Source organism: Marinithermofilum abyssi (assembly GCF_014641195.1).
In the GTDB taxonomy this organism is placed as follows: Bacteria; Bacillota; Bacilli; order Thermoactinomycetales; family DSM-45169; genus Marinithermofilum; species Marinithermofilum abyssi.
This window is the reverse complement of the sequence record NZ_BMHQ01000002.1, coordinates 57672-170707: the sequence shown is the minus strand read 5'-3', so window position 1 is coordinate 170707 and position 113036 is coordinate 57672. Positions and strand designations below refer to the sequence as shown.

Genomic DNA, 113036 nt, shown 5'->3' with positions numbered 1-113036 from the left:
AATTGCTGATTTAACTCATAACCCGTTGCGGGAGATTTGGACAACAAGCCTAATAAAGCATAGCGCAATGCCATCGACACGACTTCCTTTCAGGATAGTTCCTCTTTCAGTTTACCGGAGGATAGGGTCCGGGACAAATGTATATGAACAAATTGCGTCAGCTGAAAGAAATTGTTGCCTCCCGATGCATTCGCTTATATAATACCTTTGCGTATGTGAAAATGCACACGCAAGAGAAACCTGTACAAAAAATTGACAATCGTCGGGAAACCTAGAGAAATAAGAAAGGATGGCAGGCGGAGATGAATTTTCTTACCCGTTTCAGTTTGAAAAACCCTGTCGCGATTCTCATCCTGTCGGTTTTGCTGATTATCGCGGGGACATTTTCGTTTCAGGCGCTCAAAGTGGATATGCTGCCGGATATCGAGTTTCCACAAATTTCCGTACAGGTTGTGTATCCGGGAGCTTCACCCCAGGATGTGAATGAACAGGTAACCAGCAAGCTGGAGAAGGAATTTGAAAAGATCAACGGGGTCAAGAAAATGGACAGCTCGTCCTTTGACAGCAGTGCCGTGATTAACATGGAGTTCCCTTTCCACACCGATATGGACAAAGTGGAGCAGGACATCCAGTCCAAAGTGGAGGAGGCAGAACTACCCGATGACGCGGATGTGAAAATAAACCGGTTCTCCTTCGGAACATTCCCGATCTACAATATTTCCCTTTTTGCCAAAGGCGATACCGATGTTCAAAAGGTATTTGAAAGAGAGATCGAGCCCCGTCTCTCCAAAGTTCCCGGGGTAAACAGCGTATCCGTGGGCGGCACCAAGGAACAAGCGGTGAAGATTACCCTGGATAAGGAGAAGGCTGCTCAAAAAGGCGTTACCCTGCAACAGGTGAAGCAGGCGATCGAAAACAAAGCGATCTCCTTTCCTGCCGGTTCGGTGAAGGATGGCAGCATCGAAGTGCCGGTTCGGGTGGAGGAGAAACTGGATACAGTAGATGAGCTGAAATCCCTCACCGTAAGCGGTTCTTCAGGAGCCGGTCAAGGAACGCCGGGCGCGCCAGCTCCAGGTGAACCCGGCGGTGCCGGTGCTAAGGGACCGGGTGCTCCCAGCGGGATAAATGGGGCTTTGGGTGCCCAGGGCGGTGCAGCGGCTGCTCCGGCTTCTGCCGGCGATGTGAAGTTGGGGGAGATTGCCAAAGTAGAGACGGCATCCCAGCAAGATGATTACACCAGGTTTAACGGGAAAACGTCTCTTTCCGTCGCCGTGACAAAAAAACAGGGAGCCAACACAGTTGAAGTAGCGGACAAAGTGATTCAGGTATTAAAGGATTACGATGACCAGGTAGACTACTCCATCGGTTTTGATCAAGCCAAGGATATTAAAAAATCGGTGGAAACCCTGGTTCGGGAAGGATTGTTCGGAGCCCTTTTCGCTTCGTTGGCGGTGCTGTTGTTCTTGCGCAACCTGCGGGCCACCATCATTGCCATCATTTCTATTCCCTTGTCCCTGCTTGTAGCGGCGATCTTCCTGCAACGGCTGGATATCACGTTGAACATCATGACTCTGGGCGGAATGGCAGTGGCTGTCGGTCGAGTAGTGGATGACAGCATCGTAGTGATCGAAAATATTTTCCGGCGCATTCGGCAAGGAAAGGGGTCGGAAAACCGGGATGAGCTGGCAGTGGAATCCACCCGGGAAGTGCTGAAGGCGATTGTGTCATCCACCATTACGACGGCGGTGGTCTTCCTGCCCCTCGGATTTGTCGGCGGGATTACGGGAGAATTCTTCCGGCCTTTTGCCATCACCGTAGTGGTAGCCCTGTTCGCCTCGCTGCTGGTGGCAGTCACGGTGGTCCCCATCCTGGGCAAATTCTCCTTCGACAAGGTGGGGCGGGAACATCAGGAAGGCTGGATGCAGCGAGCCTATGCCCGGGTGATCCGGTCTGCGTTGAACCATAAGTTCCTGGTGGTGTTTACCTCATTGGCGTTGCTAGTAGGATCGATGGCCCTGGTGCCGAGTCTGGGCTTTACCTTCCTGCCGAATGAACAGCAAAAAACCATTATCGGGACGGTGGAGCTCCCTTCCGCCACCACGCTGCAAAAAACCAATGAGGTATCGCGAAAGATCGAGAACGTATTTGAGAACCGAAAAGGAATCAAGTCCGTCACAGTTGGCGTGGGCAGCCGGGACTTTCGAACCGGGTTGGAAAAGAAAAACCAGGGCAACTACTTTATCAGTTTGAACGAAGGCGTCGATGTCGACCGGGAGATCAAGACGCTGGACTCGGAGATCAAAGATGTCCTGAAAGAGAACCATGCGAAAGGTGTCGTTTCCCTGCAGGAGCTGAAAGCCGGCGGGCCGCCGACGAACAACAATGTGGATATCGACTTGTACTCCAATAATCTGGACTCACTCCAAACTGCGGCTGCTCGTGTGGAGAAATATATGAAGACACGGGACGATGTGAAGGACATCACCAACAACCTCCAGGAAAAACAACGGCAGTGGGTCGTCCAGATCGATCCGGAAAAAGCATCGGAAGCGGGGGTGGCTTCCTCCACGGTGCTCGGATTGGTAGCGGATCAAACCAAACCGGTGGATGTGGAAGATCTCAAGCTGGACGGCAAAGAGCGGAATATCCGTATCATATACGATAAACCCGCGGATTCCCGCCAAGACCTAGAAGATCTGCGCGTGCCGGGCAAAAAGGGGATGATTCCTCTCTCCAGCATCGCGGATGTGAAGGAAGCGGAAAAGGTTACTTCCATTCAAAAGCTGAACGGCAAAGTATATGCACAAGTCAGCGGTCAAGTGAAAGGGGACAACACCCAACAGGTGACCGAGGCTGTCATCCAAGGGGTCAAACAACAGGTAGATCTGCCAGATGATGTTTCTCTGGATGCCGGAGGTGGCTCTGAGGAAACGGAGCAAACCTTCAAGGAGTTGGGCCTGGCGATTATTGTCGCCATCGGGCTGGTTTATCTGACGATGCTGGTCACCTTTGGCAAAGCCCGGATTCCCTTTATCATTCTTTCGTCGCTCCTCTTTGTTCCTGTGGGAGCGATCGGAGGACTTTACATTGCGGGAGAGCCGCTGTCCATCAGCGCGATGATCGGCGTTTTGATGCTGATCGGCATTGTGACGACGAATGCCATCGTGTTGGTAGACCGTGTGGGGCAAAACCAAGACAAAGGCATGACCCTGCGAGAAGCGTTGATGGAAGCAGGCAAAACCCGTCTGCGTCCGATTCTCATGACAGCATTCGCTACGATTGCAGCCTTGCTGCCCCTGGCTTTCACCACCTCTTCCGGAACTTTGATCTCTAAAGGACTGGCTGTGGTGGTAATCGGAGGGCTTACCACTTCCACATTGTTGACCTTGGTGATTATCCCGGTGTTGTATGAACTTTTCTTCCTACGCCGGGTGAAAAAGGAACAAGTAGTTCAGGCGTAGGGATGGATCAAGGAGAAAAACCCAGCTATCCAACAAGATTGGAAGCTGGGTTTGTTTTATGCGGTTTCTTTCATTCTCTTTTTTCTTTTTCTCCGCGATTTCTAAACGGTGGAGCCCGCTTATCTATCATTTTCGCCATGATTTTGGGTTAGGGAAAGAATGGGGGATGTCCTTTCGGTCAGAGAATCAGCGACAGGAAAACAGCGGAGGACAAAACGAATGATGCAATGGAAAAACGAAGCGGGGGGTAGTTAGGTGAGGCTGGGAGAAGAATTTTTGCAAGTCACCATCCGGGAGTTTGAGAAATTGAAAGACACGGGAGAACGGACGATGGCCCAGTTGGATGAGCGGGAGCTGCACTGGCGTCCCCATGCGGAGTCCAACAGCATTGTCGTCATCGTCCAGCATCTTGCAGGCAACATGATTTCCCGCTGGACGGATTTTTTGACCAGTGATGGGGAAAAGCCCGATCGAAACCGGGAGGAGGAGTTCGTGGAACGATCCTGGTCTAGGGAAGAATTGCTGCGTTTGTGGGAAGAAGGATGGCAAGTCACATTGGGTACTTTGCGTTCCCTTAAAACAGAGGATCTGGAACGAACCGTGACGATCCGAAACGAACCGCATACGGTTATACAGGCTGTTCAACGGCAACTGGCGCACTATGCCTTCCACGTAGGGCAGATGGTGGTTCTGGCCCGGCAGATCAAAGGTGCTACCTGGAAAACCCTAAGTATACCAAGGGAAGGATCGGAAGCTTTTTAACCAGAAGATGCGGGAACGGTACTCCAAGTAGGGCCCCTTTCGAGGGGCCGAGACTGCTGACAAAATTTTTTGACATGAGCTGAAGAACTCTTTTGCCTGAGCAGCGACTTTTGAGGAAAGGTAGCAACGGGCAAAGAGTCGAAGTGATCATAAAGTTTTGTCATGAATCTGGGGCCAGAGATCGGAGACGGCCACACAGGATCGGCCCCCCTAAAACAAGTGATCCAGACAGACCCGAGTCAATATATGACGGATAAACGGCAGAATCGGACCTGTTCACATAGGATGATAGATGACAAAATAGGAGAGTAGAATAAACAAGGGGACCTATAGCGTAAGGAGGATGTATCTATGAATTGGGAAGAGTTATCTGCCCATTTACAAAACCTTCCGACTCCCGATCCCCGCTTTGCCAAACGGATGCAAGAGCGGTTGGACAGCTTGGCTAAACCGAAAGGCAGCTTGGGCCGGTTGGAAGAGATGGCTGTTCGGTTGGCTGGGATTACAGCATCCACCCAACCGGAGATGGTACATAAACGGGTGGTCGTTTTCTGCGGCGATCATGGCGTAACGGAGGAAGGGGTGAGTGCCTATCCTTCGGAAGTGACGGGTTGGATGATGGAGACTTTTGCCCGTGGACAAGCTGCGATCAATGTGCTGGCACGTCAAGCCGGGGCGGAAGTGAAAGTGGTTGATGTAGGGAGTAAGGCAGACCGGGTACCGAAAGGGGTCGTCAATGTCCGGGTGCGTCCAGGTACAGCCAATATGGCCCGAGGACCGGCCATGAGCCGGGCGGAAGCGGAACAAGCCTTGGCCGTCGGTTGGAAGCAAGCGGAGACAGCAAAAGAGCAGGGCGTACAACTGTTGGCCGCCGGGGAGATGGGCATAGGCAATACCACAGCGGCTGCAGCGGTGGCAGCCGTGTTGACTCAGCGGGATGCGACGACATTGACAGGGATGGGAACCGGCTTGGGTGACCAGGGGGTCCGACGCAAAGCGGCAGTGATTCTGCAAAGCTTGCGTATCAACCAGCCGGATTCCTCTGATCCGATGGATGTTCTGGCCAAGGTAGGTGGACTGGAAATCGCTGCGATGGCGGGATTTATGCTGGGAGCAGCGTTTTATCGGATTCCCGTGGTGATCGACGGCCTGATTTCTTCTGTGGCTGCTTTGGCAGCGGTACATATGGCACCGCAGGTCAGGGAAATATTGTTTGCTTCTCATTTGTCAGTAGAACCGGCGCACGGGATCGTGTTGGAAAAGTTGGGCCTTACTCCTCTGCTGGACGCCGAGATGCGGCTGGGAGAAGGAAGCGGGGCCGTGTTGGCATTTCCTTTGATGGATGCGGCACTTCGTTTATCGCAGGAGATGGCCTTGCTCTCGGAACTGGGCATTCATTCGCAATCCTAGACTCATAGGATCGGTTATCCGTCAGGTGGGGAAAGGCATCATCAGATTAATAATATAAAAAACGGCTGGAAAGGACGGGGTGAGATTGAATAGATTGGAGCAGTTTGGTCATGGAGGTGACCGGTGGACAGCCGGGGAACGGTTTGGGATCCACCCGGCGGACTTTGTGGATTTCAGTGCCAATATCAATCCGTTGGGGCCGCCGGAGTCGGTGGTCCATTTGCTGCAGGAAGCGTTAAAGGATTCGGGCGTACCGCTGTTGTCCCAATATCCGGATCCGGACTGCCGCGGACTGCGACAAGCCTTGGCAGAAAAGTTGGATGTAGAACCGGAGTATCTGGCGGTGGGCAATGGCGGCGCTGAGTGGATCGATTTGGCCGCGGCGGTTTTTCAACCCGATCGGGTGGGACTCATGCTCCCTTCTTTCGCTGAATATGCTGCTGCTGCCGAAAAAAGAGGCCTGCCGATCGTGACGGCCACCGTCAATCCCCAGCGGGGTTGGCAGCCGGACAGGAGGCAGCTGCTGCAGCTGATTCACCGTTCGGATCTGGTTTATCTCGGTCATCCCAACAATCCGACAGGCACCTTGTTGCCGTTGGCGTTGCTGGAAGAGGCAGCGGAAGAAGCCGCACAGGCGGGAACCGTGCTGGTGGTGGATGAAGCTTTTTTGGACTTTGTGGAACACGGGGAGCAACATTCGTTGATCCGGCGGATTTCCGTGTTTCCGACGACGGTATTGCTCCGATCCATGACCAAATTTTATGCGCTCCCCGGGCTGCGCCTCGGGTTTGCCGTCTCCCATCCGGATAACATTCGACGCTTGCGGCAGTACCAGATTCCCTGGAGTGTCAACGGGTTGGCACAAGCGGCGGGAGTGGCGGCACTGAAAGACCGTGATTTTGAAAAAAGAACCCGCACATGGCTTACTGAGGAGCGGTCATTTTTGCTGCGGGAGCTGGATCAACTGGATGGAGTGGAAGTTTTTCCTGGTGAGGTCAACTATTTTCTCCTCAAACTGGCGGATCAACCCCGTGGACGATTTACGGCCCAATGGCTTCAGGAGCGGATGGGAAGGCAAGGCATTATGATCCGGGATTGTTCCACGTATTCCGGCTTGGATGAACGGTATGTACGGGTGGCGGTCCGGTCCCGAGAGGAGAACCGACGGTTGGTAGAAGCTCTTCGGCGCGTTCTGGGAAGAGTGGGGGTGGATCAGCGGTGATTTGTTTGGTGACGGGGGGCATCCGTTCCGGCAAAAGCCGGTTCGCTGAAGAGAAGTGTCTCAAAATGGCGGAAGGGAAGCCGGTCGTCTATGTGGCAACCGGATTGGCGAAGGACGGGGAGATGAAACGGAGAGTGGAGCTTCATCAAAGCCGTCGCCCCCGGGATTGGGGACTGGTGGAGGAGCCTCTCCGCTTGGTGGAGTGCTTCCGCAATGAACGGGAAAAACCTTGCTTTTTGGTGGATGATCTGTCCACCTGGGTGGCCAATTTCCTGTTGGAGCAATCCGAAGAGGCTTTGGAATCGGACCGAGGCGAATTTGAGGAACAGATGCAGGAGGAAGCGGAAAAGCTGATCGCGAGTTTGCAAGGGAAAGACGCTGTACTGGTTACGTCCGAGGTGGGATTGGGAGGGGTGTCTCCCAACAAAATGGCCCGCGTGTTCCAGGATGCACTGGGAACCGTCAATCAAACAGTAGCACGTTCGGCAGATGAAGTATGGTTGGTCGCTTCCGGCATTCCCAGGAGGTTGAAAGGATGAAGCCATTGTGGGCAGCGATTACCTTTTTGACACGCATTCCCGTTCCGATCAGGGTGGATGAAGCCGCTTGGCGAAACAGTCCGGTCTATTACCCGCTGGTTGGACTGATCGTTGGAGGTTTGGCAGCCGCTTTCGACTGGGGGATTGCTTCTCATTTCCCCCCTTGGGTGCGCGGGGTGCTGGTGATTGGATGGTGGGTTTTAATCACGGGCGGCTTGCATATGGACGGTCTCATGGATACGGCTGACGGGTTGGGTTCTTATCGGAACCGGGAGAGAATGCTGGAGATTATGAAAGACAGCCGGATCGGAGCGATGGGTGTATTGGCGGCGATTTTTCTAATTTTCATCAAAGTATCTGTAGCGGCATCGGTGCCTTTGTCCGCCTCGCTGGCGGCGCCGCTGATCCTGGCCCCGGTATGGGGACGGTTTGCGTTGGTGTGGGCGCTGGCTGGATATCCCTACTTACGGGAAAAAGGGATGGGAACCGGGCTTCATGTTACACGATCCAGCTGGCTGATCGCATTTCTGTTTTCGTTGGGGTTGACATGGGTGATCGTTGGTGTTTCCGGCGGGGTTCTTGCTTTGGCTGCGATCGCGATGACGGCGCTGTTTTGTGCTTGGGTTACCCGACGTTTGGGCGGGTTGACCGGGGATGTATACGGGGCGTTGGTGGAGATCGTGGAGACAGTAGTCCTTCTTACCTGGCTCGGCTGGATGCGGGGGAATGGCCTATGAAGTGGATTTGGATTCGGCATGGAGAAACAATAGCTAATCGGACCAAGCGGTATTGCGGACACTGGGATCTGCCGCTGTTGCGGGACGGAGAAATTCGGGTCCAGGAGACAGCCTGCCAGTGGAAGGGTTGGGTGGACCGTCTGGTGACCAGCGACCTGAGACGGTGCATGGATACCGCACGCATTTGGCACAAGCGCTTTCCCTCTGCTTCATGGAGCGTGCGTCCGGAGCTACGGGAGCTTGGTTTCGGGGAGTGGGAAGGGCTAACTTTTGATGAAATCCAGCAACAGGATCCCAACGGGTTGCAGCGTTGGTTGGATGATCCGGAGCAGCAGTCCCCACCCGGAGGGGAAAGTGTGAAGCAAATGTGCCAGCGCTTGGCCGCATGGCTGCATGAGGAGAGAACATCCGGAAAAGCGGACGAGACAGTTGCTGTCATCACCCACGGAGGACCGATCCGTTGGTTTTTGTCATGGGAGGTGAGGCAAGCACCCCATACCTTTTGGGAGGATCAGATTCCGCCGGGCGGTTGGGTGGCTGTAGAGGACACAGGACGCGGGTGGCGTGTGGCAGCTTGGTCTGAGGATGTAAAGGTCAAGGACGATAAGGAGTGAAGCGGGCGGTGATGCTGACCGATATACCGGTATTGTACGAATAATGGGATAAGGACGCATAGCAAGGACAATGGAATGGAGAGGGGATTGTGTTGAAAGAAACCCGTTCTATTTTGTTTGATCATCGGAGGATCATCCTGACACGCGACTTCGAGTACTTGATGGTTGAATGGGATGAGCCGTTGACGGTTCTGAGCAGTGCGCTGTGGGGAGGCGGATTGCGTAAGGCCCGGCGTTTGATCAATCGGCATGTACCCAAGGATTACTGTGAAGATGATCCGAGACAGGAAGCCCGCCAATGGCTGATCCGCCAAGGATGGCATATCGGAGAGACGGTGGCGTTGCTGACCGCAGCTAGGCTGGCGGATGCACAAGTACGTGTTACGGAGGGGTACCGGTTTCACCTGGCCACGGTCGTGACCGCGGGGGTGAGCAATGCGGCCCGTGCAGGTAAAGCGGGACCGACGTATCTGGATTATCCGAGGCCGGGAACCATCAATATGATGTTGATCGTGGATGGCGAGTTAACCTATGCTGCGATGGTCAATGCGGTCATCACTGCTTCGGAGGCCAAGGCGGCGGCCTTGCAGGAATTGAAAGTGCGGGATTCGGAAGGGGATCTCGCTACCGGGACCACTACCGATGCAGTCATTGTCGCCTCTACGCAACAAGCAGTGGAGGGAGTCACCCATCACTATGCGGGAGTCGCCAGTCCCTTTGGACAAATCCTGGGCCGGGAAGTCTATCACGCCGTCCGCAGTGCTGTCCAACTGGCGCAGGAACGCAAAGGAGAGATCATCGGATGATGCGGGCTGTCACACTGCTGGCAGCATACGTGTTGGACCGGATAATCGGCGATCCCCGGTGGTTGCCCCATCCGGTGGTGGGGATGGGCAAATGTATCACTTGGATGGAAAAGGGCATCCGAAGGTGGGTGCCCCTTTCCACTCCCTCGGCGGCTCGCATGGCAGGGTGCTTGTTTCCTATGATACTGGTTGGCGGCGTATATGGCATAACAGAGTTGCTGTTATTCGCAGCGGAGAGGGTTTCACCTTATTTGGCCCTCGGGCTGGAAATCCTCTTGATCGCAACTACCATCGCCACCAAAGGGCTGGCTGATGCTGCCCGGGGAATCTATGAAGCATTGGCTTTCCGGCGTCTCGATCAGGCTCGGAAGCAGTTGTCGATGATCGTCGGGCGGGACACCGAACAACTGGATGAATCCGAAGTGGTGCGCGGGACGGTGGAGACCGTAGCGGAAAACATCGTGGATGCGGTGACGGCTCCCCTCTTTTATGCGGCGGTCGGAGGAGCGCCCCTGGCACTCGCTTACCGGGCCGTCAACACGTTGGATTCCATGGTGGGATACAAAGATGAGCGCTACCGCGATCTGGGGTGGGCTTCCGCCCGCTTCGACGATCTTGCCAATTGGCTACCGGCTCGGCTGACCATCCTCCCCATGTTGGCGGTATTTTTTCTGATATCTGGGCCATCTGCTGTCCGTCGGGCGTGGCATACCTATCGGCGGGATGCCCGCCGTCATCCCAGCCCCAACAGCGGCATTCCGGAAGCGTTAATGGCCGGGGGCCTGGGTATCCGGCTCGGCGGAACCAACTGGTACCGCGGCGTCCCCTCCCACCGGGCGCAGATGGGGGAGCCGGTGATGCCCCGGCGGCCGGAACATATTCAGGCAGCGATCCGGGTGCTCTTTGGGACGACGTGGGTGTATACGGGTATGCTAGTGCTGGTGAGTCTTTTGTCGGACTGGGTTGCTTGAAAAGGTTTACTTCTATGGCTGGTTCCCGCCAATGCCCGTGAATGATCGGAATTTCCCGGCTTGAAACCTTTCCCTCCCTATCGAGCCACCTTTGCGGTAAACACCATGGTGAACTTGGCCGCGGGGATTATAGAATTCTCAATGTATTGCTGGAGGAATCTAATTCTTGATCTTATTGATCTTCAGGAATACGGAACGGCACAGTCAAAACGGCGTTAACTTACAGTACCTTGATCATGAGCAAAGATGAAGGTGGGCTAACGCATTTTCCGGATAGCAGACCGTGCCGTCCCTCCCTTTTTTGTCTCGGTCCTGCGCATCAAGCCAGGGTACGTCACGTTTAAGGGTCGTCCATCGAAGCTGCTGACAAAAGTTTCAGCAGTCGGATAGGAGCAGCAGGAAACCCTTCTGTTAAGTACACACGTACCCAGCGAAAACATGTGGGACCGTGGATAAAGGCGCTACGCGAAGCATTCCTTTGGCGCCTCGGCCATCACTTGACACACACCGCGACTCCCAAGGGATAGCGAACGCCTTTGCGGGGCGGTTCGATGGTGACTCCCCGTTGATAAAAGATCTCCACCTCGGAATAGGCGTGGAAAAGATCAGCAAACTCTTCCGGTGTCAGCTGATGCACATGAAAGGGCTCGGTGGTGGGCTTGCCGCGTCCGCTGCCAAAAGGGGTAGACAAAACCAATGTGCCGCCGGGAAGCAGCATCTCCCACAGGTGCTGCATAAACAGGCGGTCGTCAGACAAGTGCTCAATCGTTTCAAAAGAGAGGATGGTATCAAAGCGCCCCAGTTGTTCCGGCAGGCGGGGATCCAAGGCATCCGCAACCCGAAACGAAGACTTGGGGTGGTAGTATTGTCCCTTGGCATAGGTGATCGTCTCGGGATCGATGTCCACTCCGATCACTTCTTCCACATCCTGTTTGCAGGTTTTGGCGACCATATGGGTACCGTATCCCGTGCCGCAGGCGATATCCAACACCCGTCCCCGGACGTAGGGGGTGGCAAAATAGTAACGGGCCAAGTGTTCCAGCAACATGCCGTTGGTCGGCTTCATCTGTTCAGGGATGATCCGTTCTCCCGTCCACTCCAACAATGTCCTTCACCGCTTTGCTCATTTCTTTCGTCGTCCTTATTATAGCGGATAATGATCTCCATGCCGAATGCCGGAGAGAGCCGGATGTGATATATCGTTGGAGTGATGATGAAAGGGATATCTCGATGAAATCGGAAGTCAACAAGCAGCGAACCTTTGCGATTATTTCACACCCGGATGCGGGAAAAACCACCTTGACGAGAAGCTGTTGCTGTTTGGCGGAGCGAACCGGGAAGCGGGTTCGGTGAAAGGGCGCAAAACCAACCGGACACGTCACTTCGGACTGGTTGAAAATCGAAAAGAAGCGGGAGATTTCCGTCACTTTCAGCGTGTTGGAGTTTGAAATACCAGGGACACCGGGTGACCCGGTCACCTCCTATCGGACGCTGACAGCGGCAACCGCGCGGTTATGTGGATCGATTGCGCCAAAGGGGTGGAGCCCCAGACGATCGAGCTGTTTGAAGAGTGCCGGTTGCGGGGGATTCCCGATTTCCGGAGCTGAATTTTCATAAACATGCCGAAACCGCCCGAGGTTAATGGGCGGTTTGTTTGTTCGATGAAGGATTTGCGGGATGTATTGCGAAAGAGTAAGAAAAAAGGAGGTTCTACTATGTTTTTTTCATCGTTGGTTTCTCCCCAATGGTTACGGGAGCATTTGGATGATCCGGATCTGGTGATCGCAGATTGCCGGTTTGATTTGGCCGATCCGGAGGCAGGTCGTCGGGTATATGAAGCAGGACACATTCCCGGTGCGGTTTATCTGGATCTGGAGCGTGATCTGTCCGGTCCCGTTCAAGAGCACGGCGGACGTCATCCCTTACCGGATGAGGAAACTCTGGCGGAAACGATGGGTCGGGCCGGCATCGATGAGCGTAAAAAAGTGGTTGCCTATGACGATCAGGGGGAAGCGATGGCGGCCCGTCTGTGGTGGCTGCTACGGTATATGGGACATGATCGGGTCGCCATATTGGATGGGGGCTTCAGCGGATGGGTGCATCACGGTTACCCGGTGAGCCAGGAGGGGGTGACGCCGAAGCTCACACGCTTTGTTCCCCGGGTGCAGAGTGAGATGAAAGTGGACATGGATGAAGTGAAGCGGCATTCAGGGCTGCTGGTGGATGCCCGAGAGCCGGACCGGTACCAAGGCATACGGGAGCCCATCGACCAAAAAGCGGGCCATATACCGGGAGCGGTCAACCGTTTTTGGAAGGAGAACCTGGCAGAAGGGCAGCACTGGAAAAGCCCCGCCGAGCTAAAAAAAGAGTGGGACTTTCTCCGGGAGGAAGAGCAGCCTATTCTCTATTGCGGTTCCGGTGTGACAGCCTGTGCCAATCTGTTTGCGCTGCATCTGGCAGGGGTGAAAGGAGGCCGGTTGTATCCGGGGAGCTGGAGTGACTGGATCAGCTACCCGGAGAATCCAATCGAGACTGGGGAGCGTTCTGCCGCTGCACTTCGGCCAAAGTGACGGTTCCCTACAGACCTCGGGCCGGTGATGTAGGATACGTACCGTTCGCTTTCGGGCACTACATCCAGAACACCTGTTTCCAAAGCCGGTGGTTTCTGGAGATGTTCAAAAGTAACCGCTTTGCCGACGTGTCGCTGAACCAGTGGATGGCGCTGACTCCCCGGGAGTGACCGCCCCCAAATCGAACTTTCGAAGGTTCATGGCAAGGGATCCGTCGCAGGTTCCGCTGTCTGGGTCAAGCTGTGAAGGGTGGGAGCTTGACCGTTTTTCCTGAGGAGAGTGTTTTGAGCGGGCCGCCGGACAGGATCCGAAATGAAATGGTACGGTGACCCTTATGCGATCATCGTGACAAATGAAACTTTTGTTCACGCCCGCTACTACTTTAATTATTCTTCCCAATCTTCTAGATTCCGACTGCCTCGGCCACTACGTTTGACCTGTGACTTTTGTTTAAGTAATTGTTGCGCAATTGTAAAACCAATGAGGTACGCTGGGGCTGAAGTATTGCCATCTGCGGTAAATGGAACTATGGAATCATCAGCAACTATTAGGTCTTCTACTCCATGAACCCGCCCTCGCTGATCAACGACCCCCCCTTTTGTAAGAGGTGCCATTCGAAGAGATCCTTGTTGGTGATGGTTATGTCCGAAATCTTCTTTGATAAACTTTTCAAGCTCGGCGTCGTCATTGATGATGTCCAGGGTCGGTGAAAGGAGCTGGTATGTCGGATCAATGGCCGTCAACTTTGCCGCTATATTCCTGATATAAATCTTGTAGATGTTTTTTACCGCTTCCAAGTCGGCGGTATCTTCAAGAAAACCTTCATCTGCAAGAACGATTTTCAATGGGTCATTGCTCTGTATTTTAATGGATCCACGGCTTTTTGGTCGCAGGAAAATGATCCCGATGGTTAATGAGTCATCCGAGCCGATTCCTATGAGCTGTACCCCCCGACGATTTTGATCTGCCCCGGGCGTTGGGTCAGGCAAGAAAGCACCGCCTGTGAAAAGAGCATTTGGATCATCGCGAGGTATTGGATTATCGTTTGGATTGACGGTAAAAACCGCGGAGTTAAGCGTGTGATTTCTGAGGTGCTTACCCACGTTGGGGTTATCGAAGACAACGGAAATGCCTGCTTCTCTGAGAAGTTTGGCAGGCCCGATTCCGGAAAGCATTAAAAGCTGGGCGCTATTGATCCCTGCTGAAACAATGACTTTCTTGCGAGCGTAAGCACGAATGCACTTACCCTCTTTGAGGAATTCCACACTTTCCGCGCGTCTATGGTTAAAAAGCACGCGAAGAGCCGTGGACTTAAAAAAAACCTTCAACCTCCGACCGTTTACACCACGACCGTCAGGGGTCATGATATCTGATGAAAGAAAGGCGGTTGATGAGCTTTCTCGTCGGCCGTTTGGCTTCTGAAATAATTGCCAGCGAGTAAAGGGGCCGAGAGGTGTTTTAGGATCATTATAATCCAGAATTTCTTTAAATCCCGTCACCTGCTCTATGGCTAAAACCAGCTTTTTGGCCATGGCGGTGGGATTCACTGGAGCCTGCCTTATGTCGATCCTTCCATTCAATCCACGAACCTCAGGATTATTGGTTTTTCCGTTGTATTTCTCCAACTTTTTGAAATTAATGATAGCCTGTCGGGGTGACCAAAGAGTCCCCAGGAGCCTTTCCCATTCCCTGAAAACGGTTGGTGTTGGTCGTACATACTGTTCACCGTTGATCGAAGAGCCACCTCCTGAGAGTCGACCCGTGGTCCACTCAAAAGAACGTTCATCAACCTCTTCTTGAGGCACCCCCTCTCCTTGCCAAAAGTACTGTGGGAAAAAACGTTCTTCAAGTTCCAAAGCAAATGTAGAATCTCTGATCGGCTGGTCTCTATCGTTATTTTCCCCTGCTTCCAAAACAAGAACAGAAGTTTTTTTATCATCGGTCAGAGTCTTTGCCATGACGGCACCCGCTGGACCAGTTCCTATGACGATATAGTCAGAAATTAATTTTCCGCTATTTCTTCGTTGTTGACTCACTCAACCCCCCCCTTATTTTGGCATACTTGAGATATCATATTATTCCTATGGTAAGGGAGTAGCTTACAGTACCACGTTTGAGATGTAAGGAATGGATTATCTGAAATGACACTCACAGCAAAAATCGCCATGGTAATAGAGATCTGGCGAGTTCGAGCATTCCCATGGGAGGTTGAGTATGAACAGTAGAGATCGAAGGCGAATTTGGGGCCGGGGAGTCATTTTTGAAACTCCCATCACTTCATTTGTTTTACTTCCACACGCTTTATGTAAAAGTGAATGTACCGATGCACCAGGTTTTGTTCCAAAGGACTATGTAGACAACAAGCTCGATGTGAACAATCGGAAGGTAGAAACCAATATATAAGTAAAGTGAAGCGAAAAATACACGATTGGTGACCCAAGATAAAATCCTGGCAGACTTTGCGAGGGAATACCTTGATGTTTGTCCTCATGTGGTGAATGGGATCGTGCAATGAAATTTCACCCAAATGCTTGAGATACCAAGCCGAAATAGCATTCCCGACGACCGGGAAGGGGAACGCCGCTGCGGCTCATCAAGGGGGCGGCTCCGGGTTGGCGTGGCTGAATCCCATGTGGGACAGTTTGTGTAATAATGTTTCCTGACGGCTCGGGACATTCAAACGATAGGGTGGGGGGATTTCTTGCGACAGGTGACTGATGAGATGAGCAGCCGTTCCTGGATCCGGGGCTACCACAGGCCCAAAACCGGTGCTTTCCGGTTGAGGGATTGCCAGGGAAAAGCCGGTCAGGATTCCTGAGCCATCGCGCATCATGGCGATGGCTCGTGCTTGATCCAATTTGGCGTGTAACAGTTTGTCCCGACAGGCTCCGGTGGCGTGTCGATCCTGTTGGATGATCTGAAGCCGCTCTTCTGCTGACAGCTCGTGAGTTTCTTTTACGGTAATCGTTGTGCCGATTTGTTGGGATGGCAGATGGAGCAGTTGTCGGCAGTCACTTTATAGATATGCTCTATGGTTTGAAAACCGCATTGGCGATAGAGAGGAACCCCTGCCAGTGTGGCCACCAGGCTGCAAGGAAGAGAAGCATCTGCATGTTGGAGCAATTGCTGTAAAACCCCTTGGCCCAGTCCGTTTCGCTGCTTGTCCGGATCGACGGCCACCATGCCGATTGTCGCCCATGTATCATAGCCGGAATAAAAAACCACTGGCGATGAGTTTCCCATATTTACCGACATACCCCTTTCCTTTTCCACCGGCAGCAAAATACAGCCGGGTTTCTTCCTCGCCGGGAAACCAATCGATTTTTCGCCATAAATCGATGAGGCGGATAACGTGTTGGTTGGACAGAGATACAGAGGTAGTTGGGTGCATGGTTCCTCCTTTTGGCGGTCAACTGGAGATTTCCGCCAGCTCTTTGGTCTTGTGGCTGGCTGCTTCTGCCGGTTCGATGCGAACCGCACAGTATTTAAAAGCAGGCATCCGGCTGGCGGGATCGAGCAATGGAGAGGTCAGCCGGTTGATGCACTGCTCTTCTCCCCAGTGAAAGGGCACAAACACCGTGTCTTCTCGGATGGAGTCCGTGCATTGTACACGGAGTTCCACCGTTCCTCGGCGGCTGGTGATTCGAACTATCTCTCCATCCTTTACCCCCCATTTCTCTGCTGTGGCGGGATGCATTTGCACGAAAGGTTCCGAAGCTTTCTGCAGCAAGGCAGGGGTGCGCCGGGTTTGTACGCCTGTCAGGTAGTGCTGGGTGATCCTTCCCGTAGTCAGGACCAACGGATACTGGCGATCCAGCTGCTCCTGGGGCTGGGTGTGAGCAACGGGAACCAGCCGGGCTTTGCCATCGGTATGGTAGAAACACCGATCCTCAAATAGACGCTTCCGGCCGGGGTCGTTTTCAGAAGGACAGGGCCAAAACACTCCCTGTTCCTGTCGGATGCGCTGATAGGAAATTCCGCTATAATCAGCAACTCCTCCTTGGCTTGCCCGCCGGAGCTCCTCAAAGATCTCTTCGCTGTTGACAAAACGAAAGCCTTTCTCTTTTCCAAGAGCATGGGCCATCTCCTGCATGATCTCCCAGTCTTGTTTGGTACCGGGCAGAGAGGGGATGACCGCCTCCCGCAATGTGACACGCCCTTCCAATGTGGTTATGGTCCCCGTATCTTCGAGATGGGATGATCCAGGCAGAACGAGATCAGCCATTTGTGCCGTTTCAGACAAGAAGAGATCGACGACCACCAACCCTTTTAGTTGCCGAAGAGCGGCTTTCACCCGGTGGACATGGGGGCTGGAGACAACCGGATTGCTGGCAAACACGATTAGGCTCTGGATATCTCCCTCCAGGATTTTGTCAAACATCTCATAGGCCGATACCCCTTTTTCCGGCAGCTCTGATTCAGGGATGCCCCATATGTCAGCGATGTGACGCCGGTGATCGGGGTGGTCGATGTGGCGATAGCCCGGCAGTTGGTCTGCTTTTTGGCCGTGCTCTCTTCCGCCTTGTCCGTTACCCTGACCGGTGACAGCACCATAACCGGCCCCTTTCTTCCCGATATTGCCCGTTAGCAAGAGGAGATTGAGATAGTTGCGGACGTTCATCACACCGTTGGGTTGCTGTTCCACTCCCCGGGCGGTCAGGATGAAGCCGGTTGCTGCTTGTCCAAAAGTACGTGCCACCTGTTGGATATCTTCTTTGGGAAGACCGGTAATCCTTTCAACTTCCGTCCAGCAGATATTCCTTACATGGGTCACGACGGCCTCGTAGCCATCAACATGGGCTTGGGCAAACTCCCAATCTACGTAACCTTCTTCTACGATCGTTTTCAGCAAACCATTGACCAAAGCGGCATCCGATCCGGGTCGGATGGAGAGATGACGGTGAGCGATCTTGGTCGTGTTGGTTTTCCGCGGGTCGATGGTGATCAGCGTAGCCCCGTTGGCTTTGGCTTGCAGCAGATATGGCATCAGCGTGGGTTGACATTCGGCGATGTTGGTTCCTGCGAGCAGGATGCATTGGGCATGTGGGAGGTCGGACAATGGATTCGTGAATCCTCGGTCGATCCCAAAGGTTTGATTAGCAGCGGCAGCGGCGGAAGACATGCAATACCGACCATTGTAATCGATATAACGAGTGCCGAGGGCGACACGAGCAAACTTACCGAGAAGATAGGCATTTTCATTGGTCAGAGATCCTCCGCCGTACACACCGACAGCATCTTTGCCATGCTCCTGTTGAATGCGGCGCACATTGGCCTGGAACCAGTGAAGCGCTGTTTCCCAGGAAACGGGTACCAGTTTACCTTTTTGTCGTAGCAAAGGGGTTTGCAACCGCTCTTCACCCAACACCGGGACATGGGCATGCATCCCTTTAGCGCACCATTTTCCGTGAACCACCGGATCCTGTTTGTTAGGAGAGGCACGATAGAAATGTTCTTCCTGCACCATATGAAAGGTGCACTGAATACTGCAGTAGGGGCATTGTGTCTGTTTCATATGAACTCCTCACTTTTCGGCTGCATGCTGGAATTGAGTTGTTGTGCGACGAATGTCGGCCCATTGGGAAAGCCATTGTTGTTTTACGGCGAGCAAGCACCCCCAGGCGATTCCCACGACAGCGCAGAGAAATATAAAGCCGGGAACAAAAGAACCGCTCTGTTCTCTCACTAAGCCCAGCAAAAAAGGCAAATAGAATCCTCCCACGCCGCCTGCAGCACCCACCAGTCCGGTCACGGTTCCGATCTCTTGTCGGAATCGTTGGGGAACCAGTTGAAACACGGACCCGTTGCCCATGCCGAGGCACACCATCAACGCGAAGAAACAGCCCGCCTGCAGCGTCAGTGAGGGAAGAAAGGGCAATACTCCCAACATGATAGAAATAGAAAAAAAGAGTCCTTTCAATAAGGAGACACCCCCGATGCGATCCGCCAGCCATCCGCCCACCGGACGGACAAAGCTGCCCGACAATACGCACAAGGCGGCTATATTGGCAGCCTGTAGCGGCGAAAGGGTGAATTGCCCATGAAAATATAACGGCAGAAAGCTGGAAAAACCGACAAAACCACCGAAGGTAATGCTGTAAAAATAGCAAAACAACCAAGTGTCTTTCTCTTTTAACAGCCGGATGAAATCTGATGCCTGGGAGGACTTGGTCTGCTGCATTACGGGCTCTTTCGCTGCGAAAAGGTATAACAGAAGGATGATCGACATCGGGATCAGTGCGACGCCGAATACAGCATGCCAACTACCGAAGATTTGCGCCAAACGTGGTGCAAACCAGGTGGCTAACAATGTACCGCTGTTGCCGGCACCGACGATGCCCATGACCAGTCCTTGATTCTCTTTGGGATACCAACGGCTGGCCAGCGGAAGAGCGGCAGCAAAGGAGGCACCGGCGACTCCCAGCAGGAAGCCGTAAGCATAGATCTCCGGCAGACGGGTACCGCCGATCCACAGGCAAAAGAGAGGAACCATCGAGGCGGACATGCCCAACATTCCGGCGCGTTTGGCTCCGAAACGATCAGAATACCATCCCAGCAAGACTCGGAAAATGGAGCCCCCTAAAATGGGAAGGGCTACCATCAGGCCTTGTTGGAATACGGTCATCGGAATGTCTTGGCTGATCACGACGCCCAATGCGCCGAGCAATACCCATACCATAAAGCTCACGTCAAAATACAGAAAACTGGCAAGCAAACTAGGCCAATGCCCTTGCTTCCACAGTGAACGAATCAATGTATTCCCCCGCTTTCAGAAATCCTATGTATACAACTTTATCATACAAAAGCCGGTGTTTTTAGACAATTTCCGCGGCGCACAAAAAACCCCCGCCCATAGCCGGGCGAGGGATTAAAAGGCGTGAGTTCGCTATAATCAGAGCCAAAAGCGTCTTCTTCCCCAGCTTTCTTTACTCTCCGTTTTCGCCGTTTTCCTCCCGGATTTCCTGATAAATTTTGCGGAGCAGTTCTTGTTTCTTATCCCACAGCTCCTGGGTCAAATCGACCGGAAACTCCTCCGGGTTCAAAAGGCGCAGGTATTCCTCCCAAAACAACTGCCGCTGTGTCTCGTAATGTTTGCGGATCGCAGTGATGGAGGGCAGGTCGTAGACCCGTTCCCCCTGCCGAAAGATGGGCTGCAACAAATTCACGGCCCGGAAATGCTTCACCTTTTTCCTGCGGTACGTATGCACAGGATGAAACAGTACCAGAGGCCGGCTTTCATCCGGGGGGTGCCCCACTTCGGTGATTAAGTCAGCGCGGGCTTTTCCGGTACGCTGGTCGATGATGCGATAGACGTCTTTCCGGCACGGAGTGGTTACCTTTTCCGGATTGGAAGAAATCTTGATCGATGGGATCCATTCGCCGTTTTCTTCCCGAGCGACCAGTTTGTATACAGCACCCAAAGCAGGTTGATCGTAAGCGGTAATCAGTTTGGTGCCGACTCCCCAGGCGTCTACGCGGGCCCCCTGGGATTTCAGGTTGAGCAGGGTGGTTTCGTCCAAATCACTGGACGCAACGATCTGGGTATCGGTCAGGCCGGCGTCATCCAGCATCTGCCGCGCCTTTTTGGAAAGGTAGGCCAAGTCGCCGCTGTCCAGGCGAATCCCGGCCAGTTTGTATCCTTTCTCCTTCAACTCCAACCCTACCTGAATCGCATGGGGTACGCCGCTGCGAAGGGTATCGTAAGTGTCCACCAACAAGACAGATTGATTGGGGAAGGCTCGGGCAAACACCCGGAACGCTTCCAGCTCGGTATCGAAGTCCTGTACCCAGGCGTGGGAGTGGGTCCCCCGGGTGGGAATGCCGAACATCTGGCCCGCTTTCAGGTTGGAGGTGGCATCAAACCCTCCGATATAGGCCGCCCGGGCTCCCCAGATGGCGGCATCCACTTCCTGTGCACGCCGGGTGCCGAACTCCATCAGCGTTTCATCGGGAGCGATGGAACGGATCCGGGCTGCCTTGGTGGCGATCAGCGTTTGGAAGCCCACAAAGTTGAGGAGTGCCGTCTCGATCATCTGCAGCTCCATAATCGTCCCTTCCAAACGGATCAAAGGTTCATTGGGGAATACCACCGTGCCTTCCGGCATGGCATAGATATCCCCGGTAAAGCGCCATTGGCGGAGCATGTCCAGAAACTCCGGATCATAGTTCTCTTCTTGCTCCGCCAGGTAGGCGATATCTTCTTCCGTAAACTGCAGGTTCTCCAAAAAACGAATGACGCGCTCCAATCCGGCGAACACTGCGAAACCATTGCCGAAGGGGAGCCTGCGGAAATAAAGGTCAAAGGCCTTGCGGCGCAAATGAGTGCCGTTTTTCCAATGGGCGTACAACATGGTGATTTGGTATTTATCAGTATGAAGAGCCCATCCCGCTCGCGTATCCATGGAGTTCACTCCTGTCAGCTGCGTTGGTTTTTTGTACGGTCGGCGATCACTTGATATAAGACAGGAATCACTCGGCCGTTTTGTATCCAAAATGCGGATAATGCGGGGCGATTGCCGTGCAAGGACAGGATCCAACTGGTTAAATTGGGATACTGCCATTGATGAATGTCCCGGCGGGAAGGATAGGGAGCCGTACGCGGATGGGAATGCAAAATCCCCAGCCAGCTCAAATGAAGCTCCCGCATGCGGCGCAGTGTGTGAACAAAAACCTGCGGGTCGAAGGAAAAAGACCGGGGATTTTGATCCTGATTAGGTATCGGAAAAAAGTGCGTGATTTCACAATCCTGCCCGGCCAAAATACCGCATCCTTCTCGGGGAAGCTGTTTTCGGCAATGATGTTCAATCTCTGAGATGACCCGGGAATGAATCGAAATATGGGGTGGTGTCAAAGTCAGGCCCCCTTGTAGGCTCCGTATCTTACATCCTTTCCGTACTGTGACGATTCATCACTATTGTACCGTTAATTCCTGGTGGTGCAAGTCTTTCTTCTTCGTGTCCGCCTGTAAGTTTTCTGTGTGCTAGAATGGGAAAACAACGAGCGGTGAGGAGGTTCTCATGAATCCGATACAAATAGGAGTATGCGGTTGGGGGGATCATGACTCTTTGTACCCGGCGGGTACGGCTTCCGGCGACAAACTGGCCATCTATTCCGGGCATTTTCCGGTGGTGGAGGTGGATAGCTCCTATCATGCCATCCAACCGCCGGAAAGAATAGCCCGTTGGGTGGAGGAGACACCGGAAGGTTTTCGCTTTGTTGTCAAGGCGTATCGGGAAATGACGGGTCACGGACGGCGCAACGGAGCACCGGAGCTTTCGGCGGAGGAGATGTTTCGGGCATTCCAAGCATCTCTGCAGCCCATGGTGGTAAAAGGAAAGCTGACAGCGGTGCTGTTTCAATTTCCGCCGTGGTTTGACTGCAACAAAAAACATGTGGCCTATATCCGCCGCTGCCGGGAACGCTATCCCGACTTGCCGTTGGCGGTAGAATTTCGCAACCGGACCTGGTTTACTACCCGGTACCATGATGCCACCCTGCGGTTTTTGGAGGAGGAAAAATGGATTCACGTCGCCTGCGACGAGCCGGATGCCGGAATCGGTACGGTACCGATCGTGGCCGAAGTATCGCACCCGGAGCAGGCCATGGTCCGCCTGCACGGACGCAATGCCGAGGGATGGAACAAATCCGGACGAAGTGATGCCGAGTGGCGGGATGTTCGCTATGCTTACCGGTATACCACAGAGGAATTGCAGGAATGGGTGGCTCGCATACGTCGGATGAAGGAGCAGACAAAACAAGTAACCGTGCTGTTCAATAATAACTCCCGGGGAGATGCTGCTGACAATGCCAAGCAGTTGGCCGATCTGATGGGCATCACTTTTGCGGGGCTGGCCCCGCGCCAGCTGGAGATATTTTAATAGGGCAGAGAAACTGTCGATTTGAGTCGAAAGGCCCATGTCCGCTAAACACCTGATATGTTAAAATAAGGAATAGGTGATGGCGGTGGAAGAAATCCGGGACATTCTATATCGAATCCTTGAGGAGCAACAAGTTACCCATGCCAAACTAGACGGTATGGAGCAACGAATGAACAGGATGGAACAACGCATGGATGGCATGGAGCAGCGGATGAACGGCATGGAAAAGTGGATGGCGGGAACGGACAAGCGATTGGAAGGCTTGGAAGTAGGTTTTAGCCGGATGGAGAAAAAGATCGATGGTTTGGAGACACAATTGCATGAGGTAGCCGAGTCGGTCAATCACCTGATCGTCAAAACCGCACTGAATGAAAAAGAGATCCATTTAGTTAAAAAAATCCAGGAAGCCACGTTGAAAAACAGTTAGTGAAGCCGGAAGAGCGCCTGCTCTTCTGAGTCTGCCGATAAAGTTTCTCGAAGAGTTAAAGCTATCATATGGGTTTTCATCAATCCGGGAAGAGCACGAGCCTGCTCTTCTTTTCATTTGTTCACTCTGATAAGATGAAAGAATATCGGGTGTTTCGGAACTGAGTCCGTATAAATAAAGGAGGAACCATCAAGTGGCGGAGTGGCTTTTGCTTTTGCTGGTGGGCTTGGTGGCCGGGACTGTGGGAAGTTTGGTCGGATTGGGCGGGGGTATTATCACCGTCCCCGCACTGTTGATGATGGCATCGTTGTATCCGGAATTCAGCCATATCACCCCGCAGGTGGCAGTGGGAACCTCGTTGGCGCTGGTCGTGCTGACAGCGCTGTCGAGCACCCTTTCTTACGGCAAACAGAAGCGGGTGGATTTTCACAGCGGATGGGTATTTTTTCTGGCAAGCGGGCCTGGAGCCATGTTTGGAGCTTATCTGACCCGTTATTTCGATATGGGTGTGTTTTATGTCGGCTTTGGAGTGTTGATGATCGTTATCTCCGCATTGTTGACTTTTCGGGAGAGAATGAAAGGACACTCTGTGAAGTGGAGTGTCAAGCGGGAGTTTACTGATCGGGAAGGGAATGTATACGAATACGGGTATCATCGTCCCATTGCCCTGATCGTTTCTTTTGTGGTGGGAACTATTTCCGGATTGTTTGGGATTGGCGGAGGGGCGCTTTTGGTGCCGATGATGGTGCTGATGTTTCAGTTTCCCGCCCATGTGGCTACTGCTACGTCTATGTTTGTCATCTTTCTCTCTTCGGTGGCCGGTTTTTTCACCCATTGGTTTCAAGGCAATATCGACTGGCAGGCGGTTTTATTCATCGCGCCGGGAGCGTGGTTCGGGGGGCATTTGGGTGCGTTGATTTCCAGCCGGTTGAGCAGTAATGCGCTGCTGATCGCATTGCGCTTGGCCATTATCACCGTAGCCGTTCGGATGATTATCGAAGGCTTGTCCTGATCCGGAGGAGGATGGTTGTGAAGAGTCGCAAACGGGTCCGTATTCTGCACACCAATGACATACATAGCCATTTCGAACAGATGCCCCGAATCTGCACCTGGGTCAAACGGCGTCAAGCGGAGGCCGAAGCCCGGGGAGAAACGTCCATCCTGGCGGATGTGGGGGATCATATGGATCGTGTCCGCAAGGAGACGGAAGGGACCGGCGGTTTGGCGAATTATGGCGTTTTGGAAGCAACGGGTTACCGACTGATTACCTTGGGGAACAATGAATTGCTCACGTTTTCCAAAGAAGAACTGAACCGGCTGTACAGAGAGTCTCCTTTTTCCGTATTGGCGACCAATGTGGAGGAGCTGGAGGGAAGCCGTCCCGAATGGATCCGGCCTTGGACCATAGTGGATACTGATGAATGCAGACTGGGATTTTTGGGTGTCACGATTCCTTTTCCCGAGTTTTACCGGTTGTTGGGGTGGCACGTGAAAGACCCTTGGGATGTATTGGCGCTGGAGGTACCCCGGCTTCGCAAAGAAGTGGATGTCATCGTGGTATTATCCCACTTGGGACTGCCCAATGATCGGCGTTTGGCAAAGGAAATACCAGGGATTGATGTCATTCTGGGAGGGCATACGCATCATTTGTTGAAAGAGCCGGAACGTATCGGGGATACACTGGTGGCGGCCGCAGGCAAGTTTGGCCAGTATGCTGGGGAAGTTGTTTTGGATTGGGATGCTGAAACCCGGCGTATCAAGAAAATGGAGGCCGGGGTATTTGCTATGGCTGCCGAAGTGCCGGATCGAGGGTTGGAGGAGCAGATTGCCCGATCCCGCTATCAAGCGGAGTTGTATTTGAAACAGCCGATCAGCCAACTGGATCAACCTTTGCCGATCGATTGGTATCACGAATCGCCTTTGGGAAATTTTTTGGCGGACGGACTCCGGGCATGGGTAAAAGCGGATATCGCGTTGGTCAATGCGGGACAGTTGTTGGATGGGTTGGATGCGGGGCCGGTTTCCCTCGGGCGGCTGCATGAGATTTGTCCCCATCCGATCAATCCGTGCCGGATCAACCTGAAGGGAAGGCAGATTCGCGCTTTGTTGGAAACCTCCCTCCAACCGGAGGTGCAACAAATGGAAATCAAGGGGTTCGGATTCCGCGGAAAACGGCTGGGAATGTTGAATGTGGCCGGGATGGAGGTCGTCTACGAGCCGACAGGTGTCGCCGGACAACAAGTGCGCGAGGTGACCATCGAAGGGAAAGTCATGGAGGATGAAGCGGTTTACAGTGTGGCTTCCATCGATATGTTTACCTTTGGTATCGGATACCCGGAGGTACAAAACGGGACCGATCTCCGCTATTTTTTACCCGAGTTTTTGCGAAATGTCTTGGCTTGGCATCTGGGCCAGCCCGAATCGGTTGCCCTTGCTTATCGTACGCGATGGAGACAGTGGAACGGATAACCCTCCTATTGCAGACAGAAGAAAAAACATCATGGTTAGACCCATTCATGGGAACCGTATGGACAGGTGAAAAAATCTATGTTGTTTTTTCTTCTCAACCCCGGGTACTTACGTTAGAATAGCTTCAAGTAAAGGAGGATTTCCGGATGCGTTTTGTTGACGACCTCTATTCACTCTACCGCAACCAGCTGGATGAAGATGAAGAAAACGCCGTTTCGATCGTGCTCAGCATTCTCGAGGAACAATCCCGCGAGGATATTATGCAGTTGATCGAAGAAATGGATGACGAAGAAGTTTTGCAAATGATGGGTGTCTATCTGGTGGAGATGCTCAAACTCAAAATGGCCCAGGAGGGCAAACTGGCGGAGTGGGAATCGGCACTCAGCCGACCCCGATACCATTAACCGGAAAGGGATGGTACCGGAGACTCCGGCTCTTATTGTACTGATCATCCTTCTTTTCAACCGGATCTTCATGGTACCGACCCACACCCTTCCCGCTCGATGTTCATAGGGTATTAGGTACGCTAGAGAGGGCATGGGAGGGTGAAAACGTGATCCAGCTCATACCGCTTGAGGTGGAGGGCCGTTCGGTAGTGGGCATCCATGTGGTGTTACCCAAAACCAATCTGTTGGCCGTCGCGACGGAGAAGGGGTACATTATGTGCGGAGCATTGGATGTAGCGCTGTTAAATGAAAAGTTGGCCGACCGGGGGATTGTGGCCGGCCGGGCTGTCGGTGTACGCACCCTGGAGGAGTTGCTGGAGGCGCCTTTGGAATCAGTGACTCTCGCTGCTGAACAGCTGGGGATTCAACCCGGCATACCGGGAAAAGAAGCGATTCTGAAGATGCTGTGATCTGCTTATCCTATATGGCTGGACACTGCTGAGAGCATCTGAGATGCTCTTTTTTTGTGGTATACTGTTCCCGCAGCCGAGGAAAAACCATATGCGCTACGGACGACGGCCACAGACATTGGCGGCGATGTCTCCGGATCGGGTAGAAGCGATGGAATTTTACTTTTTGCACGTATTAAACGCCAAGTCCGTTACCAAGGCCGAGATCAAGTTGATGGGCTACCTGATCCGCCGTTATCTCCATTTAGGGGAAACAGGAAAGAAGACGATGCGGATCACCGAGAAAGATTGGGTGAAGGATGCTGGACTCACCAAGGCCGAGATCGACAAAGCTTTGAAGAAGTGTGCAGATCGAGGCTGGATCTCTATCGATACGAGCACCCGACCTGCGGGATTGCATCTTCATTTTCGAACGGAAGCGGACTGATTTTGCTTAAGATTGGGATGTATCATACTTATCCCTAAAAACGCCGAAACCTTGCTATTTCAGGGAGATCGGCGTTTTTCTTTTATAGTCAAATGATGTTTCCTCACCAACTTCTCCATATCTTCCGGCAAAGGGGCTTCCACTGTCAGTGTTTCTTCCCGCAGCGGATGGGAAAATGTCAAGCGGCGGGCATGCAACGCCTGGCGGGAGATGGCTGAAAGATCTCCGCCGTACAACCGATCACCCAACAAAGGGAACCCCATATGGGCGAAGTGAACCCGGATCTGGTGGGTGCGTCCTGTTTCCAGGCGGACCTCCAAAGCAGTGGCTGTATTCGATTCGCTGATCACCCGGTAGTGGGTGATTGCCGGATCTCCCTTGTCGGATACCGTTCTGCGCAAAGGATGACCGGGGCTGCGGACAATCGGTGCATCGATGGTTCCTTCGGCGGGGTGTCGATCCGTCCATTTGCCTGTCGTTACAGTGATATATGTACGTTTGATGCGATGCTGGCGCAACTCTTTGTCCAACAGCTGATGGATATAGGCGTACTTCGCAACCAGGAGCAGCCCGGAAGTGTACCGGTCCAGTCGATGGACCGGCCTCACTTTGCCTTCCCAACCGGCTTGCTTCCATTGATACAAAATGCCGTGGGACAGGGTACCGGTCTCACCGGGTTTCACGGGATGTACTTTGATTCCCGGCGGTTTGTTCACCACCAGCAAATCTTTATCTTCATAGACGGTATCAAAGGGAACAGGTTCCGCTGTAAGGTCAGCCCTCTCTCGAGGCCGGACTGCGACCTTCAGTTGATCGCCCGCTTTGACCTGCCGGTCCAACCAGGGCATTTTTCCATTGAGCCGGATTCCCCGGGATCGGGTCAAGCGGTTGATCATGCGGTTGGACAGCTGCAGAGGGCCCTGAAGTACTTCCTTCACACTCCGCCGGCTCCAGGCTTCCGGCACGATATATGTTATCCACTTGCTGTATCCTGTATGTTTTTTTGACATTTACGCATCACCGATTTCATTATAGAGGAATCGAGGGACCGGAGACAGAGCGGATGTACGCGGGAAGCGAGCGGGTGATCTCCATTATCCAAGCCGAATTGGATATTTTTTCACCTAATATTGGGGATTTCATCCATTGAAAATGAATACATGTTCATTTAAACTAGTCCATGTTGGTTATATTGGCGCGCCGAACCTTATAAACAAAGAAATATTCAGATTACTACTGATAAACCAGCCTAGCTGGATACGACAAAATCATGATGAGAGGTGAGTTGATGAAGAGAATTGGACTTGGTTGGCAGATTGTTATCGGTTTGATACTGGGTATTGCGGTGGGAGCCGTCTTTTACGGCAACCCGGCCGTTGAAAAGTTTTTGCAGCCCATCGGAGACATTTTTATTCGTCTCATTAAAATGATCGTTATTCCGATCGTTATCTCCAGTTTGATCGTTGGTGTAGCCGGTGTCGGCGATGTGAAAAAGATCGGAAAGCTCGGCGGAAAAACGATCCTGTACTTCGAGATCATTACGACGATTGCCATTATCGTTGGACTGCTTTTTGCCAACGGATTTCACCCGGGATCGGGTCTTAATACAAAGTCTCTCAGCAAATCGGATATCTCCAGCTTTGTGGATACCAGTAAAGAAGTCAGCAACCATGGCTTTGTCGATACTTTTGTCAACATGGTGCCGGAGAACTTGTTTGAATCCATGAGCAATGGAGACATGTTGCCCATTATCTTCTTCTCGGTCATTTTCGGCTTGGGTGTGGCTGCTATTGGAGAACGAGGCAAACCCGTCCTTCGTTTCTTCCAGGGAACGGCTGACGCCATGTTTTACGTGACCAACCAGATTATGAAATTTGCCCCTTTCGGCGTTTTCGCTTTGATCGGTGTAACCGTGTCCAAATTCGGGGTGGAGTCGTTGCTCCCGCTGTTGAAGCTGGTGCTGGTGGTTTACGGGGCAATGGTGTTCTTTGTGTTGGTGATCTTGGGTATTACCGCAAAAATTGTCGGCGTCAATCTGTTCCACATCCTGCAAATCCTGAAGGATGAACTGTTGCTCGCTTTTTCTACTGCCAGCTCGGAAACCGTGCTGCCGCGTTTGATGGAAAAAATGGAGCGATTCGGCTGCCCGAAAGCGATCACCTCGTTCGTGATTCCGACCGGGTACTCTTTCAACCTGGACGGTTCCACACTGTATCAGGCAATCGCAGCGATCTTTATCGCACAAATGTACGGCATTGACATGTCCATCGGCGAACAGGTGACGCTGGTTCTGGTGCTGATGGTTACATCTAAAGGGATTGCAGGTGTGCCGGGCGTCTCCTTCGTCGTTTTGTTGGCCACCCTCGGATCGGTGGGCCTGCCGGTGGAAGGTTTGGCCTTCATCGCTGGGATCGACCGCATTCTGGACATGGGCCGGACGGCCGTCAACGTGGTGGGGAACTCCCTGGCCGCCATTGTTGTCTCCAAATGGGAAGGCGAATACAACTCGAAACAAGCGGAAAGTTATCTGCAAGAGTTTAAGCAAGCTTCCTGATAAAAAAGAAAATCCGGGAACCCTCTTCCGGTTTCCCGAACCGACTGCTGGCAAGCCTTGTCAGCAGTCTTTTTTATCACAAAATCGAAAAAGAAGCAAGCCTTTTGACGGGATGCAATGATTTCCATTCGTTATATTGGCTGATTTCGTCAATTGAAAACATGGGACAACCAGGTTATCATGAATTTGTTTCCATCGTCCATTTGCGATAGAGAGAGGGAGGATTCCGATGGGGAAAAAAAGGAAGAAGGCGAGCGTCAATCAACAGAAAATCGCCCGTTCGCAGCGGATGCAAAACTTGGTAGTATTTACAATCCTGGGTGTGGCTGTAGCATTGGGCCTATTTGCTGTCATCCAGGCGGCAGTCGGCGGTGATGAAGTGGATACGGACCAGTTTGATTATGAAAATCAGCCGGTCCTCGGAGATAAAAATGCCCCGGTAAAAATTGTGGAGTTTGGTGATTACAAGTGTCCGGTCTGCAAACGTTTTGAAGCACAGGTATTTCCCCGTTTGAAAAAAGACTTTATCGACCAGGGAAAAGCGAGCATGTATTTTATCAACAATCCCTTTATCGGGGATGATTCGGTGACCGCGGCCTTGGCAGGAGAGGCGGTGTACCGGCAGAATCCCGAAGCATTCTGGAAGTTTTACTCTACAGTTTACCGTAACCAAGGACCGGAACAGCAACGGTGGGCCACGCCGGAATTATTAATCCAGTTGGCCAAAAAAGAGGTTCCCGGTATCGATGTCAAGAAGTTGAAAGAAGATCTGGAGAGTCAGGCCGATCTCAAGGCAGTCGACAAGGACAAGGAGATTGCTCGCAAACTGAATGTGACCTCCGTACCGACGGTATTTATCAACGGAAAACCGGTAAAGGACGTTTTTGATTATGAGGCGCTGAAAAAGATGATTGAAGAAGAAGCGAAAAAAGCCCGGTGATGAGCGGGCTCTCGATAAAGATGGCAACAGCGTCGATTTTTTCATCGGGTTTCTTTGAAAAATCGACGTTACACAGGCCAGGATTCTCCGGCTCTCGGTCATAGCGGATGATGAACTTGTTGGATAAAGGTGGGTACGGCTGGTGGATTGGATCCGAAGATACGGGTTATATCTGGCGTGGCTCGTCTCGTTGGTAGCTGTGGGAGGCAGTTTGTATTTCAGTGAAATTGCCGGCTTTGTTCCCTGCAAATTGTGTTGGGTGCAACGGATATTCATGTACCCGTTGGCGATCCTCCTGGGGATTGCCAGTTACCGGGAAGACCGGTCCATTGTATCCTACGTGCTTCCCTTTAGCGTGACGGGCGGCTTGGTTTCGCTGTTTCATTATTTAGAGCAAAAAATCCCTGCGGTAGCTAATTGGGCTCCGTGTACCGTAGGAGTTCCCTGTAACGGACAATATATCAATTGGCTCGGTTTTATTACGATTCCGTTTTTGGCCCTTACTGCCTTCGTGATGATTTCCGTCCTGATGTGGCTGTCACGGGGGGAAGAAACCGATTGATCAAATTACCCCTGTATATGATCTTACCAAAGAGCTTGTTGCACTCGAAAAAACCAAAGTGAGCGGTTCCAGGGGGGCTTTCGCTGTTTGGATCCCCATCTGTTTTGCAAGCGGCCGACTGCGCCGGAACTGGTGCCTTTGAAGGATGATGAAATCGATTTGGTGGAACAATTGCAGTAATGGGTGTCGGCATTTGTGTAAATACTGTGCTAAATTCAAGTCAATCCACCTCGTGGTTGATGTTTGGGTCAGAGCTTACATCGTATCACGCCGGTGGATTTTTCTTCTATGGAACAGTTACTAAATACCACCTGTCTCAGTTATCTGGAACGGGATGATTTGTCGAAGATCGTATGTATCAGCGATAATCCTCCTGGAAAGTACCGGGACGTTTTCCTTTTTGCTAATCCTTCCCCTGACAAAATGATGATTCGTGTTGAACATGTTTTCCACCTTTGATAAATTGGGTGTACCAAGATCGGACGGGGGGAAGAAAACGGGCGCGTTTTTGGAAATATTTTATATTTTCAAAAGGAATAGGTTTTACCAGGGAATACCAATGGTTTAGATGTCCATTTCCAAACACAGTACGTTACAATATGTTTTGGAATCATATCTACATGATCGATGGAAATCTTGTAAAGGAGCGGTTGGAAAGGTGAGTGAGATACAACCTTTGCTCGTGTTGCGAGTAACCGATCTGGAAGCCTCCGTTTCCTTTTACCGAGATAAACTGGGATTTTCCGTGGAATGGCTGGATGAGGAGATGCAGGCCGCCCGGCTGGTTGCACCGGGCGGAGCGGATATTCTCTTGACCAGCGATCCGGATCTCGATATAGCTTCCCTGTTTCGTGCGGAGAAAGGGGCAGAGTCTGCGCCGGAAGCGGATCCAGTACCGGAAAAACTCACACTGACGAAGGGGGCCGACGAGGAAGCGTGGGAATCCTCTGTGTCTGATGAGATTCCCGATGCTTTGGAAGAGGCGGTAAAAGGAGAACAAGATCGACAAGCCGAGGGTCTGGATGAAGCGGATCCCGGGCCGGAAGACGAAGTTCCGGCTGGGAGAGCGGAGACTTCGGAACCGGAGGAGCTTCCTTTTCCCATTGTAGAACTGACCAAAGAGGACCGCATCGAATGTGAGGGTGAAAATTTGCTGGTTTTCCAGGAGCGCTTGGCTGCCTTGGGTGTTCACGACATGTTGTTGGAGGAAACACCCGGCATCGAGCAAACCCTCTTGGTGCCGGATCCAGACGGTTACACCGTCGCCTTCCGGGAAAGTCTTCGCATGTCTGATGAAGATGTGATTGCTCTTTATCGCAAAGGCCCCGATCTGCTTGACGGAGCCATTATGGGCTTGCGGGAAGACGATTTAAACCTCTTGGTAGAAGAGGACGAATGGACCATTCGCCAAACCGTGCTGCACATGGTGGACTTTGATCTGGAAATGACCCAGCGGATCAAATGGGCATTGGCGGAGCCGGGTCGTGAGTACAAACTGCCCCTCTTTGATCCGGATGATTGGGCTGAAACCCTGGATTACGCCAACCGCCCGATTCAAGCAGAGGTGGCAACCTTCCGTTTGATTCGGGACCATGTCCTTACCATATGTGAACACCTTCCTGATGCCTTGGACCGTTCCCTCGTTTCCGAGCAGGGCACCGTGGAAGTGCGTACCATGATGCAAGTCGTGGCCGAAACTGCCCGGGAGCATATCCAAAATATCCTGAGAACCCGTCGTGTTTACGGTCTTTAAGTAAAAACCCTGCGATTGCTGTTCGCAGGGTTTTTTTCGTTTGACGCTTTACGTATCCTAGGTGTATACTCATCCGGTGCCAAATGAGAGGAACGGAGGATGTATAATGAGTCCGACGGCAAAGGAAACGAAAAAGCGGCCATTATCCCCTTCATGGGATCCGTGGGATCCGTGGTATACGCGGAGTCAAAAAGGACGCTATGAGCTGACGAGTGTCGAGTTTACGGTTACGCAACTGTGCAATCTTCGCTGCGAACACTGTGCGGTGGGAGAGACGTTGGTGGAAAAAGAAGGTGTCGCACTGCCGGTGGAAAGCATGATCCGTCGACTGGATGAGGTGGAGACGCTGCATACCATCAGTATCACCGGCGGAGAGCCGATCCTCAACCCCCGAGTGGTGAAGGAAACGATCCGCCCCCTCCTGCGTTACGCCCAGTCACGGGGAGTGTATACCCAGTTAAATACCAATCTGACACTGCCGTTGTCCCGCTATGAGGATTGGGTGGAAGATGTGGACGTTTTACATATCTCTTACAATTACCGGGATGCAAAGGATTTTCACCGCATCGCTTTTGAAAAATACGGAAAGGACGTCCCTTTGAAAACGGGTGAAGCCCTGTATGAGCGGATGGTGGAAAACGCTCAAGCCTTATCCAAAGCGGGAGTGTTTGTCTCGGCGGAGTCCCTGTTAAGCCCCTTTACCGCTCCTCATATTGGTCAAATGCATCGGGACATCGCTGAAATGGGATGCCGCCGACATGAAGTGCACCCTTTGTATCCAAGTGATTTTGCTCAGGGAATGGAGATGATCTCCCTGCAACAGTACCGGGAAACCGTGACCCATTTGTTGGATAACCGCGATCCGGATGTCTGGGTGCTGTTTGGTACGTTGCCTTTTTATCCCTGCAGCGATCAGGAGGAAGACCGCGACTTGTGGCTGCGGCTGCATCGGGAGGAGAATGTAACGGTTCGGCAGGATCCCGACGGGCGCAACCGCCTCAACGTCAATGTGTTTACAGGGGATGTGATCGTGACCGACTTCGGTGATGTGCCGCCCCTCGGCAACGTGAAGCGGGATCGGTTGGTTGATGTGTTTGCACGCTGGTTGGATCATCCATTGGCCGAACAACATCATTGCTTTTGCGAGCAGGCCCGTTGTGCCGGTCCCAATATTCTGGTTTCCCAAGCGTACTATTCTCAATGGAATTTTCAAAAACGACAGGCCCAGGTGGCGGTTTTCAACAAAAAAGCTGGCGATCAACAGGCCAGCGAGTGAGTCCGGAGCTATCCGGGCTTATTTTTAATACCAATACTGGGGATACGGATAGAAAGAAATGACCGGAGGCTGCGGTGGATAATATCCGTAAAGAGGATAGTAGGGGGGAGGATACGGCGAGTAGGATGAATAATAGGGATATTGAAATGCTTGCGCCAGTTCCTCTTCTCCTTCTCCGTCCGCAACTGCGGCGTTGACGGGAGCCTCTCCGTAAGGAGGGTACTCATAACCGTAGCCGTACTGGCTCACAGCGGGATGCATCCATTCGTACCCGTAGGAATAGGGAGTCGGCGTTTCACCGGTAGAAGCGGTTTGAGGGGCTTCCTGGGAGCCGGAATTCTCTTGGTTGGTCATCGTCTTTTCTCCTTTCATATCAGATGACATTTACATGATCTAATGTATGAGTGATAAGGGTTGACCCATGTTATATAGTTCAGATCTTTTCAGGAAGGAAGTGGAGCAGTTGATTCGAAGAAATAGAAAGGACGGCTATTTTTTAATCCGCCAACATGATCATGGATGGATTTCCGGAGACATGGCTGATCACTGGAGACAGAAGCCCGCACCCCTTCGATCCACACGGCTTGCCATTCGGTATCATGATGTGGGATGGGAATCGTTGGATGATGAAGTTTGCTGGGACCGGGAAACGAACCGGCCGTACAGCTTTGAAGATTATCCGCTGGAGCCCAAGTTGTCCGCTTATCGGAGAGGAATTGACCGGGTAGAAGCGATGGACCCGTATGCGGCCGTTTTGTGCAGCCTGCATTATGCTTCTTTTTTTCAAGAAGAGCATGTGGCAAAGGCAGAGCCGTTTCTGAAACGGGAAAAGGAGCGGCGGGAACGTCTGCTTCATTCGATTTCCGAAGCGGATCGGAAACGGTTGCCGGAGAACCTGCGTCTCTTAAAAGTGTGTGATGATCTATCTTTGTTTGTTTGTCTCAATGAGCCGGGAGAAAATACGCATCCCTGGTTCCAAAAAGGAATCCGTTGGGGTAACCAGTGGTTGAAGCCGGTATGGGAAGGAGCAGAGCGTCTCCGATTTGAACCCAATCCCTTTGATCAAGCCTTTGATATTCGGGTCCCTTATCAGGTGATTGATTTTGACGGAGAGAGGGTTGAAACCGGTCAATACCGGATTCAATTGAGGGGATAAGACAGTGCGGTTGCAAGTAAAAGGAGGGTGAACAGCGTGAAGGTTACCGGTTTTAATCATGTGACGATTCGTGTGGGAGACTTGACCACCTCCTTGCCTTTTTACACCGAGGTATTGGGGATGGAGTTGGTGCATCGCGGGCGGAACATCATCAGCAATCCGGCCATCGGCTCATGATGTACAGGCGACTCTTTTCGGTTTACCTGTTCTGCCGGAAGGAAATGAATGGAGTAGATATCGAAAAGCTGCGTCTGCTGTGCCGATTCATGCCGCTGTTACAAAGGCATCAGTATGATTAAAGGGGATATGAGAAGTGAGAATCGCGATTACTGGCTCCAGCGGTTTAATTGGGCAGGAACTGGTCCGTTTTTTCTCGCGAAACGGGGATGAGATCACCCGGGTGGTACGCCATCCACAGCGGGATGTTCGGCATCGAGTCACTGTGTGGGATTGGAAACAGGGGAAAATAGAAGAGCGCGCTTTGGAGAGGCAAGATGCAATCATCCATTTGGCCGGGGAAAGCATCTCCGGAAGGTGGTCGGCAAAAAGGAAACAGCTGATCCGGGAGAGCCGTGTAAAGGGAACACGGCTGCTGACAACCACCCTTTCCCGGCTGAGACATCCTCCTCGAGTATTGTTGTCTGCTTCAGCAGTAGGTTACTATGGAAACCGGCCCGGAGACGAGCCGCTTACCGAAGAAGCAGCCAAAGGGGAGGGCTTCCTTTCCGATGTAACCGCTGAATGGGAACAGGCGGCCCGAACAGCCGAAGCGGCCGGAATCCGGGTGGTTCACCTGCGGTTCGGCATGGTATTGAGCGGGCGGGGCGGAGCGTTGGCTGCTATGCTCCCGGCCTTTCGTTGGGGATTGGGCGGCCGTTTGGGGGATGGCAGGCAGGTGATGAGCTGGATCTCGGTGGAGGAGATTCCGGAAGCGGTCCGTTTTTGCCTGCAGCAGGAACAACTGTCAGGGCCGGTTAACTTCGTCAGTCCGCAGCCGGTGACCAATGCGGAGTTTACCCGGATTCTCGGGACCGTGATACACAGGCCGACGGCTTTGCGGCTGCCTACCCCGCTGGTCAGGGGGATTTTTGGCGAGATGGGGAAGGAGCTGTTGTTAAGTGGCAGCCGGGTCATCCCGCAACGGTTGTTGGAATCAGGATATTCCTTTCGCCAACCCGAGCTTCCATCGGCATTAGAGCAGCTGCTCTGACCGAAGGGAACATTTGAAGGACCCGTTTGATGGAACTTCACTGGCAACCATATGCCGGACATGGAGGTGCGATATGCGGCAAACATCTCAGATATCCGTTACGATCGGGATCAGCAGCTGCTTGCTGGGACGGCGGGTACGCTATGACGGAGGACACAAACGGGAGCCCTTGATTACCGATCATTTGGACCGTATGGTGAACTGGGTGCCAATCTGTCCGGAAATGGAAATGGGCTTGGGTACCCCGCGGGAGCCCATGCGTTTGGTGGCGGGGGAGGCTGGCGGCTCTCCCCGATTGATTACCAACCAGCGTCAACGGGATGTAACCAGCGGGATGGAACGGTTTATCAAGGACCAGCTAAAAACGCTGCAACGGGCTCCTGTGGACGGTTACATATTTAAAAAGAAGTCGCCTTCTTGCGGTGTAGCAGGCATTCCTCTCTACGCCTTAGGAGAGGATGAACCTGTCGGGGAAACGAGCGGGCTGTTTGCTGCGGCCTTTATGAAACGGTTTCCGTATGTTCCTGTGATAGAAGAAGACACCTTGCGCCTTCCGGAACAACGGTCCGTTTTTTTGCAACAGGTGGCAGGGGTGGCCCGTTGGCATGCCTTTTTGAAAGAAGAGCCGTCCCATCATCGCGAGTTGGGCCGGTTCCATAGTACAAATAAATGGATCCTCTTATCTCACAGTTTTCATCACTATGCCGAGTTGGAACGGATCGCAGCGGATGCAGAAGACGGCAGGCGTCTGTTTCAGGAAGCACTGAAGGCTTATGAATCGGTGTATCTAAAAACCATACGCATCCCGACGACACCGTGTAAGCATGCGGATGTACTGACTCATTTGGCAGGATATCTGAAACACGACCTGAATTTGCAGGATAAAGAGGAGCTGTTCAACAGCATTGCCGGCTACCGGCAAGGGGAACTGCCGTGGTCCGTTCCGGCTGCGCTGTTACGCCATCACTTTCGTCGGCATGCTCATCCGTTGGCAGATGAGCAAACCTACCTCCAGCCGTTACCGATTGAGTGGTGGGTCCGATCGTTTGTCTGATGGCATAACAAAAAGCTTTTTTCCTCTTAGACGATGAAGGCCGAGGCCGTTGATACGCTCCTTCTAGTTCCTATTCAATAAACGTCACTCTTGTAGATCATAAGGGTCCGGCCAGAGGTTGATCACGGGGGATATGGTATCATTATGGATTTGAAATGATTCGCTCATCTCTTCGCTTTCTTCGACCGATACATTGTGATCCCTTTCGGCAGGGCCAAGGGGTGAGTAACTTGCGCGGCAAAGTGACCACTTTCATTCTAGCAACACTTCTCAGATAGATTGTCAGATGTGGTTGAATGGTCGAGTCATCAAAGTTTTACTCGAAGATCATGGAAAGTTAACGGGAAGATGAAATTCTGTTCAAAGAACGTATCCATCATATTTTTGATGGATGAGTAGGTAGTTAACTCTTTGATATTAACAAAGGGGATCTTAATATAGACGAAAGAACCCCTTCTTTTGTTTCAAAAAACCGAGAATTTTGTTGTAGACTATCAAAGTGTAAGGTAGAATGAAGTAAATTTCTCGGCAAAATATGGAGGGCTCTCTGCAGTACAGGTGTTCCGTAAGAGGGACGATTCGAATAGGACGGAGGGGGCGAGTACAACGATACGACTGATTCCTTTTGAGCCCTGCTATGATTCGACAGCCCATCCATTTCCCTTTCCACTGGATGGGAAGCAGTTGCAAGAGCATGGACGGGCTGGAACCGGGACAAGCCGATCCGACGCCATTTGCCGCCTGGGATGAAAAAGTGGAACAAATGGAAGGACATGAATTGAATCGTCTGAATGCCGACAACAATTCTGCTGCGGTATCCCGAGTGATCGTATTGCAGCACCGCCGAGACCGGGGGATCGGGGAAACCATGACGCACCAGATTTGTCGGATTGCGTTTGAAGAGATGAACCTGCACCGTTTGGAGAGCTAGGTATTTGACTTTCACTGTTCGGCGATCACCCGTTAAAAAAGGTCGGCTTTCAAACCGAAGGATGGCTTCGGGAAGCATGCAAATTGACGATACATATTGGAACCCGCACATGATGAGTTTATTGCAACACGAGTGGAGGAGAGGTCTGGGATGATCCTTCAAGAAGATAACTTGGTCGTTCGAAACTTGGAAGCGTCGGATGCAGATCATTTGCTGCGCTGGCTGACAGATTCTAACGTACTGGCTTTTGTGGAAGGGCGCGACCGCCAGCACGATAAAGATTCCATCCAGGAAACCTTTTTCGCGGAAGACGAAGTGCGACGCGGCATCGTCGAGTGGGAAGGGACACCTGTGGGATATACGGAAATGGAACCGTGGGACGAGGGATCCAAACGAATGCACGGGTATCCCGCGGATGCGACAATCTGGGAAATGGCACAGTTTATCGGAGAGCCGAGGTACTGGAACCAGGGAATCGGAACTCAACTGATACAAGCTTTAACCCGTTACCTGGCAGAAAAGGAAGGGGCCCAACTGATTGTCATGCTCCCTCAAATTCGCAATACCCGTGCGATTCGTTGCTATGAAAAATGCGGATTCAGACGGGTCAAACTGCTGCCGCAGCACCAGTTTTTTGAAGGAGCATGGCAAAATTGTTGGCTCATGGAATGGCAGCCGGAATAATTCCTGTTGAAGGATATATCAAAGCCATCGCCGGCGGTGGAAGATGGACTGCTGGCGATGGTTTTTTTACGCCTACCCAACGCTGTCTTTACCGAGGTGCTGATGAATGGGGTGCTAGTTTGGTCATAAAAATTTCAGCCGTTAGGACAAGGGGAGGGCATACCGGGGAATCCGGGCAAGCCTGATCCGACCTTAGAAGGTAGTGAAACGGGCAATGGTGTCATCACGGAGACGGGTGAAAGGGCCCTTATTACAGAATGAACGGGTGCGTGAGACTATTCGGATATCGTCATGAACCCAAAGCAAGCTACCCCCGTCATGCCGTGGCGGCAGTAAACGGAGGCAGCTGTGTTCGATTTGGTGTCAAACTCTGTTCTCTAGAGCGGCTGTTTTCAGGACAGACGATAGCCGGAACGGCGTACGGGTCCGACATATTGATTGAGAGGAAAGCCGTGTCGGATTGCTTCCGTAACGAAAGCCTTGGCGATGCGGACGGCTTCAGGGACGGATTTTCCCTTGGCCAGCTCGGCGGTAATGGCCGCTGAATAGGTGCAGCCGGCTCCGTGGGTCCATGGAGTATCCAAGCGCTCTTCCTCAAGGAGTGTAAACTCCTTGCCGTCGTACAGGAGATCGACGGCTTTTTCGTGTTCCAGTTTGGCGCCGCCCTTGATCAGCACCCAGTCGGGGCCCTTTTCATGGAGGCGGAGGGCGGCCTCCTTCATATCGTCGACGGTTTGGATCCTTACGCCGCTCAGGTGGGAGGCTTCAAACAGGTTGGGGGTGGTCACGGTGGCGCGGGGGATGAGGACATCCCGGAGCGCGGCGGCGGTATTAGGCTGCAGTACTTCGTCTGTCCCCTTGCATACCATCACCGGGTCGATGACGATGGAGGGGATGTCGTGGGTATCGATGGCTTCGGCCACCGCTTCAATGATCTCGACGGAACCTAGCATACCGGTCTTCATGGCGTCAACGCCGATCCCTTTCAACACCGTCTTCATCTGTTCACGCAAAGTGTCGACGGAGAGGGGGGTGACACGGTGGGCCCAGCCGGCATCGGGGTCCATAGCCACAATCGTGGTCAAGGCGGTCATGCCGTAGACATCCCGCTCCTGGAAAGTTTTCAAGTCTGCCTGGATTCCGGCTCCTCCGCTGGAATCAGATCCAGCTATAGTCAACGCTTTGTGTACGTTCATGATGTGCACTCCTCCATTTGGACGGAAATGATATCCGTTTCCTTTTAGCCTATTGTAGGCGGGGGCTGGTGGAATAGTCAATCAACGAGCGGGTAGCCGTTAAAGGTCGATGCATAGCGAAAAGCTTCCTGATACGAAGGCCTTATCGCAGATCTGCCCCTTTTAACGGTTTTTTCTTCATGGACACATTTTGTCGAATGATGTAAAAATAAAAGGGAACTTGTCCGATCCTATTTCTAGCTGTTGGATTTTTATATTTTTCCGGCAGGGGAGGCGATTGGGTGCTGTTTACCGAATTTGATGCTGCTCGTGCCCGTCTTGAAAAGAAGGATCTATTTCGACGATTTAAAGTAAAGGGTGAAGGCGAGCCCCTGGAACAAGTGTTGGCAGACGGCAAAATGAAGGAACAGGATGAGATCCTGGTGATGGAACGCGGCGGCAGGCGGTTGGCTTTTTCCGTTGCTCAGATCGACTTCCATCACGTAGCGGAAGGAGAGTTGGACGGACAGCCGTATATGATCGCTTACTGCAACATCTGTCACAGCGGAACCAGTATGGTTCCCGTGGTGGATGGAGCCGTCCTCCATTTCGGCGCTCGGGGCATTTACAACGGGCTGGCATTGCTGGGAGACGACGAAACGGGTTCCTATTGGAATCACATCACCGGCGAATGTCTCCACGGCCAGCTGAAGGGGGAGCAAATGCAGCTGTTTCCTTTGGAAAGAACCACTGTGCGAGGCGGGCTGAAACGGTGGCCCAATCTGCACATCGCCTTGTCCAAGCCCCACTTTTTGATGCGTTTGTTGGGTCCCTATGTTCGGTTTGTGGGGAAAGCCGGACTATTCCCGCCGGGATTCGGCTTCCGGGACACGATGGGGGAGCTGGATGAACGCTTGCCGGAGATGACCAGTGGACTGGGGATCTTTAACAACCGGGTACAACGGTTTTACACCGTACGGGACATCGCAGCCAGAGGGATCATCCGGGATGAATTCTCCGGTCGGCCCATTCAGGTTCAGATGGATGAGGAAGGAGCCTACCCCAAAGCCATTTATACCGATGTGCCCGATGATGGTACCAGTGCGAACCAGCCGATGCAATTGTATTGCCGTTGGTACGGCTTTTCTCTCACTTTCACGGGTTGTGAACTATACGGAGAGAAACATTGAGGTGTTACCCGCCGTTCATATCGATTGGACTGGTTTTTTCTTGATTCTGTTTTTGCCGGGAGCGAAAGGAGTATGAAGCATGATTATTCAGGATTTTAATGAAAAGAAGATTATCCGGGATAATCACTTCCAGCGCTTTGACGTGGTCGGGTCGGAGCCGCTGGCGGATGTTCTGGAACGGAAGAAAATGAAGCCCACTGACGAAGTATTGGTGGTGGAACGGGGTGGCCACCGACTTGCATTCTCGCTTTATCAGATGACTTATCACCATGTGGCCCAAGGAGAGTTGGCAGGGCAGCCGTACATTTTGGCCTTTTGTGCGATCTGTCACGGGGCGACCAGCATGGTGCCGGTAGTGGACGGAGCCGTGCACCACTTCTCGTGCATCGGGATTTATAATGGAATGGCTCTGTTGGCCGATGATGAGACCCAATCCTACTGGGATCACATCTCCGGTGAATGTATCCACGGTGAACTCAAAGGGGAAATGTTGCAACTGATCCCTGTGGAACACATGTCTGTGGAGCATGCGTTGAAGCGGTGGCCGGACCTGCGGATTGCCCTGTCGGTTCAGCCCTGGTACCGTCGCTGGATCTTGGAGCCGTTAATGAACTTTTTCGGCAACCGAGGTATTTTCCCGCCGTATTTCTATCTGTCTATGGGTGAGCGGGACACACGCCTGCCGGATATGACCAGCGGACTAGGTGTCTACACGAAAAAGACCAAACGCTTTTATCCGATGTCCGCCATTCAGGATGCCGGAGGCGAGTTGCAGGATCAAGTGGACGGCCGCCCGATGGTGGTCACGGTCAACGAGGAAGGATTCCCGTCGGCGGTATTCTCGGATCAACAGGAGAAACCGATGCAGCTCTATTGCCGCTGGTATGGTTTCGCCTTCACCTTCCCGGGGTGCGAATTATACGGAGAAAAGAAAGAGGGCTGACGCAGCATGCGTCACCCTTTTTTTTACTGGTCCTGCGGGGCCGACGAGTTCTGCAGGTTAGCCGGAGCCAGTAACAAGTTGATCTGTTCGTCCCGGACGTTTTTTTAAGATTTATATATCTTACAGAAATTCGGATTCAAATGGACATCACGATCGTCTCTGTGTCAAAATAAAGAGGAATTTGAAATAGAGGTGTTCTGGTTGTGAAGGGATTGGATGTCCGGAAAGCACGGTTAAGTCGGAAAAACTTATTCCCCCCGATGCAGGTCAAGGGCTCACTGCCGCTGCGGGATGTGGTGCGGTCCGGTCGAATGCATCGAAAGGACGAACTGTTGGTCGTTGAACGGAATGGGGTACCACTGGCGTTTTCCGTTTACCAGATGGCTTACCATCACATCGCTCAAGGGGAATTGGCGGGTCACCCTTACTTGGTAGCTTACTGAGGAGTTTGTCACAGCGGAACTAGTATGGTTCCCGTCATCAACGGCAAGGTGTATCATTTTGGTCCCCGCGGATTATACAATGGTCTCCTGCTTTTGGGGGATGATGAAACCCATTCCTGGTGGGACCACATGACCGGTGAATGTCTGCACGGTCCATCCAAAGGGGTCAAAATGGAGGTATATCCGATCCGTCACACCACGGTAGAGGAAGCGTTGGGGAAATGGCCCGATATTCGTATAGCACTTTCCCGCCCAAATATTCGCATGCGTTGGCTCAGCCGCGTCATGAATTGGATGCATCGAAAGGAGATATTGCCTCCGGGTTTTACCAAAACGATGCAGGCCCCCGATGAGCGCCTTCCGCGAATGACCAGCGGCTTGGGTATCATCGAGGGAGGGGAGCAGTGTTTTTATCCGTTGGAGGTGCTTCGCCGGTGTGGTGGAACCGTATGGGACACGGTGGGTGGAGCAGAAATTCGGATTACCTTGGACGCTTCCGGAATATATCCGGATGCGATCTATACCGAAGAGAAGGAAACGGGGAAGGGAACGGACCGGCCTCTTCAACTTTACACCCGTTGGTACGGTTTTTCCTATACCTATCCCCGCTGTAAGATTTACGGACAGCAGAAATAATAGAGAAACGGTTTGCAACCATCGATTCAATCACTTGCGGGGGTTGCCGCATGATGGGTGAAGGGGGTGGATTCCCTTGTCCTTTGATCGCGGCTTGTGGGGACGTGTTTTGTTCCTGCTGGTCGTTTTGAACATCATGCGGATTGCAGGATGGCTGAACAACAGTATGATGTTTATCTTATTGGGACTCAGCCTCGGCCTCATCGGCTTCCGGCTGGCCCGTAAACACTGGCCTCGTAAGGGGAAACGAACAAATCCCTCACAGCGATGGGCCTTTACCGGATATATTGTGCTTGTATATGTGATTATCGGGTGTGTACTGGCAGCATATGAATGGACAGCGCAATAACCCAAAAAAGGACGCCCCAGGAAAAGGGGCGTCCTTTTTGTGTCGAGGGAGTTTTTCTCAAAAGACAGCGGCAGGGGACAATAAACAGCGTAAAAAGAACCCCCGTCCCCGAGGGGAGAGGGGTTCATCTGATGAGGTGTTGGATCAGAGATCCACCCTCAATGGGTGCTTAAGACAGGGGTTCGTGTTATTTGCACCGTTTGGCTTTACGTCGGGCTTTACGGACTTGACCACGGATTTCTCCATCCGGATTCTGCTCTGTGTGTGCATTGACATAAATGTTGCCTCGGCGGATTTGTCGAACCAAGTTGGCAATGGTCATCCCCTGCAGGGGACCAATCAGGTCCCCGTTTTTAATGGTCCCCGTAACTCTGCCTCTGTTTACACTAATTCCCGGGACGGTGAGTCCAAAAAGAAATGCCACAATAGGGCCGTTGACTCCACGGGGTGCAAGGTGGAGGTGGGCTTGGGTGAATTTGCGAAGGTTAAATACCGTCAACCGGTAGCGCAGTTGGGTCTGTTTTTTGTTCACTTTCAATTTGAGGATCCCGAAAGCTCGGGTTCGAACGGGCGGGACTTCTTCCTGGCCACTTAACACTGCGACAAACTTCCTCATTGATCAACTTCCTTAAAGAGTATTTAACATACTCTATTCAATGAATCTCTCATTTGCGACGGTTAAATGCGGAAAGTTAAGAGTAAAAGGAGATGGTTGGCAGTCTAGAGACCAACAATGCAACTCTCCATATGATGAGTTAACTCTTTCGATGGGCTCCGGGTGCAGGAAGAGGGGGCGTGGGGGTGTATAATGGCGTAGCCTTGCTGGGGGACAACGAAACCGGTTCCTATTGGGACCATATCACTGGGGAATGTATCCATGGCCCAGCGACTCCACACACGCGACCTACTCAAAGTGAAGCAGCTTTCCCGTGCCTGCCACTGGAAAGCTGCGCCACCTCTTTGACTGGAACAATTTCAAGGACCCGTTCCGGGTCTTAAAGGGGGTCAATGAGGTTTATCGGATCATCCGAAAGGCCAGGCCAGACGTGCTAACTTCGTTGCCGTATTCCTTCGTCAAGGCGGTAACGCTTGGTTTCAAAAAGCTGCTGTCCTTCTTGAGGGGGACGCTTATATAAAAAGGTGTATCTTTAAGTTCAGTTACTCTATAGCTGATTTGCTCATCTGTAGCTGATAAACAGACGTCAGCTTTTAACGTGGTGTTTTTTTGATGGACATACGATTACCTTTACCTATTAATTTTTTTGCTTCGAGGTATTTTCGATACAGCTTTCGATCCAGCTTTCTCAAACCTGTACAATCCGGTTTGGTATTCGCCTCAATAAACCAAACTTTCCCTTTCTTGTCGATGCCCATGTCTAAACCGACGATTTGAAGGGGAAAATGGGAATCTAATACCTGAACAATCTGGTGGGAGACATCGATTAATTCCCTTAAAACCTCCAACACGTTCAAAGGTTGATCGACTCCATGTAAAACCTTGACTACATTCACATCCTTTGCTCCTTTTGACACATTGGTGACAATGGAATTTCTCCGGGGCGCGACTTTTGCAGTCATCAACGTAAGCCGCCACCGGTTCAATGGTTTTTGTAGAACAAGACGTACATCGAATGGACGACGGTGATAGGTTGCCAACTCAATCCCCTGCTGAATCAGGTATTTTTTTCGGAGATGTATATTCTTTTTTATTTCCTTCATCACTTTTTTTGAAGAGACCCTTTTCGTTTTTTGTTTATAGGAAATTTCACTCTTCGAATTATTCAGCTTTTTGACCCGGATGACTCCCTTCCCCTGTCTACCTTTGTCAGGCTTGATATACACAGTGGAATAGGTTTTAATCATCCTTTTGAGGCTTGAGGAATCAAGCCAGTTCATTTCTGGCACATAACGCGATACGATAGGATCTTTCATGAGGGGTTTTCCCTTTTTCATTTTGCTGCGAATTACCGTATGTTTCATAAACTCATTTCCCCTTAGCAATAAGGAATCTACCTTAGAAAGTTTAGGTAGGTTATATTATTCCTCGGAGTCAACAACGAAAGGGCTAATTACATAACCCTTTTTCAGAAATTCGAATTTAGACAGGAAGTGAGCCCATTAAGGGTGCTACTGTATCCTCACTGAAAGATTTGGAAACACATCCACGCAAAGTGATGGTAAATGCTTATACGAAGGGGTTACAAAGTAATTGCAACTCAAGGGAGTACAATATTACATTAGGACCCGCTACACCATTGCCTTCTTCAACCCGAGAAGTATGAATACCCTATAGCTTAACAAACCACTGGGCCCAGCATCTCATCTAGGTAGGAAATGCGGGTCGGGTCCGGATTCAACAGTTTGATCCGCCATTTGTCTCCAAAAGAGATGCATCCGCATTGGGCTAGTTCAATAAAACACGCGGCGATAATATAAATTTGACGATATCCGCTTAACATCCATTTCAGCCGGGTGATTTTCTTATTCTGCACGACCACAAAAAGCTGTTCCGGTATGGTGAGTTGATGAGCCTTAAGGCATCGCCAAGGTGATCCGGGTTAAGTTCTTCCCGGTTCAGCTCCTGCAGGATGGCATACAGCGTCGTGGTTTTCCCCGCCCCCGTCGATCCCTTGACCGCCAACAAGCAAAAAGGAACAGGCGTAAACCTGTTCCTTGCAGGGAGGGTGTTGTTAATTACTGTTCGATGCGACGGCGACGAAAAGAAGAATCAAACCATCAATAGAGGTCAACCCACCCACCAAGGAGAAGGTAACATCATTGATTGCGGTCTTAGGTATTTGTCACCTTTGGGCTTATCCTCGTTCTTACCGCTGTTATTGTTGGAATCATCTGAGTTTTCATCGGTGTTGTTGTTTTCGCTGGTCCCGTCATCAGAACCACCGTCGCCACTGTTCCCCCTGACTCCTTATTTGAGTTCTTCGGTCGGTCTAAGTTTGTGTTCTAACTATGTGGGTTGTGTTCTAGCTATGTATGAATAATCATCTAATATGGGAGAACATTTTTTACTCTACTACTGCCCACCCAAAGCGCACATGTTTACTCGCATAATAACCGTCCGTTTGACTCTGAAAATAGCGTTCTTGGATATCGGATGGGCTTAAGTTCTCATGAAGACGGAGCCCTAAACTTTCCAGTTCAAAAGCCAGTGTTGACGGGTCAAAGGTCGTTTTAATCGGCTCGCCTATCTTTCGTAAATCCTCCTGCATTTCTTTCATATGTGGGGTAGCTTCTTCTGGTACAAAGTAATCGAAAATAACCGCACTGCCCACGGGGGCAATATCGGTAATGGAACGCAGCGTTGCGAACACTTCGTTTCGAGTTAAGTACATTGTGACACCTAGCCAACTAAAAAAACTTTTAGTCTGCAAGTCATATGAAGTTCCCTTAAGTGCATCAGCCAAACTCTCCTGTGTGAAATCCACAGGTACAAAGTGAAGATTTGATGGGATTTCCCATCCTAATTCAGCCAGTCGATTCAGTTTGAAGGCTTGTGTGGCCGGGTGGTCCACTTCAAATACCTGAACCTGACTTAGGAGATCCGGACGACGAAAAGCAAAGGTATCCATCCCAGCCCCGAGTATCACATACTGCTCCATCCCTTGTTTTACAGCCTGATCAAGGTTGTCTTCCGTATATCTTGAACGGCTAAGGACATGAGGTAACCCCATGGCTTGCAATAAAGACGGCAAGGTATTTGTCGCCTGGTCGGAGGTATCAAACGATAGGCTAGAAAGTCATCAAAAATTTTTGGGGTATCATTCGTGGCATGGTAGGCACGTAAGTAGGCGGTCATTATTGCAGTAAGACTGACTTGGTTTTCTTTCATTTGAATATCCTCCTTTTAGAGCCTATCTCCTTAGGAACTAAGAGATAACATCTAAAAAGAAGTATACCAAATCCACTCCTTAAGTCAATAAATAAAAATAAATCATACCACAAAAATAAAATCTTGTCAAGGTTTTATTTCGAGAAGCCGCCGAGAGATGCCCCATGGTGAATAGATATTCACCTAGGGAAAATAGGTGAGTATCTTATTGTTGATGCCACTTTAATTAAACGGAGGAATCGGTGTGGGATACTTTGTTAGTGTAGAACCAGGCGTAAGTATATATGTGGAAGATATAAACCCCGGGGGAAGCAAGACCATCGTGTTTTTACATGGTTGGCCGTTAAACCATAAACAGTTTGAGTATCAGTTTGATGTTCTTCCCGCAATGGGATACCGCTGTATAGGAATTGACTGGAGAGGGTTCGGTAAGTCGGATAAACCAATGAGTGGCTACAATTATGACCGATTGGCAGATGATATCCGCACTGTAGTTGGTGCACTTCAATTAGGCAACTTCACACTCGTGGGTCACTCCACAGGTGGAGCGATTGCGATTCATTATATGGCCCGATACAATGGTTACGGAGTATCCAAACTTGTCCTTATAGACGCTGCAGCTCCCATAGGCTTTACAAAAGAAACTGCTAATAAACTTCTTACTGAAACATTAAATGACCGACCTAAGATGATGCGGGGAGTAATAGACACCTTTTTCTTTCAATATATAACCGGCTCATTCTCAGACTGGTTTTTTCAATTGGGATTACAAGCAGCAGGTTGGTCAACCGCGGCAATCATAATTTTACTAAGAGATGAGAAGCTTGATGCTGATCTGCAAAAAATATTTGTCCCTACTTTAATAATTCACGGCATACACGACAAAGTGATTCCATTTGCACAAGCTCGGGAACTAAATCAAAAAATAAGAAATTCACAGCTTGTCCCGTTTCAATACAGCGGTCATGGCCCTTTCTGGGAAGAACGTGAGAAGTTTAACCAGCTATTGGTACAATTTATTGGCTAATAGTTCTCTTCAGCTACAAAAATAAAACTGCCCCAGAATTTTCACTCTTGAGGTTGTTTTATTTTTGTCCGAATGTTTGATTGGGGTCAATCACCTTCATATAGTCAGCGGAATCCCAACGGACCTTCTGTTTTGGAGAAACCAGTGTTCGCGTAGGAAATCGGGCTGGATCCATGACTTGGTGGGTGAAAAACTCCATGTACCCAATCCGTTCGGGATTATCATCGGTCTTTGGTGGCGGTGTAGCATACAAGGTTTTGGTGCCAAAGTTGTTTATCTCCACTTGGCGATCGTTCTTTCGATTTTTCATCGTCGATGGAGGCTGGTCTTGATGGCTGAATCTGCTTCTGAAAATATTAACCCAACATGGGGTGTGTCAGGGAGTTGAGACGGTGTGAAAGAGTTGGTTGGCATGTGTACAGGATGCGGCAGGGAAGTCTACTGCCTGAACGGGTTTTTGAACGGCGTAGTGGATGAAGAGAAACGTCTGTGGTGTACGGCATGTGAAGAGAAGCCGAAGGGACAAGATGGATAAGTTGGTTTGGAGGGCTGGGTTTTCCCGCTCGCTATTTCTAAAACGATAAATCTAGTAAAAAAAGAAGGATAATCGGAAAATAGACCGAAAAATCATAGTAATCCGTCTGTTTTGACGTCAATGGAGGGAGCGGGTGGTATGAAAAAATGGACAGGATGGATCCTTGGAGGCTTGTTGGCCCTAGGCATGTCGGCATGCAGTGGAGGCGGAGATCCTTTTGCCAGTGAGAAAAACAGCACAGAAGGGTACCCCGAAAAACCGGTGACGATCGTGGCGCCTTCCGGTGCGGGAGGCGGATGGGATCTGACGGCTCGGGCGATGGCCAAGGCGCTGACGGAAGAAAAGCTGATCAAACAATCATTGACGGTGGAGAACAAACCCGGGGGTGGCGGAGTTGTTTTTATGGCAGAATACGCCACACAGGATAAGGCGAATCCGTACAAGTTGTTTGTCAACTCGCCGCCCCTTTTGATCAATCACTTGAAAAAAGAAGGCAACAGTCCTTACGGATACAAGGATACGACGCCGCTGGCCCAGTTGACCAGAGATTACGGCGCGTTTGTAGTCAAAAAAGATTCCAAATACAAAAAATTATCCGATCTGTTGGCAGATCTGAAGGCGAATCCCCGTCAGGTCCGTATCGCAGGCGGATCGGCTCCAGGTTCGATGGATCACGTGATGGCGGTACTGCCGGCGTATAAGTTGGGGGTGGACCCGAAAAAACTGAAGTACATCCCCTATGATGGAGGCGGGGAAGCGATTGCAGCCCTGCTCGGAGGCAACGCGGATGTGATCGCTACGGATGCATCCGCTGTCAGCGAGTATGTCAAAGCAGGCAAAGTGCGGGTGTTGGCAGTTACTTCTCCAAAACGTTTGGATGGTGAATTAAAAGCGGTTCCCACATTGAAAGAATCCGGGGTCGATACGGAATTTATCATCTGGCGCGGGGTATTCGGACCGAAAGAGATGAGTGCTGAGGCCAAAGCGTATTGGGAAAATACCTTGAAATCTCTCTCAAAGTCCGGTGCCTGGGAAGAAGAGCTGAAGGCAAACCGCTGGGAAGGGGACTATAAAAACAGTGCCGATTTCCAACGCTTTTTGACCGGGCAGGAAAAACAACTTCGAGATATTTTGACTGAGATGGGCATGGCGAAGTGAAGGAGGGAACATCCTTGAATCCGGCTTTTGACCGTTGGGCCGCCCTCGCCTTTTTTGCGGTGGGGGCCGCCTTTGTATACGGAAGCTTGCAACTGTCCCACACGGCTTACGGTTCCCAGGTAGGACCCGATGTGTTTCCCATGGGATTGGGAGCGGTTCTCATGTTGTTGGATGTGCGATTGCTGGTGGATACTTTTCGCTTGCGTCCCTCTGGTGAAAAGGATGCAAAAGGGAATCAAGCTCATCTTCGGCAGTTTGGCGCATTGCTGTTGTCTGTCGTTGTCTATATCGGGTTGTTGGAAACCTTGGGCTATGTCCTGTCCACCTTCGGCTTTCTGTTGGCCGGCTTTCAAATCATGGAGCGGGGGAAGTGGCTTTCTTCGGTGATGATTGCGGCTGTCTTCTCCATCGGGGTGTACGGTCTGTTTGTCGGTGTTTTGCAAGGGACATTGCCGGGATTTCCTACGTGGCTGACAGGTTGATGGACAGGGGGTGTGAAAGGTGGAATCGTTAGAGTATTTGATGAAGGGATTTCTCGTCGCTTTTCAATGGCACAACCTGTTGTTTGCTTTTGTGGGAGTGCTCATCGGGACGGCAGTCGGTGTATTGCCGGGAATCGGGCCGATGAGCGGGGTAGCCCTGCTCATTCCTGTATCCGCTTCCTTGACTGCCGGGATGGGCCCGGAGGAGGCGGCAGCCAGCTCCATCATCCTGTTGGCGGGTATTTATTATGGGGCGATGTACGGCGGCTCCACCACATCGATTTTACTCAATACACCAGGGGAATCGTCTTCGGTCGTCACCGCGTTGGACGGGTACCAGATGGCGCGTCAGGGACGTGCGGGAAATGCTTTGGCCATCGCAGCCATCGGCTCGTTTGTAGCCGGGGTGGTCTCCTTGATCGGGTTGGTATTGTTGGCACAGCCCTTGTCGGAGATGGCGCTCATGTTTGGGCCCGCTGAGTATTTCTCCCTGATGGTGTTGGGGTTGTGCGCTGTCAGCGGGTTGGCAGGGCGATCGATGACCAAGGCATTGATCATGACGGTATTCGGCTTGCTATTAGGGACGATCGGGGTGGATAATGTCTCCGGTGTAGCCCGATTCACTTTTGATCAGCCGGTATTGTACCAGGGATTGGAGTTTTTGACGGTGGCAGTGGGGTTGTTTGCCCTGGGAGAAGTCTTTAATACGGTGCTGGAAGGGGGAGGAGAGAACGAGAAAGCAGGAAAAGTGGGCAAAGTGACCCTGAGCCGTCAGGATTTGAAACAGAGTGCCGCTCCGATCGCCCGGGGCTCGCTCCTCGGATTTTTCATCGGCACGTTGCCAGGGGCAGGCGCGACGATGGCTTCCTTTTTCAGCTACATCACCGAGAAAAAGTGGAGCAAACAGCCGGAACGGTTCGGGAAAGGAGCCATCGAAGGCGTGGCGGGACCGGAATCTGCCAATAACGCAGCTTCCGGTGGTGCGATGATTCCCCTGTTGACGCTGGGGATCCCCGGATCGGGCACAACGGCAATCCTCATGGGTGCGCTGATCATGTACAATGTTCAGCCGGGTCCTCTGTTATTTGAAGAACATCCCTATGTCGCTTGGGGACTGATCGCCAGCATGTTTATCGGGAACGTCATGCTGCTGGTGTTGAACTATCCGCTGGTCAAAGTATTTGCCAGGATTATCGATACACCGCCTAAGTATTTGATTCCCCTGATCATCGCCATTTCCATCTTTGGGGTGTACGCGGTGCAGGTGAACCTCTTTGACCTTATCGTTTTGGTGGTCTGCGGGTTGCTCGGCTATATTCTCGCCCGCCATGACTACCCGTTGGCCCCGGTGGTGTTGGGGCTTGTGCTGGGTCCGATGATTGAGTACAACATGCGGCGGGCATTGACTGCTTCTGACGGGGATTTCAGCATTTTCGTGGAGAAGCCGATCTCTCTGTTTTTCCTGCTGGCGGCATTGCTGTGGCTTACGGTGCCGTGGCTGATGAAAGCCAGGGGCAAACGAGTGGTGATAAATGAAGAGGCGTGATCCGCTGATCATAAAGGGATTGTCAAGGAGTGATTTCCAAACGAGGTACTCCGTTTGGAAAGGTGGAGATAAGGGAAAACATCGAGTTATACCATAGTCGGAGAAAGCGACCAAGAGTGGGATGCCCTTATTTACGGGAACAGCGGCAGCGTACCCATCTGTTCCGTGTATACCGTGTGTAAAATCCAACCGGTGTACAAAAGGACCGGCAGTAAAAAGAGAAAGGAAAGCCAGCGGCGCTGAAAGGAGATCCATACAGCGGCCACAGCGAAGAATACCACGATGAACAAGGCTCCCTGGAAGCGGGGAGTGCCGTGGAAATAACCGATAAAGGGTAGATACAACATGATTGCTGTTAACATCCAACCCCAGTGTTGGCGGTAAAACGCGTAGACGGTAAACAATACGGAAAGGATCAGCAATGACCAGAACAACCCACCTATCCAGAACAGCACACAGCACCCTCCTCATTGATGCGGGTTCGCAGCCACCCTGTTACACATAGGGTGGTTTCATTTTACCATTTTACCCATAAGATGGGGTGGTGTATGTTTCCAGACGGGCGGGAGATTCTAATGAAAAATACGTGGAGGGGGTCTCCATGCCGCGAGTGCTTTCTGTGGGAACAGCGGTTCCGCCGTACCCTTTGAAACAGGAGGAAGCGCAATCCTTTGCCCGGGAGCTTTTTCAGGAATCATTGCCCCGGATTGAACGTCTGCTGCCCATTTTTCGCAATGCAGCCATCCGTCAGCGGTGGCTCAGCCGTCCCAAAGAGTGGTTTGAACAGCCGCATTCCTTTTCCGAGCGAAATGAAGCCTACGTGAAGACCGCGGTGCAATTGGGGGAGAAAGCGATCCGCCGTTGTCTGGAATCGTTGGAAATCGCTCCTCAGGAGGTGGATCACATTATTCTGGTGTCCACATCGGGTCTGGCTACCCCTAGCCTGGATGCTCGGCTGATCAATCAAATGGGGATGAGTGCCCATGTAAAACGGACCCCGATCTGGGGACTGGGATGTGCCGGCGGCGCGGCTGGGTTGGCACGGGCATATGAGTATGCGCGGGCATTTCCTGATGAGACGGTGCTGCTCGTCGCCGTGGAGTTATGCAGTTTGACCTTTCGTCAAAGGGATCGGTCAAAAAGCAATTTGGTGGCTTCTTCCCTGTTTGGGGATGGCGCGGCAGCAGCGTTGGTGGCAGGAGAAACTTCCCGTCCAGTCGCCGCGGGTGCAACCGGGCCGCTGATTGTGGACGCGATGAGTACCATTTGGCAGGATTCCCTGGATGTGATGGGGTGGGATGTGACGGATGACGGGTTGCAAGTAATCTTCTCCCGTGACATCCCCGCCATCGTTAAACAGGAAATGCAACCGGTCGTGGAGCGATTTTTGGATCGGAGAGGGCTGACAGTCGATCAGGTGGAGCGTTATATCGCGCATCCCGGCGGGGCGAAAGTATTGCATGCCTATGAGGAAACTTTGGGACTGTCCGGGGAAGCATTCCGCCATGCGAAGTCGGTGCTCGAAGAAAACGGCAATATGTCCTCTGCAACCGTGTTGTTTGTGTTGGAAAAAGAGTTGGAGGAGATGCATCATCCGGGTACCTACGGCCTGGTTACTGCGCTGGGGCCCGGCTTCAGCTCAGAAATGTTGCTGTTGCAATGGTAACGGTTTTTCCCGGGAAATAGGTGGAAATAGAGCGAGGTAAAGGAAGGAGATGGCGAATGGAAACGAAGGTGGGGATGCTGATTCTGGCATTGGTCGGTTTGCAACGTTTGGCGGAACTCCGATTGGCAAACATCAATGCTCGTTGGGCGTGTCTCCACGGCGGTGTGGAAGCGGGAAAGGAACATTATCCGTGGGTGGCGGGTGTGCATGGACTGTTTTTTGTGGGAGGATTTATGGAACTGTATTGCATGAAGCCTGTTCCTCCGAGCTGGTGGGTTGTTCCCTTTACCCTGTTTATGATGGCGCAAGGTTTGCGTGTTTGGAGCATCGCTTCTCTGGGCCCTTATTGGAACACGCGGATTTGGGTGGTTCCCGGTCATCCGCCAGTGATGCGGGGGCCCTATCGTTGGCTGCGGCATCCCAATTATGTGGTGGTGATGGTGGAGCTGTTATGTCTTCCGTTGTTGTTGGGCGCAGTCTATACGGCAGTCGCCGTGACCGTAATCAATAGCTGGCTGCTCCTGACCATCCGCATTCCGGCGGAGGAAAGGGCATTGACAGAGTTGACCACTTATCAAAGGGATATGGAAGGAACACACCGGTGGTTTTTTTGGCGATCCCCCCAAAGTGAACAATAATCCCCTGCTCTTCGGCAGGGGATTCAGGTAAGCAGAAAGCACTCTGCTTCCATGGTCATGGAATGGATCAGCCACTTTCAGCCGTCTCTCATTGCTGCTGACCGATATTTTTTACTGCGTCCACCAGTTCCTTCAGGGTATTTTGGATCTCTATCAAAATGCTATTTTGCTGCTGCATGGCATCCGTCTGATTGCCCAGTTCGTTAGAGATACCACCCAAGGTATTGAGGAGCAAGATGCCCAATACCAGAACGATGACCAAGCCGGCAATCATCATCATTCCGCTGAAGCATCCCTTATTGGAGCTTTCCGGCTGTTGCGCCGGTGCTTGATGAATCTCGATTTTCGGCTGTTGCATCGGTTGTTGCTGCTGATTGGGTGAGGGGTCGGACGGTTGCTGTTGACCGGGGTGTTGATCTTGGCTCATCCGGGAACCTCCTTTTGACTGACAGATATATTCTTTATGTTTAGTTTAGGGTTGGATAATCTTAAAGAAAAGCGATTTCTGAGGGAATGGTTCCAAGAGCATAACAAAATAAGCAGAAGGTTGGGGGATTTATTTGAAAAACTTTACCTTTTGATGGATAATATTCATCCTTGTTGCTTGGTACAACTATGGACCGAAGAGATTCTTCCATCATGAGGAGGGATTTCATCCGTGCTTGTCTGGGTTTCGGCAGCCAAAACGCGGCAGATCTATAAGGGTTGTGGTCATTCGCACCCATCGTCTTGGGATAAGCTGAAATAGTTATATTACCGTAACCACCCGCGCTATCGGGCGGGCGCCGTATCGCCGTTTAACGGAATTGCCGGATCAGGTAAAGGATCACCTCCCCCCACACGCCCAGGAAATCCCATCGAAAAGCGTACCATAACGCTCGGGAGTAGCTCGGGAGTAGTATAAAGATCTTGAAGACCGAATGGGATGTTTCACGGGAATAGATGGCCCATCGGGTAGCGTGGCTGCAAGTGAAGAAATAGTTTGAAAAGAAGGGGGATGGGGTTCAACTCAGACGATCAGATAAAATGAGAGGGAATAAAGCGTGGGCCAAAAAGGGGACAAAGCCACGCTCTTTCTATGGAAAGGGGAATCGTTGCATGTCACATACACGTGTGATCGCTGTTACCGGTGGCGGGCAGGGAATTGGCCGGGCGTTGGTACAACATTTTGCCGGTGAAGGGGCGCGGGTGTATTTTCTGGATGTGGATGAAGAAGCAGGTCGTGAGGTAGAAGGGGAAGTTCGCCGTTCCGTATTCACCCGGGGAGATGTGTCCCGGGAATCGGATGTTTACAAATGGATGGAGTCCATCAAACAGAAAGAAGGCAAGCTGGATACCCTGATCCACAATGCCGGCATCATGATTCGCCGTTCCGTGGAAGAGCTCAGCCTCGAGGAGTGGAACCGGGTACTCGATATCAATCTCACCGGGGCTTTTCTCACCGCCAAATACGGTGTGCCTTTGCTTCGAAAAGGAGATCATCCCAGCATTCTACATATCGCTTCCACGCGTGCCTTGATGTCGGAAGCCGACACCGAGTCTTATTCCGCCACCAAAGGCGGTTTGTTGGCATTGACCCATGCATTGGCCATTTCGTTGGGACCAGCGATCCGCGTCAATGCGGTCAGTCCAGGCTGGATCGATGTAACTCCCTGGCAGAAGCGATCCGTCCGGGAACCGGAGGAGTTGACGGAACAGGATCATCGGCAACATCCCGTCGGTAGAGTGGGTAACCCGGAGGATATTGCGAAAGCGGTCCGTTTTCTCACCTCTCCGGATGCGGACTTTATCACCGGGGCCAATTTGGTGGTAGACGGCGGCATGACTGTGAAGATGATTTATGCGGAGTGAAAGCTGTTTAGCTGTGGAACCGGATCGAGACAAAGACCCGGTCGGGGGTGTCGGAGGCGTTGTCGCCAGAAGGTGTTTGATGATTGGTTTCCGAATCGTAGCCGCGGATTTCCCGAACAGTGGCGGAAACGGTGACGTTGGTGTCGCCGTATAGGGCGTGAACGGAATCGGGGGTCGAGTCGGAGCTGACGATGGGAGCGGCCCAAGCGGGAGAAGTACCGGCGATCGGGTTGGCATCATAATACAGCCCGTCCAAGTGGACGGGCTGTATGTACGGAGTATTTATTTGACATCCATCTCTTGATAGGAAGCAGTCGGTTTACTTTGAGCTTTCATCGGCTGTCCTGCAGCAGCTGTTGGAACAGGCAGCTTTTTGTCAGTGGCCAGGTTGTAGGTCGGAATGGTGGCCAGTGTTCCCATTTTGTACAGGTTGTCCTTGGAGATCTTGTCCAACGTGTCGGCATCGGTATGGTAGTTGGGGTCTGTGTGATAGTTCAGGAATGCTACCGGGATGCCCGCTTCTTCATTGCTGACATGTATTAGAAAAAAGACAGAAAGTACTAACAATAGGCAAAGTGCGATTCGGCTTAGAGTTTTCAATTTACATATACTCCTTTTTATGTAAATACAAATAATATATGACCCCTTCAAAAAGAATCAAAAACAAAAATATATAATATTTATACTGCGGAGATGAAACGAGGAAGTGTTGGGGAGGTACGAGGAATCGACATGAAAGGCTTTAAAAAGGCGACAAAATAGTCATCCTCCATAAGTGTAACTGTAACGGAATAAGAGAAAGGAGAGAAAGATAAAAAATGGGAGGAAACCGGTGCCAACAACTCCGCATAGAGTATCACGAACTGAAGCTCATTCGTCATGCTGTGTCCGAATACATTTTTCACCCTGACAGATCAGGACTTCGGGACGATTATATGGAAGATATAAGTTGGATTCATAACTTGTGGAATCAATTGATAAATTTTCAAAAAAATATAGCCATTGGGCATCGTGAAGCCAAACTGCTGCGAGAAGCATTGGCCCATTACCTGTTTGAAACCGATCAATCCCGATTGAAAGCAATGTACTTAAGTGATGAGAAATGGATCCGGCATCTATGGAATCGAATAAATGAGACCGAACAGGCCCTGCAATCCAAAAGCCCCGTGTAACTCCGATCAACCTTTCTTTAAAAGCCTCTGAGATTCTGGTATCTGGTAGCAATCCTGCTCTGAAATCGACAATAATTTAACTGATAAAAGCTAAACTGAATCGTTAGGAAAAGATGCGTGGAGTTAGGGGCATATTTCACTCCATTGTACTCAAGTACTTATTCGCTGGAAAGCTTTATTTTAGTGTCGATAAACAAGGTTTAAACGTGTATAAACCCGCTGTTTTTTATGCACCTAATAGGGATCATCTAACTACTTATTTATCACCTCAAAAAACCGCCGCAATCCTTGCTCTGCTTGGGATTAAGGCAGTTTTGCATAAAAAATGAATTGGAAACGTAACAGGGAACATCGTTTGTTAAATAAAAAAACCACCCTAAACCCTTGATATAACAGGGGAGAGGGCGGTTTTTGCATAAGGATTTATAAGGTAACAAGATCTACGTTATGATACGTTATAAATCTTTCACATGAAAAACAACCTGTATACGCTATACAGGGCAAAATTACTAGGAGGGGCGGAGAACGCATCGAATTGTCCTTCTTTACTAAAGGAGGACTTTTTTTGTTGATTTTTCCTCACCTCTTAATAGGCATTGGTATTATATTCGGAGAGGTTATTCCTAGTTCTCGAACTGTATGAACTCGCTTGGGTTGTTTCTGATATACTTACCAATCCTCTTTAAAATTGCAGGAGAGATTTCATGGAAAATGGTATTGAGTGGGCTTACGGATGCGAGAAGCTCCGAATCATTGTCAAGGTCCTTATAAGAAACATCGAACCTTCCAAAACTATTCGGGTGGTTCCTCGCTTTAAGAATCCCTTCCATCTCCTCAAGAAGCTGCAACATGGCATCAGCCCTGAAATATCGTAACCCGACTTTGATTTCTGACCATGCTTTTGGTTGCGCCAGAAAATAGGCACTCCACCAATAAAACTCAGCCAGAGATTTACTTGCGTGATTATAAAACACATGGAACATGAACAACGCTTGTTGTCCTCTTGTCAGTTGCTTATAAACCTGTGTCTTTACCGTGTTGTTTTTTCCACGAATCTTAGGGATTATTGGCTCAAAACATGCCCCTCCGAGCGCTTTATCTTCCAACGAATCGAACACCTGTCTCCTCATTTTTACCAACAAAGGTATAATCACTCCTTTCTAACAATTATACAGTATTCGGGGTTACCACCAGCATTTTAGGGGTACCGCCAGCAATTTAAAAAAATGCTACGCTAAGCGATCGACATTAGGCAAACAACACCGATTTTCCACTTTAAGACAAAGGCCCCGCCGATATGGTATGGATCGGATGAGAGCGGGATATTTTGGTTAAAAGTCCCGGCAAAAGACCGGCTCCCTTAACATACAGGGAGCCGGTCTTTTTAATTCCCGATAAGGCCAAGCGTATCGGAAGCTAGAGAATAAGAAGTTTGGGACTAAATATGATTTAACGATTACATCGCCATTCTGTTGAAAACCGCCCGAAACAGGCGGCTTTCTTCCGTTAATATTTCTCCGGCGAAAACACTCATTAGCGTTAGGGCTTTGTGTTTGTCGGAAGTGAACCAGATGTTATCGGCAGAGATTAAGAAAATGGCCATAAATCAGTGAATCGTTGTCACACCCCTATAACGCCCGAAAAACCAAGGGCCTTAATTGGCTCATTGGACTGTGCCCTGGTGAGACACTCTTCGAGTCTAATTCTAAAATTTTTTTCTTGATTTTTTACAAAATTACAATAAAATGGAAATGATTGGATTGATCTCACTAACACGGGGAGGGGTAAAGGGGTATCTTGCGGTAACGTGTAGTGACCGATTTCAAAATTTTTTAGGATGGAGGCAAAAGGTTGAAAAGAAAATCACGGTGGTTTTCGTTGGCTTTTGCTCTCACGTTGGTGTTAAGTTTATTAATCACTCCGGGGTCCATTGATGCAAAACCAGTATCAGAAGCGGATAGGGCAAAATCTCTCCAAGGCCAACCACAAATGTACTTTATCCCAACCAGTAACCCCAAAGAAGCAGATCATGTCATGCAACAATTGAAGGACGGAAAATCTCCAGAAGCATTGAACCTCATCCCAGCTAACAAGCATCATCCTAGAAAACAAACGTTGAAACAAATGGAAACAGAAGCCGCGAAAAATCCTCAGACCTATCCCGTTAAGATTAACCCTGTAACCAAAGCTGATGATGGGGATAGCTGGACACCGCCGCCGTTCCATTATGACGATATCCAGTTTGATGAGTGTGTGGAAAACGACAACGCATCCAAAGGTTGGATTAAAAACCACTATTCCTATTGCTGGTCCAACTATGTTGTATATTCAGATCCGGCAGGTTGCGGTCCTAGTTGGTTTCCTTTCGGTTGTGACTGGGTCAGTTTCCGATTAACAGTCATCGGTAATAGTTACAATGGTACGCGTGCTGTCTCCTATAATTACAAAATCGATGACATCGATATGGACTTGGACAGTAGCGGTTGGATCGGTTCCAAAGTATCCGTCAGTACCAAGTGTGATGGCATCTCCGAAACCCGAGATTGCATTGGAGATGATTCACCAGATACCCGAACGCTTGCGCAATGGCAGGCAGATGGCGAGGGATCAACCTATTTTGACTCGGATCCCCCACCGATCACTGCTGGGAACAAGGATCAAGTCAGCTTTATGGATTTATGGCCGCGGGTAACCGTTGATCCGCCAGGTAGTAAATACCCGCCAATTACTTCAGACGGTTCCAAGGAGAAGGTCCGAACCGACTCGGCCGACTACCTGTTTGTCTTCAAACCCTTTTTCTATCCCAAGGAAGGGGCCATCTTTGCCAATGCCCAACCGGTTTTCTACTATGACATGAACAACCCTTACTTCAGCATTATGAAGGAAGCCTTTCAGCATCATAAGGATGCCCTTACAGCCCCGGGAAGTTTGATTCCTGGAATCAAGGGAAGACCGCCGTTAACCCGGTTATATCCCAACTATGATCCAGTTCAAAAACGAGCCAATGATAATGCAAAGGATCGTGCATGTAGAGAGCTCCGTAATACGCTTCCTTATGATCCGTCAGAAAGAGGGTATGAATGCGATGAATTTCCGTTTGCTACCACCTATGAAGGGGCCGGTGCAGGAGATGGGAGATTCTCCGTACGATACATCCCTAGAGCAGCAAACAACACACATGGACGTTGGCTTGGTGCATGGTACGCTTACGATCGAATCTTGCACAAGGATCAGTTTTATATCGATTTTAAAGAGTAAGCCATAACAGCAAAATGCCGCAAACCCTTGTTACTAAGGGGAGCGGCTTTTTTTTATGGGATTTTAATCGGCGGGGATTTATAGATAGCGAGCGGGAAAACCCAGTGCTTTAGGGTTGGGATGAAAGCGAGCGTCGGACGAAAGATCGATCCATTGAAAATCATCGCAGCCCATGGACAATCGTGGAGAAACCAGCAGAGTTGTAGGTAAAGGATCTGCCAAATATACTTCACACGCTGGTTTTGGCCGGGACACCAGAGTAACCCATAAAGGTGAATAAAAAACGGCACCCATATACGAGTGCCGTTTTTTGTACCATTCTATCTCCTCCGTTGGGCATAGCGGACCAGAACGGGGTGTTCCTCCTTCAGCGTCTCATGAAGCTGCTCAAATGTTTGCCGGATATCCCACTGGGCTTCCGGGGAGGTGCGCAAGTTGATCAGGTGATACATCTCCCACAGGTTGGCAGTGGCGGTCACTTGCCGATGGTGGGCATTGGTCACCACATAAGGTGCGGCGGCGGGGCAAACTTCCGTCAGCTGCTCATACAGCCGGTCGGCTTCGCGGATCAGCTCGCCGAAAGGTTCCGCAAGCCCCGCTTCCCGTACATGGGGCGGGATGGTATAGCCGAGGTCGACGGTGGGCTGGCCATAGCTGAAGTGGGTGCCCCGGTTGTGGCGAAGGAGTTGGTGCCAGTTGGCCTCGGAGATGTGCATCTCCATGTGATAGAAAAGATGTCGGAATACATCCAGCGGGTTGTCAAAGAAACGCAGGTGCCGTAGGGACGCATCCAACCGTTCTTCTTTCTCTTCTTGTGTCCAGGATTGGACGGTTTGTTTCGCGGCTTCGTAGGGAAGCCCGTTTTCGCTGACCAAAAGCTCTGTACACAAGATTTCCAATGCCTCGCCATAATCCGGGATGCGGGTAAACCGGGCCCGGGGTCCGTCAAAGGCTTCTCCTTTGAAAGAGTCGGCAGCTTCATTCCTGTTGTTCCATTTGCGCAAAGCCTCTCGGGTTTCCAAGAGGTAGTCATTCGGTTTGACATGTTTCAGCAGGGTGGGGATCACTTGGCTGATCTCCCGCTCCATGTCCCGGGCGAGCTGTTGCGACTCCTGATGGGGGCTGGACAACAGGCGGACGAGGGTGTCCCGCAGCGCCCGGCCGTTGCCCGTGAGGCCCAGATTGGTCAAGGTGGCCAGGGTGAGCACATAGCGGGCATCTTCGAAGGCGACTTTTTCTGTCCGCAGCCGGAAGCGCTTGTCGCTCTCCCCTTCCTGCCGGGGCAATTTCTTCATTAAGTAGAGGATCAATCCGTCCAGTAGACGTTCATACACGTCATAGGCGCGGTGTTGGAATTGGACGAAGGACTCCTTCCACTCCGGATGTTCCTCCAATTCCTGCGGAATGTAAAAGTCTCCCCGCTCCGGCCGTTGGTAGCGTTGGCTGTACTCCGTAAAGCTGTTGAACGTGTTGGCCAGTTCCAATTCGGCGGACGCGAGTCGGCTGATCCGTTCGATGCCCAAATGGGCAACGGCATGCTCCGCCACACTGCTGTGTCCGTAGCCGACGACCCACTTTTCATGAAAACGGGCGGCTTTTTCTGAGTAGTGGGTAGCCATGCCGCCGGCGGAGTCGCTTACGGCCAACTCGTCATCCTGCAGGAGTTGTTTCAGGTTGTCCCGGAAACTGGCCGGGCTGCGGCTCACATAGGCAAATATAACAGCGATCACTTCTTCGGGCAGGTTGAAAATGGTATAGACATTTTGATCCAGGTTGGATACATAGCGGGTCAAATCCACCGTTTTGGCGTCGGATGCGGTCATTGCTTCTCCCTCCGATTCTGCTGGGTATTTCCCGTCCATATATGATGCCGTCTCTATTCTACATGACTCTGTCACAGGTTACTAGCACGGGTCTCCTTCTCGAACTCTGCCAGTTTTTTGGAGAAAGAAAAGACAAATGGACAGGCGTTTCCGCATAAGAGTGGGGCAAGAGGAGGAATGGACGATGGGCTTTCAGAGGTGGCGGTTCCGGTGGCGTTTCCGGCGGCCTCAGGTCGGAATCCGCCGTCGCAGACGGGGGGGCGTCTGGTTTTTGGCCTTTGCGATTTTGTTCGGTGTGCTTTTTCAATGCTTGTGGATACTGGAGAACAGTCTGGAACCGATGTTGTTCAGCATTGCCAAGACCAAAGTAAAGCAGCTGGCGACAGAAGCGGTAATGGATGCCACCAAAAAGCAGTCGGCAATGGGGGATGATTTGAACAACATCATGAAGGTAAAGACGGATCAAAACAATCGAATCTCTTTCATTCAAATCGACCAAAAAGTACAGGCAGACATCTACCATCAGACGTTGAAGAGTTTTCGCGACCGTTTGTATCACTTGAAAAATGAAGATGTCGGGATTACTCTGGGGCAGGCGCTCCAAAGCAACATCTTGGCGGGGTACGGTCCGGAGATCCCGATTGAGATCTGGCCCAAAGGAGATACAAACATCAACCTGCGTCCGGAAATGAAAAGCGCCGGAGTCAACAATGTGATGATCACCTTGATGATGGATATCGATACGGAGATGAGTGTGGTCGTCCCCTTTACATCGGAGCCGATTCGAGTGAAGACGGAGATCCCTTTGGCCAATGCCATGGTGGTTGGGGATGTGCCCAAGTATTACTACTATAACGGCGTGGACGGCTCGATTCAAAAAAGAGAAATAGATCACGGGGATAAAAAGTCCTCAGGCGGTGCCGAACCTCCGCCGCCCATGGTGCCCTCGGAGCGAGTGGAGTAGTGTCTGCGTAAAAAGAACCAACGATTAGTAAAATACGGGCATCAATTGACCATCCCAGGTTGAGGGCGGGGGAGAAAACCTCCCCGCTCCGCTATGCTTTTCCGGAAGAGAAATACATATGTATTACGGAATAGTCATTATTATTTATATATTGGGACATCAAATTGTCTAAAGGATTTTAGTCTTCTGTATCGAATAAAGAGTATGCACAGTTTTCGAATGTTTCTATCGATTCTTGGTATTTATTGTCTGATATTTCAATCAACGAGGTGTCTTCATGGCGAACACTCTACTCGAGATATCGGAGCTGAAAATGCATTTCCACACGGACAAGGGGGTCGTGAAGGCCGTCGACGGTGTCGACATCACTGTCCGCGAAGGAGAGATTGTCGGATTGGTCGGTGAGTCCGGCTGCGGCAAGAGTGTCACCTCCCTATCGGTGATGGGTCTTGTTCCCCAGCCTCCGGGAAAGATCGCCGGCGGTTCCATCAAGTTCAACGGAAAGGAACTGACCACTCTCAGCGCCAAAGAGCTGCAGAAGCTTCGCGGCAATGAGATGGCGATGATTTTTCAGGAACCGATGACGTCATTGAATCCGGTTTTCACCATCGGAAATCAAATGGTGGAAGCGATCCGGCTTCACAAGAAAGAAGTGTCCAAGCAGGAAGCGCGCGCGTTGGCGCTGGAAGCGCTGAAATCGGTGGGCATCGCCCGGGACGGGGTGCTGGATGAGTACCCTCATCAGCTTTCCGGCGGGATGCGCCAGCGGGTGATGATCGCGATGGCGATGGTCTGCAACCCGAAGCTGCTGATCGCCGACGAGCCGACGACGGCCCTGGATGTGACCATCCAGGCACAGATCCTGGATCTGATGCGAAAGCTGAACAAGGAAACCAACACGGCCATTCTCATGATCACCCACGACCTGGGAGTGGTGGCGGAGCTGTGCGAGCGGGTGATCGTGATGTACGCGGGACAGGTGGTGGAGGAAGCGGATGTGCGTACCTTGTTCAAGAATCCCAAGCATCCGTACACCGCCGGTTTGTTGAAATCGATCCCGCAGTTGGATCAACGGCGGAAGCGGTTGTACTCCATTCCCGGCAATGTGCCCAACCCGCGAAACATGCCGAAAGGGTGCCGGTTCGCTCCCCGCTGTGAGTTTGCGATGGAGGTATGCCGGGAGAAAGAGCCTGAGCTGAGCCCCATCGAAAAAAATCACATCAGTCGTTGCTGGTTGCATTCGGAGCAAAAGGAGGAAGCGGATCGTGACATCGTCGGAAACACTGCTTCAAGTTCGTAATCTGAAGAAATACTATCCGATCCGCGGAGGCGTCTTTGGTCGGAAGATCGGCGAAGTGAAGGCGGTGGATGATGTCTCCTTCGCGGTGAAAAAAGGAGAAACCCTGGGCATCGTGGGCGAGAGCGGCTGTGGCAAGTCCACCACGGGCCGGTCCATTTTGCGTCTGGAAGAGCCCACTGCCGGCGAGGTGGAGTTTGAGGGGGCGGACCTGACCAAGCTGTCGGGAGAGGAGATGCGCCGGATGCGCCGGGAGCTGCAGATGGTGTTTCAGGATCCCTTTGCCTCGTTAAACCCGCGGCAAACAGCTGGCTCGATTATTGAAGAGCCGCTGATCGTGCACGGGCTGGGAGACGCCAAAGAGCGCAAGGAAAAGGTAAAGGAGCTGCTCTCGGTGGTCGGGCTGGATTCTTACCATGCCGGGCGGTACCCGCACCAGTTCAGCGGTGGTCAGCGGCAGCGGATTGGCATCGCCCGGGCTTTGGCGGTGAATCCGAAGCTGATCGTGGCAGATGAACCGGTATCCGCCCTGGATGTGTCGATCCAGTCCCAGGTGCTCAACCTCTTGGAAGACCTGCAGGAAACATACGATTTGACCTATCTGTTCATTGCCCACGATTTAAGCGTGGTACGTCACATCAGTGATCGGGTGGGCGTGATGTATCTGGGACGGATGGTGGAACTGGCAGACCGGGATGAGCTGTATGAGCACCCGATTCATCCGTACACCCGGGCTTTGTTGTCTGCGGTACCTGTACCCGACCCGGATGCGAAGCGGGAACGGATCATCCTCACAGGGGATGTGCCCAGTCCCACCAATTCGCCCAAAGGGTGTGCCTTCCATACCCGTTGTCCCCATGTGATGGATATTTGCCGGGAGAAGCGCCCTGAGTTCAAGGATCAGGGAAGCGGTCATTTTGCAGCTTGTCATTTGACGGAAGCTTAACACGAACACTCTGTGAAGGAGGTGTTGCCTCGGCCGACAGCAGCCGTGCCGGGAGCCGCCGGTACATCATTTTTTCTTAAGGATAAAGGGGGTTTTACCTGTATGAGATTCAAGAAAAATTGGATTCTTCTCTTCGCTTTTGCCTTTATGCTGTCGACGGTTTTGGCCGGATGCGGCGGGAAAAACGCAGACAGCGGGAAAACATTGATCTTTGGCCGCGGGGCGGATTCTCCCAAACTGGATCCCGCCATTGTGACGGATGGCGAGTCCTTCCGAGTGACCGAAAACATCATGGAAACCTTGGTGGATTACGATAAAACCACTACCAATGTGAAGCCGGGGCTCGCAGAGAGTTGGGAGAAGTCCAAGGACGGAAAAACCTGGACTTTCCACCTGCGCAAAGGGGTCAAGTTCCATGACGGCACCCAGTTTAATGCCGACGCCGTCGTTTGGAACTTTGAACGCTGGATGAACCGGAAAGATCTGCCTAAAAAAGGCGATGATTTTATCTATTATGGTTCGATGTTCGGCGGATTCAAAGGGGATAAAGGGCATGTGATCGACAGCGTGAAAGCGTTGGACGAATATACGGTCCAGTTCAGGCTGAAAAAACCGCAAGGTCCCTTCCTAGCCAACCTGGGCATGTCTCCGTTTGCCATCGCCTCTCCGAAAGCGGTGGAGAAGGATCCGGCCGAATTTGCCCGTCACCCGGTGGGAACCGGTCCGTTCAAATTTGAGAGCTGGAAAAAAGGCGACTCCATTAGTGTCGTCAAAAACGAGAATTACTGGCAAAAAGGCCTGCCGAAGCTGGATAAGATCATCTTCAAATCGATCCCGGATAATTCGGCCCGTTTGACGGCGCTGCAATCCGGAGACATCGATCTGATGGACGGTCTCAATCCCGATGATGCCAAGACGGTGGAACAAAACGATCAACTGCAGCTGTTCAAGCGTCCGCCCATGAATGTGGGGTATCTGGCTTTCAATATGGAGAAAAAGCCCTTCGACAACAAAAAAGTGCGGCTGGCGATCAACCACGCCGTCAACAAAGAAGGGCTGATCAAGAGCTTCTACGCCGATCTGGCGGAACCGGCCAAAAACCCGATGCCGCCTTCGATCTGGGGTTACAACGACAAAGTGAAAGAATACGATTATGATCTGACAAAAGCCAAACAGCTACTGAAAGAAGCCGGATACGAAAAAGGCTTCAAGGTGGAATTCTGGGCGATGCCCGAGCCCCGTCCCTATATGCCGGACGGCAAGAAAATCGCTGAGTATATCCAGGCCGACCTGAAGAAAATCGGAATCGACGCCAAGATCGTCAGCCCCGAATGGCAGACCTATCTGGAAAAAACCCAGAAAGGGGAGCACGAAATGGCCCTCCTGGGTTGGACCGGAGACAACGGGGATCCGGACAACTTCCTGTATGTCCTGCTGGACAAGGACAACACCCGGATTCCTGCCCAAAACGTCGCTTTCTACAAGAGCGATAAATTGCACGATGTCTTAATCAAAGCCCAGCAAGAAACGGATAAGAAAAAACGGACCGAACTGTATGAAAAAGCACAGGAGATCATTCACGAGGATGCACCGTGGGTACCGATGGTCTACGCTACTCCGCCGCTGGCCGCCCAGTCCTATGTGAAAGGGTATGTGCCGCACCCGAAGGGGACGGAGAGCCTGGAAAACGTAGACATCGTGAAGTAATCGAGTGTGCGGCGGCATTGCGGTCCGCAATGCCGCCGTTTTTTCACCGTGTCCGGATGCATCGGTACTTTTCGACCCCGTCTTGGACAAAGAAACGGTTTTGAACGGAAAGGCTGGTGAAATTGTGATCGCATACGCCATCCGAAGAGTACTCATGCTGATCCCGGTGTTGATCGGGATGTCCATCATCACCTTTTCCATCGTGCACGCGATTCCGGGAAGCCCGGCTCAAGCCATTTTGGGTGACCGGGCCAATCCGGAAGCCGTTAAACAGTTGAACGAAAGCATGGGTCTGAATGATCCCCTCTATGTACAGTACTTCCGGTATCTCGGCAATGTGTTGCAAGGAGATCTGGGCACTTCCTACAAAACGGGACGTCCCATTCTGGACGAGATCGGACCGTATTTGGCTGCCACGGTGGAGTTGGCGGTGATGGCGATGATTATCGCTGTTTTTTTCGGAGTCAACTTGGGAATTTTGTCTGCCTGGCGGCAGAACTCCGCCATCGATTACACATCGATGGTGATCGCCTTGATCGGCGTGTCGATGCCGATATTTTGGTTGGGTTTGTTGGAGCAGTGGGTGTTCGCCCAAGAGCTGGGATGGCTACCATCCAACGGTCGAATCGATCCGCGGATGACCTTTGAGTCCATCACCCACTTTTATTTTATCGATGCACTGATTCAAGGGGATTTTTATGCCTTGCAAGATGCATTCAATCATATTTGGCTGCCGGCGATTGCACTGGGGACCATTCCCATGGCGATCATCGCCCGAATGACCCGCTCCAGCATGCTGGAAGTGATGCGTTCCGACTATATCCGCACCGCACGTGCCAAAGGGGTGGGAGAAGTGCTGATCGTGTACAAGCATGCCTTGAAAAATGCCTTCATCCCCATCCTAACGGTGTTCGGTTTGCAGATGGGCCTGCTTTTGGGCGGGGCGGTGTTGACGGAAACCATTTTCAGTTGGCCGGGTATAGGGCGGTATTTGTATGATGCCATCGTCTCCCGGGATTACCCGGTGATTCAGTCCGGCATCTTGGTGATTGCCACCATTTTCGTCTTGATTAATCTGATCGTGGATCTGTTGTACGCCTATGTCGATCCGCGGATCCAATACGGAAAGGAGTGACGCCCATGTCGATGAACGCACCCACGATGCCGACCCAGGAACCAATGCAGCCGATGTCGAACTCGCCAATGGAAGAAAAAGAGAGCGCGTGGCAGGATACATGGCGCGCCCTTCTTCGCCATCGTTCCGCCATGATCGGCGGGATCATCATTCTCTTTTTCATCTTTATCGCAGTGGTGGCACCGCTGCTGCTTCCTTTTGGCTACAATCAGATCGATGCCGATTCACGGTTGCAAGCACCCTCAGCAGACCACTGGTTCGGGACCGACGATTTGGGACGGGATATTTTTGCCCGGGTGATCTACGGTGCACGTATCTCTCTCTGGGTCGGTTTTTTCGCCATCACCGGATCGATCGTGGCCGGCTCCTTGCTGGGGCTGATCGCCGGTTTTTACGGCGGATGGCGGGATGTCATCATTTCCCGTTTGTTCGATATCCTGCTGGCATTTCCGGGAATTTTGCTGGCTATTGCCATCGTGGCCATGTTGGGGCCGGGATTGGAAAATGCCATGTACGCCATCGCAATTATCAACATTCCCACCTTCGGACGCTTGATGCGCTCCCGGGTGTTGGCGGTGAAGCAGGAAGATTTCGTCATGGCCGCTCTGGCCATTGGAATGAAAAACAGCCGGATTTTGCTACGGCACGTTCTTCCCAACTCCTGGACACCGATCATGGTCCAGGGAACCCTGGGCTTCGCCACGGCGGTGCTGGAAGCGGCAGCGCTCGGGTTTATCGGTTTGGGGGCACAGCCACCGGAGCCGGAATGGGGAAAAATGTTGTCCGACTCCCGGTCCTTTATCCAATCCGCTCCGTGGACGATGATTTTCCCGGGGCTGGCGATCATGTTTACCGTATTGGGATTCAACCTGTTAGGTGACGGTCTGCGGGACATCTTGGACCCGCGGATGAAGCAGTAAAGCATAAGCATCGGCAAGCCCAAAACCCTTGTGATCCAAGGGGTAAGACTCAACGTTTATAGAAATAAGCTGACGAACTCTTTTGCCCGAGCACGACTTTTGACGACGAACTTAGCGACAAGAGAGAATACGAGACAAAAAAGCGGTGCATAGCACGACCTGGGAGCTTGGTTGACCCCCGTCATTCCGGGGGTTTTCCTGCATGAAACGGGGAAACCCGAATGCTATTGTGCGTAATCCACAGGAATCGGAACCGGAGGGATCGAAGGAAGTAAAGGTTCAGAAAAAAAGGAGGTTGGATCTGTGGGAGAGGAAACCATCTATTCCCTGGGCGGGGAGATTTATGTGATTGACGGCTTCGACTTGAAAAAACCGGGTCGAACCGGGGTTTATGTGATGAATCAGGAACCCTTGACGATTGTGGAAACCGGGCCCAGCATGTCCGTACCCCATATATTGGGTGGATTGAAAAAGCTGGACCGCGCTCCGGAAGAAGTGGAGTATGTGATCGTGACCCATATCCACCTCGACCATGCCGGTGGTGTGGGCTTGTTCCTCCAAAGCTGTCCCCGGGCCAAAGTCGTTGTTCACCCCCGCGGCGCCCGTCATTTGGCTGACCCTTCCCGGTTGATCCAGGGCGCCCGTATGGTTTACGGGGAGGAGTTCGACGCGTTGTTTGACCCGGTGCTGCCGGTACCGGAAGACCGAATTCTGGTCAAGGGTGAAGGAGATAAGTTGCGCATTACCGACGATCGGGTGCTGACGTTTTGGGACACTCCGGGACATGCCGCTCACCACATCAGTATCCACGATTCTCTGACCCATGGTTATTTCACCGGGGATACCGCGGGTATACGCTATGTTCATACGGAGGAGTATGGATTCTCTTTTTATGTTCCATCCACTTCTCCCAACCAATTTGATCCGGATGCGATGAAACATTCGATCCAGCGCTATCGAAACGAGAAGCCGGACCGTATCTATTATGGTCACTTCGGGATGACAGAGCAAGTGGATGAAGCCTTGGATGAAGTAAAAGCCGGCATTGACGTTTTCATGCAGGAGGCCCAAGAAGCACTTTCCCGGGGTGAAGGCGAATCGGGAATCGAGCGCCGCTTGGTCGATCGCTATGTCCCCATGCTGGAAGAAAAAGGACTACCGGAAGACAGCCCGGCCCATGAGTTGTTGCGGCTGGATTTGCAAGTGTCGGCCATGGGGTTGGCGTTGTACCTGAATCGGCAGAAAAAGTAGATTGCCATCCAACTATCTCCCATATGCTATCCTAAAAGGGAGGAAGGAGGGCTTATATGGAAGTAATCGTCTTTTCGAAACCCCACTGTATCGAGTGCAATATGGTGAAGCGGTTTTTAACCGATTATCAAATTCCTTTTGAAGTGCGGGACTGCAGTCATCCCCAGCACCTTGAGGAAGTGAAAGCGATGGGGTTTCTCGGTGTGCCCGTCACGGTGGTGAACGGCACTCCTGTTCAAGGATTGCAACCGGATCGGATTTTGGAGCTGGTGAAAGCAGCCGATAAACAAGATCTACGGTAGTGGCCAAAATTTGACGTAAACCCCGGTTCCATGAGTTGTAGAGGAGTAGATAGAAGCCCTTCTGCTGAGTTTCGTTTTTATAGAAAAAGAGAGTCAAAGCGCGGGCGTAGGAGCCAAGCGACTAGAGCGTGTCTGGTAATTCAAGTATCTTCGATAGATAGGGAGGTCGGTGTGATAGGCGAAGATCCTTTACGCTTTTTGCAAGAGATGAGACGGCTACACCGGACCCCTATAACAAATGATCAGACAGACCCTAAGGCACGACGTGTGCCCGTGTTCCTTTGGCGTGTGTATCGTACCCGCACGGCATTCGTCGTGCAATGTCGCTGCGCTCCATCATCACGCTAAGTGGTCGAGCCGACAGAATCACATCGATGGGATTTTTAGCGCTTCTTTCGCTGGGAGCGTTTTTTCTTTTTTTCTTCTCTCAGCCGCTTGTACGCATCCCGTTCCCATCTCTTCAGCGAAGGGTAGGGGTCGAAAGAAAAGGTGGTCCGCCCGTTGAATTTGTAAAGGCCGTAATGTAGATGGGGAGGAAACTTGCCGGAGGTGCCGGGAGGGCCGTATCCCGACGAGCCGACATAACCAATAACCATTCCGGGTTCCACGATGTCCCCTTGCTTCAGGTTTTTGCTGAACCCGTTCAGGTGGGCGAAATAGTGATAGTTGTTTCGGGTATCCCGGATCCCGATCCGCCAGCCGCCGTAACGGTTCCATCCTTTTAACTCCACATAACCGTAACAAGTGCTGAGCACCGGTGTGCCATAATCGGCAAAAATGTCCGTGCCCTCATGGATGCGCAAGCCGCCCCATCCTCGCCGATCGCCCCAGGTATTATGATAGGTGTAGTTGTAGCGCAAAGGCATGATAAAGGAATGGCGGTCCAGGTTAATCGTGCCGTATCGTTCGTAAATCTTGGCGATGTGGGTGATGATATCGACGGTTACCGGTTGTTGATAATACTCCCACAACCGGATGCGGATATCTTCTTGGCTCAAGCCTTTTTCAGATAAGTAACGGGTTATTGTCAACAGGATATCCGTATCGTCGGCAGGGTCTGCTTTGCCGTCACGGTTGCCGTCCTGGCCGATCCCGCCGAAAAAACGGATACTCTCCGGCACTGTATCCTGGGGATCCGGATTGAGCGGACCGCTCCATAGCCGATCCGGCACGGAGATGGCCAATAATCCCTTTTTCTTTGGCAAATCACGGCGAACCTGTTGAATATTGCGCTCGTATTGATCCATGGCAGCGAGAAAAAACCACGGAACCCCTGTGAGTGTCTCCATCCGTTCATACATTTGTTGACGTTGTTCCCACTCGCTCTTTTTCCGTGCCCCTGCCGCAGGTAGGGGCGTAATCAGTAAAGCGAGGATTGTCAGCCAACAGAGAATGCGTTTGCCCATTTCCATCACCGCTTTGTATTCCTATAATCTTAGTGTGCTTGATTGCAGGCGGAAACATTTTGGGATTTGATGGAAATAAACGCTTGATTCGACATATTTTTCTGAACTTTATCCACAGGGACTGTTGATAAATGTGTATAACTTCTTGTTGGATCGGACTCCTAAGCAAACAATTGTTGTCAACAACTGGATTTCTCGTTGGAAGGGAGAAAGGCGCGTAACGGCTATCTTTTTGTGGTAAGATAATAGAGGAAAGTAAGAAAGGCGTTAGATGGATGACATTTGCGGTTTAGGTCTCCGGGACATAGGAGGCCTTTTGTCCATAGGAGGGAATCGGCGTGGAAAGAAAACGGAAAGAAGAAAGACAGAGAAAACCGGAATGGTTGAAAATCAACCTCAATACCAACGAAAATTATCGCGAACTAAAAAAAATGATGCGGGGCAAGACTCTACATACTGTTTGTGAAGAGGCCCGTTGCCCCAATATCTATGAATGCTGGGCCAACCGGACGGCCACATTCATGATTTTGGGAGATATTTGCACCCGTGCTTGCCGCTTTTGTGCGGTGAAAACAGGTCTTCCGACGGAACTGGATTGGAAGGAGCCGGAACGGGTGGCGGAAGCCGTTGAGCAGATGGGCGTCAAGCATGCTGTTGTCACCTCGGTGGCACGGGATGATCTCAAGGATGGCGGGGCTGCCATATTTGCGGAAACGATCAAAGCAATTCGCAAACGGAACCCGTTTACCAATGTAGAAGTATTGATCCCTGATTTCGGCGGTAACTGGGAAGCCCTTAAAGTAGTGATGGATCAACGTCCGGACATTCTCAACCACAACCTGGAAACGGTGCGCCGCCGTTCCGACCGCGTCCGGTCCAAAGCCAAATATGACCGTTCTCTGGAATTGTTGAAACAGGCGAAACAAATGCAGCCCGATATTCCGACCAAGTCGAGCATTATGGTAGGTGTCGGGGAAGAGTGGGATGAAATTCTGGAAACGATGGACGATCTACGCAGCGTGGATTGCAATATCATGACGATCGGCCAATATTTACAACCCACCCGTAAACACCTGCGGATCGAGAAATATTATACCCCGGAAGAATTTGCCCAACTGAAAGAAGAAGGGCTGAAACGCGGATTTGATCATGTAGAATCGGGTCCGTTGGTACGTAGCTCCTATCATGCCCATGAACAAGTGAAGTCGGCTCAATCTTCCCAGGAAGCGGCCGCTCAGTAAGAGATAAAAAAGCAGCCTACGGCATATGCCGAGGCTGCTTTTTTATTGTGTTTTTTTCAATGGATTCTTTTTATGTTCCCCTAAAGGCGGTTGATCCAGATCTTGCATTAAGCCGTTCATTTCTTGGGTTGTCAGGGTGAGTTTTTCACGGGTTCCCATTGCTTTAGCCCCGATTTCCTGCAGCCGTTTTTTAAATCCCGGTTTGCCAGATACGTAAACTTGATAATACCGAGGAGTCAAACTGAGTGCCGTGCGCCGGGTTTCGTACAGCGCTTTTTGGCTCGGTCGTGCTCTGTTATTGCCTTCCACTCCAATAAATACATGGCTGGCGGTCACCAGCACGGCTGCATCGGATACGTTCGGTAGTTTGGTGCTTAGATAGGCAATCTGCCGAGCAAGTGCATTTCGATCGATGTATACGTCGGGACCGGGGAGTGCTCCTCCGTCTGTGGCGTTCCGAAATTCATTTCCCCGCTGACGGCTGTATCCGAGCGGGTTTGCATTAGTACCTTGGGGACGGCGGTTGGTGACATATCCATATCCCCGTTTTCCATCCTGGTAAAGGGACTCATCGTAACCGTCGTCCGGACGTGCATTGGGCTGACATGCCACTATGCCGAGCAGGCATAAGGCCGTCAACATCCACCCCCAGATTTTCATCTTTTCCACCTCCTGTGGATAGCGTGCCCGGAAGTTCCGCCTTTTGTACAGGGAAAAGCAGGATTTACAATGCAGGATCACGAATTTCGGTTCATACGGTAGGAAAGAAAACGAATTAGAGGTCGATGGTAAATAATGAAAGAGATTGCAGTTAACGGGTTTCGATTTGAAGTGGTATACGATCATAAAAAGGGTTGGAATCCGGAAGCTTTCAGCAAGCGGTACAGTGAAGTGTTGGACAAGTATGATTACATCGTAGGAGATTGGGGTTATGGACAATTACGCCTCAAAGGCTTTTTTGCGGACAGCCATCCCCGTGCCAACCGTGACACAAAAATTGCGCACTTTGAAGAATACTTGCATGAGTATTGCAATTTTGGCTGCGCTTACTTCATTCTTCGGCGGATTCGAGACGATGCCAACAAAGGAAAATCCAAACTTCGGGAACGTCGTGCCAACAGGGGATAACAGACGTTTTATTCTTCCTCACGCTCGTCATGAGTGGGGTGACTTCCAGGCACCTGCCGGGGGATTCCCTCGTGGAATTCCCTCATTTCATAGGTGAACTGGGGTGCTGCGTGCTGGGATTCCCGCCATGGACTGGATTTGCCCAAATGTGCTTCATTGGTTGCAGCCCCGTAAGGTCCTTCGGGGAATTCTTCCGGAACCACTTCGTTTCGGAGAGACTCCACCGTACCCAGATCTTGATAATGGGTGTTTCGTTTTTTGCGCATAAAAAAGTCACCTCCGAGGGTTAGTTTTCCATCGAGGTGGCTTTTTATGTCTTACAGCAAAGTATATAAAAACTGCTTCAATTCCGCCGCTTCCTCTTCACTGATGCCATATACATGTTCCAGGTAGCCGGGCTCCTCCAAGTCATCTTCGCCGATGATGGCGAATCGGTTGGACTGGATATTGAACACCAGCAGTTTTCCGTAAAAGCGTTCAGTAGTAGTGATCCCCAGGTCAAATCGATTGGTTTGCCCGACAAAGCTGACAAAACGGGTGCGCGTAGTCTCGGTGTCATCATAAAGGAAAAAAAGATCGTCCTTGGTCATGGGAAATAACTCCTTTGTCATATCTCCCCCTCATTATACACAATGACCCGGGGATACCCTACCGTTTACGGAAACTCAATCAGAATATACCCAAAAAGCGGCTCCGTTTCTGGCGGCGTGGTGTTAACTGAGTTTCGGTCGTGGCGGAAGCCAGTCGATGGGAGAAGGTGGCATTGCGCAGTTCCGCCTTCAGCTGATCCTGTTTTTTTCCGATGTCTTCAATCATTTGATGCAGTTGGGTAGCGGGGAGATAATTTTGCTGGTTGGCCACCATTTTGCGTTCCATTTCCTCTATCACATCAAACATCGTAAAAACATGGTCCTCCAGTTGGTCCAGCCGTTCAAAAACCGTCTCCATCATTTCTCCGATTTCATCAAGGCTTCCTATCAGTCGATGCATGGGATAAGAATTGCCGAAGGGCATCTGGATCACTGTGTCCTCTTCCGGTTCAGCAGCTTGTTCGCTATTGTTGTCCCATTTGCCTTCCATGATCAACTCTTGCCGAATTTGCCGCATGGACTTATTTTCCTGCAGCCGTTTTTGAATGTCGCGCAACCGGATATAGGAATCCTCCGTCAGCATATAATGCCCGCGGTCATTGACGTGAGGTTCGATATACTCCTCAAAGGTATCGATCCATTTTCGTACAGTCCGAGCGTGTACATGGAGACGTTCAGCCGCTTCTCTGGTGGATATCCGCACTCCTTCCTTCATTTATCCATCCTCCCGAATATTGGCATTACCAACACTTTCGGGGAATCCCTGCGGAATCCTTCCCTCGCGACAAAGAAAGTCATCCTCTGACAAACTAAGCGACAGTTTGACAAAGGGAGAGAAAAAACGGCCGGTTTTTTCACCGGCCGATGCGCGCTTAGTTGATTGCTTTATTGAGGCGCGTACTGTGACTTTTTTTTTGGAAAAACCATTGCACATTGGGCTGGATCAACGGATGGGCAATGCTTTGCACCCATTTGGAAGACAAGATAAATGTCAGGGCGATGGCTGCCAGTGTAATCAGCACATATTGGTAGGAGCCGGTGATTCTATCGTCAATGTTGAGGGAGTCGTAAAGTTTGATGAAAAACCCGTGCAACAGGTAAACGTAGATCGACCGGGTGCCCAGCTGGCTGAAAAAGGTTTGTTTCCGGGGAACCAGTGACAGAACCATCACCGACATCATCAATGCCAGTCCGATGAAGAAAAGGCGGTACAACCCGGCATACCATTCTGAATGACCCAGATCTTCATACGGAAAGACGAAGTACAGCCAGCGCCGTAGATCGAGATCGACACCGGAGCGATATTCCAGGTAGTACATCAACAGAAGGATTGCGCCGATTCCCAGCACGGACAGGATACGCTTCGCCGGTGTAAACCAGTTCAACAGTTTCTCAAAGTGATGCTTTTGCAGGTAAAACCCGGTCAGGAAGAACGGGAAAAACGACACGGTCCGGGACAGGCTGAGATATTGGTCCGCATCATCCACATACCCGACCAGGATCGCCAAGGCAAAAGCCGTCAACAGCGGGTATTTCAAGTTGACGAAATACGGGAGCATCAATCGCCACAAGAACAAGCTGAAAAGGAACCACATAATCCAGTACGGTTCCAAAATGGAGAAGTCTACGTCCGAGGTGCTGTATACAAAATGGTCATAGATCGAATAAAGGATTTCAAAGATGAAGTAAGGCACCAAAATCGTGGCGATCACTTTTTTGTTTTGTCCTTCTTTCCGGAAGTTCTTGGCGAAATAACCGGAAATCAGAATAAACAGCGGCATGTGAAAAGTATAGATGGTCAGATAAACCGCTTTCACTGCACTGCTTTCATCAATCAACGGACGGTATGCATGTCCGATGACCACTAATAAAATCAATAGGAACTTCACGTTGTCGAAAAAATAATCCCGTTGTTTTGGTTTGTTTTGTTGTTGCGGCAGAGCTTCATTATCTGCTTTGCTCATACTGCTTTCTTGCACCCCCCCATCAGTCCCCTGCGAAATAAAAAGCAGGGTTGCCGTACCACGTCGGTGGGATTTCCAGCTATATTTATCATATCCCCTTATAATGCTCCTTCCCGGAAAACGGCCTTTTTTACCGGGAAGTTTCGGGTATCAAAGAAATCACGCCAAAAGACCTACTAAGGAATTACTGATAAAATCACAGTATAAAACTTTTACCCGGAATCATACCGGCTAAAACACAAAAAAGACTCCTATGGAGTCTTCACCATCATGATAAACGAGGCCCAAAAAGGGATCAAGGAGTGGAAATATGGAAGTTCGTCCGGAAAGAAGCAGGATATTTCCGGAATTCAACCGGTGGCCGTCATATATTAAGGGATTCGACCAATCGAATATTTTTGTCCCACGGATATTTTTCCCCAATGGAGAAGCGGTTTTGGATGCACATAAAGCATTTCCTTTGGCTGCGCCTCAGTAATAGGCAAACAGCTGACCTTTTTTAGGCCAGCTGTTTGTCATTTACGAGTAGGGGAACTGCGTGCGGTAATTGTTAAACTTTTGCGCGGTCTCGGCTACATGTTTCATATCGGCGGGGTCGGTTTTGTACCAGCCCTTTTGTTGCATCAGGGTGAAGAGATCCCGTTGGCATTGGTGCAGTTCGGTCAAAATGTTCATTTGGGTCTGATACAGTTGTTGATCCACCATTTCGTTGACGGCGGTGTTATAGGCGGTGGTCATGTATTTCTCCATGGACAGCATATCATTGATGCGGTCCCGATCATTCATCTCCGGTCCCTTTACCTGGGGCAGACCGGACTGTGTCTGCTGCTGTTGCTGATTTTGCTGTTGCATTCTACTTCCTCCTTCTTACTGGGTCATGTTCGTGTTATTCATCGGTTGGGCAGTTCCGCCGTTGGCGGCATTCAGATGTTGAAGCAATTGTTGGTAATGGTTTTGATGCAGCTGGCCAGTTCGGTCGATCAATTGCTTCAATTGGGGATCTTGGCATTCCTGAGCGTAATGATGGCATTTTTTCATGGCCAACAGCTCCCAGGAAAGCGCATCTTTGAGATAGTTGAGCTCTTTGGTTGTCAGTTGCATATCCGTTTCCTCCTTTTTCTTGTCCCTTTTCATTGTGCGACAGCGGCGGAATTTTATGCAGTCCGGCCGTCCCTTTGCCAAATCGGTAGCGGGTGAGGGTATAATAGGAGGGCAGTCCATCGACTGGGGACGGACAGTCGACGAGGAAATCGACGATTGGGAGCGTTTCTTTTTCACCTTGCAAGGGGAGGCAACTTTTATGATTTATGATGTCAATACTGTTCGCATTGAATCCCAGCTGCATCATTTGGAGAAATGCTGTCACGTGATTCAGCAAGCTGCCGAAGAACTTCGCGGGGCTGGTGAAGCCGCCGTAGCCGCTTTTGCCCTGGAACGGGGGATACATATTGGAGTGGAGTGCGTGATCGAAGTCGGTTCATTGATGATTGACGGGTTTATGATGCGGGAAGCCGGCGGCTATATCGATATTGTGGACATTTTGGAGGATGAACAGGTGCTGCCTTCGGAAGGGGCAGCGACCATGCGGGAGCTGGTGCGGTTTCGGGAACGGTTGGTTCGTCGATATGAAACGGTAACCTCCGATGATCTGTTGCAGCAAATGGATGCCGTTCCGGTACTGAATGCCTTTATCCGTTGGACACGGGAGTATTTGGTGCAGGAGTTGGGCCCGGATTATCCAAAGGAAAGCAGGAAGTCCGGATGACATGGGAAAAGCGGCCGGTTGCAGCCTTTGTAGAGGAGATGGCCCAGCGGGAAATTCCCAGTCCTGCAGCAGGGAGCAGTTTGGCATTGACGTTGGCCATGGCTTGTTCGCTGGTGGAGATGACCCTGTCCGAGCTGTCGAAAAAGGAACAAGCCGTACCCGGACGGGAAACCGACCGTGATTGGGCCCAGGTGCGGGCATGGCGGCAACAGGCGTTGACGTTGATTGACGCCGATATTTTCGCCGTGGAGCGGATGATCCGGCTGCGGGAAAAAGATCCCGATTCCTTGTTGCAGCCGATGGTTCAGCTGTTTGAATGTGCCGGTCAGCTGGGGGAAATGCTGCTGGCTTATCTGGATGTGGAAAATGGAAAAATCAGTGACACCGTTGCTGCCCTTTTACATGTTCGGACAGTGTGGTTGGGATCAGCCCACATCCTTCGCTTCAATGCCCGCGCATTCGGCTGGCCCCTCGGCGATCAGCTGAGTGGATGGGAGGAGCGATTGCACCGTTGGGACGGGAAACTGGAAGAAATGATGAGTAAGTGATGGGCGGATCCATCGACGGCGGAAGTTTTTGATAAAATGGGCTTGTGGCGGTTGTATGCTGCAGTGAGGATGAAGGAGGGAAGGGGTATGGCACCCTGGTACGAAGAAAGTTTTGGGGAAGATTATGTGTTGGTGTATCGGCACCGGGACCGGGTCCATGCGGACCGGGAGATCCGACAGGTGGCCCAATGGCTCAACTTGGAACCGGGCCAGACGGTGTTGGATTTGTGCTGCGGCACTGGACGCCATTCCATCGCACTGCATCGGCTGGGTTTTCAGGTGACGGGGCTGGATTTGTCCGAGGTGCTGCTGGAATATGCACGGAAAGCCTCAGAGGGGCTGGGGATTCGATACATACAAGGGGATATGCGTCACTTGCCTTTTGACGCCGATCAGTTTGATGCCGTGGTCAATCTGTTTACCTCCTTCGGCTATTTTGTGGAAGATGAAGAGAATGGACAGGTATTGAAAGAAATGGCCCGGGTATTGAGACCTGAGGGCCGGTTTGTTGTGGATTTCCTGAACCGGGAGGCCGTAAAGAGGAACCTGGTTCCCGAAAGTGAACGTGTGGAAGGAGAGACTCGGATTCGGGAACGGCGCTGGATCGACGGAGACTTTGTCCGAAAGTCGATTCAGGTTATCGATGAGCGTGGCGAACGCATGTATCAGGAACGAGTAAAGATGTACTCGCGGGAGCAGATGGAGGACATGATGCGAAAGGCGGGATTGACCGTCGAGAGTGTGTGGGGGGATTTTGAATCCCGTTCCTATGACCCCATATCCAGCCCGCGGATGATCTTTGTAGGGAGGCTGGCATTGTGAAACGGTACGAAGGATACTTACTCGATTTGGACGGAACGCTGTACAGGGGAAACGAGGTGATTCCCGGGGCCCTTGAGTTTGTCAACAAGCTGAAAGACTCGGGGAAGCCTTATCTCTTTTTGACCAACAACTCTTTCCGGACTCCGGAAGAGGTAGCGGCAAAGCTGCGGGAGTTCGGCTATCCGGCTGAAGCGGACCAAGTGGTGACTTCGTCGATGGCTGCCGCTCATTATTTGAAGGAAGAGATGAATTCCCCCCGCGTCTACGCCATCGGGGGAAACGGGTTGCGCACGGCTTTAAAGGAAGCCGGATGCGAGTTGACTGACCGCAAGCCGGAGGCCGTGGTTGTGGGAATCGATCTCGATTTTACCTATGAAAAAATGAAGAAAGCGACCCTGGCCATCCATGAGGGGGCCCGCTTTATCGGGACCAATGGAGACTTGAATCTGCCGACGGAAGAAGGGCTTCTACCGGGAAACGGTTCCATCATCGCCGGCATTCAGGCGGCTACCGGGGTAAAACCGATCTTTGTCGGGAAGCCGGAATCCGTCATTACGGAAGTGGCGTTGGACAAATTGCAAATGAACCGGGACAAGCTCCTGATGATCGGAGATAATCTGATGACGGACATTTTAACCGGCGTGAATGCCGGAATGGATACCCTGCTGGTGTATTCCGGGGTAACTTCACCGGAGGATTACGAAGCAGCTGACATCAAAGCGACTCATGTCATCGATGATTTGCGAGACTGGGACATTTAAGGGAGGAATGCCCATATGAACCGTTGGGGAGACATCATCGAGGTTCCGCTGCCGCTGCCCTTTGCCTTAAGAGAGATAAAAGCCTATGTGATTGAGGGTTCCAGTGGATACACCGTGATTGACACCGGTTTGAACACTGAAACAGACCGCGATGCGTGGGAACAGGCAAGGCGGGAACTTGGCTTTGATTGGACAGACGTCGAACAGATCGTGCTGACGCATTACCATCCCGACCATTATGGATTGGCAGGGACGATGCAGCAGTGGACGGATGCCCCGGTGAGGGTATCCCGGACGGATTTTGAACAGGCTCGCCTTTTTTGGAGCGAGGAGAGCGAACAGCCGGAGATTCTGGCCCGTTTTTATGGAGAACACGGATTGTCTTCCGGGTGGGTGGAACAGATTCCACCCCATCTTCGGGGGTTTAGACCCTGGGTTGAGCCCCATCCCCGGCCGTCGTTTATTCAAGCGGGAGAAACTCTTCGCATGGGAGATCGATCTTACGAAGTTCTTCATACTCCCGGTCATGCCGACGGGCACCTCAGCTTTTATGACGCCGAGCGCCAATGGCTGATCGGCGGAGACTTTCTATTACCCAAGATTACACCCAATATCAGTTTATGGCCGGGGTGTGATCCCAATCCGTTGAAAACCTATCTTCACACATTGAAACGCTTGAAAGAGCTGCCGGTTCAAAAAGTGTTTCCTTCCCACGGTCCGGTTTTTGACAGCTATCGGGAACGGATTGAAGCCCTTGAGGCCCATCATCAGGAGCGCTTGCGGGTGATGCGGGAGTTTTTGCAAAAACAACCGGCAACGTCGGTAGAAGTGTGTGAAGCGACTTTCGGCACCGAACTCAATATTCATCATTTACGCTTTGCCCTGTCGGAAACGTTGGCTCACTTGGAATACCTGGTCTCTGAAGGTCATGCTTATAAGCGGCGGGAGGGTAAGGTTTGGCGTTTCTCCCTTGCTTGATCGGGGATAAAAAACTCAACCCCTGGGGCTGAGTTTGGAACTACGCATCCATGCGTTGTTCTTCATCCTTCTGTCTTTTGCGGTTATGAGACAATCGGGCGGCTGCGGCAGCAGCCAAGGCACCGGCAATATCGTCTAAAAACGTATGCACTTTACCGCTCGATTTATCGTTGAGACGCCGCAGGACTCCGGGTTTTAACCGGTCGATATACCCGTAATTCGTCAGGCCGATGCTGCCATAGATGTGAATAATCGATGTGGCCAAGACTTCGTCGATTCCGTACAACCCTTCATCCTGAATGATCATATCCGACAATGGCGGAGCGAGCGCTCCTTGCTCCGCCAGGATATCCAGCTGAATCCCGGTCAGGATGGCATTTTGCACTTCCCGTTTCGTCAACACATGTTCGACATGGGTGCGGCACTCACCCCAGGTGAGATCAGGATGATACTTCTCTTGCAAGATAAAGACCAATTCGGTAATCTCGTCGATGGACAATCCTCGCTGCTGCAATAGTTGCAAGGTCGCTTGATGGACGGCATCTTCGGTGGCGTTGATTGTTTTCAGTTCCAAGGTGCGCAGTTCCTCCCCTATTGATCGACATCTTGCTTATTGTTCGCTGGAATCCGGGGGATTATGAAAAAGAATCTCTTTTTGCTCGAGATGACGGATCGCGCCTCTTTGAGGGACTCCGGTGCCTGTGCAAGATAGCTGGAAGCCACATGAGCGGGCTCTACCCGTGCAGCATCCTCTGCCAAAGCGGTTTCTTCCGCTTGCAGGATGCAGGATTGTTTCATATTCGGACGTTCCAGTACCGGCACGGGACTAAGCAGTTCAACCAACAGAGTCTGTGCGGGGCGGCTTCATTCCATTTCATTTTTGCCTCTATTGATCAAACTTGTACCATTGTACACATTCTGATGTTCCTATATGTACGGGGAAAAAGGAGGGAAGGGGTTTGTCAATCCATCAACAACCGGTTGCCTTGGTAACGGGCAGCTCCCGGGGCTTGGGGCGGATGACGGCGGAAATCCTGGCCGAAAACGGTTGGGATATAGCGGTTCACTATCATCGCCGTGCAGAAAAAGGATGGGAAGTAAAAAAAAGAGTACAAAGGATGGGGGGGCAAGCGGAAGTATTTCGTGCCGATTTGAATCGTTCCGATGAAGCGCGCCGGTTGGTCCTGCAGACGGTTGAACATTTTGGCCGGCTGGATGCTTTGATTCATGCAGTCGGACCCTTTGAACGGACACGCCGTCACTTTACGGATTATACGGAAGAAGAAGTGGAAGCGATGGTAGACGGCAATCTGAAAAGTGCGCTGTGGGTGACCCACGCCGCATTACCCCATCTCCGGGAACAACAAGCCGGTCGTATCATCCTATTCGGCTTTGGCCGTGCAGCGGAAGCACCGGCCTGGCCGGACCGAGCGGCTTATGCAGCGGCAAAGACGGGCTTGGTCTCTTTCATGAAAAGCCTGGCGGTAGAAGAAGCGCCTTACGGGATCACGGTCAATATGGTGTGTCCCGGCGATATCGTCGGGGACAATAAGGAGAAGCGCATTGCTGAAGTTCAGGGGCAAGCCGACAGCGAAACACCTCGGGGAAGGCCGGGAACAGGGGAAGATATCGCCAGAGTGGTCCGGTTTTTGTGTGAGCCGGAATCTGATTTTATCACGGGAAACACCCTTTATATCACAGGTGGACTGGATGTGATCCATCCCGTATCCAAAGCCGGATCTTCAAAAAGGGAATAGGCACCGGCCCCCCTGCCTATTCTTAAAGTAAAGGGATGAAAGAAGGGTGGGGGGAAACATGTCCGATTCCTTGGCAAAGCTGCGCAGCTGGACAGGGGAAGGCCGCCTAACGGAGCTGTTGGAGCATCACTATGCACTCCGCATCCAAGATGCAAAGCCAGCCGGCGGGGTTTTAAAAATCAAAACGGATCGAGGCACCTTCGGACTGAAGCGCGTGCGGGAAAGGGAAGAGTTGCGCTGGCGGTTGGTGGAAGAGCTGGCGCGTCATATATCGGAAACCGGGGAGCATCGGCTTTCTGTGCCGGTGAAAACGCAAAAGGGACGCTCCTATTTTTCAGGTGTCCAACACCGCTATGTGGTGTTGCCGTGGATTGAGGCCAAGGTATTGAAGCTGAATACACAAGATGACTGGAACCGGACCGCCCGGGGATTGGCACACTTGCATATGGCGTCCAGAGGATTTGAACCCCCTAAAGCATTGCGTCCGCTTGTACATGCGGGCAAGTGGATGCTGATTTGGGAGCAAATTCACAGACAATGGACAATGTTTAAAATGGCCAGCCAATGGTCGAAGGAAGTTCGGCCGGTGGACCAACTCTTTTTAAAATATTGTTCCTATGGGGAAGGGATGTTGGAAACCGCCTCCACCTACTTGGAAAAACTGGGCGGGGACCGGACGGTGAACAGTACCCGGCAGGGCGGGGAGATCTGCCATTGCAACTTGCATCGCCGCAATATTTTACAGGATGAGGAAGGTCGGCTGCATTTCATCGATTGGAACCGTGCGGCTGTTGATGTGCGCAGCCGGGATCTGGCCCGGTTTGCGCTCTATGCATATGGACGAACGGGCAGTGTGGATGCAGCAGGGCGGGTGCTGGAGGCTTATCAAGAAGTTTCGCCCTTGGATGAGAAAGAGTATGCCCTGATCTATGCACAACTTCTGTTCCCTCATCGACTGATGCGAATAGTCGACCGGATTTACAGAGAACAACGACTGGGGACAGAGGAAGCAGAGCAAGCTTTGAATCGCGCCATTCGCCAGGAAGAAGAGAAAACTCCGCTGCTGCGGGAGTTTCCGGTGCTCGTCAAAGAGCGGTTTCAGACGGTCATTCCGCGCGTCGATTGGTTGTCTTAGCCGGATGACCCTTCTTTTTGACGCCTTCTGTGGATTTGCTCACCTGCTGAAAAACATCTCTGGCCGGGACGTTCGTACTCTTGATCTATTGCGCCATATCACAGGGCTGTGGAAGGAGCTGAATGGGACAATCTTCCCGCTGGACAGTTTATGAAAATCCATGTCTCTTTGCCTTCCAAATAAATGACGTTTTCCACCTTCGCTCGGATGTTCGAGCGTTTTATTTTTTCCATTTTCAAATAACGATCGGATGACCGGCTGTGATAGGATATGTTTAGGCTGCCGAGAGACAGGACGGGTACAAGCATGATAGAAACAGAGAGTCAAAATGGAGGAGGAAACCGGGATGACAGGCGAACGCCGGGAACGGGAACTGGTGGCCTTGAAAACCATCGCAGAAACGTTGAACCGGTCGACAGATTTGCAAACCATGCTCCAAACGGTGCTGGAGAAACTGCTGTCAGTCACCGGATTAACCACGGGATGGATCTTCCTGGTGGATGAAGAACCGGAATACGCTCACGTAGCCGATTGCCAGCTTCCGCCTGCGCTGCTCCGAAACGCAAAGCAGCCGATGTGCGAGGGAAGCTGCTGGTGTTTAGAGCGGTTTTGGGACGGCCGTTTACAGCATGCCGTCAACATTATTAACTGCAAACGGTTGGAAGATGCGGTTGCCCTGAAGTGGGGCGACACCCGAAACATTACGCATCATGCCACGGTTCCCCTGGCTGCGGGAGGGGAGTTGTTCGGGCTGTTAAATGTCGCTTCTCCCGGAAAAGAGCATTTCAGCGAGGATGAATTAACTTTGCTGCAATCCGTGGCCTATCAGATCGGAACAGCGGTCAAACGGATCTGGTTGTTTGAAGCACAGCAGAAACGGGCGGACAATTATGCACGCCTCCACGAAGTGAGCCGCAGTATATGGAAGGTCCGGGACGTGCGGAATTTACCGAAACACGTAGTGCAGGAGCTGGGCCGTCTGTTTGATTGGAGCTATATTGCCTATATGGTAAGCAGCGGGGGTTCTCTCCGGCTGAAAGCATGGTGGCGGGACGGAGAGGAGCATGTTGCCAATCAACGCTTAACGGAAGATATAGAGAGAGTATGTCGGGAGGTATTGCGCGACGGCGGCACTCTTCGATGGGATAACGCGCCCATTCAACTGGATGACTGGCCTGCCGCTGGGGCAGCAGTGGCCGTTCCTCTGTTTCTTCGGGGGAAAGGGATCGGCGTATTGTGGGTGGGAAGCGAGTGTAAACCCCGCCGCCGGGCCTTTGACGACAGCGATTTGGAAGTGCTGAAGGCGGTAGCGGAACATATCGGGCTGGCGATGGAAAGTGCCCGGCTGGAACAACAAAAGCAGGAGCTGGCTGTCTCTGAAGAGCGGAATCGTCTGGCCCGCGACTTGCATGATTCCGTGAATCAGAAACTATTTTCTCTATCGTTGACAGCCAAAGGAGCGATCGGGGTGATGCGGGAAGAGAATCCCCTGCTGCAAGAGTCATTGGAGGATATCCATCGTTTGTCACAAGAAGCGTTGCGGGAGATGCGCTCGTTGATTTGGCAGCTTCGTCCCCAAGGTCTGGAGGAAGGGCTGGCGACGGCGCTGAAAAAGTACGGATCCCAACTGGGTTTGACTGTATATACCCATGTGGAAGGCGTACACGAATTGCCTCGGCGGATAGAGGAAGCTTTGTGGCGTATTGGTCAGGAAGCCTTAAACAATGTGAGCAAGCATGCGGAGACAGAAGAAGTGGATGTGAACCTTCAGATCGAGCCGGATGAAGTGACACTGGAAGTTCGGGATCAAGGGAAAGGCTTTTCTCCCGAGTTGGATTCCTCTACGGCCGGTCGTCGTTGGTCGCTGGGAATAAACGGAATGAAGGAACGAGCCGAATTGCTCGGGGGAAGTGTCTGGATTGAGAGCCGCAGCGGTGCTGGAACGACTGTGCGCGCCCATGTACCAGTGAAATAAGGAGGAAGTGCGGTGCCGATCAAAGTATTGCTGGTTGATGATCATCCCATGGTGATTAAAGGATTGCGATTGTTCCTGCATACACAGGATGACATCGAAGTAGTGGGGGAGGCATCCAATGGAGCGGAAGCGGTGGCGGCAGTGGAGCGGCTTTGCCCCGATGTGGTGTTGATGGATTTGATGATGCCGGTGATGGACGGAGTGGAAGCGACGCGGCGCATCAAGCAGACACACCCCGAAGTTAAAGTGATCGTCTTGACCAGCTTCTCCGATCAGGATCACGTATTGCCGGCGATCCGGGCGGGAGCCCAGGGCTATCAGCTGAAGGAAATTGATGCAGATGAATTGGCCCGTTCGGTCCGTGCGGCTGCAAAGGGGATGACTCAGCTTCACCCCCAGGCGGTCAACCAGCTGGTGACCCATGTGACGGCGGGATCCCGCCAGGAGGAGTCTGCCATTGGGAAGCTGGAAGAGTTGACGCCTCGGGAGAGGGAAGTACTGGAGAAAATAACGGCCGGCAAGAGCAACAAAGAGATTGCATCCGAGCTGTTTATTACGGAGAAGACGGTCAAAACCCATGTCAGCAGCATATTGAGCAAGCTGGGATTGCATGACCGGACGCAAGCTGCCGTTTATGCCATGAAAAAAGGCTGGTTTAACTGACGGCAATACAGCATCCGGCTGGATGGGAACGTGGCCAACCATTCTGTTAGCAGGATGGCGAAGTTCATTCTTTGGACGGATGGCAGGGCCGAGGTGATTTGCTACATTATCCCTTGAAGAGTATCGGGAATCTTGCTGTCCTAGTGTGTCAGCCATTTGTGAGGATGAACGTCAGTATGTACCGTCGGAAGGACAAACATAGCCGCTGATATGGAGAAGGGCGCTTGTCGGAATGTTTGAAAAAAAGAGGAAGCGGGGCTTAATGGGAATTGGCATTGAACCGAAGTTTGCCCTCGGTCAGCGAGCTTTTCTTACCCGAAAATCCTGAGTGTTCATGAATGCTTTTTTCCGTCTGAGGTCCTAGGACTCACTTGCCCATGGTCCAAGGACTTTTTTTGTATAGGAAACTCCATCTTCCAGCCGAAGAGGTAAGCTGCAACTCTCGCTACAATACAACTAAGATCTTCAGGAAAGCGGGAATGCGAGATGTGGGGATGGATGGAGTGTTGTTTGCAAAAAGCGGAGCATGACGGGATGGTAGCCCGGGAAAACGTTCATGCCTGGAAGTGGATCAGGATCGGCAAAGAGCAAGGTAAGTAAAAAACCGTCGCGATATAAACCGGGAAATGAGGGATTCTGCTATGCAAAAGTTTTTAGTTGTCAACGGTTCTCCCCGTCGGGGTGGGTTGACTCGAGGTTTGGCAAGCAAAGCGGCCGAGCTGTTGGAGCGACGAGGGGAGCAGGTTATAAGGTTTGATGTAGGTGAGCTTCCGCTCTTTGGAGTGGGGGAAGAGACGGAAGCCGTGCAGCGATGGCGTCAAGCCGCCTCAGAGGCGGATGGTTTCTTCATAGCCACGCCGGAATATCATAACGGCATCAGCGGAGCGTTGAAAAATGCTTTGGATTTTTTGGGAAGTCATCACTTAGAACGAAAACCCGTTGCCATCACCGCTGCCGCCGGCGGCGGAAAAGGGGGAATCAATGCTTTGAACAATCTGCGGCTGGTTTTGCGCGGTTTATATGCTTGGGTTCTCCCTCAACAGTGGGTGGCTGATCCGGGTTGTTTTGATGCACGGGGCCAACTGGCGGGAGAATCGGGCATCACAGCAGTGAAAGAGCTGGTTGAGGAGCTATGTTACTTTGCGGCAGCCGCAAAAAAGGCCAAAAAGGAGCGGCAGTAAAATGTCTACGGCAATTCCGCCTCTTTTGAAGGGCTGCTGACATAATCCATCCTTGGAAAGAAGAGAGCACCTCACTCAAGGAGGACCTTCGAACGACGTACCGAGCTTCAATAAGTGTCTGTGACGTCGGAGAGGGAGCGACGGGTAGAAAAGATTTTTGCTGGATTTAAGAGTCTCTTGTCATCAGTGCTTTTATTCTTCCACTATTCCCGTTATAGTGAAAGGAGTTGCGATGCTGAGAGATTCACAAGGAAACAGGTGAACAGAATGGCAGTACACATTGAGGGAGAAACGGTACACGCTATCTTTCTGGAACGGCCCAACCGGTTTGAAGCGATCGTTCAAATCGGAGAGAAAATGGAACGGGTACACGTTCCCAATACGGGCCGTATGCAGGAGATGCTTCACCCCGGGGTACCGGTGGTCCTCGAAAAGTCAGACAACCCCCGGCGCAAAAATCGATTCAGCTTAAAATGGGTGAATAAGAACGGGCATTGGATTTGCATTCATTCCGCCTGGGCCAATCGGGTGTTTGAAGATGCCGTAGAGCGGGGATGGATCGATTGGGTAAAGGGTCCATTACGGAGGGAAGTAAAAGTCGGCGAAAGCCGGGTGGACTTTTTGGCCGAGACAGAGCCCCCGCTTCTCATTGAAGTCAAATGCGTCACATATGAAGAAAATGGACGGGCGATGTTTCCCGATGCCCCCACTCTTCGCGGGCAAAAGCACTTAGACGAATTGATCCGCGCAACACAAAGCGGGTATCGGGCGGCAGTCGCCTTGATGATCTTTATGGACTTTCCCACCTCGTTCACTCCTCACGATGGGATTGACCCGGTATGGGGAGAGAAATTGCGGGAAGCGAAAAAAGCGGGAGTGGGGATCCGTGCATATACCTGTCGGATCGGCTTGGATACCATCCAGGTGAAGGAAGAAGTACCGGTCGTTCTTTGAAGTAGTGCAGTTGTCGAATGATTCTCTGGCGAAGATGGTTGCGAAGATAAGGGACACCTTGGTCCAAGGAAGAGGGACAGCGGTGTCTCCTATTTTTAAAGCCTGTTTATTGTTCGGAAAATACGAAATCATGCGATATATTTCGACTTTATATATGTTGAGTATAAGATGCGATAAATAGGAGAATACAAGGGATTCTAGGTTATACTACAATAGTGGATTCCTTATTTTGCTACAGAATAAATTTATTATAACCTCTGTTTTTTCGTTGAACGTTCGTGGTAATATATTTAAAGGTTTGTCTTATTTTTGGCATATATAGGGACAAATCTTGCATTTTTTAGAATTATTCGATGGGGATGTTGGTAGAGAGAGGGGTAAGCTATGAGCAAACAAACACCAAAGCAATCCGGATTTGTGCCTTATGTATCCTCTTCCAAATCGTTGCCTGAGATGACGATTACGGCAGTGATACTGGGTATTATTCTGGCGGTGGTTTTTGGTGCCGCCAACGCCTATCTGGGATTAAAAATTGGGTTGACGGTTACCGCTTCCATCCCGGCGGCTGTGATCTCCATGGGAATTTTGCGGGGGATATTCCGTCGCAACTCGATCCTGGAAAACAACATTGTACAGACCATGACCACTGCAGGTGAAGCGGTGGGTGCAGGAGCCGTGTTCACATTGCCGGCTCTGTTCCTGTGGGATGTGAAGCCGGATCAGCTGATGATCATCTTCATTGTGTTGACCGGCGGCTTCCTCGGGGTGTTCATGATGGTTCCGCTCCGCCGCCTGTTGATCGTGAACGAGCATGAAACCTTGCCGTATCCGGAAGGGACGGCTTGTGCCGAGGTTTTGAAATCCGGTGAGACCGGCGGGACCAATGCGAAACTGGTTTTCTCCGGCTTTGCCCTCGGCGGTTTGGTCAAAGCCCTGGAAGACGGGTTGAAGCTGTTCAAATACGAAATCGAAACGCATATTGCCAAGTTTAAAAATGCGGTCGTGGGGATGGATGCCTACCCGGCTCTGTTGGGTGTGGGTTACATCATCGGTCCCCGCATCGCCGGTCAGATGATCGCCGGCGGTCTGCTTGCGTGGATCGTCTTTATTCCGATGATCGGTTTCTTTGGCGCTGACAGTGCGAAAGCTATCTTCCCGGCAGCTGATCCGATCAGCAAACTGGATGCCTGGGGTATCTGGGATGCCTATATCCGGTACATCGGCGCCGGCGCCGTGGCCGTGGCCGGTTTGATTACGCTGGTGAAAACCCTTCCGACCTTGGTCACCTCTATCCGTGATACCCTACGGGGTCTGCGTGAGGCCAAGGCAGGGGGCGGCTTGGAACGGACTGACCGCGATATGCCGATGTGGATCGTTCTGGCGGGCACCTTGGTTACCATCTTGGTGATTGCCTTTGCTCCGTTGACCAATGTCGGAATGATCGGTGCCGTGGCCATTGCCATTTTCGGCTTCCTCTTTGTAGCGGTAGCTTCCCGGATTGTGGGGATTGTCGGAAGCTCTTCGTCTCCCGTTTCCGGTATGACGATTGCAACTGTGTTGATCGTAACGGTCATGTTTAAAATGTCTGGAATGGGCGGCATGACGGGTATGATCGCCGCTTTGTCCGTGGGTGCGATCGTTTGTGTGGCGCTGGCGGTGGCCGGTGATATTTCACAGGACCTGAAAACGGGCTATCTGGTCGGCGGTACACCGTGGAAACAGCAGCTGGCCATGATGATCGGTGTGGTTGCTTCCAGCATGGTGATCGGATTTATCTTGGTGGTATTGAATGCTTCTTACCACATGGGCAGCCAGGCGTTGCCGGCTCCGAAAGCGCAATTGATGAAAGTGATTATCGAAGGGCTGATGGAAGGCAACCTGCCGTGGGATCTGATCTTCCTGGGAGCTGCTACCGCTGTGGTCATCGAGTTCCTGGGCCTGAACTCCCTGGTTGTGGCTGTTGGTCTTTACCTTCCGGTGCACGTAAGCGCTCCGATTATGATCGGTGGTGTGGTGCGCTGGATGATCGACCGGTTTACCAAGGATGAACAACTGCGCCGGGCCCGTCAAGACACCGGGGTGCTGTTCGCTTCCGGTTTGATTGCCGGTGAATCCTTGGTTGGGGTGATTATCGCCATCCTCATTTGGGCTGGTGTCACCATTCCGGAAAACCCGGTAACAGACAACAACTATGTCACTGTAGCTGTATTCGCCGCGGTTACCCTGATCCTCTGGTGGGTGGCCCGCCGGGCTAAAGCGAAAACCCTGGAACCGGAGCGGAAAAAACGAATGAATAACGTTGAACAAAGACGGTGATCCCCTGTGTTTGGCAAAAAAAAGAAGCAAAACCTGTTGACGATGACCCCGGTTCTCAAAGAAACATACACATTGGAGCCCGTTTCCGCCGATTCCGAGAAGATGCATGTGGTCATCCCTCGGGACAGCTGGTTGGAGCGCTTATCCATTCGTTTTTTGAAGCAACCGGATCGCATCAAGGTAAAGCTCGATGAACTGGGAAGCTTTGTGCTCTCCCATTGTAACGGGGATTACACGGTGGAAGAGATTGCCGATCGGGTAGAGGCTCACTTCGGTGAAGAAGCGGAGCCTGTCCTCCCTCGGCTGGTCAAATTTTTGCAGATTGTCGAAGCAAACGGGTGGATTTACATGCAAAAGGCACAGTAATGAGCAAAGAGCCCCCGTCCCGTATAGGGAACAAGGGCTCTTTGTTTTTTGACGGAAATTCTTTTGTTCATCCATCAGATGATTTTCTCTGAGTAGTTGAAAACTCCAAAAAAAGAGTCTCCTGTTCAGCATCGATGTGATAGTATAGGAAAAGAGACGGAACAGGAGGCAGAATCCATGGCGGTCAATGTTGAGTTCTGCATTCCCAATATGCATAACGGTGCTGATGCCGTTTATCATTCTCTGAAAAAGCGGAGAGGTCTGAGGGTCCTGGCGTTGCCGTGTATCGGAAACTGCTCCGGGTGCGTGGAAAAACTGCACGTCGTATGCGGATTTCGTCGTTTGGAAGCAGACACTCCGGATGAATTGCTGGTAAAAATTATCCAGTGCGCCAGCCAAATGCGTTCCTATCGAACTCGCTGAACTTTTCTCGGGAATGCTCACAGCCAGGCAACCAATACATAAGAGAGGATTACATCAACCAAGCCCACCGCAAAGCATACGGGAGCGACCCTGTATCGGGGCGCTTTTTTCTTTTTCTCCTTTTCTTCATTATCGTCCCATTCGTCGAACCCGCCGAATTCCTTGCGGCTTGCGTGTTTGATCTGTTTCCAGGCGCGCCGGAAGTTATCAAAAAGGCCGCCTTGTCCGATAAACACTGCCCCAGCCGCCATTAACAATACCAACCCGATCATAAACAGCGCATTGATCAAAAGGAGCCATTCGCCGCCCGAGTAGATCCAGCCGGACAGAAGTGTGGCTGCCCACAACATGGTGGCTGCCTTCCATGGAAATAGTCCTTTCATCCTATTCCCTCCCTGTTTCGGCATCATACGACAAAATTTATGCTATGATGTATTTATTCTAGAGAACATCTTCAGTGTACTGAAGAAACCTTCAACTGGCAATTTGTTTCCGTACCATAGCTGTGAAAGGGGATGGTGGCACAACCTTTTCCAATTGACGTCAACTCTTTTCACGCCTTTGGAATTCATTTATAATAAACAAGGTTTTCTCGTGATTAAAGAATTGACGAAACATTTTCAACGGGGTTTGGAGTAGGACGAAATCTTCAAGGGGGGCAATCGAACGATGAGAAGACGGTTGCATCTGGTTTTGACCCTATTGCTGGCAACCAGTATGCTGCTGACCGCTTGCGGTGTGTCGGGGGGTGGCAACGGCGATTCGGGGATGGATGCCAAGCAAGTATTGGATATGACCCTCGAAGCGGAGCCGCCTAACCTGGACAGCGTCAATGCGACGGATGTGGTTTCCGTGACCGTGTTGAATAACGTGATGGAAGGGCTGTACCGGATGGATAAAGATAACCGTCCGGAACCGGCTATCGCTTCCAGTGTGGATGTCAGCAAAGATAAAAAGACGTATATTTTTCATTTGCGGGACGCTAATTGGAGTGACGGCAAGCCGGTAAGGGCACAGGATTTTGAATTTGCCTGGAAACGCGGTCTCGCTCCGGAAACCAAAAGTGAGTATGCGTTTATCTTCTTCCCCATTTTGAATGCGGAAGAATACAATCATGGGAAAGCAACCGCCGATCAGGTAGGGGTTAAGGCACTGGATGATAAAACGCTGAAGGTACAGCTGAAACAGCCGATTCCGTACTTTCTCAATTTGACTGCTTTCCCGACGTATCTGCCGCAACGGGAAGATATAGTCGAAAAGTTTGGAAAAGCCTATGCTACCGAACCGGACAAAATGGTTTACAACGGACCGTTCAATATTCAGGATTGGCAGCATGAACAGTCCATGCAGTATAGGAAAAGTGATACTTATTGGGATCGCAGCGCGGTCAACTTGGAAAAAGTAAACCTGAAAATTGTGAAGGACACCTCTACTGCGGTCAACTTGTACAATTCCAAGCAAACGGATGTGGCCAAACTGGACTCCGCCTTTGCGGATGCCTTCAAACAAAGTCCGGAATTTATGCCGGTGCAGGTGGCCCGAACAGAATATGTGCAGTTCAATACAGATAATCCCTTCTTCGCCAATGAGAAGATCCGAAAAGCGATCAGTTATGCCATCGACCGGGATTCTCTGGTGAAAGACGTATTGAAAGACGGCTCGGAGTCGGCATATGCTCTGGTGCCCCCGAGCATCATCGGTTCTGATAATAAGCCGTTCCGGGACAAAGCACCGGATCAGCATCAATTCAATCCCTTGGAGGCCAAAAAGCTGTTGAAAGAAGGAATGGAAGAGCAAGGGATCACCGAAAAGCCTACTTTGACGCTGCTCACTTTTGATGATGAGCGGAAAAAGGTAGCGGTCTTTATCCAAGAACAATTGCGCAACCATTTGGGTATTGAAGTGAGGATCGACCCGCAGCCGTACAAACAGAAGTTGGACCGGGAATCCAGCGGTGATTTTGATATCACTTATGCCGGCTGGACCTCCGACTTCAACGATCCGATCAGCTTCTTGGATCTATTTACCAGCTCCTCCCCCTTTAACCGGGGAAATTGGCAGAACCCGAACTTTGATCAACTGGTATCCAAATCCAAAAACAATGTCGACTATGATGAACGGAACAACGAATTGGTGAAAGCAGAATCGATACTTGTGGAAAAAGCTCCGATCGCACCGGTGATTTATGTGGGGAAAGCTTTCCTGCAGAAAAAATACGTAAAAGATTTGTACCGTCACCCGGTGGGTCCGGAATACAGCCTGAAGTGGACCTATGTCTCAGGAAAATCCGGCAATAAAGATCAATAAATAATAGGCGAAAAGGGATGAAAAAAGTGTGTGCGAACCAGCACACGCTTTTTTTCGTCAGCATAGGTACCATGAATTACCCCCTTTTCATTAGACGAATCAACGGCTATCATTTTATTTGGAGCTCTTTCGCTTTTTATATTTAAGTTAATTGTGCTAATCTTTTCTTCTTTCTGCGTTCCCGGCATTCGCTCCAGCGGGTGACGGATGGAGTGGAAGGATCCTTTTTGCCGATGACATACGTTTATTATTTTTCTATAGGTTTTTCTCAAGGGGATCAACAGTCATGGGAAAGGGATTGGCCAGGCTTTCGGAGAAAGAAGGAGATATGCTCGAATTAAGCGGGATCAACAGTTCCGTTGATGGACGCCCAGGCCTGACGGCATCGGCGATAAAGGCTCCGAGCATTGGCAGGGAGGGAAACCGAAATGAGCGGTATCGAGACCCATGTAGAAAAGATTCTGGAAGTCAAAAGTGTAAAAAAGCATTTCAAGTTGGGCAAGGGACAGGTGGTCCAAGCGGTAGATAATGTCTCCTTTGATGTATACAAGGGGGAAACGCTCGGGCTGGTGGGGGAGTCCGGCTGCGGCAAGTCCACGATTGGACGTACTATTATCCGTCTGTATAAGGCGACGGAGGGAGAAATCCTTTTTAAAGGAAAAGACGTCAACCGTTTGAAAGGAAAAGAACTGAAACGGTTCAACCGGGAAATGCAAATGATTTTCCAAGATCCCTATGCTTCATTGAATCCGCGGATGACCGTTTTGGATATCATTGCCGAAGGGTTGGACATCCATGATCTGGCTTCCGGGAAGGCTCGCCGCGAAAAAGTGGTGGAACTCTTGAAAACCGTGGGCCTAAATGAGGAGCATGCCGACCGTTTTCCCCACGAATTCAGCGGCGGGCAGCGGCAACGGATCGGAATTGCCCGGGCATTGGCGGTCGATCCAGACTTTATTATTGCGGACGAGCCCATTTCGGCACTGGATGTATCCATTCAGGCTCAGGTGGTTAACCTGATGAAAAAGTTGCAGCGGGAAAAAGGGTTGACCTATCTCTTTATCGCTCACGATTTGTCCATGGTGAAATATATCAGTGACCGGGTTGGCGTGATGTATCTCGGTAATCTGGTAGAGCTGGCAGACAGCCAGGAACTCTATGACAATCCGATGCATCCGTATACGGAAGCTTTGTTGTCTGCGGTGCCGATTCCAGACCCCAATGTGGAAAAGCGGCGGGAACGTATTATCCTGAAAGGGGATGTGCCCAGTCCGATCAACCCGCCCAGCGGATGCCGCTTCCGTACCCGTTGTCCCAAAGCGATGGATATCTGTGCCGAAGTAACACCCGTCTGGCAACAGGTGCGTCCGCTGCACTGGGTTTCCTGTCACTTGTATCAGGAAGATTCGCTGAAAAAAGAAGAAGCCAAAAAAGGGCCTGTTGCTGCTCGTTGAATCGGATAGACAACATCCCCGCGGCTGTCGCTGCGGGGATGTTTTTGAACAGACCGATCATCACCAGGTCCGGACCGATCAAGTGCAGCCGGTCGGTCCAATAGCGGGGGGCTGATTTGCTTTTTCTGCTGACATAGGCCCTATCGAAAGAAAATGATGTCAAAAAAGCAGTTAGGTCTAGTATATAAACAAAGCCCGCCGCGGGTTGTATGCGACGGGTTTTAGTGTTACAACACTTGTTCCACTTCGGTAACCCCTGGAACTTCTTCCATCAGGGCGCGTTCAATGCCGGCTTTCAGGGTAATGGTGGAGCTGGGGCAGCTGCCGCAGGCACCCAGCAGACGAACGCGAACCACTCCATCCTCGACTTCGACCAGTTCCACGTCACCGCCATCCCGCTGGATGAAGGGACGCAATTTATCCAACACTTCTTGTACTTGCTCTTCCATGGTGATGCTCCTTTCCACCACTTGCGTAGATTTTCGGGCAGTGACCCACCGGTTATCCGTTACGCCTGTAGTGACATTGTAATTTCTTTTCCCGATCAGTTCAATCCGAACGGGTAACTTGTGGGGATTTTCCCTTTCCATTATATATGAAATCCGGCGGAATGTCTTGAGGGTTTTGTGGAGGTTTCCATATATTTCTTTCCTGACTTTGATGCAGTGTTTTTTTCAGGCGGACAGACATGGTAAGATGAAAGAGGACTGTTTTTTAGGAAGAGATATCGCAAAAAGAGGGATGGCAAATGAAAAAAGTGTATGATGACATAAAAGAGCTGATCGGAAATACGCCGTTGGTCCGGGTAAAGGGCTTTTCTTTGCCAGAAGGGGTTAACATCTACGCCAAATTGGAGTATTTTAACCCTGGAGGCAGTGTGAAAGATCGTCTGGGCATGGAACTCATTCGTTCTGCCGAAGCTTCCGGCAAGTTGAAACCGGGCGGCACCATTATCGAGCCGACAGCAGGCAATACGGGGATCGGATTGGCCTTGGCCGCGGTCGGCACCGGCTATCGGGTGATTTTCGTTGTTCCGGAGAAATTTTCTCAGGAAAAGCAACAGCTGATGCGTGCGCTCGGGGCCCAGGTTGTAAACACCCCGACGGAAAAAGGGATGCGCGGAGCGATTGAAAAGGCGAAGGAGTTGGAAAAAGAAATCGAGGGGTCATATTGTCCCCAGCAGTTTGCCAATCCGGCCAACCCGGAAGCGCATTACAAAACCACCGGTCCGGAGATTTGGGATCAATTAGACGGCAATGTGGATATTTTTGTGGCTGGAGCCGGATCCGGCGGTACCTTCATGGGAGCAGCCCGCTACCTCAAAGAAAAAAATCCGAAGGTGAAAGCCGTTATCGTGGAACCGGAAGGGTCCATTTTAAACGGTGGAGAGCCCGGTCCCCACAAAACCGAAGGGATTGGCATGGAGTTTCTGCCGGAATATATGGACACCAGCTATTTTGATGCCATCTATACAGTGAAAGACCGGGATGCTTTTCAGATGGTCAAGGAGTTGTCCCGGCGAACGGGGATCCTGGCAGCCAGTTCGTCCGGAGCGGCATTTTATGCAGCTCTGCAAGAAGCGAAACAAGCCAAGCCGGGCACCAACATTGTCGTGGTGTTTCCGGACAGCAGTGAACGATATCTAAGTCAAAACATTTACGGAGAAGGTGAGTAAGTCATGCGACTGGATACCAAGCTGATTCACGGGGGTGTGTTCGGCGACGAGCATACCGGCGCAGTCAGTGTGCCGATTTATCAAGTGTCCACATATAAACAGGAAGCGATCGGTAAACATAAGGGCTATGAGTATTCCCGGACGGGGAACCCGACGCGGGAAGCGTTGGAATCTCTCATCGCTGATTTGGAGAACGGCAAGCGGGGGTTTGCCTTTGCTTCCGGGATGGCAGCCATCTCTACGGTGGTCTCTCTCTTTGACCAGGGAGATCATCTGGTGATCGGAGATGACGTGTACGGCGGGACCTACCGGGTGATGAGCAACGTATTCAATCGAATGGGGATCGAGTCCACCTTTGTCGACACCAGCCGGCCGGAAAACGTGGTGGAAGCGATTCGTCCCAACACGCGGGCGGTTTTGATGGAGACCCCCAGCAATCCGCTCCTGAAGGTGACGGACATTGAGGCAATGGCTGCGATTTGCCGTGAAAAAGAATTGCTTTTGATCGTCGATAACACCTTTATGACCCCTTACTGGCAAAACCCGCTGGATCTCGGGGCGGATATCGTGGTGCACAGCGCGACCAAATATCTCGGCGGTCACAGCGATGTAGTGGCAGGTTTGGTTGTAGTAAAGGATGAGGAATTGGGAGAGAAGATTCATTTCCTGCAAAACTCGATCGGCGGTGTGCTTCCTCCCCATGACTCCTGGCTGTTGATTCGCGGAATGAAGACGTTGGGCCTGCGTATGCGTCAACACGAAGCGAATACCCGCGAGCTGGCGGAGTGGCTGCAAAAGCGTTCGGATATTACCCAAGTGTATTATCCGGGCCTGAGCGATCATCCTGGTCACGATGTCGCAACCAAGCAAGCCCGCGGTTTCGGTGGCATGATTTCTTTTGATGTGGGTAGCGGGGAACGGGCGGAACAAGTACTTCAAAAGACCCGTTATTTCACTCTGGCAGAAAGCTTGGGAGCCGTAGAAAGCTTAATCTCTGTTCCGGCGCGCATGACTCACGCGTCCATCCCACCTCAGCGCCGGCAGGAGTTGGGGATTACTGACGGATTGATTCGGATCTCCGTCGGTGTGGAAGATATTGAGGACCTGCTGCAGGACCTGGATCAGGCACTCCGGGCGTAACATCCGGAAGGAGAGGGTTACATGAATCGCACAACCGCAGTGGAAGTACAAGTGTACGGGGCGGAAGAGCGCTGTGCCAGCTGTGTCAACCTGCCTTCGGCCCAGGAAACTGCTTCGTGGTTGGAAGCGGCTTTAGGACGGAAATTCGGGGAGCAGATTCGCGTGCGATATATCGATATTCATCACCCTGAACAAGAAGCAGAAGATGCAGTTTTCGTTAAACGGGTGATTGAGGAAGACATGTGGTACCCTGTTGTTGTGATCGATGGGGAAGTCGTAGGGGAAGGAAACCCCAAGCTGAAACGGATTCAAGAAAAGTTGGAACAACTTGGCCTGCGCCCGGTGTAAGCGTGACAAAGGCACCCATCAGGGTGCCTTTTCTGCTAAAAGGAAGGGCTTAGGGCAGTTGTCCTCCGGCTTGCTGATAGCGTGCCAAAAATTCCTGTTTATACTGATTGGCCACTGCAGCGTCGTGGATAAACAGCAGATTCTCATCGTTGGAATCATTACCGTTGGCACTCCAGTTGGTCGAACCCGTTATGACGGTGGGATCGCTGGAGGTGTCTACATCGACGATCATGTATTTATGGTGCAGCTTGGGTATACAGGATCGGGGTTTTTCCAGCGGGTGTTGGGATTGTCCTGACTGGTTTGGCTGGCTGTTCTTCCCGTCATATCGATGGAAGCGGACCACCATTGGTTCCAATAGTTGCTGTCGAAAACGCCTTTGATATCAAAACCGGTCAGACTTCCCTGCATATCGGAAGGGGATCCTTCCCACTTCACCTTCAATGTGTCCAGTATGGTTTGATCCGACCATGCGAAAATGTTGAAATAGGTATTGGTATTTGCCGAAGAGGTCAGGTATTGGTTTACTTTTCCCAGGGCGTTGTCTCCACCTGAGAAATATACTTCAACGTTTTTACCGCCCACTTGGACGACGTGGGAAGTGTTGTCTTGTTTTCTAGAGCCGAAATTGGAGTTTTCAGGATTGGGAGCAGTGGTATTGCTTCCCCACATCTCATTAAACTCGGTCTCGTAAATAGCAGCCAACTCTCCGGAATTCAACTCAATCGAGTTGTTTGTGTTCCCATCCAGGATACCGGCTTCCCTGTTGGCATCCGATCCGTACAGTCCGGTGGTGGTCAGGTTCCAGCTGCCCGTCCATACCCAGGTGTCATCGATGACGGCAAATTTGTTATGCATCTGGTTATCCGGTGCATAGTAGCTGCTTGCGGCTTTTTGTTCCCCCTCCGCCATCAGGTAACCGGTTATTGGCGAGCTGCCGACGGTAACGGTTTTTTGCGGAAAGTCCGCGTACCCATTGGCCGGTAATCCGTATTGGGATCGATAAGCGCTGTCTTCTACGGCAAATACCGCCGAATCGCCATATACATGGACATCGTCCGCCGTTTTTACACGGCCGTCTTTTCCTCGGATTAGCTTTTCGAGATAGACCCTCATCAGTTGATATCGCTCGGTGCTTTCTGCGTCGCTGGGGTCTTTGGCATCCACTATGACTCGTACCGGTACGCCGGCTGCAGCACGATGGATAAGGGCATCCACCATCCGGGGAAGATTCAACTCATATACGGCCAGATCTGGCTCCATTGATGCGGGTTAACAGGCGATCTTCGAGATTGACTTGATAATTGGCTTCATTTCCGGGCGAGGCGTATTGTTTCAGTGCGGATTTATTGAAATAGACATTGACAGCTCCGGGGCCCTCGTCCACCTGGTTGATGTGTTGAACAGTTGCAGCCTGGACGGGTTGCCCGTGGACAAATGAGACGGAGAGACATAAACCCATCGCCAAAATGAGAGAAAACATCTTTCTGAACAACCGAATCACCTCAATCTGTCATAGTAGAAATACCATGAGACATCGTAGCAAAATTTAATTAATATTATGTGAATTTTCACGGGCCTCATCCTATATCTTTGTTTAAAATACAAAACCCCCAAAAGGGGGTTTAACAAACTTTATGATCAAGGAAGAAGAAAGCACTTCTGTCAAGGTGCGACCTTTGAACACGTCTTATGGCGAATCGTGGGACGAGGCAAAAAAGCGAGCCATCGCACGACCGGGAACGAAAGCGATAGGGGAGTGACATGGCTCTGGGAGTACCGGTGCTCGTGGGTGCAATACAGTTCTTTATATTGGCTCGTGCCCCAGCAACGGCTCGGAACGGGATAGAATTACATCATCGGAGAGGGAGCACGGGCAGAAGTAAAGGCCTCCTGTCGGGGGTGTTACTCTTTCTCCGGATGGTTTTTCCGGCGAATGGTGATTTTTCGTCCCGGCTGTTTTTGGTTTTTGGGAATCTTGATATACAACATGCCATTGTGACTGTCGGCACTGATATGGTCTGGATCTGCATTGTTGGGCAATACGAAAGACCGGTGAAACATCCCATAACTACTTTCCATCACATGTACTTGCCCCTGTTTCTTTTGTTCGGAACGACGTTTCTTTTCTCCACGGATCGTTAGCGTATCTCCTTGGACTTCTACTTCGACATCCTCTGGTTCCAGGCCGGGCAGTTCGGCTTCGATCATATAGTGATCGGAGTGCTCCTCGATATTAAAGGCAGGCATAAAGATTCCACGCCCGCCGAAAAAATCGGCATCGGTGTAAAATGGATCACCAAAAAAACGTTGATAGGTGGGAGAGATTTCTTTGCGAAACTGATTGATTGGCTGACGGTCAAAAGGATCAAAACGCTGCAAGGAACCCATCATGGTGTAACCTCCTGTTTGGATTGTTTTTTTAGTATGACGCCATACAAGTGAATTATGCAGACGCGATGGGTCCGTGCGGTGTAAAAAACCGATATACCTAAGGGTATATCGGCGGAGACTGCTTACGGTACTAGGTTCGTTTTACTCTTTTGTGGGGTTGGCTTCGATCAGATCGGCACGGATCAAATACCGTTGGGGAGCACTGCCAACCATATTAAAGGGGTAACAGGTGATTAACGTGGCATCCGGTTTTTTATGGGGAACGATGACGGACCGGTCTTCATCGTCAACGATCCACGTTTTGCGAATTTGATAGGTATAGGTAAAGCCGTCTTTCATCTTGGCGTAGATCCGATCGCCGTTCTTCAACTCACCCACCCGCCGGAAGGCCGTCTCACGATGTCCAGCGAACACGGTGTGGCCGGTTTCTCCCGGAAGGACTGTCCCGTAACCGACGTATTGCCCTACCCCTTTGGCCAACTCTTTATCTCCGGTTCCATAAATGATCGGGACGATAACACCGATGCGGGGGATGACCAATTCTCCGATTTTCTCCCCTATTTTCGGAGTGTATTTCCGCTCGACGCCTTCCTCCTTGGACGGCTGTTTGTCCCGGTTATTCCAGTCGTCCGCAATCGCCATGGCCAGCTTGGGATCCTGGACAACGACACGCAGTTGGTCCCACCACTGATAACCGTTGTAGACGACAATGGAAGCTCCGACAATAATCAACAATATGGCGATTATGCGAACCACTTGTATGTTACCTCCTTGGGCAATTGATCAGGAGAGAAGTATTACCGGTTTCTTATCAAGGCGATATCGTACTCTGTATCTGTAAAAATAGACTCCGAATTTTACTCCATCGTTATTTTAGCTGACCATCGTAAGTTTTCCAACTGAAAATTCCAAACGCTGCGAAGGATGGCAGCGCCGTCTCATTCCATGGGGGATTTTTGTAAAATCGGGTTCATCGGACTATAATAAGGGAAATAAAGATAATCCTGTCCAACATGCAAGGAGTGCGCGACATGCGGCCGATGGTGGAATTTTGTTTGAACCGGTTGACGCCGGATGTGATAAAAATCAAAGAAGAGCTGGAGCAAGATCCCGAGTTGGATGTGTTGGAAACCAGCTGTCTCGGGAACTGTGAAATTTGTGCACAAACTCCCTATGCAATGGTGAATGGTGAAGTGGTAACAGGAAAAGATGGGGAAGAGCTGCTTCGTAACATTCGCCGAGCGATCGAAAAACAGCAATCCGACTTCGACGATTTGTTGGACTTGCTGTGACTTGCTCCACACGGTTCAGCTCCGTGAGAGATATGAAGATGGATTTTGTCAGCAAGCCTCAGGGTGCCTGGTCAGGCACCCTTTTTGCTGTGCAGCGTAGACTGTTTAAAAGGTCCACATGCCGTCCTTCTGTACCAATTGACCGTCAAGATAGATGGCACCGCCATTGCGCAAATCCTTTACCATGTCCCAGTGAACGGCGGATTGATTGGTGCCGCCGCACTCCTCATAAGCACGGCCCAGAGCCAAGTGAACGGTTCCGCCGATTTTTTCGTCAAAAAGGATATTTTTGGTGTGCTGTTGGATCCCGTTGTTGCAGCCGATACCCAACTCACCGACAAATCGGGCTCCGGCATCGGTTTCCAATATTTGATGGAGATAATCTTCCCCTTTGTCTGCGCGGGCTTCTACCACTTTGCCTTCTTTGAAAGTCAGGCGAATCCCGGAAACTTCGCGGCCGGAGAGTACCGCCGGCCATTCATATGTAATCGTACCTTCCGTGCAGTGTTCCTGAGGCGCATAGAAAAATTCTCCACCGGGCATGTTGTTTTCACCGCCGTCGATGACACCTGTTCGTCCTTCCAGACTGAGAGTGATATCGGTTCCAGATGCCACGATACGGACTTCCTTGGCTTCGTCAAAGCGTTTGGCCGCCTTTTCCATCGATGCCTTTAAAGCCTTCCAGTCGATATTGACAGCATTAAAAATAAAGTCCTCGTAAGCAGACAGGGACATTTCCGCATCCTGTGCCAGTGCCGGAGTGGGATAAGCGGTAACCAACCACTTGGCTTCATTCTTCATAAACCGTTCCATCAAAGGCATGGTGGCCTTGCTGTACCGTTGCAGCTTGGCAGGGTCGATGTCCGTCAGATCGCGTCGGTTTTCCGGAGCATCGATGGTGATTGTCGCGTCTGCGTTTTCCAACTGATAACGGATGATATCCGGTACTTGGTTCAATTGTTCGTCGCTGGCTTCTTCAAAGAAAATCCGGCGATAGGTAGCTCCCAAATTGACGATAGGGTGAGCTCCACGGCGAACAATTAATCGATATACTTCTTCGATCAAAGGGCGAGCCAGTGGAGAGGAGTTGATCAAAATCTGCTCTCCTTTTTTCGCGCGAATGGAATGATCGACGATCACGGCTGCCATTTTATTAATACGAGGATCAGCCAAAGCGATTCATCCTTCCTTATTAGAATACTCAACCATTTTGACACGACTGAACTCACCAGGGCAAGGCTTCGGGTGAATAATTCAAGGAATTGGACATTCATGGAATATTTGTTCTATTCTATTGAAAGGAGGCCGCGAACAAGGTACACTGTAAGAACACCCGTTCCTTAGGATATTCATCCCATCTATAGTGTATGATTGGAAAAAATCAGGAAGGACCAAGGTCGGACCGGTACCAGTACCTAAGGACTAAACCCCTAACATATAGTGCGTAAAATGGGAAAAGCGTATTTCAAAGCTTGTTTACATTGGGTATCATCAACATATCTGAAAAAAAACTTGTCTAATGCATGATCCTCGTTTACTGGGGGGTTGACGATGATATTCCAGAAAAGCTTGGAAGAAGAGATCGAATCTACACGTAAAGAAATGGAAAAAGCGGCGTTGGAATTGGGGCTTACTCATCCGCGTGTGATAGAAATCAGTCAAGAACTGGATGCGCTTCATAACCAATGGAACCGCTTGAATGAAGAAGTAAAAGAAAACAGTGAGATATACATGGTTCGTCCGTATGCGATGCCCTTGCGCGGGGTAGCAGCCGTTCGGGCATAAAAATAGAGTCGGGGGGTCTAGTTGTTTCTTGCACTGCTTCCCGGTATAATGGAATCAACATGATTACAGAGCGATTTCACACGATTAAGGAGGGAAGTCGCGTGATCGAACTATCCGAACGTGCCGGACACAAGATCCAGGAAATGCTGCAGGAAGAAGAGCAGCCCGACAAGCTGTATCTCCGAATCGGGGTAAAAGGCGGGGGATGCAGCGGCTTCACTTATGGAATGGGCTTTGATGAGACCAAAAAGCCGGAAGATACCGAACTGCTTCTTCACGGCATCCGGGTGTTGGTAGATCAAGAGAGTGAAAAATATGTACGCGGCCTGCAGATTGATTATAAAGAATCCATCATGGGCGGCGGGTTCACCATTCACAACCCCAACGCCACCGTCACCTGCGGCTGCGGACAATCCTTCCGAACGGCGACTGATAAAGGTACGCCGGAAGAGTGCTGATATAAAAGAGGGTGGAAATTTCCACCCTCTTTTATATTTGTTAAGACCAAGACCAAAGACCGAGCAGAGAAGCTCTTCCTCTACATCATTATTCGATAAAGCGACCGATTTTGTGTCCGTTTTTCATGATAAAGAGGTTCTCCCGTTTTTCATCGGAAGCACCAGGGAAAAATAACAGTACAATCGAGAAGAATGACACACCTCATGTGAAACCAAACTAGCTTGGGAGGTGGTTATTTTGACTCAACAGCACAAACAAATGTGGGATAAACAGGAACAAATCCACCGCATGGTGAACGAAGGATTGGGAGCTGGTCAGGTAGGAAAAGATTCCGGGTGACCCATCGCAAAACGGCATCCACCGGTGTGACCGGGGAGTGCCGTTTTTTCTTGTACACTCTTTTCAAAAGGAACAGGGCTGTTGTATGATGACTCTTGATGCTTGAATGTGAGGGAGGTGAGAGACGTGGGAGTGGTTTTGTTTATCTTGTTTATTCAGATTGCTTATGTGACCGTTTCCACGCTGCGCTTAATCGTCATGATGAAAGGAAATGCCAAACTGGCTGCTGTCATCAGCTTTGGAGAAATTTTTATTTATATGATTGGGCTGGCAACCGTACTGGATAATATGGATACTTGGTACAATCTGGTTGTTTACTGCTTGGGCTTTGCCATCGGGGTATATACGGGCTCTCTGATTGAGGAAAAAATGGCCATGGGATATGTAATGGTACAGGTGATCACCCGGCGGGAGGATTCCGATATGCCCCGTCAACTGCGGGAGGAAGGATTTGGCGTGACCTCATGGTTGGGGGAAGGATTGAGCGGTGAACGATTAGTGTTGATGGTGTTAACCAAAAGAAAACGGCAGAAGGAATTGGTGAACCATGTAAAGCGAATTGACCCCCAAGCTTTTTTGGTATCCTATGAACCCAAAACGTTTGTCGGTGGATTCTGGCTCAAACGCGCCCAATAGTTTGTGAGACGTCCTTCTGACAGTGGACGTCTTTTTATATCCATTATAAATAGCGACCGGGAAAACCCAGCCTTTTCGGGTTGGGATGAAAGCGAGCGTCGGACAAGGGGGCTTGCCCCCTCTCAACCGTCCGACAATTTTTTCGCCTAAAGACTGGAACATACGTTTCTTTAGCCCTTTTGTGCCGGTAGACAAATCCAAAGCCGTGGGCATCGACCTGGGCTTGAAACATTTCGCGATTCTCTCCAGTGGAGAGGTGATTCCCAACCCAAAACATCACCGGAAGTACGAAAAACAGTTGATCCGTTGGCAGCGGATTCTGTCCCGGAGACGAAAGGGCAGCCAAAACCGCAACAAAGCCCGATTAAAAGTGGCCCGGCTCTATGAGAAGATCCGCAACGGTCGGCAGGATTTCCTGTACAAGCTTTCGACTCGGCTCATCCGTGAAAACCAAACGGTATGCCTGGAAGATTTGCAAGTGCGGAATATGGTGAAGAACCGCCGGCTGGCCCGTGGCATTTCGGAGTCGGCGTGGTCCGAGTTCCGGTCCATGCTGGAATACAAAGCCCGCTGGTACGGGCGAAGGATCCGCCTCGTCGGGAAGACGTTCCCGTCCAGCCAGCTGTGTTTGCAATGCGGGTTCCGAAACAAAGAGGTGAAAAAGCTGAACGTGCGGGAGTGGACCTGTCCCGCATGCGGTGTTCACCACGACCGGGATCTCAATGCGGCGAAAAACATCCTCAAGGAAGGATTAAAGCCCGCAGGATAACGTTTTAGGCCGTGGGACACACGGTGTCAGCTTGGGGACTATACGGCTAAAGCTGGCAGGAAGAACCAAGAATCCCACGTCTTCAGGCGTGGGAGTGTCAAGGAAGACTCCTTTCGGCTACCATATGCAATTGGTAGTCGCCACACTGCCAGCAATACAGCGAGTGCGGGCATTGGTTGTAAGCGAGGTCGTCTTCGATCCCGTCTGTTTTTTTTAGGTCGTTGATGGGCCGGTATGGGCTATAATCGCCGAATAGGTCCAGCAAGCGTCCTATATCTTCCAGCGGCTGTCCGCACCGGGCACAATATACATATAAATCCGACAAACCGTTACAGACCGGGCATCCAGTCGTCATCATGAGTTCCCCCTTTTCAGTATGGGTACCAGGTTTAGCTTTTCACATACAGGGGGAAACATGCAACCAGAGAGCTCAGCCTGCTTGACATCAAAATAGCTCTTCTACCCGCTGCGCTCTTTGATGTCACAAAAATAAAATTCGCTGCTCGGCAGAAGAGCCTGTTCTTTAGGTGGATGTTGTCGGTATTTTACCATTTCATGTTGGAGCTGTGCCCCGGTTGCAAACGGGCTTTGGGGTCAATGTATTGCTTGGCATTGTTGACGGCAGTCGGAGCTTCACCGAAGCCCACAGCAATCAGTTTTACTTTGCCGGGGTATGTGGCGATGTCGCCGGCAGCATAAATGCCGGGAATGTTGGTTTCCATCCGGGAGTTGACCACAATCGCCCCTTTTTCAATTTCCAGGCCCCACTCTTGGATCGGTCCCAGGGAGGAAACGAAGCCGAAGCTGACGATGACGGCATCCACGTCCAGCTCTTCCGACACACCAGTTTTCTTGTCTCCGATCGTCACCTTTTCAATCCGTTGATCACCGTGGAGTTGGAGAATTTCCCGCGGTGTTACGACACGGACACTGGATTCCATCATCTTCTGTACACTGGTTTCATGGGCGCGGAATTGGTCCCTTCGATGGATAACGGTAACCTGTTCGGCGATAGGCTCCAGCATATTAGCCCAGTCAACTGCAGAGTCCCCGCCGCCGGCGATCAAGACACGCTTGTTTTTGAATTGTTGCAAATCGGTTACAAAGTAGTACAAGTTGATGCCTTCAAAGGACTCGGCCTCAGGGAGCGTTAACTTACGGGGTTCAAAAGCGCCGACACCGGCGGTGATGATGATGGTTTTGGAGAAATGGACGCCTTTGGTGGTGGTGATGTGAAAAATACCGGCAGGGGTCTTTTCCACATGCAGTACTTTTTCGTCGGTGCAGTAGACGGGTTGAAACAGTTCTGCTTGTTTCAAGAGGTTGTCCACCAACTCTTGTGCACGCACCTTCGGGAAGCCGGCTACGTCATATATGTATTTTTCCGGATACAACGCGGAAAGCTGACCACCGAGCTGGGGCATGCTCTCAATCACTTTCACCGAAGCGTTACGCATGCCGGCGTAGAAAGCGGCAAACAGTCCGGTCGGTCCACCGCCGATTACCGTAATGTCCATGATTCTTTGGTCTTGCTTGGCTGGGGTTTGAGACATCCATGGCACCTCCTGTGCACTGCGGTTTTCCCTTTAGCGGGTCGTTTAATCGTAGGATTTAACGTTTTGTCATTCGCCATCGTGATATGGTTTAGAAAGATGATAAGAAGACGACTTAGCAAAAATGGATCACAATACCTATCATACCATGTTTCCTCCATCGATTGAAAAGCGGGATACAGGATAAGGGGTCGTGCACTGTGGGAAAATGTTCTTTACAGCCCCCCTTGTCAAATCTAAGTGAAAAAATTATCATATTCTATGGTGTTATCCCGTAGGTTCGGGTTTCTTATTGTGAGAAGATACACATACAGGATCAAACTGAAAAATGGATGTGGTAAGTTATGGGTCTTCCCAAAATTGTGGTGTTGGGTGCCGGATATGGCGGTTTGATGACCATTACCGGTCTGCAAAAAAAGTTGAACGAAAATGAAGCAGAGGTCACATTGGTCAACCAAAATCCGTATCATTACGTTACTACCAAGCTTCATGAACCGGCTGCCGGAACCCTGGATCCGGATTATGCTCGGGTAAACATTTCGGATGTGATCGATGAACGGAAAGTGAAGTTCATTCAGGATGTTGTGACCAAGATCGACAAAGACAATAAAGAAGTGCATTTGAAAGGTGCTTCTGAACCACTGAAGTATGACTACTTGGTCATCGGTCTGGGCAGTGCTCCGGAAACCTTCGGTATTGAAGGTCTGCTGGAAAATGCTTTCTTTATTCGCGACTTGAACGGTGTACGGAAAATCCGGGAGCATATCGAATATCAATTTTCTCAATACCATCAAGTGGACGAAAGCAAACGGGATGAACTGGTGACGATTATCGTCGGCGGCGCCGGATTTACCGGAATTGAATTTGTGGGTGAACTGGTGGATCGTATTCCGCAACTGTGCCGTGAGTTTGACATCCCGCGGGAAAAAGTGCGCCTGATTAACATTGAGGCGGCACCGACGGTGCTTCCCGGCTTTGACAAAGAGCTCGTCGACTATGCGGTGAATTACCTGGAGGGGAAAGGTGTGGAATTCCGCATCAACACCCCGATCGAACAATGTAAAGAAGACGGCGTCATTCTCAAAGGCGGCGAAGAAATCAAATCCGCAACCGTCGTTTGGACCGGTGGTGTCCGCGGCAATAAATTGGTGGAAGAATCCGGGATCGAAACCATGCGCGGCCGGGTAAAAGTGGACCAGTACCTGCGTGCACCGGGTCATGAAGATATTTTTATCATCGGTGACAGCTCGCTGGTCATTAATGAAGAAAATGAGCGCCCCTATCCGCCGACCGCTCAAATCGCCATGCAGCAAGGGCAAAATGTAGTGAAAAACCTGGTGGCAATCCTGCGCGGCGGTTCGATGGAACCGTTCAAATTCCACCTCAAAGGTACACTGGCATCACTGGGCAGTCACTCTGCCATGGGGATCGTGGGCAAGAAAAAAATATACGGCAAACCAGCCCTGATCCTGAAACGCCTCAACGATGCCCGTTGGTATTTCATTATCGGCGGCCTGGGCTTGGCGATGAAAAAGTTCAAGCTGTAATCGATCATCAGACCGTTCCGAAAGAAACGGTAGTAAATGACAACAACTAAAGTTCATAAGAGCACCGAGAAGCTCTTCTGCTGAGTCGCGACATATGAACGATGGAATCAGCGAAAAAAGTGGGACCGAGTTACGAGCCATAGCAAGCATTTCCTTTGGCTCGTGCCTCGGTCCTCCTTTTAAGCAGTTGAATATTTGTGATGTCTCTGCCTACTTGAATTTTGACAATTCTGTAAACAATAACTGAAATTCAACGGAAGCAGGAGGTTTCATGAGATGTACATCGTATGTATCCGCTTACACAAGGGATGAGGCTGGAAATTGACAAAATGTACCGCTTTATTTTTCAGATAGAATCCTGTATCATTATCTGAAAATTAACGAAATATAAGTACGGAAAGCACAGAAGGGGGTTGAGTCAGATGACGACCATGGTATTGACCAGCACCGATGAGAAATGTATCTACTGCGATGGTGACGGCTACGTTCAGCTGTTACTGGGCGGTTCCGAAACCTGTAGCTGCTGCCAGGGAACGGGCAGACAGACAAACGAAGCGAAATAACGGAGAAGCCCCCGGATTCCATAAGCCGGGGGCTTTTTTTGGAATTACAAAGTATTCAGGGTGTCGAGAATCTCATCGTGGTGAATGCAGGTAAACATGGGGACATCCCGCAGTGTATACCGGCTAGCTTCTGTTTCCCGCAATTCCTGCACCAGCTCGAGGAAGTCTTTCACCTCATCGGTTTCAAAGGCGACCACGAACTCCTGGTCATCAATGCCGAAGCTGTATGTCGTGTTCAGCTTTACCGAGGGGTATTTGCTGCCCACTTGAATATGCTCGTCCATCATGCCTTGACGAGTGGGATAGGAGAGTTGATACCAATCCCGAGTTTTGATGAAGGGATAGACGAACAGATACTTTTTCGATCCGGGGATGATATAGATCCGCGGGTTTTGGTGGTTGGGGTCCATGCGGTCTACATAGACACTCCGTTTGGTCAAGGATAAATAGGAGTAGGTAACTTCTAGATATTGTCCCAATCCTGTATGCATCAGCTTGGTGGTCATCTCCTGAAAATCTTCCACACGTTTGGAGATGCGCCACAGCATAAACTCAGCATCGGCACGGATGCCCATCATGGAATAGGAATGAATCATCATCCCGTCTTTGCCTTGGTACTCTTGGACGACTTCTGCAAATTCCCGTTTCCCTTTATCCTGTTCCTCTTGGCTCAGACGGCGCCAAGCAGGGTCCACTTTGAAAAAGATAAAATTGACGAACTGGGTCGGCAGGTTTTTGCGCTCGCCTCCCGCTGGTTGTCCGGATGCTCCCGGGCGGCCCATGGGAGGTCTTCCGCCGGTTTGTGGACGCATAGTTAGTCCTCCTCTCGTTGAATCCACTTTCAATTGTACCGAATGGCGAATGCTCAAGCAAACCCGTCCCCTTTATGTTCGGTAGAATGACACAGCTTTCCGTAGAGAAACGGGGTGAATTGACCGGGAAAGGGTTTTCTTGTAGACTATGGGAGAAATACAACCGGGTGGAGGCGATGGCGGTGACGATGAGTTTACCTCAATATCTGATTGGTATTCCGTTGTTTGCATTTATGGGCTTCGGTATTTCTTTCATCCTGAACATGATTTTAAAAACCACCTGGCTGCCCGTCGTGTTATATGCAGGGGTTTTGGCCTATTTTTTCGTTACGATGGGGGAGCTGAAAAACGGAGATTATCTGATGCTGTTCACAGGCATGTTCGGCATTGCTTTGGGCGGATGGACGATTCATACCCTTCGTGTCAAAGGATATCGGATGTTTTGAAGACTTGCGGAGTC

Annotated in this window: 121 protein-coding genes and 6 pseudogenes (1 of these 127 only partly in view); 82 read left to right on the top strand and 45 right to left on the bottom strand. The window is 51.1% G+C overall.

The window, feature by feature from the left end:
- On the bottom strand, positions 1-74 hold the 5' portion of the coding sequence (locus IEW70_RS03035) for a PadR family transcriptional regulator (protein WP_188646452.1). 496 nt of this gene lie to the left of the window's left edge; the window shows 74 of its 570 coding nt (coding positions 1-74); its start codon is at positions 72-74; its stop codon lies off the left edge, out of view.
- A 228-nt stretch (positions 75-302) separates the two neighbouring features.
- Here IEW70_RS03035 and IEW70_RS03030 point away from each other — a divergent pair, with 228 nt between their 5' ends.
- The 9 genes from IEW70_RS03030 (at position 303) to cbiB (ending at position 10522) form a co-directional block, all read left to right on the top strand.
- Complete coding sequence (locus IEW70_RS03030) at positions 303-3461, top strand: efflux RND transporter permease subunit (RefSeq protein WP_188646451.1); 3159 nt, start codon at positions 303-305, stop codon at positions 3459-3461.
- A 255-nt stretch (positions 3462-3716) separates the two neighbouring features.
- The gene (locus IEW70_RS03025; protein WP_188646450.1) at positions 3717-4223 is read left to right on the top strand and encodes a DUF1572 family protein; all 507 of its coding nucleotides are present in this window, start codon (positions 3717-3719) and stop codon (positions 4221-4223) included.
- A gap of 351 nt (positions 4224-4574) precedes the next feature.
- Positions 4575-5633, top strand: a complete 1059-nt coding sequence (cobT, locus tag IEW70_RS03020) for a nicotinate-nucleotide--dimethylbenzimidazole phosphoribosyltransferase (protein WP_188646449.1) — start codon at positions 4575-4577, stop codon at positions 5631-5633.
- Positions 5634-5718: 85 nt separating this feature from the next.
- The gene (gene cobD, locus IEW70_RS03015) at positions 5719-6855 is read left to right on the top strand and encodes a threonine-phosphate decarboxylase CobD (RefSeq protein WP_188646448.1); all 1137 of its coding nucleotides are present in this window, start codon (positions 5719-5721) and stop codon (positions 6853-6855) included.
- On the top strand, positions 6852-7394 hold the full coding sequence (gene cobU, locus IEW70_RS03010) for a bifunctional adenosylcobinamide kinase/adenosylcobinamide-phosphate guanylyltransferase (protein ID WP_188646447.1): 543 nt from the start codon (positions 6852-6854) through the stop codon (positions 7392-7394). Before cobD ends, cobU begins: the two co-directional genes overlap by 4 nt.
- Positions 7391-8131 carry an adenosylcobinamide-GDP ribazoletransferase gene (cobS, locus tag IEW70_RS03005; RefSeq protein ID WP_188646446.1) on the top strand — a complete coding sequence of 247 codons (741 nt, stop codon included), beginning with the start codon at positions 7391-7393 and terminating at the stop codon, positions 8129-8131. The genes cobU and cobS overlap by 4 nt, the downstream gene beginning before the upstream one ends.
- Entirely contained in the window at positions 8128-8745 is a 618-nt protein-coding gene (locus tag IEW70_RS03000) for a histidine phosphatase family protein (RefSeq protein ID WP_188646445.1), read from the top strand. The genes cobS and IEW70_RS03000 overlap by 4 nt, the downstream gene beginning before the upstream one ends.
- An 89-nt stretch (positions 8746-8834) precedes the next feature.
- On the top strand, positions 8835-9551 hold the full coding sequence (locus IEW70_RS02995; protein WP_188646444.1) for an adenosylcobinamide amidohydrolase: 717 nt from the start codon (positions 8835-8837) through the stop codon (positions 9549-9551).
- On the top strand, positions 9548-10522 hold the full coding sequence (gene cbiB / locus IEW70_RS02990) for an adenosylcobinamide-phosphate synthase CbiB (protein ID WP_188646443.1): 975 nt from the start codon (positions 9548-9550) through the stop codon (positions 10520-10522). The genes IEW70_RS02995 and cbiB overlap by 4 nt, the downstream gene beginning before the upstream one ends.
- Before the next feature lie 493 nt (positions 10523-11015).
- On the opposite strand, the gene IEW70_RS02985 is transcribed toward cbiB, so the two are convergent.
- The gene (locus IEW70_RS02985; protein ID WP_188646699.1) at positions 11016-11588 is read right to left on the bottom strand and encodes a class I SAM-dependent methyltransferase; all 573 of its coding nucleotides are present in this window, start codon (positions 11586-11588) and stop codon (positions 11016-11018) included.
- Between the two features lie 158 nt (positions 11589-11746).
- On the opposite strand from IEW70_RS02985, the pseudogene IEW70_RS02980 reads away from it, so the two are divergent.
- The 3 genes and pseudogenes from IEW70_RS02980 to IEW70_RS02970 all read left to right on the top strand — a co-directional run.
- Positions 11747-12120: pseudogene (locus IEW70_RS02980) on the top strand (GTP-binding protein); the annotation flags it as partial.
- 117 nt (positions 12121-12237) lie between these two features.
- A complete protein-coding gene (locus tag IEW70_RS02975; protein WP_188646442.1) occupies positions 12238-13092 on the top strand; it encodes a sulfurtransferase in 855 nt (284 codons plus the stop codon).
- A gap of 17 nt (positions 13093-13109) precedes the next feature.
- Positions 13110-13259: pseudogene (locus IEW70_RS02970) on the top strand (oxalate decarboxylase); the annotation flags it as partial.
- 219 nt (positions 13260-13478) lie between these two features.
- On the opposite strand, the gene IEW70_RS02965 reads toward IEW70_RS02970, so the two are convergent.
- The 8 genes from IEW70_RS02965 to IEW70_RS02935 all read right to left on the bottom strand — a co-directional run bounded on the left by IEW70_RS02965 (position 13479) and on the right by IEW70_RS02935 (position 21943).
- Positions 13479-15050 (bottom strand): GMC family oxidoreductase, encoded by a 1572-nt coding sequence (locus IEW70_RS02965; protein ID WP_229751818.1) that lies wholly within the window; start codon positions 15048-15050, stop codon positions 13479-13481.
- A gap of 635 nt (positions 15051-15685) precedes the next feature.
- The gene (locus IEW70_RS18360) at positions 15686-16006 is read right to left on the bottom strand and encodes a GNAT family N-acetyltransferase (RefSeq protein WP_373285907.1); all 321 of its coding nucleotides are present in this window, start codon (positions 16004-16006) and stop codon (positions 15686-15688) included.
- A gap of 41 nt (positions 16007-16047) precedes the next feature.
- The gene (locus tag IEW70_RS02955) at positions 16048-16335 is read right to left on the bottom strand and encodes a GNAT family N-acetyltransferase (protein WP_188646440.1); all 288 of its coding nucleotides are present in this window, start codon (positions 16333-16335) and stop codon (positions 16048-16050) included.
- Positions 16295-16483 carry a hypothetical protein gene (locus IEW70_RS17725; RefSeq protein ID WP_229751793.1) on the bottom strand — a complete coding sequence of 63 codons (189 nt, stop codon included), beginning with the start codon at positions 16481-16483 and terminating at the stop codon, positions 16295-16297. The genes IEW70_RS02955 and IEW70_RS17725 overlap by 41 nt, the downstream gene beginning before the upstream one ends.
- 18 nt (positions 16484-16501) lie before the next feature.
- The gene (locus tag IEW70_RS02950) at positions 16502-18607 is read right to left on the bottom strand and encodes a molybdopterin oxidoreductase family protein (RefSeq protein ID WP_188646439.1); all 2106 of its coding nucleotides are present in this window, start codon (positions 18605-18607) and stop codon (positions 16502-16504) included.
- Positions 18608-18616: 9 nt separating this feature from the next.
- Positions 18617-19846, bottom strand: coding sequence for an MFS transporter (locus tag IEW70_RS02945; protein WP_229751792.1), 1230 nt, complete (start codon positions 19844-19846; stop codon positions 18617-18619).
- Between the two features lie 172 nt (positions 19847-20018).
- Entirely contained in the window at positions 20019-21494 is a 1476-nt protein-coding gene (locus IEW70_RS02940) for a nicotinate phosphoribosyltransferase (RefSeq protein WP_188646438.1), read from the bottom strand.
- A gap of 14 nt (positions 21495-21508) precedes the next feature.
- Complete coding sequence (locus tag IEW70_RS02935) at positions 21509-21943, bottom strand: M67 family metallopeptidase (protein WP_188646437.1); 435 nt, start codon at positions 21941-21943, stop codon at positions 21509-21511.
- 166 nt (positions 21944-22109) lie between these two features.
- Between IEW70_RS02935 and IEW70_RS02930 the strand changes: the two genes are divergently transcribed.
- The 7 genes from IEW70_RS02930 (at position 22110) to IEW70_RS02900 (ending at position 27149) form a co-directional block, all read left to right on the top strand.
- On the top strand, positions 22110-22970 hold the full coding sequence (locus IEW70_RS02930) for a DUF72 domain-containing protein (protein ID WP_188646436.1): 861 nt from the start codon (positions 22110-22112) through the stop codon (positions 22968-22970).
- A gap of 79 nt (positions 22971-23049) precedes the next feature.
- Positions 23050-23397 (top strand): hypothetical protein, encoded by a 348-nt coding sequence (locus IEW70_RS02925; protein ID WP_188646435.1) that lies wholly within the window; start codon positions 23050-23052, stop codon positions 23395-23397.
- A gap of 193 nt (positions 23398-23590) precedes the next feature.
- Entirely contained in the window at positions 23591-24409 is an 819-nt protein-coding gene (locus IEW70_RS02920) for a sulfite exporter TauE/SafE family protein (protein WP_188646434.1), read from the top strand.
- 17 nt (positions 24410-24426) lie between these two features.
- On the top strand, positions 24427-25866 hold the full coding sequence (locus IEW70_RS02915) for a bifunctional metallophosphatase/5'-nucleotidase (protein ID WP_188646433.1): 1440 nt from the start codon (positions 24427-24429) through the stop codon (positions 25864-25866).
- A 146-nt stretch (positions 25867-26012) separates the two neighbouring features.
- Positions 26013-26270 (top strand): DUF6154 family protein, encoded by a 258-nt coding sequence (locus tag IEW70_RS02910; protein ID WP_188646432.1) that lies wholly within the window; start codon positions 26013-26015, stop codon positions 26268-26270.
- 149 nt (positions 26271-26419) lie between these two features.
- Positions 26420-26722, top strand: a complete 303-nt coding sequence (locus IEW70_RS02905) for a YunC family protein (RefSeq protein WP_188646431.1) — start codon at positions 26420-26422, stop codon at positions 26720-26722.
- A 91-nt stretch (positions 26723-26813) separates the two neighbouring features.
- Entirely contained in the window at positions 26814-27149 is a 336-nt protein-coding gene (locus tag IEW70_RS02900; protein ID WP_188646430.1) for a hypothetical protein, read from the top strand.
- Between the two features lie 59 nt (positions 27150-27208).
- On the opposite strand, the gene IEW70_RS02895 is transcribed toward IEW70_RS02900, so the two are convergent.
- Positions 27209-28159, bottom strand: coding sequence for an RluA family pseudouridine synthase (locus IEW70_RS02895; protein ID WP_188646429.1), 951 nt, complete (start codon positions 28157-28159; stop codon positions 27209-27211).
- Between the two features lie 278 nt (positions 28160-28437).
- Here IEW70_RS02895 and IEW70_RS02890 point away from each other — a divergent pair, with 278 nt between their 5' ends.
- The 5 genes from IEW70_RS02890 (at position 28438) to yfkAB (ending at position 34234) form a co-directional block, all read left to right on the top strand.
- Positions 28438-29703, top strand: a complete 1266-nt coding sequence (locus IEW70_RS02890) for a cation:dicarboxylate symporter family transporter (RefSeq protein WP_188646428.1) — start codon at positions 28438-28440, stop codon at positions 29701-29703.
- A 229-nt stretch (positions 29704-29932) separates the two neighbouring features.
- Positions 29933-30643, top strand: coding sequence for a DsbA family protein (locus IEW70_RS02885; RefSeq protein WP_188646427.1), 711 nt, complete (start codon positions 29933-29935; stop codon positions 30641-30643).
- Between the two features lie 142 nt (positions 30644-30785).
- Positions 30786-31205, top strand: coding sequence for a disulfide oxidoreductase (locus IEW70_RS02880; protein WP_229751790.1), 420 nt, complete (start codon positions 30786-30788; stop codon positions 31203-31205).
- Between the two features lie 658 nt (positions 31206-31863).
- Entirely contained in the window at positions 31864-32958 is a 1095-nt protein-coding gene (locus IEW70_RS02875; RefSeq protein WP_188646426.1) for a DinB family protein, read from the top strand.
- 106 nt (positions 32959-33064) lie between these two features.
- Positions 33065-34234, top strand: a complete 1170-nt coding sequence (yfkAB, locus tag IEW70_RS02870) for a radical SAM/CxCxxxxC motif protein YfkAB (RefSeq protein ID WP_188646425.1) — start codon at positions 33065-33067, stop codon at positions 34232-34234.
- A gap of 24 nt (positions 34235-34258) precedes the next feature.
- Here the strand turns inward: yfkAB and IEW70_RS02865 are convergent, their stop codons facing one another.
- Positions 34259-34588: a hypothetical protein gene (locus IEW70_RS02865; protein WP_188646424.1), complete on the bottom strand. Its 330-nt coding sequence runs from the start codon at positions 34586-34588 to the stop codon at positions 34259-34261.
- 109 nt (positions 34589-34697) lie between these two features.
- Between IEW70_RS02865 and IEW70_RS02860 the strand changes: the two genes are divergently transcribed.
- The 6 genes and pseudogenes from IEW70_RS02860 (at position 34698) to IEW70_RS02835 (ending at position 39269) form a co-directional block, all read left to right on the top strand.
- On the top strand, positions 34698-35390 hold the full coding sequence (locus tag IEW70_RS02860; RefSeq protein ID WP_188646423.1) for a DUF3891 family protein: 693 nt from the start codon (positions 34698-34700) through the stop codon (positions 35388-35390).
- Positions 35391-35426: 36 nt separating this feature from the next.
- Positions 35427-35534: pseudogene (locus tag IEW70_RS02855) on the top strand (VOC family protein); the annotation flags it as partial.
- A gap of 169 nt (positions 35535-35703) precedes the next feature.
- Positions 35704-36600: a TIGR01777 family oxidoreductase gene (locus IEW70_RS02850; protein ID WP_188646421.1), complete on the top strand. Its 897-nt coding sequence runs from the start codon at positions 35704-35706 to the stop codon at positions 36598-36600.
- Between the two features lie 73 nt (positions 36601-36673).
- The gene (locus IEW70_RS02845; protein WP_188646420.1) at positions 36674-37654 is read left to right on the top strand and encodes a YbgA family protein; all 981 of its coding nucleotides are present in this window, start codon (positions 36674-36676) and stop codon (positions 37652-37654) included.
- Between the two features lie 694 nt (positions 37655-38348).
- Positions 38349-38585: a hypothetical protein gene (locus IEW70_RS02840; protein WP_188646419.1), complete on the top strand. Its 237-nt coding sequence runs from the start codon at positions 38349-38351 to the stop codon at positions 38583-38585.
- Between the two features lie 150 nt (positions 38586-38735).
- Positions 38736-39269: a GNAT family N-acetyltransferase gene (locus IEW70_RS02835; RefSeq protein ID WP_188646418.1), complete on the top strand. Its 534-nt coding sequence runs from the start codon at positions 38736-38738 to the stop codon at positions 39267-39269.
- 392 nt (positions 39270-39661) lie between these two features.
- Here IEW70_RS02835 and pdxK read toward each other — a convergent pair whose 3' ends face one another.
- On the bottom strand, positions 39662-40465 hold the full coding sequence (pdxK, locus tag IEW70_RS02830) for a pyridoxine/pyridoxal/pyridoxamine kinase (RefSeq protein ID WP_188646417.1): 804 nt from the start codon (positions 40463-40465) through the stop codon (positions 39662-39664).
- A 281-nt stretch (positions 40466-40746) separates the two neighbouring features.
- Here pdxK and IEW70_RS02825 point away from each other — a divergent pair, with 281 nt between their 5' ends.
- The 5 genes and pseudogenes from IEW70_RS02825 to IEW70_RS02805 all read left to right on the top strand — a co-directional run bounded on the left by IEW70_RS02825 (position 40747) and on the right by IEW70_RS02805 (position 44005).
- On the top strand, positions 40747-41634 hold the full coding sequence (locus tag IEW70_RS02825) for a DUF3179 domain-containing (seleno)protein (protein ID WP_188646416.1): 888 nt from the start codon (positions 40747-40749) through the stop codon (positions 41632-41634).
- A 79-nt stretch (positions 41635-41713) separates the two neighbouring features.
- Entirely contained in the window at positions 41714-42577 is an 864-nt protein-coding gene (locus IEW70_RS02820; RefSeq protein WP_188646415.1) for a DUF3179 domain-containing (seleno)protein, read from the top strand.
- Positions 42578-42780: 203 nt separating this feature from the next.
- Complete coding sequence (locus IEW70_RS18260) at positions 42781-43020, top strand: DUF3179 domain-containing (seleno)protein (protein ID WP_188646414.1); 240 nt, start codon at positions 42781-42783, stop codon at positions 43018-43020.
- 18 nt (positions 43021-43038) lie between these two features.
- A pseudogene (locus IEW70_RS02810) lies at positions 43039-43656 on the top strand (DUF3179 domain-containing (seleno)protein); the annotation flags it as partial.
- A gap of 76 nt (positions 43657-43732) precedes the next feature.
- Positions 43733-44005, top strand: coding sequence for a hypothetical protein (locus tag IEW70_RS02805; protein WP_188646412.1), 273 nt, complete (start codon positions 43733-43735; stop codon positions 44003-44005).
- 187 nt (positions 44006-44192) lie between these two features.
- Here IEW70_RS02805 and IEW70_RS02800 read toward each other — a convergent pair whose 3' ends face one another.
- The 5 genes from IEW70_RS02800 to IEW70_RS02780 form a co-directional block, all read right to left on the bottom strand.
- A complete protein-coding gene (locus IEW70_RS02800) occupies positions 44193-44621 on the bottom strand; it encodes a CHRD domain-containing protein (protein ID WP_188646411.1) in 429 nt (142 codons plus the stop codon).
- Between the two features lie 593 nt (positions 44622-45214).
- Positions 45215-45985 (bottom strand): YheC/YheD family protein, encoded by a 771-nt coding sequence (locus IEW70_RS02795; RefSeq protein WP_188646410.1) that lies wholly within the window; start codon positions 45983-45985, stop codon positions 45215-45217.
- 314 nt (positions 45986-46299) lie between these two features.
- Positions 46300-46503 (bottom strand): hypothetical protein, encoded by a 204-nt coding sequence (locus tag IEW70_RS02790; RefSeq protein ID WP_188646409.1) that lies wholly within the window; start codon positions 46501-46503, stop codon positions 46300-46302.
- On the bottom strand, positions 46470-46700 hold the full coding sequence (locus tag IEW70_RS18355) for an ATPase, T2SS/T4P/T4SS family (protein WP_188646695.1): 231 nt from the start codon (positions 46698-46700) through the stop codon (positions 46470-46472). The genes IEW70_RS02790 and IEW70_RS18355 overlap by 34 nt, the downstream gene beginning before the upstream one ends.
- A gap of 328 nt (positions 46701-47028) precedes the next feature.
- The gene (locus IEW70_RS02780; protein ID WP_229751788.1) at positions 47029-47715 is read right to left on the bottom strand and encodes a class I SAM-dependent methyltransferase; all 687 of its coding nucleotides are present in this window, start codon (positions 47713-47715) and stop codon (positions 47029-47031) included.
- A gap of 381 nt (positions 47716-48096) precedes the next feature.
- Here IEW70_RS02780 and IEW70_RS02775 point away from each other — a divergent pair, with 381 nt between their 5' ends.
- The 5 genes from IEW70_RS02775 (at position 48097) to IEW70_RS02755 (ending at position 52600) form a co-directional block, all read left to right on the top strand.
- Positions 48097-48879 carry an alpha/beta fold hydrolase gene (locus IEW70_RS02775; protein ID WP_188646408.1) on the top strand — a complete coding sequence of 261 codons (783 nt, stop codon included), beginning with the start codon at positions 48097-48099 and terminating at the stop codon, positions 48877-48879.
- 394 nt (positions 48880-49273) lie between these two features.
- Positions 49274-49414 (top strand): hypothetical protein, encoded by a 141-nt coding sequence (locus IEW70_RS02770; protein ID WP_188646407.1) that lies wholly within the window; start codon positions 49274-49276, stop codon positions 49412-49414.
- 138 nt (positions 49415-49552) lie between these two features.
- Positions 49553-50572: a tripartite tricarboxylate transporter substrate binding protein gene (locus tag IEW70_RS02765; protein ID WP_188646406.1), complete on the top strand. Its 1020-nt coding sequence runs from the start codon at positions 49553-49555 to the stop codon at positions 50570-50572.
- A gap of 14 nt (positions 50573-50586) precedes the next feature.
- Positions 50587-51054, top strand: coding sequence for a tripartite tricarboxylate transporter TctB family protein (locus IEW70_RS02760; protein ID WP_188646405.1), 468 nt, complete (start codon positions 50587-50589; stop codon positions 51052-51054).
- A 40-nt stretch (positions 51055-51094) separates the two neighbouring features.
- Positions 51095-52600 (top strand): tripartite tricarboxylate transporter permease, encoded by a 1506-nt coding sequence (locus tag IEW70_RS02755; RefSeq protein ID WP_373285906.1) that lies wholly within the window; start codon positions 51095-51097, stop codon positions 52598-52600.
- Between the two features lie 131 nt (positions 52601-52731).
- On the opposite strand, the gene IEW70_RS02750 is transcribed toward IEW70_RS02755, so the two are convergent.
- Positions 52732-53055 (bottom strand): hypothetical protein, encoded by a 324-nt coding sequence (locus IEW70_RS02750; RefSeq protein ID WP_188646403.1) that lies wholly within the window; start codon positions 53053-53055, stop codon positions 52732-52734.
- A 146-nt stretch (positions 53056-53201) separates the two neighbouring features.
- On the opposite strand from IEW70_RS02750, the gene IEW70_RS02745 reads away from it, so the two are divergent.
- Entirely contained in the window at positions 53202-54266 is a 1065-nt protein-coding gene (locus IEW70_RS02745) for a type III polyketide synthase (RefSeq protein ID WP_188646402.1), read from the top strand.
- Positions 54267-54322: 56 nt separating this feature from the next.
- A complete protein-coding gene (locus IEW70_RS02740) occupies positions 54323-54904 on the top strand; it encodes an isoprenylcysteine carboxyl methyltransferase family protein (RefSeq protein ID WP_229751786.1) in 582 nt (193 codons plus the stop codon).
- Between the two features lie 88 nt (positions 54905-54992).
- Here the strand turns inward: IEW70_RS02740 and IEW70_RS02735 are convergent, their stop codons facing one another.
- Positions 54993-55331, bottom strand: coding sequence for a hypothetical protein (locus tag IEW70_RS02735; RefSeq protein ID WP_188646401.1), 339 nt, complete (start codon positions 55329-55331; stop codon positions 54993-54995).
- Between the two features lie 671 nt (positions 55332-56002).
- Between IEW70_RS02735 and IEW70_RS02730 the strand changes: the two genes are divergently transcribed.
- On the top strand, positions 56003-56755 hold the full coding sequence (locus IEW70_RS02730) for an SDR family oxidoreductase (protein ID WP_188646400.1): 753 nt from the start codon (positions 56003-56005) through the stop codon (positions 56753-56755).
- Positions 56756-56762: 7 nt separating this feature from the next.
- Here the strand turns inward: IEW70_RS02730 and IEW70_RS02725 are convergent, their stop codons facing one another.
- Together IEW70_RS02725 and IEW70_RS02720 are read right to left on the bottom strand one after the other, a co-directional pair.
- Positions 56763-57011 (bottom strand): hypothetical protein, encoded by a 249-nt coding sequence (locus IEW70_RS02725; protein WP_188646399.1) that lies wholly within the window; start codon positions 57009-57011, stop codon positions 56763-56765.
- Between the two features lie 26 nt (positions 57012-57037).
- Positions 57038-57355, bottom strand: a complete 318-nt coding sequence (locus tag IEW70_RS02720) for a M28 family peptidase (protein ID WP_188646398.1) — start codon at positions 57353-57355, stop codon at positions 57038-57040.
- 335 nt (positions 57356-57690) lie between these two features.
- Between IEW70_RS02720 and IEW70_RS02715 the strand changes: the two genes are divergently transcribed.
- Complete coding sequence (locus IEW70_RS02715; protein WP_188646397.1) at positions 57691-57927, top strand: hypothetical protein; 237 nt, start codon at positions 57691-57693, stop codon at positions 57925-57927.
- A 623-nt stretch (positions 57928-58550) separates the two neighbouring features.
- On the opposite strand, the gene IEW70_RS02710 is transcribed toward IEW70_RS02715, so the two are convergent.
- Positions 58551-59033, bottom strand: coding sequence for a hypothetical protein (locus IEW70_RS02710; protein ID WP_188646396.1), 483 nt, complete (start codon positions 59031-59033; stop codon positions 58551-58553).
- Positions 59034-59778: 745 nt separating this feature from the next.
- Between IEW70_RS02710 and IEW70_RS02705 the strand changes: the two genes are divergently transcribed.
- Positions 59779-61185 (top strand): NucA/NucB deoxyribonuclease domain-containing protein, encoded by a 1407-nt coding sequence (locus IEW70_RS02705; RefSeq protein WP_188646395.1) that lies wholly within the window; start codon positions 59779-59781, stop codon positions 61183-61185.
- 320 nt (positions 61186-61505) lie between these two features.
- Here IEW70_RS02705 and IEW70_RS02700 read toward each other — a convergent pair whose 3' ends face one another.
- Positions 61506-63008, bottom strand: coding sequence for an FAD-dependent thymidylate synthase (locus IEW70_RS02700; RefSeq protein ID WP_188646394.1), 1503 nt, complete (start codon positions 63006-63008; stop codon positions 61506-61508).
- Positions 63009-63192: 184 nt separating this feature from the next.
- Between IEW70_RS02700 and yunB the strand changes: the two genes are divergently transcribed.
- From yunB to IEW70_RS02660, 8 genes are all read left to right on the top strand, one after another.
- Positions 63193-63972 carry a sporulation protein YunB gene (gene yunB, locus IEW70_RS02695; RefSeq protein ID WP_188646393.1) on the top strand — a complete coding sequence of 260 codons (780 nt, stop codon included), beginning with the start codon at positions 63193-63195 and terminating at the stop codon, positions 63970-63972.
- A gap of 277 nt (positions 63973-64249) precedes the next feature.
- On the top strand, positions 64250-65272 hold the full coding sequence (locus tag IEW70_RS02690; protein WP_188646392.1) for an ABC transporter ATP-binding protein: 1023 nt from the start codon (positions 64250-64252) through the stop codon (positions 65270-65272).
- Entirely contained in the window at positions 65238-66215 is a 978-nt protein-coding gene (locus IEW70_RS02685) for an ABC transporter ATP-binding protein (RefSeq protein ID WP_188646391.1), read from the top strand. Before IEW70_RS02690 ends, IEW70_RS02685 begins: the two co-directional genes overlap by 35 nt.
- Positions 66216-66317: 102 nt before the next feature.
- The gene (locus tag IEW70_RS02680; protein ID WP_188646390.1) at positions 66318-67922 is read left to right on the top strand and encodes an ABC transporter substrate-binding protein; all 1605 of its coding nucleotides are present in this window, start codon (positions 66318-66320) and stop codon (positions 67920-67922) included.
- A gap of 124 nt (positions 67923-68046) precedes the next feature.
- A complete protein-coding gene (locus tag IEW70_RS02675; RefSeq protein WP_188646693.1) occupies positions 68047-69057 on the top strand; it encodes an ABC transporter permease in 1011 nt (336 codons plus the stop codon).
- An 11-nt stretch (positions 69058-69068) separates the two neighbouring features.
- Positions 69069-69977 carry an ABC transporter permease gene (locus IEW70_RS02670; RefSeq protein WP_373285905.1) on the top strand — a complete coding sequence of 303 codons (909 nt, stop codon included), beginning with the start codon at positions 69069-69071 and terminating at the stop codon, positions 69975-69977.
- Between the two features lie 303 nt (positions 69978-70280).
- On the top strand, positions 70281-71228 hold the full coding sequence (locus tag IEW70_RS02665; RefSeq protein WP_229751784.1) for an MBL fold metallo-hydrolase: 948 nt from the start codon (positions 70281-70283) through the stop codon (positions 71226-71228).
- Between the two features lie 56 nt (positions 71229-71284).
- Positions 71285-71530, top strand: a complete 246-nt coding sequence (locus IEW70_RS02660) for a glutaredoxin domain-containing protein (RefSeq protein ID WP_188646389.1) — start codon at positions 71285-71287, stop codon at positions 71528-71530.
- A 383-nt stretch (positions 71531-71913) separates the two neighbouring features.
- Here IEW70_RS02660 and IEW70_RS02655 read toward each other — a convergent pair whose 3' ends face one another.
- On the bottom strand, positions 71914-72936 hold the full coding sequence (locus tag IEW70_RS02655) for a M23 family metallopeptidase (protein WP_188646388.1): 1023 nt from the start codon (positions 72934-72936) through the stop codon (positions 71914-71916).
- A 338-nt stretch (positions 72937-73274) separates the two neighbouring features.
- Here IEW70_RS02655 and lipA point away from each other — a divergent pair, with 338 nt between their 5' ends.
- Positions 73275-74177 carry a lipoyl synthase gene (gene lipA / locus IEW70_RS02650; protein WP_188646387.1) on the top strand — a complete coding sequence of 301 codons (903 nt, stop codon included), beginning with the start codon at positions 73275-73277 and terminating at the stop codon, positions 74175-74177.
- Positions 74178-74219: 42 nt separating this feature from the next.
- Here lipA and IEW70_RS02645 read toward each other — a convergent pair whose 3' ends face one another.
- Positions 74220-74837, bottom strand: coding sequence for a YhcN/YlaJ family sporulation lipoprotein (locus IEW70_RS02645; RefSeq protein ID WP_188646386.1), 618 nt, complete (start codon positions 74835-74837; stop codon positions 74220-74222).
- Positions 74838-74972: 135 nt separating this feature from the next.
- On the opposite strand from IEW70_RS02645, the gene IEW70_RS02640 reads away from it, so the two are divergent.
- A complete protein-coding gene (locus IEW70_RS02640) occupies positions 74973-75305 on the top strand; it encodes a YutD family protein (protein ID WP_188646385.1) in 333 nt (110 codons plus the stop codon).
- A gap of 8 nt (positions 75306-75313) precedes the next feature.
- Here the strand turns inward: IEW70_RS02640 and IEW70_RS02635 are convergent, their stop codons facing one another.
- From IEW70_RS02635 to IEW70_RS02610, 6 genes are all read right to left on the bottom strand, one after another.
- Positions 75314-75571: a hypothetical protein gene (locus tag IEW70_RS02635; protein ID WP_188646384.1), complete on the bottom strand. Its 258-nt coding sequence runs from the start codon at positions 75569-75571 to the stop codon at positions 75314-75316.
- 51 nt (positions 75572-75622) lie between these two features.
- Positions 75623-75895: a DUF3055 domain-containing protein gene (locus IEW70_RS02630; protein ID WP_188646383.1), complete on the bottom strand. Its 273-nt coding sequence runs from the start codon at positions 75893-75895 to the stop codon at positions 75623-75625.
- Between the two features lie 79 nt (positions 75896-75974).
- Positions 75975-76610 carry a MerR family transcriptional regulator gene (locus tag IEW70_RS02625; RefSeq protein WP_188646382.1) on the bottom strand — a complete coding sequence of 212 codons (636 nt, stop codon included), beginning with the start codon at positions 76608-76610 and terminating at the stop codon, positions 75975-75977.
- Between the two features lie 157 nt (positions 76611-76767).
- Positions 76768-77859 carry an acyltransferase family protein gene (locus IEW70_RS02620; RefSeq protein WP_188646381.1) on the bottom strand — a complete coding sequence of 364 codons (1092 nt, stop codon included), beginning with the start codon at positions 77857-77859 and terminating at the stop codon, positions 76768-76770.
- A 519-nt stretch (positions 77860-78378) separates the two neighbouring features.
- A complete protein-coding gene (locus IEW70_RS02615; RefSeq protein ID WP_188646380.1) occupies positions 78379-78711 on the bottom strand; it encodes a spore coat protein in 333 nt (110 codons plus the stop codon).
- A 15-nt stretch (positions 78712-78726) separates the two neighbouring features.
- Complete coding sequence (locus IEW70_RS02610; protein WP_188646379.1) at positions 78727-78960, bottom strand: ferritin family protein; 234 nt, start codon at positions 78958-78960, stop codon at positions 78727-78729.
- 55 nt (positions 78961-79015) lie between these two features.
- Here IEW70_RS02610 and IEW70_RS02605 point away from each other — a divergent pair, with 55 nt between their 5' ends.
- From IEW70_RS02605 to IEW70_RS02585, 5 genes are all read left to right on the top strand, one after another.
- On the top strand, positions 79016-79624 hold the full coding sequence (locus IEW70_RS02605) for a DUF86 domain-containing protein (RefSeq protein WP_188646378.1): 609 nt from the start codon (positions 79016-79018) through the stop codon (positions 79622-79624).
- Complete coding sequence (locus IEW70_RS02600; RefSeq protein ID WP_188646377.1) at positions 79621-80172, top strand: cyclodeaminase/cyclohydrolase family protein; 552 nt, start codon at positions 79621-79623, stop codon at positions 80170-80172. The genes IEW70_RS02605 and IEW70_RS02600 overlap by 4 nt, the downstream gene beginning before the upstream one ends.
- A gap of 87 nt (positions 80173-80259) precedes the next feature.
- Positions 80260-80994: a class I SAM-dependent methyltransferase gene (locus tag IEW70_RS02595; protein WP_188646376.1), complete on the top strand. Its 735-nt coding sequence runs from the start codon at positions 80260-80262 to the stop codon at positions 80992-80994.
- Positions 80991-81755 carry a 5' nucleotidase NucF gene (gene nucF / locus IEW70_RS02590; RefSeq protein ID WP_188646375.1) on the top strand — a complete coding sequence of 255 codons (765 nt, stop codon included), beginning with the start codon at positions 80991-80993 and terminating at the stop codon, positions 81753-81755. The genes IEW70_RS02595 and nucF overlap by 4 nt, the downstream gene beginning before the upstream one ends.
- Before the next feature lie 15 nt (positions 81756-81770).
- A complete protein-coding gene (locus IEW70_RS02585) occupies positions 81771-82733 on the top strand; it encodes an MBL fold metallo-hydrolase (protein ID WP_188646374.1) in 963 nt (320 codons plus the stop codon).
- A 40-nt stretch (positions 82734-82773) separates the two neighbouring features.
- Here the strand turns inward: IEW70_RS02585 and IEW70_RS02580 are convergent, their stop codons facing one another.
- Positions 82774-83301: a phosphatidylglycerophosphatase A family protein gene (locus IEW70_RS02580; RefSeq protein WP_229751816.1), complete on the bottom strand. Its 528-nt coding sequence runs from the start codon at positions 83299-83301 to the stop codon at positions 82774-82776.
- 23 nt (positions 83302-83324) lie between these two features.
- On the bottom strand, positions 83325-83531 hold the full coding sequence (locus tag IEW70_RS02575) for a hypothetical protein (RefSeq protein ID WP_188646373.1): 207 nt from the start codon (positions 83529-83531) through the stop codon (positions 83325-83327).
- A 161-nt stretch (positions 83532-83692) separates the two neighbouring features.
- Here IEW70_RS02575 and IEW70_RS02570 point away from each other — a divergent pair, with 161 nt between their 5' ends.
- The 9 genes from IEW70_RS02570 to IEW70_RS02530 all read left to right on the top strand — a co-directional run bounded on the left by IEW70_RS02570 (position 83693) and on the right by IEW70_RS02530 (position 93503).
- Positions 83693-84490: an SDR family oxidoreductase gene (locus IEW70_RS02570; RefSeq protein WP_188646372.1), complete on the top strand. Its 798-nt coding sequence runs from the start codon at positions 83693-83695 to the stop codon at positions 84488-84490.
- 58 nt (positions 84491-84548) lie between these two features.
- A complete protein-coding gene (locus tag IEW70_RS02565) occupies positions 84549-85625 on the top strand; it encodes a YutH/CotS family kinase-like spore coat protein (protein ID WP_188646371.1) in 1077 nt (358 codons plus the stop codon).
- Between the two features lie 346 nt (positions 85626-85971).
- Positions 85972-87600 carry a GAF domain-containing sensor histidine kinase gene (locus IEW70_RS02560; RefSeq protein WP_188646370.1) on the top strand — a complete coding sequence of 543 codons (1629 nt, stop codon included), beginning with the start codon at positions 85972-85974 and terminating at the stop codon, positions 87598-87600.
- Positions 87601-87612: 12 nt separating this feature from the next.
- The gene (locus IEW70_RS02555) at positions 87613-88263 is read left to right on the top strand and encodes a response regulator (RefSeq protein WP_188646369.1); all 651 of its coding nucleotides are present in this window, start codon (positions 87613-87615) and stop codon (positions 88261-88263) included.
- Between the two features lie 641 nt (positions 88264-88904).
- Positions 88905-89444: an NADPH-dependent FMN reductase gene (locus tag IEW70_RS02550; RefSeq protein WP_188646368.1), complete on the top strand. Its 540-nt coding sequence runs from the start codon at positions 88905-88907 to the stop codon at positions 89442-89444.
- Positions 89445-89711: 267 nt separating this feature from the next.
- The gene (gene sfsA, locus IEW70_RS02545; protein ID WP_188646367.1) at positions 89712-90398 is read left to right on the top strand and encodes a DNA/RNA nuclease SfsA; all 687 of its coding nucleotides are present in this window, start codon (positions 89712-89714) and stop codon (positions 90396-90398) included.
- Between the two features lie 384 nt (positions 90399-90782).
- Complete coding sequence (locus tag IEW70_RS02540; RefSeq protein ID WP_188646366.1) at positions 90783-92714, top strand: OPT family oligopeptide transporter; 1932 nt, start codon at positions 90783-90785, stop codon at positions 92712-92714.
- A gap of 6 nt (positions 92715-92720) precedes the next feature.
- On the top strand, positions 92721-93080 hold the full coding sequence (locus tag IEW70_RS02535) for a PqqD family protein (protein ID WP_229751780.1): 360 nt from the start codon (positions 92721-92723) through the stop codon (positions 93078-93080).
- 177 nt (positions 93081-93257) lie between these two features.
- Positions 93258-93503 carry a DUF1450 domain-containing protein gene (locus IEW70_RS02530; RefSeq protein ID WP_188646365.1) on the top strand — a complete coding sequence of 82 codons (246 nt, stop codon included), beginning with the start codon at positions 93258-93260 and terminating at the stop codon, positions 93501-93503.
- 17 nt (positions 93504-93520) lie between these two features.
- Here IEW70_RS02530 and IEW70_RS02525 read toward each other — a convergent pair whose 3' ends face one another.
- Positions 93521-93886 carry a DUF3899 domain-containing protein gene (locus tag IEW70_RS02525; RefSeq protein ID WP_188646364.1) on the bottom strand — a complete coding sequence of 122 codons (366 nt, stop codon included), beginning with the start codon at positions 93884-93886 and terminating at the stop codon, positions 93521-93523.
- 286 nt (positions 93887-94172) lie between these two features.
- On the opposite strand from IEW70_RS02525, the gene IEW70_RS02520 reads away from it, so the two are divergent.
- Entirely contained in the window at positions 94173-95810 is a 1638-nt protein-coding gene (locus IEW70_RS02520; RefSeq protein ID WP_188646363.1) for a peptide ABC transporter substrate-binding protein, read from the top strand.
- 428 nt (positions 95811-96238) lie between these two features.
- A complete protein-coding gene (locus IEW70_RS02515) occupies positions 96239-97264 on the top strand; it encodes an ABC transporter ATP-binding protein (RefSeq protein WP_188646362.1) in 1026 nt (341 codons plus the stop codon).
- A 227-nt stretch (positions 97265-97491) separates the two neighbouring features.
- Here the strand turns inward: IEW70_RS02515 and IEW70_RS02510 are convergent.
- Positions 97492-97713 (bottom strand): annotated as a pseudogene (locus IEW70_RS02510) (NifU family protein); the annotation flags it as partial.
- 299 nt (positions 97714-98012) lie between these two features.
- Between IEW70_RS02510 and cysK the strand changes: the two are divergent.
- The 3 genes from cysK to IEW70_RS02495 are packed head-to-tail and all read left to right on the top strand — an operon-like array spanning position 98013 to position 100427.
- The gene (gene cysK / locus IEW70_RS02505) at positions 98013-98939 is read left to right on the top strand and encodes a cysteine synthase A (RefSeq protein WP_188646361.1); all 927 of its coding nucleotides are present in this window, start codon (positions 98013-98015) and stop codon (positions 98937-98939) included.
- A gap of 3 nt (positions 98940-98942) precedes the next feature.
- The gene (locus IEW70_RS02500) at positions 98943-100079 is read left to right on the top strand and encodes a bifunctional cystathionine gamma-lyase/homocysteine desulfhydrase (RefSeq protein ID WP_188646360.1); all 1137 of its coding nucleotides are present in this window, start codon (positions 98943-98945) and stop codon (positions 100077-100079) included.
- A gap of 21 nt (positions 100080-100100) precedes the next feature.
- Positions 100101-100427, top strand: coding sequence for a YuzD family protein (locus IEW70_RS02495; RefSeq protein ID WP_188646359.1), 327 nt, complete (start codon positions 100101-100103; stop codon positions 100425-100427).
- A 49-nt stretch (positions 100428-100476) separates the two neighbouring features.
- Here IEW70_RS02495 and IEW70_RS17715 read toward each other — a convergent pair whose 3' ends face one another.
- The 5 genes from IEW70_RS17715 to srtD form a co-directional block, all read right to left on the bottom strand.
- Positions 100477-100659, bottom strand: a complete 183-nt coding sequence (locus IEW70_RS17715) for a phospholipase D-like domain-containing protein (protein WP_229751778.1) — start codon at positions 100657-100659, stop codon at positions 100477-100479.
- Positions 100656-101663 carry a phospholipase D-like domain-containing protein gene (locus IEW70_RS02490; protein ID WP_229751776.1) on the bottom strand — a complete coding sequence of 336 codons (1008 nt, stop codon included), beginning with the start codon at positions 101661-101663 and terminating at the stop codon, positions 100656-100658. Before IEW70_RS02490 ends, IEW70_RS17715 begins: the two co-directional genes overlap by 4 nt.
- Position 101664: 1 nt before the next feature.
- The gene (locus IEW70_RS17710; RefSeq protein WP_229751774.1) at positions 101665-101922 is read right to left on the bottom strand and encodes a hypothetical protein; all 258 of its coding nucleotides are present in this window, start codon (positions 101920-101922) and stop codon (positions 101665-101667) included.
- Between the two features lie 410 nt (positions 101923-102332).
- Positions 102333-102821, bottom strand: a complete 489-nt coding sequence (locus tag IEW70_RS02485; RefSeq protein ID WP_188646358.1) for an Hsp20/alpha crystallin family protein — start codon at positions 102819-102821, stop codon at positions 102333-102335.
- Between the two features lie 141 nt (positions 102822-102962).
- On the bottom strand, positions 102963-103577 hold the full coding sequence (gene srtD, locus IEW70_RS02480; protein WP_188646357.1) for a class D sortase, LPxTATN-specific: 615 nt from the start codon (positions 103575-103577) through the stop codon (positions 102963-102965).
- Between the two features lie 275 nt (positions 103578-103852).
- Here srtD and IEW70_RS02475 point away from each other — a divergent pair, with 275 nt between their 5' ends.
- Positions 103853-104113, top strand: coding sequence for a YuzB family protein (locus IEW70_RS02475; protein WP_188646356.1), 261 nt, complete (start codon positions 103853-103855; stop codon positions 104111-104113).
- Positions 104114-104218: 105 nt separating this feature from the next.
- On the opposite strand, the gene IEW70_RS02470 is transcribed toward IEW70_RS02475, so the two are convergent.
- Positions 104219-105286 carry an aminopeptidase gene (locus tag IEW70_RS02470; RefSeq protein ID WP_188646355.1) on the bottom strand — a complete coding sequence of 356 codons (1068 nt, stop codon included), beginning with the start codon at positions 105284-105286 and terminating at the stop codon, positions 104219-104221.
- Positions 105287-105664: 378 nt separating this feature from the next.
- Between IEW70_RS02470 and IEW70_RS02465 the strand changes: the two genes are divergently transcribed.
- The 4 genes and pseudogenes from IEW70_RS02465 to IEW70_RS02450 form a co-directional block, all read left to right on the top strand.
- Positions 105665-105898 carry an aspartyl-phosphate phosphatase Spo0E family protein gene (locus IEW70_RS02465; RefSeq protein ID WP_188646354.1) on the top strand — a complete coding sequence of 78 codons (234 nt, stop codon included), beginning with the start codon at positions 105665-105667 and terminating at the stop codon, positions 105896-105898.
- Positions 105899-105999: 101 nt separating this feature from the next.
- Positions 106000-106356 (top strand): HesB/IscA family protein, encoded by a 357-nt coding sequence (locus IEW70_RS02460; RefSeq protein ID WP_229751772.1) that lies wholly within the window; start codon positions 106000-106002, stop codon positions 106354-106356.
- A 466-nt stretch (positions 106357-106822) separates the two neighbouring features.
- Entirely contained in the window at positions 106823-107332 is a 510-nt protein-coding gene (locus IEW70_RS02455) for a DUF2179 domain-containing protein (RefSeq protein ID WP_229751770.1), read from the top strand.
- Positions 107333-107531: 199 nt separating this feature from the next.
- A pseudogene (locus IEW70_RS02450) lies at positions 107532-108101 on the top strand (RNA-guided endonuclease TnpB family protein); the annotation flags it as partial.
- 97 nt (positions 108102-108198) lie between these two features.
- On the opposite strand, the gene IEW70_RS02445 reads toward IEW70_RS02450, so the two are convergent.
- Both IEW70_RS02445 and IEW70_RS02440 read right to left on the bottom strand, forming a co-directional pair.
- Positions 108199-108456, bottom strand: coding sequence for a hypothetical protein (locus IEW70_RS02445; RefSeq protein ID WP_188646351.1), 258 nt, complete (start codon positions 108454-108456; stop codon positions 108199-108201).
- A 190-nt stretch (positions 108457-108646) separates the two neighbouring features.
- Complete coding sequence (locus IEW70_RS02440; protein ID WP_188646350.1) at positions 108647-109654, bottom strand: NAD(P)/FAD-dependent oxidoreductase; 1008 nt, start codon at positions 109652-109654, stop codon at positions 108647-108649.
- 344 nt (positions 109655-109998) lie between these two features.
- Here IEW70_RS02440 and IEW70_RS02435 point away from each other — a divergent pair, with 344 nt between their 5' ends.
- Both IEW70_RS02435 and IEW70_RS02430 read left to right on the top strand, forming a co-directional pair.
- Positions 109999-111201: an NAD(P)/FAD-dependent oxidoreductase gene (locus IEW70_RS02435; RefSeq protein WP_188646349.1), complete on the top strand. Its 1203-nt coding sequence runs from the start codon at positions 109999-110001 to the stop codon at positions 111199-111201.
- Positions 111202-111632: 431 nt separating this feature from the next.
- Positions 111633-111764 carry a YuiA family protein gene (locus IEW70_RS02430; protein ID WP_188646686.1) on the top strand — a complete coding sequence of 44 codons (132 nt, stop codon included), beginning with the start codon at positions 111633-111635 and terminating at the stop codon, positions 111762-111764.
- 44 nt (positions 111765-111808) lie between these two features.
- On the opposite strand, the gene IEW70_RS02425 is transcribed toward IEW70_RS02430, so the two are convergent.
- Positions 111809-112576: a chlorite dismutase family protein gene (locus IEW70_RS02425; RefSeq protein WP_229751768.1), complete on the bottom strand. Its 768-nt coding sequence runs from the start codon at positions 112574-112576 to the stop codon at positions 111809-111811.
- A gap of 188 nt (positions 112577-112764) precedes the next feature.
- On the opposite strand from IEW70_RS02425, the gene IEW70_RS02420 reads away from it, so the two are divergent.
- Complete coding sequence (locus tag IEW70_RS02420; RefSeq protein WP_188646684.1) at positions 112765-113022, top strand: YuiB family protein; 258 nt, start codon at positions 112765-112767, stop codon at positions 113020-113022.
- Positions 113023-113036: the final 14 nt, after the last annotated feature.

What these genes read in the sequence shown, in the direction of transcription:
- IEW70_RS03030 (WP_188646451.1), top strand. Translation starts at nt 303, where the DNA reads ATGAATTTTCTTACCCGTTTCAGTTTGAAAAACCCTGTCGCGATTCTC.
- cobT (WP_188646449.1), top strand. Translation starts at nt 4,575, where the DNA reads ATGAATTGGGAAGAGTTATCTGCCCATTTACAAAACCTTCCGACTCCC.
- cobS (WP_188646446.1), top strand. Translation starts at nt 7,391, where the DNA reads ATGAAGCCATTGTGGGCAGCGATTACCTTTTTGACACGCATTCCCGTT.
- IEW70_RS03000 (WP_188646445.1), top strand. Translation starts at nt 8,128, where the DNA reads ATGAAGTGGATTTGGATTCGGCATGGAGAAACAATAGCTAATCGGACC.
- cbiB (WP_188646443.1), top strand. Translation starts at nt 9,548, where the DNA reads ATGATGCGGGCTGTCACACTGCTGGCAGCATACGTGTTGGACCGGATA.
- IEW70_RS02985 (WP_188646699.1), bottom strand. Translation starts at nt 11,588, where the DNA reads ATGAAGCCGACCAACGGCATGTTGCTGGAACACTTGGCCCGTTACTAT.
- IEW70_RS02975 (WP_188646442.1), top strand. Translation starts at nt 12,238, where the DNA reads ATGTTTTTTTCATCGTTGGTTTCTCCCCAATGGTTACGGGAGCATTTG.
- IEW70_RS02965 (WP_229751818.1), bottom strand. Translation starts at nt 15,050, where the DNA reads ATGGCAAAGACTCTGACCGATGATAAAAAAACTTCTGTTCTTGTTTTG.
- IEW70_RS02955 (WP_188646440.1), bottom strand. Translation starts at nt 16,335, where the DNA reads ATGGGAAACTCATCGCCAGTGGTTTTTTATTCCGGCTATGATACATGG.
- IEW70_RS17725 (WP_229751793.1), bottom strand. Translation starts at nt 16,483, where the DNA reads ATGCACCCAACTACCTCTGTATCTCTGTCCAACCAACACGTTATCCGC.
- IEW70_RS02950 (WP_188646439.1), bottom strand. Translation starts at nt 18,607, where the DNA reads ATGAAACAGACACAATGCCCCTACTGCAGTATTCAGTGCACCTTTCAT.
- IEW70_RS02940 (WP_188646438.1), bottom strand. Translation starts at nt 21,494, where the DNA reads ATGGATACGCGAGCGGGATGGGCTCTTCATACTGATAAATACCAAATC.
- IEW70_RS02930 (WP_188646436.1), top strand. Translation starts at nt 22,110, where the DNA reads ATGAATCCGATACAAATAGGAGTATGCGGTTGGGGGGATCATGACTCT.
- IEW70_RS02925 (WP_188646435.1), top strand. Translation starts at nt 23,050, where the DNA reads ATGGCGGTGGAAGAAATCCGGGACATTCTATATCGAATCCTTGAGGAG.
- IEW70_RS02910 (WP_188646432.1), top strand. Translation starts at nt 26,013, where the DNA reads ATGCGTTTTGTTGACGACCTCTATTCACTCTACCGCAACCAGCTGGAT.
- IEW70_RS02900 (WP_188646430.1), top strand. Translation starts at nt 26,814, where the DNA reads ATGCGCTACGGACGACGGCCACAGACATTGGCGGCGATGTCTCCGGAT.
- IEW70_RS02895 (WP_188646429.1), bottom strand. Translation starts at nt 28,159, where the DNA reads ATGTCAAAAAAACATACAGGATACAGCAAGTGGATAACATATATCGTG.
- IEW70_RS02890 (WP_188646428.1), top strand. Translation starts at nt 28,438, where the DNA reads ATGAAGAGAATTGGACTTGGTTGGCAGATTGTTATCGGTTTGATACTG.
- IEW70_RS02885 (WP_188646427.1), top strand. Translation starts at nt 29,933, where the DNA reads ATGGGGAAAAAAAGGAAGAAGGCGAGCGTCAATCAACAGAAAATCGCC.
- yfkAB (WP_188646425.1), top strand. Translation starts at nt 33,065, where the DNA reads ATGAGTCCGACGGCAAAGGAAACGAAAAAGCGGCCATTATCCCCTTCA.
- IEW70_RS02865 (WP_188646424.1), bottom strand. Translation starts at nt 34,588, where the DNA reads ATGACCAACCAAGAGAATTCCGGCTCCCAGGAAGCCCCTCAAACCGCT.
- IEW70_RS02845 (WP_188646420.1), top strand. Translation starts at nt 36,674, where the DNA reads ATGCGGCAAACATCTCAGATATCCGTTACGATCGGGATCAGCAGCTGC.
- IEW70_RS02840 (WP_188646419.1), top strand. Translation starts at nt 38,349, where the DNA reads ATGGACGGGCTGGAACCGGGACAAGCCGATCCGACGCCATTTGCCGCC.
- IEW70_RS02835 (WP_188646418.1), top strand. Translation starts at nt 38,736, where the DNA reads ATGATCCTTCAAGAAGATAACTTGGTCGTTCGAAACTTGGAAGCGTCG.
- pdxK (WP_188646417.1), bottom strand. Translation starts at nt 40,465, where the DNA reads ATGAACGTACACAAAGCGTTGACTATAGCTGGATCTGATTCCAGCGGA.
- IEW70_RS02820 (WP_188646415.1), top strand. Translation starts at nt 41,714, where the DNA reads ATGATTATTCAGGATTTTAATGAAAAGAAGATTATCCGGGATAATCAC.
- IEW70_RS02800 (WP_188646411.1), bottom strand. Translation starts at nt 44,621, where the DNA reads ATGAGGAAGTTTGTCGCAGTGTTAAGTGGCCAGGAAGAAGTCCCGCCC.
- IEW70_RS02795 (WP_188646410.1), bottom strand. Translation starts at nt 45,985, where the DNA reads ATGAAACATACGGTAATTCGCAGCAAAATGAAAAAGGGAAAACCCCTC.
- IEW70_RS02765 (WP_188646406.1), top strand. Translation starts at nt 49,553, where the DNA reads ATGAAAAAATGGACAGGATGGATCCTTGGAGGCTTGTTGGCCCTAGGC.
- IEW70_RS02755 (WP_373285906.1), top strand. Translation starts at nt 51,095, where the DNA reads ATGAAGGGATTTCTCGTCGCTTTTCAATGGCACAACCTGTTGTTTGCT.
- IEW70_RS02745 (WP_188646402.1), top strand. Translation starts at nt 53,202, where the DNA reads ATGCCGCGAGTGCTTTCTGTGGGAACAGCGGTTCCGCCGTACCCTTTG.
- IEW70_RS02740 (WP_229751786.1), top strand. Translation starts at nt 54,323, where the DNA reads ATGGAAACGAAGGTGGGGATGCTGATTCTGGCATTGGTCGGTTTGCAA.
- IEW70_RS02735 (WP_188646401.1), bottom strand. Translation starts at nt 55,331, where the DNA reads ATGAGCCAAGATCAACACCCCGGTCAACAGCAACCGTCCGACCCCTCA.
- IEW70_RS02730 (WP_188646400.1), top strand. Translation starts at nt 56,003, where the DNA reads ATGTCACATACACGTGTGATCGCTGTTACCGGTGGCGGGCAGGGAATT.
- IEW70_RS02715 (WP_188646397.1), top strand. Translation starts at nt 57,691, where the DNA reads ATGGAAGATATAAGTTGGATTCATAACTTGTGGAATCAATTGATAAAT.
- IEW70_RS02700 (WP_188646394.1), bottom strand. Translation starts at nt 63,008, where the DNA reads ATGACCGCATCCGACGCCAAAACGGTGGATTTGACCCGCTATGTATCC.
- yunB (WP_188646393.1), top strand. Translation starts at nt 63,193, where the DNA reads ATGGGCTTTCAGAGGTGGCGGTTCCGGTGGCGTTTCCGGCGGCCTCAG.
- IEW70_RS02690 (WP_188646392.1), top strand. Translation starts at nt 64,250, where the DNA reads ATGGCGAACACTCTACTCGAGATATCGGAGCTGAAAATGCATTTCCAC.
- IEW70_RS02680 (WP_188646390.1), top strand. Translation starts at nt 66,318, where the DNA reads ATGAGATTCAAGAAAAATTGGATTCTTCTCTTCGCTTTTGCCTTTATG.
- IEW70_RS02670 (WP_373285905.1), top strand. Translation starts at nt 69,069, where the DNA reads ATGAACGCACCCACGATGCCGACCCAGGAACCAATGCAGCCGATGTCG.
- IEW70_RS02660 (WP_188646389.1), top strand. Translation starts at nt 71,285, where the DNA reads ATGGAAGTAATCGTCTTTTCGAAACCCCACTGTATCGAGTGCAATATG.
- IEW70_RS02655 (WP_188646388.1), bottom strand. Translation starts at nt 72,936, where the DNA reads ATGGGCAAACGCATTCTCTGTTGGCTGACAATCCTCGCTTTACTGATT.
- IEW70_RS02645 (WP_188646386.1), bottom strand. Translation starts at nt 74,837, where the DNA reads ATGAAAATCTGGGGGTGGATGTTGACGGCCTTATGCCTGCTCGGCATA.
- IEW70_RS02640 (WP_188646385.1), top strand. Translation starts at nt 74,973, where the DNA reads ATGAAAGAGATTGCAGTTAACGGGTTTCGATTTGAAGTGGTATACGAT.
- IEW70_RS02635 (WP_188646384.1), bottom strand. Translation starts at nt 75,571, where the DNA reads ATGCGCAAAAAACGAAACACCCATTATCAAGATCTGGGTACGGTGGAG.
- IEW70_RS02630 (WP_188646383.1), bottom strand. Translation starts at nt 75,895, where the DNA reads ATGACCAAGGACGATCTTTTTTTCCTTTATGATGACACCGAGACTACG.
- IEW70_RS02625 (WP_188646382.1), bottom strand. Translation starts at nt 76,610, where the DNA reads ATGAAGGAAGGAGTGCGGATATCCACCAGAGAAGCGGCTGAACGTCTC.
- IEW70_RS02620 (WP_188646381.1), bottom strand. Translation starts at nt 77,859, where the DNA reads ATGAGCAAAGCAGATAATGAAGCTCTGCCGCAACAACAAAACAAACCA.
- IEW70_RS02615 (WP_188646380.1), bottom strand. Translation starts at nt 78,711, where the DNA reads ATGCAACAGCAAAATCAGCAACAGCAGCAGACACAGTCCGGTCTGCCC.
- IEW70_RS02610 (WP_188646379.1), bottom strand. Translation starts at nt 78,960, where the DNA reads ATGCAACTGACAACCAAAGAGCTCAACTATCTCAAAGATGCGCTTTCC.
- IEW70_RS02605 (WP_188646378.1), top strand. Translation starts at nt 79,016, where the DNA reads ATGCAGTCCGGCCGTCCCTTTGCCAAATCGGTAGCGGGTGAGGGTATA.
- IEW70_RS02600 (WP_188646377.1), top strand. Translation starts at nt 79,621, where the DNA reads ATGACATGGGAAAAGCGGCCGGTTGCAGCCTTTGTAGAGGAGATGGCC.
- IEW70_RS02595 (WP_188646376.1), top strand. Translation starts at nt 80,260, where the DNA reads ATGGCACCCTGGTACGAAGAAAGTTTTGGGGAAGATTATGTGTTGGTG.
- IEW70_RS02585 (WP_188646374.1), top strand. Translation starts at nt 81,771, where the DNA reads ATGAACCGTTGGGGAGACATCATCGAGGTTCCGCTGCCGCTGCCCTTT.
- IEW70_RS02575 (WP_188646373.1), bottom strand. Translation starts at nt 83,531, where the DNA reads ATGAAACAATCCTGCATCCTGCAAGCGGAAGAAACCGCTTTGGCAGAG.
- IEW70_RS02565 (WP_188646371.1), top strand. Translation starts at nt 84,549, where the DNA reads ATGTCCGATTCCTTGGCAAAGCTGCGCAGCTGGACAGGGGAAGGCCGC.
- IEW70_RS02560 (WP_188646370.1), top strand. Translation starts at nt 85,972, where the DNA reads ATGACAGGCGAACGCCGGGAACGGGAACTGGTGGCCTTGAAAACCATC.
- IEW70_RS02550 (WP_188646368.1), top strand. Translation starts at nt 88,905, where the DNA reads ATGCAAAAGTTTTTAGTTGTCAACGGTTCTCCCCGTCGGGGTGGGTTG.
- sfsA (WP_188646367.1), top strand. Translation starts at nt 89,712, where the DNA reads ATGGCAGTACACATTGAGGGAGAAACGGTACACGCTATCTTTCTGGAA.
- IEW70_RS02540 (WP_188646366.1), top strand. Translation starts at nt 90,783, where the DNA reads ATGAGCAAACAAACACCAAAGCAATCCGGATTTGTGCCTTATGTATCC.
- IEW70_RS02530 (WP_188646365.1), top strand. Translation starts at nt 93,258, where the DNA reads ATGGCGGTCAATGTTGAGTTCTGCATTCCCAATATGCATAACGGTGCT.
- IEW70_RS02525 (WP_188646364.1), bottom strand. Translation starts at nt 93,886, where the DNA reads ATGAAAGGACTATTTCCATGGAAGGCAGCCACCATGTTGTGGGCAGCC.
- IEW70_RS02520 (WP_188646363.1), top strand. Translation starts at nt 94,173, where the DNA reads ATGAGAAGACGGTTGCATCTGGTTTTGACCCTATTGCTGGCAACCAGT.
- IEW70_RS02515 (WP_188646362.1), top strand. Translation starts at nt 96,239, where the DNA reads ATGAGCGGTATCGAGACCCATGTAGAAAAGATTCTGGAAGTCAAAAGT.
- cysK (WP_188646361.1), top strand. Translation starts at nt 98,013, where the DNA reads ATGAAAAAAGTGTATGATGACATAAAAGAGCTGATCGGAAATACGCCG.
- IEW70_RS02500 (WP_188646360.1), top strand. Translation starts at nt 98,943, where the DNA reads ATGCGACTGGATACCAAGCTGATTCACGGGGGTGTGTTCGGCGACGAG.
- IEW70_RS02495 (WP_188646359.1), top strand. Translation starts at nt 100,101, where the DNA reads ATGAATCGCACAACCGCAGTGGAAGTACAAGTGTACGGGGCGGAAGAG.
- IEW70_RS17715 (WP_229751778.1), bottom strand. Translation starts at nt 100,659, where the DNA reads ATGATCGTCGATGTAGACACCTCCAGCGATCCCACCGTCATAACGGGT.
- IEW70_RS02485 (WP_188646358.1), bottom strand. Translation starts at nt 102,821, where the DNA reads ATGATGGGTTCCTTGCAGCGTTTTGATCCTTTTGACCGTCAGCCAATC.
- IEW70_RS02475 (WP_188646356.1), top strand. Translation starts at nt 103,853, where the DNA reads ATGCGGCCGATGGTGGAATTTTGTTTGAACCGGTTGACGCCGGATGTG.
- IEW70_RS02465 (WP_188646354.1), top strand. Translation starts at nt 105,665, where the DNA reads ATGATATTCCAGAAAAGCTTGGAAGAAGAGATCGAATCTACACGTAAA.
- IEW70_RS02445 (WP_188646351.1), bottom strand. Translation starts at nt 108,456, where the DNA reads ATGACGACTGGATGCCCGGTCTGTAACGGTTTGTCGGATTTATATGTA.
- IEW70_RS02440 (WP_188646350.1), bottom strand. Translation starts at nt 109,654, where the DNA reads ATGTCTCAAACCCCAGCCAAGCAAGACCAAAGAATCATGGACATTACG.
- IEW70_RS02435 (WP_188646349.1), top strand. Translation starts at nt 109,999, where the DNA reads ATGGGTCTTCCCAAAATTGTGGTGTTGGGTGCCGGATATGGCGGTTTG.
- IEW70_RS02430 (WP_188646686.1), top strand. Translation starts at nt 111,633, where the DNA reads ATGGTATTGACCAGCACCGATGAGAAATGTATCTACTGCGATGGTGAC.
- IEW70_RS02425 (WP_229751768.1), bottom strand. Translation starts at nt 112,576, where the DNA reads ATGCGTCCACAAACCGGCGGAAGACCTCCCATGGGCCGCCCGGGAGCA.
- IEW70_RS02420 (WP_188646684.1), top strand. Translation starts at nt 112,765, where the DNA reads ATGAGTTTACCTCAATATCTGATTGGTATTCCGTTGTTTGCATTTATG.